The following is a 115,343-nucleotide window of genomic DNA, read 5'->3' on the forward strand; positions in this document are numbered from 1 at the left end:
ACTACGCCGCGTACTCGAAGATCTGCACGCACGCCGGCTGCCCGGCGAGCCTGTACGAACAGCAGACCAACCGGCTGCTCTGCCCGTGCCACCAGTCGCAGTTCCTGATCACCGACAACGCCAAGCCCGTCTTCGGTCCGGCCAGCCGGCGGCTGCCGCAGCTGCCGATCGAGGTGGACGCCGAAGGTTACTTCGTGGCTACGTCCGACTACACTGAACCCGTCGGGCCCGACTTCTGGGAGCGGCCGTGAAGCGGCGAAAGTTTGACGTGGCAGCAGTGCCGGGCAACACCGCCCGAGCGGTCGACGACCGCTTCCAGGTGGCGACTCCGCTGCGCCGACTGCTCAACAAGGTCTTCCCCGACCACTGGTCCTTCCTGCTCGGCGAGATCGCGCTCTTCTCGTTCATCGTCCTGCTGCTGACCGGTGTCTTCCTGACCTTCTTCTTCGAGCCGGCGATGACCGAGGTCATCTACAACGGCAGCTACGCCCCGCTGCGGGGCACGCCGATGTCGGCCGCGTACGCCTCGACGCTGGACATCTCCTTCGACGTCCGTGGCGGCCTGATCATGCGCCAGATGCACCACTGGGCGGCGCTGCTGTTCATGGCCGCGATCGTGGTGCACATGCTGCGGGTCTTCTTCACCGGCGCGTTCCGCAAGCCGCGCGAGACCAACTGGATCATCGGCTCGCTGCTGTTCTGGGTCGGCTTCCTGGCCGGCTTCACCGGCTACTCGCTGCCGGACGACGGCCTGTCCGGCACTGGCCTGCGGATCGCTTCCGCGATCATGCTCTCCATCCCGGTGATCGGCTCCTGGGTGACCGCGGCGGTCTTCAACGGCGAGTTCCCCGGCACGATCATCATCAGCCGGTTCTTCATTGCCCACGTGCTGCTCATCCCCGGCCTACTGGTCGCGTTGATCACCGTGCACCTGGGCCTGGTGTTCAAGCAGAAGCACACCCAGTGGCCGGGACCGGGCCGGACGAACGGCAACGTGGTCGGCGAGCGGATGTTCCCGCGCTACGCGATCAAGCAGGGCGGCTTCTTCATGGTCGTCTTCGGCGTGATCGCGCTGATGGGCGGTCTGTTCCAGATCAACCCGGTCTGGCTGTTCGGCCCGTACGAGGCGTGGGTGGTCTCGGCGGCCAGCCAGCCGGACTGGTACGTCATGTTCCTCGACGGCTCGACCCGCCTGATGCCGGACTGGGAGATCACCATACCCATCGGCGAGGGATACGTGATCCCGCCGCTGTTCTGGCCGACGGTGGTGCTACCCGGCATCCTGGTGGCGATATCCCTGCTCTATCCCTTCATGGAGGCTCGCCACCTGAAGGACTACCGCAGCCACAACCTGCTCCAGCGTCCCCGCGACGTCCCGTTCCGCACCGGTCTGGGCGTCATGGCCCTCACGTTCTACGTGATCCTGACGCTGTCGGGCGCGAACGACGTCATCGCCGACAAGTTCCACATCAGCCTGAACGCGATGACCTGGGCCGGCCGGGTCGGTCTGCTGCTCCTTCCACCGCTGGCGTACTACGTCACCTACCGGATCTGTCTGGGCCTGCAGCAGCACGACCGGGAGGTTCTCGCGCACGGCGTGGAGACCGGCATCATCCGGCGGCTGCCGGACGGGCGGTTCGTCGAGGTGCACCAGCCGCTCAGTGCGGGCAACGGGCACGGCGAGCTGGATTACGCCGGCTGGGTGGTGCCGAAGAAGATGAACCGGCTCGGTGCGCTCGGCCCGGCCATCCGCGGTTTCTTCTACCCGATCGAGCGCCCGGCCGAGGCTCCGGTCTCGCCGGGGCACCCGCCGGTCGAGCCGCGCCCGGAGCGGGAGGAGATCACCAGCGGGGAGACCCGCTCCTGAGATCCGTCGCAACGTGACGTGGCGCCCGCCGGACCAGTTCCGGCGGGCGCCGCGTTCGTTTCGCCTCTTCCGGACACGTCGTCGCCGCCTCCCGTCGTCGCCGGATCGCAGGAATAACCCCGGCCAGCCGGGTATCCGTGCGGTCCAACGTCTCAACGGGGAGGAAGCATGTTGGGTATCAAACGCCTCGGCCTGCTGGCCGCGCTGGTGCTGGTGGGCGTCGCGCCCGCCGCGGCGGCACAGGCGGCGGCGCAGCCGTCGGAACAGGACAGCCAGTACCTGCAGGCGGTCCACCAGGTGAACCTGTACGAGATCGCCGCCGGTGAGCTGGCCCAGGAGAAGGGCCAGAACCAGCAGGTCAAGGAGCTGGGGCAGCAGTTCGTCACGGACCACACCGAACTGGACCAGTCGGTGCAGGATCTGGCCGGACAGCTAAACGTCGAGCTGCCTAGCGAGCCGACCACCGATCAGCAGGACGGTCTCGACCAGCTCAACAACGCCAGCGGTGAGGAGTTCGACCGGCTCTGGGTGACCCAGGAACTGGCCGGCCACGTCCAGGCCATCCAGGCGACCCAGACGGAGATCTCGCAGGGTACCGAACCGCAGGTGGTCCAGCTGGCGCAGACCGCGCTGCCGGTCCTGCAGGCGCACTACGACGCCCTGGTGATGTTGGCCGAGGAACTCGGCATCCCGGTCCCGGAGACCAGCCCGAGCGGTACGCCCAGCCCGGGTGGCACCGTCCCGGCTCCGGGCGGCACCACGCCGACTCCGGGTGAGACCTTCACCGAGGAGGCCCCGGTTCCGGGTGGCACCGTCACCGAGACGCCGGTGCCACAGCAGAGCTGACCCGGCGGTACGCGACGAGCCGGTCCACCCCGTGCGGGGTGGACCGGCTCAGTCGGTGCTGCCCAGCCCGATGGCGAAGGCTTCCTCCAGGTCGTGCCGCGAGTACGCGCGGAAGGCGATGTGCGACTCGGTGTTGAGCACGCCCGGCACCTTCGAGATGCTGCCCGCGATGATCTGGGCGATCTCGTCGAACTCGCGGACCCGGACCATGGCGATCAGGTCGACGTGCCCGGCCACCGAGTAGACCTCGCTCACCCCCGGCAGGTTCGCCAGTGCCTCGGCCACCTCGGGGATCGCGTCGGTGGCGCAGTCGATCAGCACGATCGCGGTGATCACTGGAGGGTTCTCCGTTCGTCGGCGTCGTCGCTCATGCTAAGGCCCGGCCTCCGGTCAAGCCGCCCGGACGGTCAGGTCGGCACCGACGCGAATCACGTCGTGCAGGTGCTCGTCGGCGCCGACGAGGGCGTTCGGCCAGATCACGCTGCGGCTGACCGCACCCCGGACGGTGGCACCCGCCCCCACGACGGAGCGATGGCAGGGGCCGGTGACCGTGGCGGCCGGGTCGATCAGGCCGCCGTCACCAGCGGCGTGCAGGTTCGCGGCGAGGTAGTCGGCCGGGGTGCCGGTGTCGATGAAGGTGCCCCGGTAACTGACCACGGTCAGCCGGCCGGCCGCCTCGGCCGGGCGCCACACCGCGCGTACCAGGTCGCCGAAGGTGGCGGGCAGGTCGCGGACCAGCCGCCACGGCAACAGCGAGAAACCGGTGAAGACGTGCCCGTCGAAGGTGCCCGGTGCGCCCGGGTCTGCGGCCGGCTGGCCGAGCAGGCGTACCGACTCGCCGTCCCAACCGTCGAGCAGCGTGGTGATGTCGGGGCCGGGCGGTGCCGCCGGATCGGCCAGGTAGGCGTCGGCGTTGCCGACCAGCACGCCCCGGCCGTCGATCCAGTCCCGTAGCCGTCCCACCCCGCCCGCGGTGCCGAGCGGACTGCCCGGCTCCACCGAGAGGTGCGCCCGGGCACCCACCCGCTGCACCACCTGTTCGCCCAGGTAGCAGGCGTTGACCGCGACCGCCGCCGGGCCGCTCAGGCCGAGACCGGTGAGCCGGGCGAGCGCCCGGTCCAGCAGGGGCACGTTGCCCACCGGGCAGAGCGCCTTGGGTACCCGTTCGGTGAGCGGGCGCAGCCGGGTGCCCTCGCCGGCGGCGAGTACCACCGCGCAGATGCCGGCGGAGGCAACGGTGGGCCGACGGTCGCTCTCGGCACCCCCGGGCCGGGTCATGGCGTCGTGTCGGGCAGCGGCGGTGGGAACTGCCCGGCCAGCGGACCGATGTCGTAGTACGCCAGCAGGCGGGCGGTCGGCCAGGTCAGCTTCGGCAAATCGTCCAGCGGATGCCAGGCGGCCTCGAAGACCTCGGCCCCGTCCACGGTCAACTCGGTGCTGGACGCGGGCACCTCGGCGGTGAACACCACATCCACCCAGCCCTTGGCGTGCACGATGGCGTTGGGCACCGCCGGGGTGAGTCGGGTGGGGGAGAGGCGGACACCGCTCTCCTCGTACAGCTCCCGGGCGGCGCCGACGGCCGGGTGCTCGGCGCGTTGCAGCAACCCCGCCGGCAGGGTCCACCCGCGGCCCGGTGGTTGCCGCAGCAGCAGCAACCGTCCCGCACCCTCGGCCTCACTGTCCCGGAGCAGAGTGACCGCGCCGACGATGTATTTGGGTACGGCCATCCGGACCAGCCGACGTCGGACCGGCAGCGGCAGCCGGTAGAAGACCTGGTACGCGACGGCGCGCCCGGTGCGGCGGGTACGGGGGATCATGGCTCCAGGCTAGTGGCCGTGAGGCGTGCTCGCGCCACGAGGACCACGCCGGGTACCGCGTACGGCCTGGGCGGTCACTGACGGTGGTCGACCAGATCGATTAGTTGGCGTACCACGGCGTCCGGCTCGATGACCCGGTCGAAGACCGCGACCAGCAGGGTTTCCAGATCCGGGTAGCCGAGTTCCTCCGACAGCCGCAGCAGCGGCAGATCACTGGCCAGCCCGCGGTTGTGCTGACGCAGGGCCAGCCCGATGGTGGCGCGGCCCAGGCGTACCTTGTCGCTGATCGAGATGCCCGGCTCGCTGTGCTCGGCGAACCACCTGTTGATCTGCATCTGTGCGTGCGGCGACTTGACGAACCCCAGCCACTCGCGACGCGGCCCCCGGGGAGCCACCTCGGCGTCGAGGCTGCTCTCCTCGTCGGTCTCGGTGAAGATCTCCACCACGTCACCCTCCTCAAGCTCGGAGGAGAGCGGGACCAGCCGACCGTTGACCCGGGCCGCCAGGCACCGTTCCCCCCGGTCCGTGCCCAGCTCGTACGCCAGGTCGACCGGGGTGGCACCGGCGGGCAGCACGATCTGCCGCCCCTCGGCGACCACCTGGATCTGCGCCTCGGACAGGTCGCAACGAAGCGAGTGGAGGAACTGGGCCGGGTCGGCCGCATCCTGCTCCCAGTCCAACACCCGGCGCAGCCAGTCGAGCTGCCCCGGGCGGGCCGTCGTCCCGCCGGAGCGGGGGAAGCGGAAGTCGGCGGCCACCCCGTACTCGGCCGCCCGGTGCATCTCCGTGGTGCGGATCAGCACCTCGACCGTGCGGTTCTTCGGCCCGCAGACGCTGGTGTGCAGGGATCGGTAGAGGTTGTTCTTCGGCGAGGCGATGAAGTCCTTGAACCGGCCCGGCACCGGCCGCCAGACGCCGTGCACGGCGCCGAGTGCGGCGTAACAGTCGGTCGCCGGGCCGTCCACCACGATGGTGATCCGGGGCAGGTCGAACGGGGCGGCGTGGCCGCCGGCCACGGTGTCCTTCCAGATCGAGTAGAGGTGCCGGGGTCGCGGGGCCACCTCGGCGTCGACCCGGCTGCGCCGCAGCGCCACCCTGGCCTGCGCGACCACCTCGGCGAGGTAGCTGTCCCAGCCGGGCCGGTCGTGTACGTGCCGCGCGATGCGGGCGTGCTCGTCCGGTTCGAGGTGCAGCAGCACCACGTCGTCCAGTTCCCGCTTGAGGGTCTGGATACCCAGCCGGTCGCAGAGCGGTACCAGCACCTCCTGGGTCTTGCGGGCGATCCGCTCGCGGGAGGCGGCCGAGCGTACGCCGAGAGTGCGCATGTTGTGCAGTCGGTCGGCGAGTTTGATGATCAGCACCCGGACGTCCTTGCCGGCCGCGACGATCATCTTGCGGATGGTCTCCGCCTCGGCGGCCTGCCCGTAGAACGCCTTGTCGAACTTGGTCACCCCGTCGACCAGGTGGGCGACCTCGTGGCCGAAGTCCTCAGCGAGGGCCTGCAACGTGTAGCGGGTGTCCTCCACCGTGTCGTGCAGCAGGGCTGCGACCAGGGTGGTGGTGTCCATACCCAGCTCCGCGCAGATCTGGGCGACCGCCAGCGGATGGGTGATGAACGGTTCCCCGCTCTTGCGGAACTGGCCGCGGTGCATGTTGTCCGCGATGGTGTAGGCGCGGCGCAGCACCGCCGGGTCGGCGCCGGCGTGAATGGCGCGGTGGGTGCGTACCAGCTGGCCGACCGGTTCGGTCTCGGCGCTCGGCCAGGTCAGCAGCGAACGGAGTCGTCTGGTCAGGGGCAGCTCGCCGGGCTGTGTCGGGAGCGCACCGCCCAGGGCGCCGCCGTGTCCGGCGTTGACGTCCACCTGGGACACCCCCTCACGCCTGCTGCACCACCACCGGAATCCGGCAAGCGGGAGCAGACCCTCGAAACGGGCAGGACTGCACTTCCTTAACAGAGTAAGTGAGTCGACGTAGTCCGATCGGACAGTTGCTCATGAGCGTTCGGACCAGAGTTGCCGGGACGCCGCGTTCTCGGCCTTGGTCAACAGGTCCCGGAACCGTGCCGCCCCGGCCACCGGGGAGGACCAACCGGCTGACATCTCGACCAGCCGGGTCTCCGGTCGCTCCAACCAGGACAGGATCCGCTCGGACTCCTCCGGACTGGCGGCCGGTACCGGACCGTGCCCGGGTGGCACCGTCTCGGCCGTGGCTCGGATGGTGGCCAATGTCGGTCGAGGGTGGACGCCGGGCGGGGACACCCCGGCACCGGCGAGCCGCCCGTGCCGGATCAGCGCCAGCTCCCAGCCGCCGCCGGCCGCCGGGTGAGCGGCAGCCACCTCGGCGAGCCCACTCAACGCGGCGAGGCGCTGCATGCGTACGGCGGCCCGCAGCACCGCGGCGAGGCGGGAGCGCAGCACGGCCGCGTCCTCGTAGCGCTGGCCGGCCGAGAGTGCCTCGATCCGGGCGAGCAGGGCGTCCACCACCGGCTGCGGATCGCCGGTGGTGGCGGTGGCGAACGGCGTGACCGCCTGGGCGTCGTACTCCTCGGGAGAGATCCGATGCTCGCAGGGTGCCGGGCAGCGACCCAGCTCGGCCAGCGCGCAGGCCGGCGTGACGGTGCGCAGCGACAGCCGGTGGGTGCACTGCCGCAGCGGGACCGCGTCGTGGAAGCCGGCGGCGGCCAGCTCGGCGGCGCGTCGCGAGGTGAACGGGCCGAGGTAGGCGCGGTCGCCCGGGGAGATCTCCCGGACCACCGACAACCGGGGGTACGGCCCGTCGGTCAGCTTCAACCAGACCACCCGCTCCGGGTACTTCGACCGGCGGTTGTACGGCGGCGCGTGCGCCGCGATCAGCCGCAGCTCCCGCACCTCGGCCTCCAGCGAATGTGCGCACTCCACCGCCTCGACCCGTTCGGCGGCGGCCAGCATCTCCGAGATCCGGGCGCGTTTCTCCGCGGCGGTAAAGTAGCTGCGCACCCGGGTGGCGATGTCCCGGGAGGTGCCGACGTAGAGCGGTCGGTCGTCGGCGGCCCGGAAGATGTAGACCCCGGGGGAGCGGGGCAGGCCGTCGGCCAGGTGCCGCTTGCGCCGCTGGGTCGGGGTGACCGCGCGGGCGAACTCGATGGCGTCGCCGATGGTGTCGACCCGGTGCCCGCCGAGGCGTCCGATGAGCCCGTGCAGCACGTCGACGGTGGCCCGGGCGTCGTCCAGGGCTCGGTGGGTCGGCTGCGTGGCGGCGCGGAAGTACGCGGCGAGGGTGCCGAGCTTGCGGTTGGGCACCTCGTCACGCAGCAGCACCCGCCGAGCCAGCGCCGCGGTGTCCAGCACCCGCGGGTTCGGCCAGCGGTAGCCGTGCTTCGCGCAGGCCGCCTTCAGAAAGCCGACGTCGTAGGGCGCGTTGTGGGCGACCAGCACGGCATCCGAGACGAACTCCAGGAAGCTCGGCAGCACCTGCTCGATCGGTGGTGCCGGCAGCAGCATCGCCTGGGTGATGCCGGTCAGCACGGTGATGAACGGTGGAATCGGCACCCCGGGATTGACCAGGGTGGCCAGCACCCCCAACTCCTCACCGCCGCGCACCTTGACCGCGCCGATCTCGGTGATGCCGCCACCGTCGGGAGCCCCGCCGGTGGTCTCCAGGTCGACCACCACGAATGTCGTCGCGTACAGCGGCAGCGCCGGGTCGACACCGCCGACGGTCGGATCGAGCCCGGCCAGCGCCGGTTGCAGGAACTCCTGTGCTGCCATCCGCGGCACCGTAACGGTCCGGTCCGACACTCGCGCCCCATCCGTCCCACCGGCAACTCCCGGGTCTAGGATGAGAGATCGGCTCACTCACCGGGCGGTGGGCCCGGTCGCGGTGGGAGACTTGCCACATGCCCCTCACCGAGCCGCACGACGACAACCTCCCGCAGGAGGAGCAGGTCGTCGCGGTTCCTGCGACCGGTGAGGACGCCACCGACGCCCCGGCAGTGACGGATTCCGGGTCGGTGGAGCCGGGGCAGCCGGAGCCGGAGCCGAGCCTGCCCGAGCCGGTGCGACAGCGAATCATCTCGCTCACCGCCGCGGTGCTGCCCGGTCTGCCCGCCGACGAGGTGCCCGTGCCGCTGCGCCGGGTCGCCAAGTTCGCCCCGAACCGACGCGCCCGGCTCGGTGCGCCGATGATCGCCGCTCAACTCGCCGCCGATCCACTGTTCCGGCAGCGGGTCACCGCCCGGGTCCTGACCGATGCCGGTGACCTGGGTACGGCAGTGGTGGAGGGCACCGCCCCCGCCGCCGCCGACCCGGTCGAGGTGGCCGCCCTGGCCTACCTGGCCCGCCCGCGCGGCTGGCGGGAGCTGATCGACGCCAGCGGGGCGGCGGTCCGCGCCGAGGCGGACACCGCGGTGGTGGCCGAACTGGTTCGGCAGGCCGAGCAGCGGGCCACCCGGGCCGACCATGACCGGGCGGTGGCCCGGGTGGAGGCGGACAAGCTCCGCGACGAGTTGGCCCGGGTGCGCGAGGAGCTGGGCCAGCTGCGTGAGGAGGCCCGGCAGTTGGCCCGTACGCTCCGGGAGAGCCAGGCCCGCGAGCGCCGGGCGAACGAGCTGCTGGCCACCGAGCGGGGCCGGGCCACGCGGGCCGCCGCCGACGCGGACGCCGAACTGCGTCGCGCCCGAGCCCGGCTGGCCGAGGCGGAGGCGGCAGCCGGAGCGGCCCGCAGCAGCGCCAAGGAGGCCCGCTCGGTCGACGACGCACGACTGTGGCTGCTGCTGGAGACGATCGGTCAGGCCGCCCTCGGGCTGCGTCGGGAGCTGGCCCTGGACCCGGTCGACCGGCTGCCCGCCGACTTCGTGGCCGACTCCTTCGCTGATTCTCCGGGCGCCACCGCTGCCGCGGCCCGAGCCCAGGACACCGACGACCCGGCCCGGCTGGATCAACTGCTGGCCCTGCCCCGGGCGCACCTCGTGGTCGACGGCTACAACGTGACCAAGCGTGGCTTCGGCGAGATGTCGCTGGAACAGCAGCGCAAGCGGCTGGTCACCGGCCTCGGCGGGATCGCCGCGCAGACCGGTGACGAGGTCACCGTGGTCTTCGACGGCGCCGAACGAGTGCACGGCCTGCCGCCTGCCCCGCGCGGCGTACGGGTGCTGTTCTCCCGCAAGGGTGAGACCGCCGACGAGTTGATCCGCCGACTGGTCCGTGCCGAACCGCCCGGCCGCCCCGTGGTGGTGGTGTCCTCCGATCGTGAGGTCGCCGACGGGGTACGCCGGCACGGGGCGTACCCGCTGGGGGCGGACTCGCTGGTGCGTCGGCTCTCGCGGTCCTGAGCCCGACTGCGCCGGTCCTGGGCCGGCCGTGCGGGTGGGTCGACGGGCGCGGGGCGGGCACCCGCCGGGACATAGGATGGGCGCCCATGGCGACAGGAGCGGCGGTATGAGGCGCACGGGGGGCGACGGGTCGGTTCGCGTTCGCTGCGGCGGGTCGCCGGTGCCGGACGGAGCGTCGCGGTGAGCCCGCGGGGGTGGGCAGTGCTGACCCTGGCCGGGCTGGGCGTCGCGCTGGTCGTGGCGGCACTGGTGCTGGTCCCGTGGCAGCGCCCACCGGCTCCCCGGGCAGACCAGCTCGCCGCCCTGCGTGACCTGCCGACCGGGCAGGTGGAGCACGCCCGGCAGTTCCGATCCGCGTTGCGTCCCGGCGGCTGGGCGGCCCTCGGCGTCGGCCTGCTGGTGGCACTCGCGCTCGGGTTGACCCCGCTGGGCAGTCGCCTGGTCGAGTTGGCCGGGCGCCCCTTCGGCGGGCACTGGATCGCGCAGGCGATCCTCGGCGGTCTGGCCGTGGTGCTGGTCGCCGACCTGGTGACGCTGCCGTTCGCGGCCTGGCGGCACAGCGTGCTCACCCGCTACGGGCTGGCCACCAACGGTTGGGGCGGCTGGGCGGTGGACCTGCTCAAGTCGTACGCGGTAAGTGCCGTCATCGGCGCGGTGGCCCTGCTCGGCTTCTACACCGTCATCCGACTCGCCCCGCGCTGGTGGTGGGCGTTCGGCGCGGCCGGCGCCGCCACCCTGGTGGTGCTGCTCTCCTTCGTGCTGCCGGTGCTGGTCGAGCCGGTCTTCAACAGGTTCAGCCCGATGGAACCCTCGCCGTTGCGCAGCCAGCTCATGGAGTTGGCCGAACGCGACGGAGTGCCGGTGCGCGACGTGCTGGTCGCCGACGCCTCCCGGCGCACCCGGGCGGTCAACGCGTACGTCTCCGGCTTGGGGCCGACCCGCCGGGTGGTGGTGTACGACAACCTGCTGCGCGAGGCGACGCCGGCCGAGGTGACAGCGGTGGTGGCGCACGAACTCGGCCACGCCCGGGACCGGGACGTATCGGTGGGCACCCTCACCGGCGCGCTCGGCGCCGCCGCCGCGGTGGTGGCGCTCTACCTGATCGGCTCCTGGCCCCCGCTGCTGCGCCTGGCCGGTGTCGACTCGGCGGCTGAACCCCGCGCGTTTCCACTGCTGCTCGCCCTGGTGACGGTGGCCGGGCTGGTCTTCACCCCGGTGCAGTCGCTGATGTCGCGGCGGATCGAGGCCCGCGCCGACGCGCACGCGCTGGCGTTGACCGGCGACCCGGTGGCATTCGAGTCGATGCAGCGGCGGCTGTCCGCGGTCAACCTCTCCGACCCCGACCCGCCCCGCTGGGAGTACCTCTACTCGGCGTCGCACCCGTCCACCGTGGAGCGGATCGCCGCCGCCCGCGCGTACGCCCGAAAGGTTGGCCGGTGAGCGAGCGTCAGCGAGTGAATCATCACCGCACGTTGCTTGTCACGAACGATTTTCCGCCCCGGCCGGGCGGTATCCAGTCGTTCGTGCACAACCTCGCGGTGCGTCAGCCGGCCGGTTCGGTGGTGGTGTACGCGTCGCGCTGGGCCGGCGCGGACAAGTTCGACGCCGACCAACCGTTCGAGGTGGTGCGGGAGCGCACCAAGGTGCTGCTGCCCACCCCGCTGGTGGCCCGCCGGGCCGCCCGGCTGGCCCGGTCGTACGGATGCGACACGGTCTGGTTCGGCGCGGCGGCTCCGCTCGGCCTGCTCGCCGCCGGGCTGCGTCGGCGGGCCGGGATCCGGCGGGTGGTCGCCCTGACCCACGGCCACGAGGTCGGCTGGGCGGCGCTGCCGATGGCCCGGACGGCGCTGCGACGCATCGGTCGGGACACCGACGTGGTCACCTACCTGGGGGAGTACACCCGCACCCGGCTGGCTCGGGCGCTGGACGGCCTGACCGAGCTGCGCCGGCTCGCGCCCGGCGTGGACACCGACGTCTACCATCCGTCCGTCGACGGCGGCGCGGTGCGGCACCGGCTCGGCCTGGCCGACCGGCCGGTGGTGGTCTGCGTGTCCCGGCTGGTGCCCCGCAAGGGCCAGGACATGCTGATCCGGGCGATGCCGCTGATCCGCCGCCGGGTGCCCGACGCCGCGCTGCTGGTGGTCGGCGGCGGGCCGTACCGGACCACGCTGGCCCGGCTGGCCCGCCAGTCGGGGGTGGAGCGGGACGTGGTCTTCACCGGTTCGGTGCCCTCGGCCGAACTGCCCGCCCACTACGCGGCCGGCGACGTGTACGCCATGCCGTGCCGCACCCGCAACCGGGGACTGGACGTCGAAGGTCTCGGCATCGTCTACCTGGAGGCGTCGGCGACCGGCCTGCCGGTGGTGGCCGGCAACTCCGGCGGTGCCCCGGACGCGGTACGCGAGGGCGAGACGGGCTACGTGGTGGACGGTCGGGATCTCGCCGAACTCGCCGACCGGGTGGCCACCCTGCTGGCCGACCGGGACCTGGCCCGGCAGTTCGGCGCCGCCGGCCGGGCCTGGGTGGAGCGGGAGTGGCGCTGGGAGACGCAGGCGCGACGCCTGTCCACGCTGCTCGCCGGCTGAGACCGGCCACCGGAGGCGGGCTCAGCGGATGCGGGCGAGAATGTGATCGGGGGAGGCGGGGCGGCCGAAGTGCCAGCCCTGACCGGCGTCGCAGCCGATCGCCCGCAACCGTTCGGCCTGTCCGCCGGTCTCCACCCCTTCCGCGGTGACCGTCAGGTCCAGCGCGTGCGCCAGCGACACCAGCGAGGCGAGGATCCGCTCGTCGGCGAGGGCCTCCGGAGTGCGTAGGCCGCGAACGAACTCACCGGCCACCTTCAACTCGGTCACCGGCAGATCCCGCAGGTAGGCCAGGTTGCTGTAGCCGGTACCGAAGTCGTCGATGGCGATCCGGATGCCCAGGTCGGCGAGGGCACGAAGGGCGCGTACCGGCTCCTCGGAGGTGGTCATCATCGTGCTTTCGGTGATCTCCAGCTGGAGCCGGTTCGGCGGCAGGCCGGTACGCCGCAGCAGGGACCGCACCTCCTGCACCAGACCGGGGCGGCGGACCTGACGGACCGCCAGGTTGACGCTGACGTACGGCGGCTGGCCCGAGGTGGACGTCCAACCGACCGCCTCGCGGCACGCCTCGGCGAGCACCCACCCGCCGAGCTGCACGATCAACCCGGTCTCTTCGGCCAGACCGATGAACTTGTCCGGCCGCAGCACCCCGAGCCGTGGGTGACGCCACCGGACCAGCGCCTCCACCCCCAGCAGCGAGCCGTCGTGCAACGAGGTCAACGGTTGGTAGTCGAGGAAGAACTCACCCCGTTCCAGGCCCGCCGGGATGGCCGCGCTCAGCTCCTGACGGGCCTGTTCCCGCCCGTCGCGCTCCGCGTCGTACAGCGCCCACCCCGCGCCGCCAGCCGACTTGGCCCAGTGCAGGGTGCTGCCGGCGGCACGCATCAGGTCGTCCGGAGAGGTGCCCGCGACCCGCCGCTCCACGATGCCCACGCTCGCCGTGACCGTCACGTCATGCCCGTCGACCACCACCGGCTCGGAGAGCGCGGCCAGCGCCGCCTCGGCGACGGCGACCACGTCACCGGTGCCGGTGGAGCGTTCGACGAGGACGACGAAGGCGTCCCCGCCGAGCCGTGCGACCAGGTGCGGCTCGACCGCCCGCCGCAGGCGCTGCGCCGCCGCCACCAGGGCCCGGTCGCCGATCTGGTGCCCGAACGAGTCGTTGACCCGCTTGAACCGGTCCAGGTCGAGAAAGCAGAGCCCGACCCGGCGGCCGCTGCCGGCCGATCCGTCGACGGCGGCGGCGAGGCGTTCGGCGAAGAGCGTGCGATTCGGCAGGTCGGTCAACGGGTCGTGGTTGGCCTGATGCCGGAAGCGGGCCTCGCTGGCCCGCAGGGCCTGCTCCGCCTCGACGCGGGCGGTCATCGCGGCCCGCCGGATGGACTCCTGCTCGTCCAGGGTCCGGTCACGCAGCGCCCGGGCGTATCCGGTGGCGACCGCGCCCAGCAGCCGGGCCATCCGGTCCTCGATGTCGTCGGAGACCAGGTCGAGGTCGCGGACCAGCCGAAGCTGGATCACCTCCACGGTCCGGCCGAGCGCCTCGGCGGAGACGATGTGCGCGGCTACCAACTCGTCGGCGACCTTGTGCCCCACCCGCAGGTCGAGCGGCTCCGCCCGCAGCGCCTCGGCCAGCAGGTCGGTGAGCCGTTGCAGCAGCAGCTCCAGTTGGGCGTGGGTCATCGGCAGATAGCTGGTGCCCGCTACCGCCTTCGCCCAGGCGCGGGCGAACACGCCGGCGCAGGGCTGGCCGTCCGGCGGCTCACCCACCGAGGCGCCCGACCCCGCCGAGGAACACCGCCCGTTCGGCGTCCTCGGCGCTCTCCGGGGTTTCCGGACGCCACTGCGGCACCCACACCACGCCGGGCTCGACCAGCTCGAAGCCGTCGAAGAACCCGGTCAGCTCGGCCCGGCTGCGTACCCACAGCGGGCTGTCGGTGCGCCGGTAGACCTCCTCGGCCTCGGCCCGCTCGGCTTCGTCCCGGCCGTCGTCGCTGGCCTGGGACAGGACCAGGTAGCTGCCGGGAGCCAGTGCCGCCCGCAGGGTCCGCAGCACCTCGGCCGGCCGGTCGTCGTCGGAGACGAAGTGCAGCACCGCCACCACCAGCACGGCCATCGGCTGGGAGAAGTCGAGCATCGCGCGGACGTCGGGGTGGGCCAGGATCCGGTCGGGCTGGCGCAGATCCTCCTGGATGACCGCCGTGCGGTCGTTGCCGGCCAGGATCTCCCGACTGTGCGCCACGGCGACCGGGTCGACATCGACGTAGACCACCCGCGAGTCGGGGGCGTGCAACTGCGCGATCTCGTGCACGTTGCCCACCGTGGGGATGCCGGAGCCGATGTCCAGGAACTGCCGGATGCCGGCGTCGGTGAGGAACTGCACGGCCCGGCGCAGGAAAGCACGGTTGGCCTGGGCCATCAGCGGCGCCTGCGGCACCGCCGCCACCATCGCGCGGGCGGTCGCCCGGTCCACGGCGAAATTGTGTGAGCCGCCGAGGTAGTAGTCGTACATGCGGGCGACGCTGGGACGTTCGACATCGATTGTCTCGGGTGCCCAGTCCGGCCGCTGCAATGCCCTCACCCCTTCGCACGCCCACGGAGGCGACGCCGCCCCGGCGGGTATTCTGCCCCGCTTTCGCAAGGGAGGCCATAGCCGTTCGTGCCGGAGGGCGATGAATGCGAAGATCCGTGCCCCGCCGTGGCGGGACACGGATCCCCGTCGGTGCCGCGCCGGTCAGAACTTCGGCGCGTCCGGTGCCTCAAGCAGACCGAGCCGCAGCGCGGTCATCAGCGCCTGCGCCCGGTTGGCCGCGCCGAGCTTCTCGTAGAGCTTCGAGATGTGGGTCTTGGCTGTCGACTCGCTGACGAACAACTGCTTGGCGATGCCGGCGACGCTCATCCCGTCGGCGAGCAGCCGCAGCACCTGTCCCTCGCGGGGGGAGAGCTGCGGCCCGGACGGGGCGAGTCGACGCTTCATCGCCTCGGCCAGGTCGGCGGCGGTGAAGGCGCTGGGGGAGGAGGCGGCGTGCCGGGCGGCGGCGACCACCTCGTCGGCCGGCGCGGTCTTCGGCACGAACGCGCTGGCGCCGGCCTCCAGGGCACCGAAGAGCTGGTCGTCGCCGGCGTACATGGTGAGCACCACGATGCCCATCGACGCACTGGACTTGCGTAGCGCCCGGGTGGCCTCCAGGCCACTGCCGTCGGGCAGCCGCAGATCCATGATCACCACGTCCGGCTGCAGGGCACCGGCCTGCCGGACGCCCTCCGCCGCCGTGGCCGCCTCGCCGACGACCTCGAACTGCCGGTCGCGCTCGAAGGCGTGCCGCAGGCCCTTGCGGATCAAATCGTGATCGTCGACAAGGAGGACCTTGGTACGGGTTGCCGGTGTCGGGCTTGTGGTCATCCTCGGCTTACTCCCCTTCTGCAGCGGCGGCGCTACCGCGAACGTTATCGCGCCGGGGCGGTGAACCGACCACCACCGCGACGGTCGTCCCGCTCGGCTGCCGCGGCCTGATCTCCAACCGGCCTCGGATACGTTCCGCTCTCTCGGCCATGATCGCAAGACCATAGTGCCCGTCCGAGCGCTGGTCACCTATGCCGTGACCGTCATCCGACACTTCGATCTGCGCGTAAGGCGGGTCCACCTCGCAGGTGACCCAGAGATTGGCCGCACCGGCGTGCTTGCGGGCGTTGGTGACCGCCTCCTGGGCGATGCGCAGCAACTCGGCCTCGGTCGCGGCGGGCAGCCGGGCGGTGGACTCGTCCAGGGACAGGTGCACCCGCAGCCCGCCGGAGGCGCCGACGGTGCGGGCGTACTCGGCGATCGCGGCGGCCAGGCCACCGTGCCGGTCAACCTCGCTGCGCAACTCGAACAGGCTCAGCCGCAGCTCGGTGATCACCCGGGTCACCTCGTGGCGCAGCAGGCGCAGCGACTCGGCGGTCTCCTCGGCGTCGTCGTGCACGGTGGCCAGGGCGTTGTCGATGCCGTAGCCCACCATCACCAGTTCCTGGGCCACCCCGTCGTGGATCTCCCGAGCCAGCCGCTGCCGTTCCTCGTTGGTGGCCAGCGAGCGCACCTCGTCGAAGAGCAGCGCGGCCTCCAGACGCAGCGCGGCCGGGCCGGTCAGCCCGGTCACCTGGGCCACCACCGGTGGCGGGTACGCGTGCGCCGTGTCGGTCTCCAGCACCACCAGACCCACCGTGCGCAACCCGGCCACCAGCGGCACGATCAGCGCCGAGACCTCCCCGCCCCGGTGCGAGCGGGACTGCGAACGGGCCGAGGTCTGCGACTGCTGGCTGGCCCAGGCGTCGGCGATGGCCGAGTCCGCGTCGATGGTGGTCTCCCAGTCGACCCGGTCCGCACCGAGTTGGGCGAGCACCACCAGCCGGCCACCACCGCTGGCGGAGAGCACCGCGCCCCGGTCGGTACGGGCCACCGTGCGCAGTTCCTCCAACAGGTGCTCGGAGATGCCGCCCGGGTCCAGCGTGGCGCCGGGCAGTTGGCGGGCCACCGTACGCAGCTGGGTCAGCAGCCGGGTCGCCTCGGCGTACGGCTGGGGTTTGCTGTCGTGGCGGACCTGCATGACCCGGTGCAGGGTGCCGGCGGCGTAGAGACCGAGGGCGGCCAGGATCAGCCACTGCGCGCAGACGGCGAGATACCCGGGCTGGCTGAGCTGGCGAACCCCGCCGACCTCGGTGACCGCGCCGGCGACCAGCAGACTGCCGGCGGTCACGGCGATCAGCGCCGCACCCTCACGGAATCGGCGACGCAGCGCCGTGACGGTCACCGGCACCGCGAGATAGGGCAGCACCGCGGAGGCGCCCAGCCCGCCGATGTGGCCGCCGACAGTGGCCACCGCGGCGACCTGGCTGGCCGCCAGGCCGAGCACCACCACCTCCGCCACCCGGCTGAGTGGACCGACGAGCCGGTGCTGAGGGGCCAGCATCGCCGGTAGCCCGGCCAGCGCCAGCAGCACGATCCACCACAGCTGGGTGACGTCGCGGGTGGCGAACAGCGTCAGGACGGCGACCAGCGTGAGTACGACGACGCGCGCCGCCGCGGCGAGCGGGTGCGAGCGGGCCAGGGCGGATGTGGAGGCGGGCACGTGACGGATGGTAGTCAGCCGCGGTAGATATCGGCGATTTCCGCCGCGTACGTCTTGTGTACGACCTGACGCTTGACCTTCAGCGACGGGGTCAACTCCCCGGTCGCCTCGGTGAAGTCGTGCGGCAGCACCCGGAATACCTTGATCGCCTCGGCCTTGGAGACCGACTCGTTGGCCCGGTCCACCGCAGCCTGGATCTCCGCGCGCAGCCCGTCGTGCTGACGCAGCTCCTCGATCCCGGTGTCCGCCGGTAGACCGGCCGACTCCAGCCAGCCCGGCAGGGCCTCCTCGTCCAGGGTGACCAGCGCGGCGATGAACGGCTGCCGGTCGCCCACCACGACGCACTGGCTGACCAGACGGTGCGACCGGACCTGGTCCTCAAGCACGGCCGGGGCGACGTTCTTGCCGCCGGCCGTCACGATGATCTCCTTCTTGCGGCCGGTGATGGTCAGGTATCCGTCACCGTCGAGCGAACCCAGGTCGCCGGTGCGGAACCAGCCGTCGGTGGTGAGCGCCTCGGCGGTGGCCGCGTCGTTGTGCCAGTACCCCTGGAAGATGAGATCACCGGCGATGAGGACCTCGCCGTCGTCGGCGATGCGGATGGTCACGCCGGGCAGCGGCCGACCGACCGTGCCGATCCGGGTGAATCCGGGCAGGTTGGCCGAGGCGGCGGGAGAGGTCTCGGTCAGGCCGTAGCCCTCGCAGACCGTCACGCCGATGCCCCGGAAGAAGTGGCCGAGCCGGGCGCCGAGTGGCGCGCCGCCGGAGATCGCGTCGCGGCAGCGCCCGCCGAGCGCGGCCCGCAGCTTGCCGTAGACCAGCCGGTCGAAGAGCGCGTGCTGGGCACGGAGCGTCAGGCCGGGCCCGCCGGGCGTCTCCAGCGCCTCGCTGTACGCGATGGCGACCGCCTCGGCCCGGGCGAAGATCTTGCCCTTGCCGCCGGCCTCGGCCTTCTGCTTGGCGCCGTTGTAGACCTTCTCGAAGACGCGCGGCACCGAGAGCACGAAGGTCGGCTTGAAGTCCTGTAGCTCGGCGACCAAATTCTTGGTGTCCGAGCAGTGCGCCATGGTCGCCCGGGCCTGCACCACGCCGATCTGGATGAGCCGGGCGAAGGCGTGTGCGAGCGGCAGGAACAGCAGGGTCGAGGCGTTCGGCCCGAACAGGTTCGGCAGCACCGGGACGGCGTTGGCGATGTCGGCGTACATGTTGCGGTGGGTCAGCACGCAGCCCTTGGGCCGGCCGGTGGTGCCGCTGGTGTAGATGATGGTCGCCACGTCCGAGGAACGCAGGGCCGCGCGGCGGCGATCGATCTCGGTCGGTTCCACCTCCGCGCCGGCGGTCACCAGGTCGTCCACGCCACCCAGGTCGATCTGCCAGACATGGGCCAGGGCGGGCAACTGGTCACGGACGCCGGCCACCAGCGTGGCGTGCGCGGTGGTCTCCACCACGACGGCCACCGCGCCGGAGTCGCCCAGGATCCAGGCTGCCTGCTCGGCACTGGAGGTCTCGTAGATCGGCACGGTGACCGCACCGGCCGCCCAGATGGCGTAGTCGACGAGCGTCCACTCGTAACGGGTGCGGCTCATCAGCGCCACCCGGTCGCCCGGCTGCACACCGGCGGCGACCAGCCCGCGCGCGACCGCGGCCACCTCGTCGCGGAACTGCCGGCAGGTCACGTCGGCCCAGCCACCCGCAGCGTCGCGGCGGGCGAACTGCACCGCGTCGGGCGCGGTCTCGGCGTTGTCCCAGACCGGATCGGTGAGGTTGGCCGAATCGCCGACGGTGACGATCGGCGGAACGGTGAACTCGCGCACCTGCACTCCCTCGTGCTCACGGGACCGGGTCGGGACGCCACCTGCGCCGGTGGCTCTGTCGAAACCTACCCGCCCGGTCGACCGGGAGCACACCGCAGGTGGGCGGCGCGGCGCGCGGGGGGTCACCGGACGGTAGCCTCCCAGCATGGCGGACTCCTCCACCCAGTCGATCATCATCGGCGCGTCACCGGACCGGGTGGCCGCGGTCATCTGTGACTTCCCGAGCTACCCGGAGTGGACCGACGCGGTCCGTGCGGCGGAGGTGATCGAGGAGTACGAGGACGGTTACGCCAGCCAGGTCCGTTTCGTCCTCGATGCCACGGTGATGGCCGACGAGTACGTGCTGGCGTACGCCTATGCCGAAGACCTGTCCCGGATCGAGTGGCACCTGGTGGCCCCGTCGAAGATGCAGCGGGCGCAGCGGGGCTCGTACGACCTGGAGGCCAACGCCGACGGAAGTACCACCGTGACCTACACCCTGGAGGTGGAGCTCGCGGTCGGGATGCTCGGCATGTTCCGTCGCAAGGCCGAAAAAATGATCATGGACGCCGCGTTGAAGCAGCTCAAGCGCCGGGTAGAAGCATCCGGTGCGGCGCAGTGACGCAGCTGGCGACCCGGTCGCCGCGGTAGAGGAGCCCAGCATGGGTGCGACAGATCCGGGTACGGCCCGGGAAGAGGCGGAGCGGCTGGTCGCCACTCTGCTGGCCACCGTACGGTTGGCCGCCGCCAACCCGGCGGCGGTGCCGCTGGGCCCGCTCGGCGGGATCGTGACCGGTGTCCTCGGTCACAACGACGTCCCTGGTGCGGCCTCCGCTGACACCGGAGCGGGTTTCGCCACCGGTGCGGCCGAATGCTGTGTCTGCCCGGTTTGCCGGGGCATTGCCGCGTTGCGTGATCCGAGCCCCGAGTTCGCCGAGCGACTGGCCACCGGCGCCGGGGATCTGGCCGCTGGCCTGGCGAGTTTCCTGCGTGCCTTCGCCCCGGCCGAGCCGCCGGCCGGACCGGGCGCGGCGCCGCCGCCGGGGCCCACCGCCGATGCCGCCGCCACCGCCGCCACCGATCCGTACGGCGACCACGTGTGGCGCGAGACGACCCGGACCGGGCATGATTCTCAGCCGGCACCGGAGCGGGACGTCTGGTCCGCCGCGACCCGGGCGGAGGACGTCGCCGTCCCGGCCGCCGCGCCCGTCGATGCCGCCGGGCCGGTCGCACCGGCCGGACGCCGGACGCCGACCGAGCGTCGCGTGGTGCCCGCCTCCCGGGTACCCGACGGCGAACCCGCGCCGGGCGACGAGCCCGCGCCGGACGGCCGTACCGCGCCCGGCGGGCGGCAGGGCGCACCAGGCGACGGGGCCTGATCACGGACGACCCGCAGCACCACCGGCGAGGGCAGGTGTGCGCGGGGTGGCACAGCAGAGGGGAGTGGCAGCGGTGACGCTGACCATCGGAGTCGACGTCGGTGGCACCAAGGTGGCCGGCGGTGTCGTTGACGACACCGGCACGGTCCTCGTGCAGACCCGACGGGACACCCCCGCCGACGACGTCGGCAAGACCCGCGACGTCATCATCGAACTCGTCGCCGAACTGAGCGCCGGTCATGACATCCAGGCGGTCGGCATCGGCGCGGCCGGCTGGATCGACGCCAGCCGTTCCACAGTGCTCTTCGCCCCCAACCTGGCCTGGCGCGACGAGCCGCTGCGGGCGTACGTCAGCGCGGCGGTCGGACTGCCGGTCATCGTGGAGAACGACGGCAACGTGGCGGCCTGGGCGGAGTTCCGCTACGGTGCCGCCCGCCACGCCGACGACTCGATGGTCATGTTCACCATCGGCACCGGCGTCGGCGGCGGCATCGTGCTCGGCGGTGAGTTGGTCCGCGGCGCCCACGGCATCGCCGCCGAACTGGGCCACATGCTCACCGTCCCCGACGGCCACCAGTGCGGCTGCGGCCGACTCGGCTGCATCGAGCAGTACGCCAGCGGCAGCGCCCTGGTCCGGTTCGCCCGGGCCGCCGCCCGGCAGGAGCCGCACCGGGCCGCCGCCCTGCTGGAGTTGGCCGACGGTGAGGCCGAAGCGATCACCGGCCCGATGGTCACCGCCGCCGCAAAGGGGGGCGACCCGGTCTCGGCCGAGGCGTTCGCGCAGGTCGGCCGCTGGCTCGGCACCAGCCTGGCGGACATGGCGCAGATCCTCGACCCGCAGATCCTGGTCGTCGGTGGCGGCGTCATCGACGCCGGTGACCTGCTGATGGGCCCCACCCGTCGCTCGTTCACCGAGGCGCTGGCGCAGCGCAGCCGGCTGCCGGTGGCCGAGATCCGGCCAGCCGAGCTCGGCAACTCCGCCGGGGTCATCGGCGCCGCCGACCTGGCCCGGCGGATCTAGCGGTGTCGGTGTCCGCGACACCGCATCCGGTGGCGCAGCCCGGCGTGCCGCTGCGCGTGCTGTCGTACAACGTCCACGGCCAGCGCGACGACACCGCCGCGCTGGCCACGGTGGTGCGCGAGGCAGCACCGGACGTGGTCATCGTCCAGGAGGGACCGCGCCGGTTCCGGTGGCGGGAGAAGTCCGCCGCGCTGGCCGAGTCGTTCGGGCTGGTGGTCGCCGCCGGTGGGCTGCCGTCGCTGGGCAACCTGGTGTTGACCAGCCTCCGGGTGCGGGTGACCGCGACCCGCTGCCGGCGCTTCCCGCTCACCCCGGGCCGGCACCTGCGCGGCGCCGCGTACGCCGACTGTCGGGTGGGCGCCTCGGCCCGGTTCACGGTGGCCGGGTCGCACCTGTCCACCGATCCGGCGGAGCGTCCCGGCCAGGCCGAGCTGTTCAAGCGGGACCTGACCGCCGCACCCCACCCGGTGATCGCCGCCGCCGACCTCAATGAGGAACCGGGTGGGCCGGCGTGGCGCACCGTCGCCGACGGGCTGACCGACGCGGCGGTGGCGGCCGACCGGACCGATCGGCTCACCTACTCGTGCGCGGACCCCCGACGGCGCATCGACGCCCTGTTCGTCGACGCGCGGATCGTCGTGGTCGACTACGACGTGGTGGACACCCCGCTGACCCGGCGGGCCAGCGACCACTTCCCGGTCCTGGTCGACCTGCTGCTGCCCGCCGCCGCCTGACATCGGCTCTCCGCCGGGCTGGACATCCCGCTCCGTTGTGGAGAGGATTTCGCGCGACCCGGCACTCGTGCCGAGACGAAGGAGATCCCCCGGTGCCCACCTCCACCGAGCCCGGCCGGCCAGATCCGGAAACGACCACGCTCGCCCGCGGCCACGACGGCCGCCCGGTCTCCGACCGGGGCGACACCGTCTGCGTCATCGGCGCCGGTGCCAGCGGCCTGACCGCGGTCAAGAACCTCGCCGAGCACGGCTTCGGGGTCGACTGCTATGAACGCGAGACCGGAGTCGGTGGCGCCTGGAACTGGCGGCACGACCGCAGCCCGGTGTACGCCAGCACCCACCTGATCTCGTCGCGGCCGTTCACCCAGTTCCCCGACTTCCCGATGCCCGACCACTGGCCGGACTACCCGCATCACAGTCAGCTGCTGTCGTACTTCGAGCGCTACGCCGACCACTTCGACCTGCGCCGGCACATCTGGTTCGGCACCGAGGTGGTGCGGGTCGAGCCGGTCGGCGACGACCGGTGGGACGTCACCACCCGCAGCACCGGTGGCTACGGCCCGGAGCGAACCTCCCGGTACGCCGCCGTGGTGATCGCCAACGGGCACAACTGGTCACCGAAGCTGCCCCGCTACGAAGGGTTGGAGCAGTTCCGGGGCGAGGTCATGCACGCCGCGTCGTACAAGGACTCGGCGCAGCTGCGGGGCAAGCGGGTGCTGGTGGTGGGCGCCGGCAACACCGGCTGCGACATCGCCGTGGAAGCCGCCCAGCAGGCGTCGCGTTGCTGGCACTCCACCCGCCGCGGCTACTGGTACGCCCCGAAGTACGTCTTCGGTCGTCCCGCCGACCAGGTGAACGACCTGCTGCTGGCGCTGCGGGTGCCGCTGCGGGTACGGCAGTGGCTCTACCACCGGACGCTACGACTGACCGTCGGCGACCTGACCCGCTTCGGCCTGCCGAAGCCCGACCACCGGGTGTACGAGACCCACCCGATCGCCAACAGCCTGCTCGTCTACCACGTGGGTCACGGCGCGATCACCCCGGTGCCGGACATCGAGCGTTTCCACCCGCACTCGGTGGAGCTGACCGACGGCCGGCACGTCGACCCGGAGCTTGTCGTCTTCGCCACCGGCTACCTGCCCCGCTTCGAGTTCCTCGACGGCAAGCTCCTCGGGGACGACGAGGGGGTGGGCCGGCCGCGGCTGTGGCTCAACGCCCTCGTACCGGACCATCCCACGCTCGCGGTGACCGGGTTGCTCCAACCGGACTCCGGCATCTTCACCCTGGCCCACTGGCAGGCGGTGCTCTTCGCCCGGTTGCTGCGGTTGCGCGTCAGCCGTCCGGAGCGGGCCGCGGCCTTCGCCGCCCGGGTACGCGCCGGGGCCGGCGAGCGCTACTCGGGGCAGGTGAAGGATTCGACCCGGCACTGGTTCGAGGTCGGGCACGCCGACTATCTGCGCGCGCTGGAGCGCGCCCTACGCGAGCTGGAGAGCAAGTGACCGAGCGGGTGATGCGCAGCTGGGAGTGGGCGCGGCCGGTGCGCCCGGTCCGGCGTGAGGTGCTCAGCGCCGTCCCGGAGTTGGAGGAGGGGCGGCCGCCGCTGCTGTTCGTGCCCGGCTTCGGCCATGGTGCCTGGGCGTACGCGGAGAACTGGCTCGGACACGTCGCCGCCCGCGGCTTCGGCGGCTACGCGGTGAGCCTGCGCGGGCACGGCGCCAGCGAGCCGGCCCCGGAGGCGACCCTGCGGGCGTACGCCCACGACGTGGTCCAGGTGGCGGCGAGCCTGCCGCGCCGGGCGGTGCTGGTGGGGCACGGCGCCGGAGCCCTGGTGGTCGCGCATGCCATGGCCCGCTATCCGGCTCGGGCAGCGGTGCTGGTGGCGCCGGTGTTCGGCGGCTGGGCGACGTTCGGCACCGCGTTGCGCCGCAACCCGCTCGGTACCCTGCCGGCGGTGTTCGGCGCCGGGCTGCGGCTGAATCGCCGGCAGCTGTTCAGTGGTGAGCTGCCCGACGCCGATGCCCGGCGGTACACCGGGCGGCTGGGGCGGGCGGCCCGGCGGGCCCAGTGGCAGCTGTTGACCGGCGCTGATCCGGAGCCTGCGGTGGGTGATCCGCCCGTGCTGGTACTGGGTAGCCCGGACGACCGGGTGGTGCCGGCCGCCGCGCTGACCCGTGCAGCGCGGCGATACGGTTCGGCTCCGCTGCTCTTCCCCGGCATGGGGCACGACCTGATGCTCGACGCCAGGTGGCGGGAGCCGATCGACGCGATTCTCGACTGGCTGGTCAAGGACCCGGCCCGCGACGACCTCGGCTGAGGCGTCGCGGGTGTGCCCGGCGACCGGTCTCAGCCGCCACCGAGGCGGGTGAGCATCGAACCGCTCTGGTCCAGTGTGGACAGGTAGGAGCGGGCCCAGGCACGGATGTCGTGCTCGTGCAGGTACGCACGCATCGATCGCATTCGTTCCCCTACGTCGGCGGGATCGGCCCGCAACGCGGCGAGCAGACCCTGCTTGAGCCCTTCCAGGTCATGCGGATTGACCAGGTACGCCTGTGGTAGTTCGGCGGCGGCCCCGGCGAACTCGCTCAGCAGCAGCGCGCCGCTGTCGTCGACCCGGGCGGCGACGTACTCCTTGGCGACCAGGTTCATCCCGTCGCGCAACGGGGTCACCGCCATCACGTCGGCGACCCGGTAGAGCGCGGCCAACTCGGCGCGATCGAACGGCTGGGTGAGGTAGTGGATGGCGGGCTCACCCACCCGGCCGAACTCGCCGTTGATCCGCCCGACCTCGCGCTCCACCCGGTCCCGGAGGATCTGGTATTGGCTGACCCGCTCCCGGCTCGGCACCGCCACCTGCACCAGCACCGTGTCGCGGACCTTGACGTGCCCACCGGCCAGCAACTCGCTGTACGCCTTGAGCCGCTGCTCGATGCCCTTGGTGTAGTCCATCCGGTCGACGCTGAGGATCACCTGGTCGGGGCTGCCCAGGTCGTGACGCAGTCGGTGCGCCCGGTCGGCCACGTCCGGGCGGTCGGCCAACGCCGCCATCTCGACAGTGTCGATGGACACCGGGAACGCGCCTATGCGCACCACCCGGTCCTCGACGCCGACCCGTCGGTCGGTGGCCGGCAGCCCCAGCACCTTCGTCACCAACTGGGCGAAGTTGTGCGCGGCCTGGGCACGCTGGAAGCCGACCAGGTCGGCGCCGAGCATTCCGCGTAGCAGTTCGGCCCGGCGGGGTAACTGCATGAACAGCTCCGGCGGGGGGAAGGGCACATGCAGGAAGAAGCCGATGCGCAGGTCGGGCCGCAGGGTGCGGAGCAGCCCCGGTACCAGTTGCAGGTGATAGTCCTGTACCCAGACCACCGCGCCGGGCTCGGCCACCTGTGCGGTGGCCTCGGCGAACCGCTGGTTGACCCGCTGGTAGGCGTCCCACCAGCGCCGGTGGTGCTGGGGCTGCTCGACCGCGTCGTGATAGATCGGCCAGAGGGTCGCGTTGGCGAAACCCTCGTAGTGGTCACGCAGGTCTTCACCGCTGAGCGGCACGGAGCGCATCCGTACTCCGTCGATGTCGGGCAGGGCGGGCGCGGGGCCGGTGCCGCCGGCCCAGCCGACCCAGGTGGCGGGAGTGTGGCGCAGCAGCGGGTGCAGCGCGCTGACCAGCCCACCAGGGCTGCGCCGCCACTCGCAGGCGCCGTCGGGAGCCACGCTGTCGTCGATGGGTAGGCGGTTGGCCACCACCACGAGGGAACTCTGTCGCATCTCGGGCATTCCGATCAGCAGGGGAGTGACCGCCACGAGGAAGGAACAACCGGGCAGTCGGCGGGTGACGTGACGTACTGCGGTATTCCTACTGACAGTAAGTTACACCACTGTTACGCGCGTCGGCACGGGCGGTCGCCGTCCCGGTATCCGGACGGCTACCCTGCGCGGTGACTCAGACGACGGCGCCGTCGTCCGGATCGCGGTCGTCGGCGTCGCCGGGCCGCAGCCGCCACACAAGCGTGACGAAACCGGCGAGAATGCCGGTGAAGCCGAGCAACGTCACGATGCCCTGGTCGACGGGGAGCAGATCGGGGAAGAGGAACAGCACGAAGCCGAGCAGCACGGCGAGGATGCCGGCCAGCGCGAACTTCGACACCCGGGGCAGCGGGGGTGGCGGCGGCGGTACGTAGCGCTCGTCGTCGTCCGGGTCGTCGGGCAGCTCCGCGCCGAAGGTGTCCAGGCCGTCCAGCAGCGACGGCCCCTCCCCGTCGCGGGGGCCACGTCCCACCGAGACGCCGGAGATGTCGGCGGCGTACGGCAGTCGGCGTACGTCGGTGGTGGTGGGGCCGGGCTCGTCGGTGCCGGGTCGGGTGGCGGTGGCCGTGCCACCGCCCCGTCCGGCCGGGTCGTCCACATTCTCTGCGGCGGGCCACGGATGGTCGCCGGAGCCGGGCGGGGCGTGGAAGCCGGCGATGATCCGCTCCCACTCGGCGTCGATGTCCGGCTCCTCGCTGGCGCGGGCGTCGCCGGTCTCGTCGGCGAGCTGGCTGAGGTAGTCCCGGGCGGTGCTCAGGTGCGAGCGGTCCACGTAGAGCCGGTCCACCGGCCGGGGTGGCACGGTGGTGGTACGGGTGACCGGGTTCAGGTCGGCCGATGGTTGCAGGTAGGCGGCGATCCCGCCGGCGGCCAGTACGTCGAGCAGGTGCTCGCCGACGCGCGGATCGACGTCGCCGGCGATGGCGTACTCGCTCGCGTCGAGACCGTTGTCCCGCCGTCCCCGGCGGGCCCCACCCGCTGACACCGACCATCCTCCTCATCGCGCCACCGGCGCGCCCCGCAGCCCCTCGGCGCGCCCCCGCACGCCCCGTGCCCTGAATCGTGACACGTCGAGGGTGGGTTCGGGGAGTGCCTTGTGGCGCGGCGTACGGTCACCGGGCCCGGCCGATGGCCACAGCCGTCACTGTCGCACCGCCTGTCTGCCGGGCGACTCGGCCAGGCGACGACCCTCGGTGATGGCGACTCAGCGTGACGAAGCCCGCCTCGGTCCGCACCTACCCACCGCCGCCTTTGCTCTGCTTCAACCCACGCACAGCCGCCTGACCAGGTGGGATGGTGCCGGCGGAAGCCAGGTTCCGGCGGACAACCGGCACGGAAAGTGACTGTTGCGTGGGTTGAAGTAGAGCAAAGGGCGGAGATGGGAGGTACGGAAGGGGAGCGGCCAACACCGAACGTGACGGGTGATTTCGGGCCGAGCGTCCGTTGCCGCGGCTGGCCGGTGGTTCGTAGGCTCGTGCCACGATCACCCGACCCGGAGCGGTCCGCGGTGAGCAACACCTGGGGAGAGGATGCCGGTGCTCTACTGGCTGCTGAAGTACGTGCTGCTCGGCCCGCTGCTGCGGCTCATCTTCCGGCCGCAGGTGGAGGGCCTGCACCACGTACCGGCGACCGGTCCGGTCATCCTGGCCAGCAACCATCTCTCCTTCTCGGACTCGATCTTCACACCGCTGATCGTGCCGCGGAAGGTCACCTTCGTGGCCAAGGCGGAGTACTTCACCGGCAGGGGGATCAAGGGCTGGCTGACCAAGATGTTCTTCACCGGCACCGGCACCATCCCGGTGGACCGCTCCGGCGGCCGGGCGGCCCGCGCCGCGCTGGACACCCAGCTGAAGGTGCTGCGGGCCGGCGGCATCGCCGGCATCTACCCGGAGGGCACCCGCTCGCCCGACGGCCGGCTCTACCGGGGCAAGACCGGAGTGGCCCGGCTGGCGCTGGAGAGCGGTGCGCCGGTCGTGCCGGTGGTGATGCTCAACCTGGACGAGATCCAGCCGCCCGGTCAGCTCATCCCGAACCTGGCACGGGTCCGGATCCGCTTCGGCCCACCGCTGGACTTCTCCCGTTACGCCGGGCTGGCCGGCGACCGGTTCGTCGAGCGCGCGGTCACCGACGAGATCATGTACGAGTTGATGGAGCTCTCCGGCCGCGAGTACGTCGACGTCTACGCCCAGCAGCTAAAGGCCCAGCCCACCGCGACGACCCCGCCCGCCACACCTGTCGCGGCCTGAGGGGCCCACCGGAGACGGCAGGCCGGACGTGGGAGGCGAGTGGGCCGGCGACGGTCAGGAGGCGAGGATCTGTGCGGTGTCGGCGGGCGGCTGGGCCAGAGCGAGCAGGCCCGGTGCGCCGTTGCGGTGGGCGAAGGCGCGCAGCTCGGCCAGGGGCGCGTCGGCCGCCGCGAGGTCACCGGCGCAGGTCAGTTCGCGTACCGCGAAGGTCAGTGCCAACATCCGGTCGGTGACGTCGGGGATGCCGGCGTAGGTCTCGGCGGCGGCCAGGTGCAGCTCGGCGGCGTGCCGGTGGTTGTCGTCGGCCCCGGCCAGCGCGCCGGTCACCGTCCGCAGCGCCGCCTCGGACCACGGCGTACGGTGACCGACCTGGTCCAGCATGGCGCGTATCCGGGCGGCGGGCTTGCGTCCGGTGAGGCACGCCGCCCAGCTGGCCGCGGCGATCCACTCGCCGCTGGCCAGCGCCGGTACCGCGGTCCACGACTCGGCCAGCTCGTCGACAAGCGCGGCGGCCTCGTCGAGGCGACCCTGTACCGCCCGGCACAACGCTCCCATCGCGAGCATCGTCCAGTGCAGCCGGTGGAAGCCGCTGCGCCGCGCGATGTCCAACGCGGCGGCCACGTCGTCGCGTGGTGGTGTCCCGGTCGGCGCCCCGTCGGCGGGTGGGCCCGGCGGCACCGGCCGGCCACGCAGCACCAGCAGGCACGACCGCAGGCCGCGTACCTGCATGTCCCAGCTGCCGGTCGGGGTGTCCACGAACGCCTCGGCGGCGGCGAGCAGCCGGCCGAAGTCCCCCTCGAACCAGGCCCGCATCGCCTCGCTTGAGTAGCTGGTGGTCAGGGTCTGCCCGCTCGCGGTGCGGGCCGGCACCGCCGAGAGCAGGGCGTTGGAACGCACCCAGTCGCCCTCCTCGCAGACGGCGTAGGCGAGGTTCTGGGTCGCCCGAGGCAGCGCGAGCAACTGACCGGCCCGGCTGAACTCGACGATGCTGTACAACTCGTCGAGCCCGGCGCGGTCGCCGGCCTGGTAACGGGCGGTGGCTGCGGTGATCCGGGCGTTGGTGCGGGTCTCGGTCAGCCCGAGTCGTTCGCCGATCTCCGCTGCCGTGTCCGCCGCCGCCACGGCCGGGTCACGCTCGTAGTTGAGCATGTGCAGCCGCCCCAACTCGGCGAAGGCGTCGGCCTTCTGCGGGCTGTCCGGCAGCGGCTCGAACAGCCGTACCGCCCGGTCCAGGCAGGCCAGCGCCGCCGGCCGGTCGGCCCGCAGCCACGCGGCCTGGCCGAGCAGTGTCCAGGCCCGCGCCGCGCACGCCTCGTCGCCGTACGCGAGCAGCCGCTCGGCGAGCGCCTGCACCTGCTCCGGCCCGCCGCTGGAGAGGAAGGCGTTGCCGTCGCGGTGGAACGAGATCTCGGTGCTGAGCAGCTCCAGCTGCAGCCGGCCCACCGGATCGGAGTCGTCGGCCAGGCCGAGCGCCCGGGCGGCGTGGCTGGCGGCGGCGTCCAGCCCGTGCAGCGCGTACGCCCGGCGCGCCGCCCGGTGCAGCGCGGCCCGGGCCGGCGCGGCGTAGCGGAGGGTCTCCATGCCCAGCGAACGGGCGATCTCGTGCGCCGCCCAGCGGTGGTGGGCCAGCACCTCGGCCAGGTCGGTGTCCCGGCTCTGCGACAGCGTGTCCAGCCAGTCGGCGGTGCGTTCGTGCCGGGCCACCCGCTCGGTACGAGGCAGCCGCTGGTAGCACACGTCGCGGACCAGGACGTGCCGGAAGCGGTACTCCGGCTGACCGGCCATCGTGGAGGCGGCCTGCTCGTGGACGAAGTCCCGCTGCTCCAGCCGGCGCAGGGCACGCTCGACGGACTCGACCGGCTGCCCGACGGCGGCGGCCACCGCACCTGGCCAGAACTGCACCCCGACGACCGCGGCGGCCAGCAGCACCGCCCGGTCCTTCGCGTCGAGCAGGTCGACCCGGTTGGCGATGACCGCGTGCACGCTCTCCGGCATCGGCAGGTCCAGGTGCTTCTCCAACGACCAGCCACGCCCGGACTGCCGCAGCGCCCCCTGCTCGATCAGCATCCGGACGTACTCGTGGGCGTAGAGCGGGTTGCCGCCGGCCACCTCGATCAGCGGGGTCAGCAGGTCGGCGGAGAACGCGGCCTGGCCGAACATGTGCGCGTACAACGCGGCGATGCCGGTGTCCCGCAGCGGCGGCAGGGCGATGGTGACCGAGCCGGTGATCGTCCCGGCCCAGCTCGGATCCCGGTCGACAAGTTCGGGACGGGCGGTGCACAGCAGCAGCAGCGGTACGTCCCGGGCCGCCGCGCCCAGCAGTTCCACGAAGCGCAGCATCGCGTCGTCGGCCCAGTGCAGGTCCTCGAAGACCAGCACGGTGGGGCGGCGGGCGGCGAGGGCCAGCAGGAACCGTCGCCACGCCGACTCCGCCTCCTCGGCCGGCAGCGGGGTGCCGGCCAGCCCGACCAGCGGTCGCAGCGCGTCGGCCACCCGGTCCCGCTCGGCGACGCCGACCAGTTCGCCCACGGCGGTGGCCAGCCGTTGCGCGGCGCTGGCCGCGGGATCGGTGTCGAGGATGCCCGCCTCGGCCTTGACGATGTCGGCCAGCGCGGCGAACGTGACGTTCTCACCGAACGGCGGGCACCGGCCGATCCGCCAGGTCAGTGGCTCGTCCACCAGCCGGCCGGTGTGCCGGTGCAGCTCACGGACCAGTCGGCTCTTGCCGATGCCGGCCCGGCCGAAGACGGTCACCACCTGGGGCCGACGGTCGCGCAGGCTGCGGTGCAGGGCGTTGACCAGCATGCCCAGCTCGTGTTCCCGGTCGATCAGTGGGGTCGTGTCCGGCTCCCGGTCGGTGGGCTGCTGGCGTACCGCGGACCGGGCCAGCCACACCTCGGTCGGTGCGGACCGGCCGCGCAGGGTGACCGGGGGCTGCTCGTCGTACCGGATGGTGTCCCGGGTCAGCGCGTGCGTGGCACCGTCGACAAGCACCCCGCCGGGCGGCGCCGCCGACTGCAACCGGGAGGCGGTGTTGACCACGTCACCGGCCACGATCGCCTGCCCGCCGTCGCGGGCGGCGGCCACGTCGACAAGCGCCTCCCCGGTCGCCACCCCGACCCGGAAGCGCAGCCCGTCGGTGCCGGTGGGAGTGAACCGGGTCAGCACCCGCTGCAACTCCAGCCCGGCCCGGACACACCGCAACGCGTCGGTCTCGGTGGCAATCGGCGCACCGAACAGCGCCATCACCGCATCACCTATGTACTTCTCCACCACCCCGCCGTACTGGCCGACCACCCGACGGGCGGCGGAGAAGAAGCCGGTCTGCATGCCGCGGACCAGCTCCGGGTCGGCCCGCTCGACGTACGGGGTGAAGTCGATCAGGTCGACGAAGAGCACACTGACCCGGCGGCGATCCTCCTGGTTGATGGTCGCCGGCCGGTCTGTGCCGGCGCGGGGCGACCCGCAGGAGGTGCAGAAGGCCACGTCCGGCGCGAGGGGGCGCAGGCAGTGCGGGCAGACGGCACCGAGTTCCGCGCCGCAGCCACCGCAGAAGCGGTCGCCCTCGGCGGCGGTACGTCCACAGCGGTCACACTGCGCGGCGATGACACCCTCCACTGGCAGGCCCCCGACGCCCCGGGGCGCAGCATCGAGTATCGCCCTCCGATGCACTGTCGGGTACCGGGCTGTTGGTTTGTGGACACTCAGCCGGGCAGCTCAGCGCGCTCCGGAACGGCTAGATTCAGGCAGCCGATTCGTCGACCGCTGATCAGGGGGACAGCTCCATGGTGTACGTGATGCTGAAGAGCGACTGGACCGACGGTAACGGGGTCGCCCACGCCGCGGGTGACTCGGTGGACGTGGACGCCGCCACCCTCGCCCAGTTGCAGGCGCAGGGAATCGTCGGCGAGGTGCCCGGCGGTGGCAAGGACGGTACGGACTGGGTCGGACCGGGTGACACCGAATGGGTCGGGCCGGGCAGCACCAAGCCCTGACCGCACAGCTGCGGGCGGGGGCCGGGACGTTCGTCCCGGCCCCCGCCCGCATTGTCGTCCGCGCGGGGGCCGCTCAGCGCTCGTTCATGCCGGCGCGGCGGCGCAGCGCGGGCACGTCGGTGACCACGATCCGGCGACCCTCGGTACGCAGCCATCCCCGGTTGGCGAACGAGCCGATCGCCTGGTTGACGCTCTGCCGGGAGCCGCCGGCCATCTCGGCGAGCTGGCTCTGGTTCAGCTCGATGGTGATCATCGGAGCCTGGCTTTCGCCGGCGAGCCGGACCAGCGTCTTGGCCACCCGACCGGGCAGGTCGAGGAAGACGTGGTCGGCGTTCTGCTCGGTCAGCCGACGGATCAACGCACCGAGGGACCGCATCACCGCGTCGAGGATGCGCGCGTTCGAGTGCACCAGCTCCATGAACGCCGGCCGGGACAACGCCAGCGCGGCAGTGTCCTCGATCGCCTCGGCCGAGGTCGACCGGGTCGAGGCGTCCAGCAGGGAGACCTCACCGAGCACGTCCGGCGGACGCATCACGGTCAGGATCGCCCGTTCACCGGTGGGCGCGGTCCGGAACACGGCCACCGCTCCCCGCCGGAGGATGATCAGCGACTCGCCCGGGTCGTTCTCCACGAACAGCAGCTGACCCTTGCGGTACGTCCGGGGCACCGCTGCGGCGACCACCCGTTGGCGTACCTCCGGCTCCAGCCCGGCGAACATGTCGACGCCGGTGAGCGCGTCGCCCGGCTCCGGCAGGCGCATCTCCACGGCCCCACCCCTCCCCGGTCAAGGACCCCAACTCGCTCACCGGGTGAGCCTGGCGGCCCTGACGAGGTGATCCGACACCCGTGCGGCGTCCGGCAGCGGTAACACATCAGATCATGACGGTCCCGTCGCGTGCTGTACACCCCTCAAATCACTTCCGTGACCGGTTCGAGCTGGGGCGTGACCTCCCGGCGGACCGTGGAAGCGCTCCCGGTGTCGGCGACCCGATGAACGGGCCGCGGTGACCGTCCGCGAGGATGGTCACGATGGCCTACCGCTACTTCTACGACTGCGAGTTCATCGAGGACGGCCGGACCGTCGAACTGGTCTCGATCGGCGTCGTCGACGAGCACGGCCGCGAGTTCTACGCGGTCTCCACCGAGTTCGACGCGTCCCGGGCGGTGCCCTGGGTACGTCGCAACGTTTTGGACAAGCTGCCCTCCCCGGCAGACCGGGCGTGGCGGTCCCGCGAGCGCATCCGCGATGACCTGTACGAGTTCCTCGTCGAGCCGATCCGGGGCCGCCCTGGCGAGGAGGTGGAACTGTGGGCCTGGTACGCGGCGTACGACCATGTGGCCCTGGCGCAGCTGTGGGGTGCGATGCCGGCGCTGCCCCGGGAGATCCCCCGGTACACCAAGGAGCTGCGGCAGCTGTGGGACGAGCGGGGTCGGCCTCCGCTGCCGAACGCCGCGGCGGCCCGGCACGACGCGCTTGTCGACGCCCGGCACAACCTGGCCCGGTGGCGGGCGATGACCGGTTCGTGAGATTCGGTATTTCGGTGGTTTGACCCGTGCTGTCCCGGGCACCGGGTTCGCCGACGGGCCGAGGCGAGGGAGTGCCGGCGTGGGCAGGTGCAGGGGAGTGTCGACGTGAGCGGCGGGGTGATCGGCGGCCGGCAGGCCCGGAGACGGATCACCGAGCTGATCCGGGCCGCGCGGATCTGCACCCTGACCACCATCTCCCTCGATGGTCGGCTGGTGGGCCGGCCGATGACGCTGCAACGGACGGAATTCGACGGGCAGCTGTGGTTCTTCGCGTACGCGGGCTCGGCGACCGCCCGGCAGGCGCGGGTCAACCCGGAGGTCGAGCTGAGCCTGCACGACCCGCAGGCGCAGGTCTGGGCCTCGATCACCGGCAGCGCCCGGGACGACCCTGACCAGGCACGCGCCGAGCGGCTGTGGCACCCCGGACTGGCCCCGTGGTTTCCGGACGGTCCGGCCACGGCGGGGCTCACACTGATCGCCGTGCACCCCACGGCCGTGCGGTGCTGGGACGCCCGGGGTGGTCAGGTCGAGCTGATCGGCCCGGTCGGCGCAGCGTCCAGCGGTGGGTCTTCGGCCGATCACCGGGAGGACGGCTACTGACCGGTAGCGGGGCGCGGTGTGGGCCGTACCGAGCGGCGACTACAGTTCGTAGGGACGGCCCGCCCCGGGCCGGCAACGGTGCCGAGGGTCCGCGCTGACACATATCCTGGGGCTTGATCGGGCTTGACCAGATGCTCCCCAGGAGGATGAGCAGATCATGCGTATCGGCGTGCTCACCGGCGGCGGCGACTGCCCGGGTCTCAACGCGGTCATCCGGGCGGTGGTCCGTAAGGGCGTCGCCAGCTACGGCCACGAGTTCGTAGGCTTCCAGGACGGTTGGAAGGGTCCGCTCGAGGGGCTGTCCCGCCCGCTCGGCATCGCGGAGGTCCGCGGCATCCTGCCCCGTGGCGGCACGATCCTCGGCTCCTCCCGGACCAACCCCTTCAAGATCGAGAACGGCGTCGAGCGGATCAAGGACAACCTGGCGGCGCAGGGTGTCGACGCCCTGATCGCCATCGGCGGTGAGGACACCCTCGGTGTCGCCACCAAGCTCCACGAACTGGGCGTCAACGTCATCGGCGTGCCGAAGACCATCGACAACGACCTCGGCGCGACCGACTACACGTTCGGCTTCGACACCGCCGTCAACATCGCCATGGAGGCGATCGACAGGCTGCACACCACCGCCGAGAGCCACCACCGCACCCTGGTGGTCGAGGTGATGGGCCGGCACGCCGGCTGGATCGCCCTGCACGCCGGCCTGGCCGGCGGCGCCAACGTGATCCTGCTCCCCGAGCGGAACTTCGACGTCGAGCAGGTCGCCGGCTACGTCGAGAAGCGCTTCCAGCACCAGTACGCCCCGATCGTCGTGGTCGCCGAGGGCGCCCAGCCGCTGGAGGGCCAGATGGTCCTGCAGAACCAGGAGCTGGACGCGTTCGGGCACGTGCGGCTCGGCGGCATCGGCCAGTGGCTGGCCGAGCAGCTGGAGGCCAAGACCGGCAAGGAGGCCCGCACGGTCGTGCTCGGCCACATCCAGCGCGGCGGCACCCCCACCGCGTTCGACCGGGTGCTCGCCACCCGGCTGGGCCTGCAGGCCATCGACGCCGCCCACGAGGGCGACTGGGGCAAGATGGTCGCGATGCAGAGCACCAACATCGTCCGCGTCCCGCTCGCTGACGCCACCGCCGAGCTGAAGACCGTTCCGCTGGAGCGGTACGCCGAGGCCGAGGTCTTCTTCGGTAGCTGATCGTCGTTCCGGCGTCGCGGTCGGGCCGTCGGGCCCGCCGCGACGTCGGCCCACGAAGGGGGTACGCCAGGTGTCAGCCGGGGTGCACACGGTCGCGGTGATCGGCGCGGGCAAGATCGGCGAGCTGATGCTCTCCGGGCTGCTGCGGTCCGGCTGGCCGGTGGACCGGCTGCTGGCCACCGCCCGCCGCCCGGCCCGCGCCGAGGAACTGGCCGCCCGCTACGGCGTACGGGTGGTGGACAACCTCACCGCCGTGGACGAGGCCGAGGTGCTGGCCGTCTCGGTGAAACCGCAGGACGCCGCCGCGCTGCTGGACGAGATCGGGCCCAAGGTGCCGCCCGGCAAACTGCTGATCTCGCTCTGCGCCGGCCTGCCCAGCAGCTTCTTCAGCCGTCGGCTGCCCGAGGGCACCCCCGTGGTGCGGGTGATGACCAACACCCCCGCTCTGGTGGACCAGGCGATGACCGCGATCTCGGCCGGCGCGTACGCCACCGGCGAGCACCTGGCACTGGCCGAGGAGATGTTCAAGCCGCTCGGCGCGACGATCCGGGTGCCCGAGACGCAGCAGGACGCGGTGACGGCGCTGTCCGGCTCCGGCCCGGCCTACTTCTACCTGCTGGTCGAGGCGATGACCGACGCCGGCATCCTGCTCGGCCTGCCCCGTCAGGTGGCGCACGACCTGATCGTGCAGACCGCGATCGGCTCGGCGGTGATGCTGCGCGACTCCGGCGAGCATCCGGTGAAGCTGCGCGAGGCGGTCACCTCGCCCGCCGGCACCACCATCTCCGCCGTCCGCGAGTTGGAGAACCACGGCGTACGCGCCGCCCTGCTGGCGGCCCTGGAGGCCGCCCGCGACCGCGCCCGCGAACTAGCCGCCCAAGCCGAGTAGCACCCACCCCACCCGCGTCCTCCCGGCCCCCGCCCCCGCCCCGGCCCCGCCCCGGCCCCGCCCGCCCCGGCCCGGCCCCGCCCGCCCCGCCCCGGGCCGCGCTGGCGGCGCGGGTTGCGGTAAGTGGCGGTATCCCGGTCGAGTTGAGGGCGCGAAATGCGGCGTCTCGTGCGGTGACGGGTGGTTGGCCGGCTCGGGACGGTAGCGGGCGCGGACACCACGGCGGTCAGTTCAGCGGTGCCGGGTCGTTCCGGTGATCGGGGTGGCGCATACTGGCGCGGTGTTCACTCTCGCCCAGGCCCGGCATCTGGTAGCCACCCTGCATCCCCGGATCGACGAGCTGATCCGGGTCCGGGCCGACCTGGCCGAGTTGCAGGCCGACCTGGCCGGCCACGGGCTCAGCGCACTCGGCGGCAGGGCCGAGGTCAAGGGCCTGGAGGCCCGGCTGTACGCGGTCCTCGACGAGATCCAGCAGCACGGCATCGAGGTCAAGAGCGTGGCACCGGTGCTGCTCGACTTTCCCGGCGAACGCGAGGGCCGGCAGGTGCTCTGGTGCTGGCTGGAGGGCGACTCGGACGTGCGCTGGTACCACCGTGCCGACTGCGGCTTCGCCGGCCGCCGCCCGATCTGAGACCGGGCCCGACAGGTGACCGCCCCCGGAAGGCCCGCACCGGTCGGGGTCCAGGCGGAGATGTGAATACGGCTAGTCTCTGCTGGTGAGTGACGTGCGGCGGGCGACTGTGGACGACGCCCGGGAACTGGTCCGGTTGCGGTCGGTCATGTTGGGCGCGATGAGTGGCACGCCGCCCGAGCCCGGCGAATGGCAGCACATCGCGCTTCGTACGCTCCGGCGACAGTTGCCGGACCCGGAGGCCGACCTCGCTGCCTACGTGGTGGACGCGCCGGGTCGGCCCGGGACGCTTGCCGCCTGCGCGGTGGGCGTGGTCGACCTGCGGCTCGGCGGGCCGGCGGACCCGAGCGGCAGATCCGGATACGTCTTCAACGTGGCGACCGATCCGGCGTACCGCCGTCGGGGTTTCTCCCGGGCCTGCCTGGGCTCGTTGCTGGACTGGTTCGCCGAGCGGGGCGTGCGCACGGTGGACCTGAAGGCCAGTGCGGAGGGTGAGCCGCTCTACCGGGAGCTCGGCTTCCGTCCCACGTCGATGGCCGCGATGCGGCGAGGTGGGTGCTGATGTTCGCCACAGCGTTGGGTGCGGACGCCGAGCTGCGGCCGCTGAACCCGTGGCACGCCGAGGAGTTCCTGGGCAACCTGGACCGGGCGCGGGAGCACATCGCGCCGTGGGTGTCGCCGTCCTTCGTGGCCACCGACCTGGCCGGGGCGCGGCACGTGCTCCAGCGTTATGCCGACCGGTGGGCCCGCGACGACGGCGGCATCTGGGGGATCTGGTCGGGTGGCAAGCTGGTCGGTGGGGTGCTGCTGGTGTCGCTGAACGCGGCGTCCGGGGTGTGCGAGGCGGGTTGCTGGCTGGAGCCGGCAGCCGAGGGCCGGGGCCTGGTGACCCGGGCGGTCGAACGGCTCATCGACTGGGTGCTGGTCGAGCGCGGACTGCATCGGGTCGAGTGGCGGACCAACGCCGGCAACGCGCGCAGCATCGCGGTTGCCCGCCGGCTCGGCATGCGGCGTGACGGCGTGCTGCGCGAGGTGCTTGCCGGCCCGGACGGCCGGATCGACCTGGAGGTCTGGTCGGTGCTGGCCCCCGAGTGGCGGGCCCGGCGTGCCGGCGTCCCGTCGATCCGGGACTCCGGCGGCGTCGCTCCTGACAAGTAGTTGAGCCGCCGGCGGCGGGGCCAACTGCCCCGCCACCGACGGCTTATCGCTCAGGCCCGGTCAGGAGTTGGCGACGTCCACCGTGCCGGCGTAGTCCGGGTTGGCCTTCAGCCACTCCTCGACGGCCTTCTCCTCGTCGTCCTTGTGCACGTTGAACATCAGGTCCTCGAGCGAGCCGAGCTGCTGGTCGTCCATCTTGAACTTCTGCAGCATCTCGGTGACCTCGGGGAAGTCCGCGCCGAAGCCCTCACGGGCCAGCGTGTTGATCTCCTCGGCCCCGCCGAGCGTGCCCTTCGGGTCCGCCAGGTCCTTCAGCGGGTAGTTCGCGTAGGCCCAGTGCGGGTGCCAGAGGGTCACCACGATCGGCTTCTGGTCCTTGATCGCGCCGTCCAGCGCGGCCAGCATCGCTGGCGTCGACGACGTCTTCAGGGTGAGCTTGCCGGTCAGGTCGTACTCCGGGATGACCTTGTCCTGGGTGGCGGCGGTCAGGCCGGCACCGGGCTCGATCCCGATGATCTCACCGCCGAAGGCGTCGGCGTTGGCGGCCAGGTCCTCAAGCGAATTGACGTCGCTGACGTACTCCGGCACGGCGATGCTCAGGCTGGCGTTGTCGTACCAGACGCCGACCTTCTCGATCTTGTCGCCGTACTCCTTCATGTAGTCGGCGTGGGTCTGCGGCAGCCAGCTGTCGAGGAAGAGGTCGATGTCCCCCGTCGCCAGGCCCTGGTAGACGATCCCCGCCTCGACGTTCTTGAGTTCGACCTCGTAGCCCTTCTCCTCCAGCAGATTCTTCCAGAGGTAGGAGGCGGCGATGGCTTCGTCCCAGGCCATGTAGCCGATGGTGAGCTGCTTGTTGTCGCCGGTCGAGCTGCCGGAGTCGCCGTCGTCGCCGCAGGCGGCGACGCCGGTCAGCGCCAGGGCGGCGGTGGCCGCCAGCGCGACCCGGCGCACCAATTTACTGCTCCACATGTGGAGTTTCCTTCCCTTGTTGCGGTGAACCGGCGGAACTCGCGGTAGCGAGGCAGGGCGCCGGCAACCGGTGACTTCCCCGCGTGGGTCAGGACGTGGGGTCAGGCCTGTTGCATGGCGCGTTGCGCCTTCGCGGAGGCGGTACGCGCGCCTATCGAATCGGTGAGGCGGTCGAGCACCACCGCCAGGATCACCACGGCGATGCCGCCCTCGAAGCCCGCGCCGACCTGGACCCGGGCGAGCGCCGTCATGATCACCTCACCAAGCCCGCCGGCGCCGACCATTCCGGCGATGACGACCATCGACAGGGCCAGCATGATGACCTGGTTGACGCCGGTCATGATGGTCGGCAGGGCCAGTGGCAGTTTGGTCCGCAGCAGGATCTTCCACGGCGACGCGCCGAACGCCTCGCCGGCCTCGATGACCTCGCGGTCGACCTGGCGCAGGCCCAACTCGGTCAGGCGTACCCCGGGCGGCATGCTGAACACCACGGTGGCCAGCACGCCGGGCACGGCGCCGACGCCGAAGTAGAAGATGGCCGGGATCAGGTAGACGAACGCGGGCATCGTCTGCATCAGGTCCAGCACCGGCCGGACGACCGCCGAGACACGGCGGCTCTCCGCGACGAGAATGCCCAGCGGTACGGCGAGCAACAGGGCGATTCCGCTGGCCACCAGGACCAGCGCCAGCGTACTCATCGTCTGTTCCCAGATCGGCAACCCGGCCACCAGGCCGAGCCCGAGCGTGGTGCCGAGACCGAACTTCCAGCCCCGCAGCCACCAGCCGAGGCCGGCGAAGATCAGTACCATGACGATCGCCGGGGGCGCGGTCAGCAGGTCCACCAGCGGCTCGACAAGCGAATCGACGGCGGAGGCGATGCCGTCGAAGACGGCGGACAGATGATCCCTGGACCAGTCGACGCCGACCTTGAACGCGTCGCCGATCCGCACGTACGGCAGCAGGTCATCGATACTGTCGGCGCTGTTCATGCGGGCTCTCCCGTCAGCCGGGCCGATGGTTCGGCAACCACCTGGGCCGGCACCTCCGCTGTCGGGTCGCCGTTTCCGGTCGGTGCCGCCGTGCCGGCCGCTCCGACGGCCCGGGTCGGGTCAGTGGTCGGCGACGTGCCCACCTCGTCCGCAGGCCCCGGGGTGGCGGTGGCCCCGGCGGTGTCGGTGCTGAGGTTGCCCAGGGCGCTCAGCAGGGTGACCCGCGGAATCACGCCGACGAGCCGCCCGGCGCTGTCGACCACGGCGACCGGTGCCGGGCTCTGGGCAGAGGCGGCGAAGATGTCGGCCACCGGCGTCGTGTCCTCGACCGTGTGGGCGTACTCGGTCGACACGATCTCCTGGAGGTTCTTCCGGCCGTCCCGGACCGCCTGGGTGGCGGCGTCGGCGGTCACGGTGCCCAGATACCGCTTGTCCCGGCCGGTGACGTAGACGGCCGACGTCTGGGTCTCGCGCAGCACCCGGGCGGCCACGCGTGGGCCGGAGTTGACGTCCACGACGCCGAGCGGTCGCTCCATGACCGCCGACGCGGTGAGGATCCTGGTCCGGTCGACGTCGGCGACGAACTGGGCGACGTAGTCGTTTGACGGGTCGGTGAGGATCTCCTCGGCGGTGCCGATCTGGACGATCCGACCGGCACGCATGACCGCGATGCGATCGCCGAGGCGCATCGCCTCGTTGAGGTCGTGCGTGATGAACACGATCGTCTTGCCGAGTTCGGCCTGTAGCCCGAGCAACTGGTCCTGCACCTCGCGGCGGATCAGCGGATCGAGCGCGGAGAACGCCTCGTCCATGAGCATGATGTCGGTGCCGGCGGCGAGCGCGCGGGCCAGGCCGACGCGCTGGCGCATGCCGCCGGAGAGTTCCTGCGGCAGCTTGTCCGCTGAGCCGTCGAGTCCGACCATCCGGAGCGCCTGCAGCGCCTTCTCCCGGCGCTCGGCGCGCGGCAGGCCCGCGATCTCCAGCGCGTAGCCGGCGTTGTCCAACACCGACCGGTGTGGCTGGAGCGCGAAGTGCTGGAAGACCATGCTGATCTTCTCGCGGCGCAGCTTCCGTAGCGCGGCGGGCTTGAGCTTGGTGATGTCGACCCCGTCGATCTCGACCGTGCCGTGCGTGGGGGAGAGCAGCCCGTTGAGCATCCGGATCAGGGTGGACTTCCCCGAGCCGGACAGGCCCATGACCACGAAGATCTCGCCGCGTCTGACCTCGAAGTTCGCGTCGACGACCGCGGCCGTGACCGGTAGTCCTGCCAGCTTGTCGTCCCGGCCTGCGCTGTTGCGGAGAATCTCCGCCGCCTTGTCGGCGCGGCTCCCGTAGACCTTGTAGAGGGATTTCACTCTGAGTGCGGACACGGTCTCCATTCCAATGGGCATGCGGTACGCGGGCAGCTTTCTTGGGCATCGCACGAAGGTGCGCTGCTATCGACACCAGGTGTTGCCGTGGGCCTGCCGAAGTCAGGACAGCCCAGGTGAGCGAGGCTCGACCCTACCCGAGATTTTTCTGTGCACGGCAACCCCGATGCCCAGCCCGTTGTCGCCTCGTGGCAGCGATGTGCAGTGATGGATACCGATGCGATTTCGGCTGCTCATTGGCAGCCGACGCGCAATTCTGGTAACGAGGATCGGGGTGCCGACCAGACCTCCGACCTGCGACACTCCGGACGTAAGGGTGAATACCGACGCCGACCTGATCTTGTTCTGCCGCCGTTACCGTCCGAATGAGTCATCTGCCCGGGTTGGTGCCAGGCGTCCGCCGAGGCTGGTGCTGCCGGTTTCGTCGCTGACAGCGCAGCATTTTTGCGGTGTGGTCTGCGCCTCGGTCGGCCGGTTCATCTCGTGCCTGTCGTATCTGGCCGGCGTGGACATTTGCGAGATCTACATGGAATCTCCATGGGACCGAGACGGAATCTCCATGACATCTACACGGGTCCGCCGGGCTGATTCCGCCGATGGCGGAACCGGAAATCGACGAATCTCGACAAGAGTCGGAATGATGGCTCCGGCACCGCCCGGGGCGACGTCGGTGTCGGACTGCGGCCGGGTCAGCCGGCGTCGGCGAGGGCAGCGCGCAGAACGCCCGCGCCGGCCGGCGTCTCCTGTTCCCGGTTCGCCGGATCGGCGGAGTAGATGACCCCGTAGGCGGGGGTGTCCGGCTGGAAGCGCCAGCTGTCGGCGAGCGGGCCCGCGTCCACCGTGTCGTAGCCGATCCGATCCAGGAAGTCGGTCACGGTTGCCTTGGCCGCCGGGTCGTCACCGGCGATGCCTCACCCCTCCACCGCGCTTACCTGCCCCGAACCTGCCTCGCCCCGCCGTTCCACCCACCGGCTCGTCGATCATGCAGTTCTTGTCGGACCAAAAGTGTGCGAAAGCCAGAAAAAGCCGACCACAACTGCAAGATCGACGAGGTGGGGGCGGGGGTGGGGTGGGTTACGCGGGGAGGTTCTTGTCGATGGTGGCGCGGAGGGTGGGGTCGTCGGGGGTGACGGTGGGGGCGAAGCGGGCGGCGACGGAGCCGTCGGGAGCGACGAGGAACTTCTCGAAGTTCCACCGGACGTCGCCGGTGTGACCGTCGGCGTCGGCGGTGTCCACCAGGGCCGCGTACAGGGGGTGGCGGTCGGGGCCGTTCACGTCGACCTTCTCCGTGATCGGGAAGGTCACCCCGTAGTTGACCTGGCAGAACTCGCTGATCTCCGCCGCGCTGCCCGGCTCCTGGCCGGCGAACTGGTTGCACGGCACGCCGAGCACGGTGAGTCCACGGTCGGCGTACTCGTCCTGGAGGGTCTGTAGGCCCGCGTACTGCGGGGTGAGGCCGCAGCGCGAGGCGACGTTGACGATCAACAGGGCGCGTCCGCGGTACTGCGCGAGGTCGGCCGGGCCACCGGCGAGGGCACCGATCGGAATGTCGAAGACGGTCATGCCCGGAGGCTACCGCCGCGACGGTGGGCGCGGGCGATGCGGGTGGTGGTGAAGTTACCGATCGGTACCCGACCCCTGACCGGCGGTGACGCCGGGAGAAGTCCAATCTGGCCTCCTCGCCCAATCGATACATGGACATCTTGACGAAGTGGTGGCGTGTGAGTAGCGTCTCCTCATCCTTTTGGAAAGTTTCCTAACTGTTTGGAGACGCCACATGAAGAGATCGCTTCGCCGAGCCCTCTGGGTCGGCGCCGTGGTCGCGGTGACCGTCGCCACGGTCCCGATGGCCTCGGCGTTCGGCGCCGGAAGCGTGACCGCCTCGTTCACCCGGGTGTCGGACTGGGGTACGGGTCACGAAACGCGGGTCACCATCACCAACGGGTCGGACGCCAGCGTCAGCACCTGGCGCATCGAGTTCGAGCTGCCCTCAGGCACCAGCATCGGCAGCTACTGGGACGCCGACGTCACCCGCAACGGCAACCGCTATGTGGCGGTCAAGAAGAGCTGGGCCGGTGCGTTGGCCCCGGGCGCCTCCTTCAGCTGGGGATACAACGGCACCGGCGCGTACCGGGCGCCGCTGAACTGCACCATCAACGGCGCGTCGTGCGGCGGCGGCACCACGCCGCCGACCACCACCGCACCGCCCACCACGACCCCACCCACGACCACGCCACCCACGACCACCCCGCCGACCACCACGCCCCCGACCACCACGCCGCCGAACCCGGGTGCGCAGAAGGTGGTCGGCTACTTCGCCCAGTGGGGCGTCTACGCCCGCAACTATCACGTGCGGAACATCCACACCAGCGGCTCAGCCGCGAAGCTGACCCACATCCTGTACGCCTTCGGCAACACCACGGGCGGCCGGTGCACCATCGGGGACAGCTACGCCGACTACGAGAAGGCGTACACCGCGGCGGAGAGTGTCGACGGCGTCGCCGACACCTGGGACCAGCCGCTGCGTGGCAGTTTCAACCAGCTGCGCAAGCTCAAGAAGATGTACCCGCACCTCAAGGTGATCTGGTCGTTCGGTGGCTGGACCTGGTCCGGCGGCTTCACCCAGGCCGCGCAGAACCCGACCGCCTTCGCCGAGAGCTGCTACAACCTGGTCGAGGACCCGCGTTGGGCCGACGTCTTCGACGGCATCGACATCGACTGGGAGTACCCCAACGCCTGTGGCCTGACCTGTGACGCCAGCGGCCCGAACGCGTTCAAGAACGTGGCCAGCGCGCTGCGCGCCCGGTTCGGCTCGAACAACCTGGTCACCGCCGCGATCACCGCCGACGGCAGCAACGGCGGCAAGATCGACGCCACCGACTACGCCGGTGCCGCCACGCACCTCAACTGGATCATGCCGATGACGTACGACTACTTCGGCGCCTTCAACGCGCAGGGCCCCACCGCCCCGCACTCGCCGCTGTACTCGTACTCGGGCATCCCGCAGCAGGGCTTCTGGTCCGATGCGGCGATCCAGAAGCTCAAGAGCAAGGGCATCCCGGCCAACAAGCTGCTGCTCGGCGTCGGCTTCTACGGCCGTGGCTGGACCGGGGTCACCCAGTCCACGCCGGGCGGCACCGCGACCGGGCCGGCACCGGGCACCTACGAGCAGGGCATCGAGGACTACAAGGTGCTCAAGAACACCTGCCCGGCCACCGGCACCGTCGCCGGCACGGCGTACGCGAAGTGCGGCAGCAACTGGTGGAGCTACGACACCCCGTCGACCATCGGCGGCAAGATGACGTACGCCAAGAACCAGGGCCTCGGTGGCGCCTTCTTCTGGGAGCTCTCCGGTGACACCAGCAACGGTGAGCTGATCAGCGCCATCAAGGGCGGCCTCGGCTGAGCCGACGGTCGACGCACCACCCACACGACGGGGAGGGGCCCCGCACCGGCCCCTCCCCGTCCGCTGTGCCCGGGGTCGATCTCGATGCCCGGACGGTGGTGTGACAGACTCGCCGCTCGACCGTGTCTCGATGTCCGGCGTCGAGGGAGGTGCCGATGCGGGTCAGGAACCGGCGTCCGACGAGCGTCATCGCGCTGCTCGCCACCGTGCCTCTCGCGCTCGTCGGCTGCGGGCTCGTCGGCGGTGAGCCCGAGGCGGAGCAACCGGGGCGGGCACCGGCCGAGGAGGCCACCCTGAAGTCCCGCGAGCGGGTCCAGGCATATCTCGACGCGATGACCGCCAAGGACGTGGCGGCCGGGCGCAGCCAACTCTGCGCGGTGCTGCACGAGGCGTTCGACGCGGCCGCCACCGAGGCGAACGGAGACTTCGCCGACCACTTCGAGGTGTCCAAGTCCGAGATCACCGACATCCGGCCCGGTCCGTCCGGGCAGGAGGTCAGCACCGCGATCACGGTGACCGTCGGCAAGAAGAAGGCGACCCGCCCGCTGCTGTTCACCGTCACTCGCGACGGGCTCGACTGGTGTATCTCCGACGAGCGGCCGGGCGCACACAGTCCGGCACCGGCACCGACGCCCTGACCTGCGTCGCCGTCGAGGATCGTCCATCTGCCGGAACCCGGCCCCTCGCCGATGGCCCGTCCGGCTGGTCGCCGTACGCTGAATAGCATGCGCCATGAGTGGCATCAGTTGAGTCATCCGGCGGTGGGCAGCCCGGTGCTGCAGACCAGCCGCCCGACCGTCGACTCCGCCGAGGACGAGGCTCTCGGCCTGGACCGCTGGCGACAGCTGCCGCGTGCCCAGACTCCGCCCTGGCCCGACGCGGCCCAGGTCGCCGAGGTCTGCAAGGTGCTCGACACCGTGCCGTCGGTGGTCGCCCCGTACGAGGTCGATCAGTTGCGTCAGCGTCTGGCGTTGGTCTGCGAGGGCAAGGCGTTCCTGCTCCAGGGCGGTGACTGCGCGGAGACCTTCGCCGACAACACCGAGAGCCACCTGCTGGCCAACGCCCGCACGCTGCTGCAGATGGCCATCGTGCTGACCTATGGCGCGTCGTTGCCGGTGGTGAAGGTGGCCCGGGTGGCCGGGCAGTACACCAAGCCCCGGTCGCTGCCGACCGACGCGCGGGGCCTGCCGGCCTACCGCGGCGACATGATCAACTCGCTGGAGGCCACGCCGGAGGCGCGGGTCGCCGACCCGCAGCGCATGATCAGGGCGTACGCGAACTCGGCCGCCGCCATGAACATGTTGCGGGCGTACCTGGCCGGTGGGCTGGCCGATCTGCACGCGGTGCACGACTGGAACAAGGGCTTCGTACGCAACTCGCCGGCCGGCGAGCGGTACGAGGCGATCGCCCGGGAGATCGACCGGGCCCTGGCGTTCATCCGCGCCTGCGGGATGACCGAGGACGACGCGTTGCGTACGGTCACCCTGTACTGCTCGCATGAGGCCCTCGCGCTGGAGTACGACCGGGCGTTGACCCGGGTTTCCGGTGGCCGGCCGTACGGGCTCTCCGGGCACTTCCTCTGGATCGGTGAGCGCACCCGGCAGATCAACGGCGCGCACATCGACTTCATCTCCCGCATCGCCAACCCGATCGGGGTCAAGCTCGGCCCGACCACCACCCCGGACGAGGCGATCGAGCTGTGCGAGAAGCTGAACCCGGACAACATCCCCGGCCGGCTCACCCTGATCAGCCGGATGGGCAATCACAAGGTCCGCGACGCGCTGCCGCCGATCGTGGCTAAGGTGACCGCCGCCGGAGCCAAGGTGGTGTGGCAGTGCGACCCGATGCACGGCAACACCCACGAGTCGTCAAACGGCTACAAGACGCGCCACTTCGATCGGATCGTCGATGAGGTGCTGGGCTACTTCGAGGTGCACCGTGGCCTGGAGACCCACCCCGGCGGCCTGCACGTCGAGTTGACCGGCGAGGACGTCACCGAGTGCCTCGGCGGCGCTCAGGGCATCGCCGACCTCGACCTGCCCGACCGCTACGAGACCGCCTGCGACCCCCGGCTGAACACCCAGCAGTCGCTGGAGCTGGCCTTCCTCGTCGCGGAGATGCTGCGTGGCTGACGCGAGGAGTGACTGTGGCTGACCTGATCGACCTGCGGTCGGACACGGTGACCCGACCCACGGCCGCGATGCGGCAGGCCATGGCCAGCGCCGAGGTGGGTGACGACGTCTACGGCGAGGACCCCACGGTGCAGGCCCTGGAGGTCGAGATCGCCGCGATGTTCGGGCACGAGGCGGCGTTGTTCTGCCCGAGCGGGTCGATGGCCAACCAGATCGCCCTGCAACTGCTGGTGCCGCCCGGCTCCGAGCTGCTCTGCGATGCCGACGCGCACGTGGTCACGTACGAGATGGGGGCTGCCGCCGCGTACGGCGGGGTCACCTCACGGACCTGGCCTGCGGTGGGTGCCCAGCTCGACCCCGACGTGATCGCCGGCATGGTGCGTCCCGACGGCTACTGGGCGGTGCCCACCCGGGCGATCGCGGTGGAGCAGACCCACAACCGTGGCGGCGGCGGGGTGATTCCCCTCGATTCGCTGCGCGAGCTGCGCCGGGTCGCCGACACCGGGCAGTTGGCGCTGCACTGCGACGGTGCTCGGATCTGGCACGCGCACGTCGCCGACGGGGTGCCCCTGGCCACCTACGGCGCGTTGTTCGACACCCTGTCGGTCTGCCTGTCCAAGGGGCTCGGCGCGCCGGTCGGCTCACTTGTCGTCGGCGCTGCCGACCGGATCGAACGGGGTCGGGTGATCCGCAAGCGGATGGGTGGTGGGATGCGTCAGGCGGGCATCCTGGCCGCCGCTGGTCGGCACGCCCTGGCTCACCACATCGGCCGGCTGGCGGCCGATCATGCGAAGGCGGCCCGACTGGCGGAGGCGGTCGCCCCGTTCGGGGTGCTGGCCACCACGGTACGCACCAACATCGTTCCACTGGATCTGACCAAGGCCCCGCTGGATGCGCCGACCCTGGCCGCCGCCGCCCGCGCCGAGGGCGTACTGATCTCGGTGCTCGGTCCCCGCACGGCCCGCCTGGTCACCCACCTGGACGTCACCGACAGCCAGGTCGCCCGAGCCGCCGCCATCCTCACCCACATTTTCCGCCGCTGACCCCCTGCCCTCACCCGCCCCACACCCCACCCCCCACCCCTCCGCGATCTTGCACTTTTGGTCGCCGTTACGCCCCTTTTGCGGCTTATGTGGAGGCAAAAAGTGCAAGATCGCGGAGTGAAGAGGGGTGGGGAAGCGCGGGGTTAGGGGCGGGGGAGAAGGCGGCGGAGGGTGGTGATGTCGGCGGCGTGGCCCTCGTGACGCTCGGTGGGGGTTTCCACCAGGATCGGGACACCGGCGGTGGCGGGGTGACGCATCAGCTCGGCGAAGGCGGGCTCGCCGATCATGCCCTTGCCGATGTTCTCGTGCCGGTCCCGGGTGGAACCGCACAGGTCCTTCGAGTCGTTCGCGTGCACCAGCCGCAGCCGGTCCGCACCGACCGTGGTCACCAGAGCGTCAAGCGTCGCGGTCATCCCGCCCTCGGCGGCCAGGTTGTGCCCGGCCGCCCAGGCGTGGCAGGTGTCGAAGCAGACCCCGAGCTGCGGATGCCGGTCGACCGCGTCGAGGTACGGGCCGAGCTGCTCCACCCGGCAGGCCAGTGACCGGCCGCCTCCGGCGCTCGGCTCGACCAGCAGCATCGGGCCGCCCGTGTCGGCGGCCGAGTCGAGCAGCGGCAGCAGCGACTCGCGTACCTGCCGCATGGCCGCGTCGGCGTGCCCGGCGTCCACCGCACTGCCGGCGTGGAAGACCACCCCGCGCGCGCCGATCGCGGCACCTCGGCGCAGCGCGTGCGCCAGGCTCTGGGTCGACCGCTCGACCGTTGCCTCGGTCGGTGAACCGAGGTTGACCAGTAGCGACGCGTGGATGTAGACGGCGACCCCGCGTTCGGCGCAGCCGTCCCGGAACAGCGCGTCCTGCACCGGATCGCCGGCCGGCATCGCCCAGCCCCGGGAGTTGCCGACGTAGACCTGCGCCACTTCGGAGCCGGCCGCGTCGACGTACGGCAGCGCCGCCTTGGCCAGCCCTCCCGAGGCGGGCGTGTGCGATCCGATCGGCCGGTGCCCGGCGTCCGGCGTCGGCATCAGAAGCATCCGATGGTGATCTGTGTCCCCGGGGCGACCTGGGCGTTCTCGTTCGGGTTCTGGAAGCGGGTGACGGCGTTCGGGTTGAACTGCACCGCCACCGGGAAGCCCTGGCTCTCCAGCACCTGCTTAGCCTGCTGACAGGGCAGGTCGACGACGCGCGGCACGGTCACCAGCGGCGGGCCCTCGCTGACCTCCAGCCGGATCTGGGCACCCTTTTCCACGCCGCCGCCAGCGGCCGGGCTCTGCCCGATCACCTCGTCACGCGGCTTGTCGGACTCCTTGCGCGTCGGCTCCACCAGCACCAGTCCGAGCTGCGCGATCTGGTTACGGGCGTCGTTGAGGTTCTTGCCGACCAGGTTCGGCACGGTGATCGGGGCCCGGCCCTTGCTGAGGATGACGGTGATCTCGTCGCCCGGCTTGACCTCTTCGCCCGCCTTCGGGTCGGTGGCCACCACGATGCCCTCCGGCAGGCTGTCGTCGTACCGGGCGGTGCCCTTGGCCACCTCTAGCTGGGCGCTGAGCAGGTCGGCCTCGGCCAGCGCGAACTCCTTGCCGACCACGTCCGGCAGCTCGAAGCGCTCCGGCCCGAGCGACAGGGTGAGGGTGATGGTGCCGCCCTTGACGATCCGGGCGGACGAGGCGGGATCCTGGCTCAGCACGCCGTCGCGGGGGATCTGGTCGTCGTACCGAGGGCCGGCGTAGACCACCTCGAAGCCGGCCTGGGATGCCTGTGCCTCCGCCTCGGCCTTGCTCATGCTCACCAGCTGCGGCGCGGTGGTGTACCGACCGACGCCGAACCACCAGCCACCGAGCGCGGCCACCAGCCCGAGCACCACGACGACGGCCGCGACGGCGAGACGTCCGCCGCCCTGGCCGGTTAGCCGGGCGCCCAGCCCGGCCAGTCGGGCACGCAGATCGTCACCGCCGCTCGGCGTCGCGCGCCGCCGACCGCGAGCGGGCGGGCCATCTTCCGGCAGGCGGGCCCAGGTCGGTCGCTCGGCCGGACGTACGGGCGCGACCATCATCGTCGGTTGCGACACGGCCGGGCCGTCGGTCACCGGAGCGATCAGAGCGGTGTGGCTGTTCGGGCTGCCCAGCCCGTCCCGGGCCACCTGCACCTCGGCCAGCAGCGTGCCGGCATCGGCGGGACGGGCCGACGGATCGCGACGGGTGGCGCGGGCGACCAGGTCGTCGAGCACCCTCGGCAGGCCCGGCACCAGCGTCGATGGTGCGGGGACGTCCCGGTCGACGTGCTGCCAGGCGATGTCGATCGGCCGGTCACCGTCGTACGGGACCCGGCCGGTGAGCATCTCGAACAGCACGATGCCCGTCGAGTAGACGTCGGTGCGGGCATCGGCCCGGCCGTCGGTCACCAGCTCCGGGGCGACGTACGCCACGGTGGCCATCAACTGGTTTCCGCTGTCGTGGTCGGTGCTCGCCTCGACGGCACGGGCCAGCCCGAAGTCGGTCACCTTGACCACGCTGTCGACGAGGTTGGCCGGACCGCCGCTGGGTGCCTCCGCGACCAGCACGTTCTCCGGTTTCACATCGCGGTGCACCAGGCCGGCCCGGTGGGCGGCGCCGATGGCCGCGAGCATCTGCTCGGTGATGGCCAGTGCCTCGTCCGGGTTGAGCCGCCGCCGCTCGGCCAGCACCTCGCGCAGGGTGCGGCCGCGGACGTACTCCATGACCAGGTAGGGCCGCCCGGCGTGGGTGCCCTGGTCGTAGACCGCCACCACGTTGGGGTGGGTGAGGCGGGCGATGGTCTTGGCCTCGTCGGTGAACCGGTCGACGAAGCTGGGCCGGCCGGCCTGGCCGGGCGTTCCCTGTGCGGAATGGATGATCTTGACAGCGACGGTGCGTTCGAGCCGCTCGTCGGTGGCGGTGTACACGGTCGCCATGCCGCCACGGGCCACGCGACCGCGAATGCGGTAGCGCCCGTCGATCAGCGAGCCCAGCAACGTGTCGGCGACCTGTGTGTCCATCAGCAGGCAGTCTATGTGTCGGGGGGACGAAGGTTGAACAGGATGCTACCGACAGGCTTCCCAGCTTGGGTCCGGCGCGCGCGCAGGGTGACGGTCGCCCCTGCTCAGGGTGGTTGTCGGGAGGCCGTTGACCGGGCCTGGGGGTGGCGTGGCAGGGTGTTGCGCGTGACCGATTCCGTACCCGCCGAGGGCGGTGCGCCCCTGGCCGGTCCCGCCGACCCGGCGGGCTGGCTGACCCTGCCGGACGTCGCCGAGCGGCTCGACCTGCCGATCAGCAAGGTCCACCAGATGATCCGGGACCGGGAACTGGTCGCGGTCCGCCGCGACGGTGTCCGCCGGATCCCGGCCGACCTGGTGGCCAACCGGACCGTGCTCAAACACCTGCCGGGCGTGCTCACCCTGCTGGCCGACGCCGGCTACGACGACGAGGCCGCACTGCGCTGGCTCTACGAGCCCGACGACACGTTGGCCGGTGGCACCCCCGCCGCCGCCCTCGGCGGCGATCAGGCCCGTGAGGTCAAGCGTCGCGCCCAGGCCCTGGGCTTCTGAGGGGAGTCAGTCGGCGCGGCGGGTGGCGGCGATGGCCAGGTCCACCAGCGCCTGCCGGGCCTCGGTGTCGAGGTCGACGGCGGTGAGCGCGGCGAGCGCCGCGTCGGTCAGGGTGACGATGCGCTGCTCGGTACGGGCCAGCGCGCCGGTGTCGACGATCACTTCCCGTAGCCGAGCCACCCCAGCGGCGTCCAGCTCGCCATCGCCGAGGCCACCGAGCAGCAGCGCGCGACCGGTGTCGTCGGCCACCTCCAGGGCCGCCGCCACCAGGTAGGTCCGCTTGCCCTCGCGCAGGTCGTCGCCGGCCGGCTTGCCGGTCTGCGCCGGGTCGCCGAAGACACCCAGCACATCGTCACGCAGCTGGAAAGCCTCACCCAACGGCAGGCCGTACGCCGAGTAGGCGATGCGTACGTCCGCGGGGGCGTCGGCCAGCGCCGCGCCGATCAGCAGTGGCCGCTCCACGGTGTACTTGGCCGACTTGTACCGGGCGACCTTGCCGGCCCGTTCCAGCGAGGTGTCGCCCGTGGCCTGGGTCAGCACGTCCAGGTACTGCCCGATGGTGACCTCGGTGCGCATCTCGTCGAAGTCCGGTCGGGCGCGGGCCACCGTCCGGGGGTCGAGTCCGGCGGAGTGCAGCAGCTCGTCGGACCAGACCAGGCACAGGTCACCCAGCAGGATCGCCGCGGCGTCACCGAAGCCGTCCGGGTCGCCACCCCAGCCGGCGCCGCGGTGCCGGTTGGCGAACCGCCGGTGCACCGCGGGCTCACCCCGTCGGGTGTCCGAGCGGTCCATCAGGTCGTCGTGGATCAGGGCGCTGGCCTGCACGAACTCGAGCGCGGCGAGGGCGGTCACCACCGGGTCGGTGTCCACCCCGCCGGCACCCCGGTAGCCCCAGTAGGCGAAGGCCGGCCGCAGCCGCTTGCCGCCACCCAGCACGAACGCCTCGATCGCCTCGGCGACCGGCACCAGGGCGTCGTCGACGTCGGTCATCCAGGCGCGACGGCCGGCGAGGAATTCCGACAGCGCCTTGTCGACCCGCTGGCGCAGGCTGGCACGGTCGACGGGGGAGACGGGAGCAGCATGGGTCACGTCCCGACGCTAATGGGTCGGGGTGCGCCGGCACGACCCACCCGCCCTCCGGCGCGTCGGGGCCAACTGCTGGTCGCGGCCGGATCGATGCTCTGCCGGAGGGCTGGTCGACGATCGAGGCCCTCGGGGTGACGGTCGACGAGCCCGACCCCCTGGCGCGCCACCAGCCACCTTGAGCCCTTCGATCAGGACGAAGACTGTCCGCCGTGCTACGGCGTTCCGCTTGTCGTCAATCTGATACCCCGCCAACCAGATCCACCCGTCGTACGTGGTCCAGTCAAGCGTCTTGATCACTCGGAGCGTGATCGGCCGGTAGAACTGTGGGCTCGCGTCCTGGGAGATCCGCAGGAGGTCGCCCGACCGAGGTGCGCCGGGTCGAGCGGCGGTTGGCCGGGCGAGGGCTGTGACACCGGGGCCGGCGGGAACGCCCGGCGGGCCGGGCCGCCGTACCGACGGTTGTGGCGGCTGGGCGGGTCGGCCTGGCCGCCGGGCCGGTGGATCTGCCTGCCGGATCAGTGGGTGTGCCGGATTCGATCGACAGGGCGTCCGGCCCGGTGGCCAGCGGGCTCGCCGGCGCCGCGAGCACCAGGGCCAGCCAGCCACGCCAGAACCGGCCCGGCACCCGCACCTGCCGCTCCCACCGAGAAACCTCGTGCCGGCTCAGCGTGGACACTCCGGCGGCGGCGCAGAGTTCTGCCGCGAGGCGGGACTGGCTCCAGCCCTTGGCAAGTCGTAACCGGGCCACCATCGGGCCGAGCGGCGGTCGGCTGGGCGGGGGCTGTGACATCGGGGCCTCCGGGGCGGGTCGGCGTGGCGGTGGCCCGACCCACCCGTACGGGAGATGCCGGTGCGCACCGATCTGCTGCTGACCCCCGCGCGGCCCCCAGGTGCGGACTCGGCCGCATCCGCGCCAGGCGTGCACGTTAGCCGGCAGGTGCGACAGTTCCTGAACGCGGCACGCGTCCCCACCGCTGGGAAGCCGGTGGGGGTGTCCGGCCCGGCCCGCTAGAGTCGGTGCGTGGCGCTCGGTCTTCCCTCGGTCCTCCCGAATCCGCAACCGGCGATCGGAGAGCTGGTCCGCGACTGTCAGCCGACCTTCTCCTTCGAGTTCATGCCCCCGAAGACGGAGCAGGGCGAGCGGCAGTTGTGGCAGGCCATCCGCGAGCTGGAGCCCCTGCGTCCGTCCTTCGTCTCGATCACCTACGGTGCCGGCGGCTCGACCCGGGACACCACGGTCGCGGTCACCGAGCGCATCGCCACCGAGACCACCCTGCTGCCGATGGCCCACCTGACGGCGGTCAACCATTCCGTCGCCGAGTTGCGGCACGTGATCGGCCGGCTGGCCGGCGTCGGGGTGCGCAACGTGCTTGTGGTGCGCGGCGACCCGCCGGGCGATCCCACCGGCGAGTGGATTCCGCACCCCGACGGCGTGCACTACGCCGAGGATCTGGTCCGGCTGGTCCGTCACTCCGGCGACTTCAGCGTCGGTGTCGCCGCCTTCCCCTACCGGCATCCGCGCTCGCCGGATGTCGACACCGACACCGAGTACTTCATCCGCAAGTGCCGGGCCGGCGCGGATTTCGCGATCACTCAGATGTTCTTCGACGCTGACGAATATCTTCGGCTGCGGGACCGGGTGGCCGCCGCCGGCTGCGACACCCCGATCCTGGCCGGGGTGATGCCGGTGACCCGGATCGGCACCATCGAGCGCTCCGTGCAGCTGTCCGGGGCACCCTTCCCGCCCGCGCTGGCCGCGCGGTTCGAGCGGGTCGCCGACGATCCGGAGGCGGTCCGCCGGCTCGGCATCGAGCAGACCAGCGAGATGTGCCTCCGGTTGCTCGACGAGGGGGTCCCGGGGATCCACTTCATCACCTTCAACCGGTCCACCGCGACCCGGGAGATATGGCAGAACCTGCGGGTGGGCGCCGAGACGTGACACCCGGCGCGCGACACCTCGGCGCTGTCGCGACGGTTGAACCGTGGTGGGCAGACAGCTGAACTGGAACGATTACGCCACGGCGTGGGCCCGGCTGCACGGCGGGTTCGATCCCCGGGCCGCCACTCCCGTGGTGCGTGGCTGGCTGCGCTTCTCCTACCACATCGGATTCCTGCTGGGCCGGCTACGGGTCGGCCCGACCGCGGTGACGGTGGTCGGGGTGCTGCTCTGTCTCTGCGTACCGCTGCTCGCGGTCCGACCGGGCGACGGGCCGTTCCTGGGCGCGCTGTTCGTGCTGCTCGCCTCGGTGGCCGACAGCGTCGACGGTGCGGTGGCCGTGGCCACCGGCCGCACCACCCGGCTCGGCTACGTCTACGACTCGTTGGCCGACCGGATCGGCGAGGCTGCCTGGCTGGTGGCGTTCTGGCTGGTCGGCGCGCCGGGGGCGCTGGTCGCCGCGGGTGGTGCGCTCTCCTGGCTGCACGAGTACGTCCGGGCCCGGGCGGTCGCCGCCGGGATGCGGGAGATCGGCGCGGTCACCGTGGGGGAGCGGCCCACCCGGGTCTGTGTGGCCGTGGCGGGGCTGCTGTTGGCCGGCCTGAGTGGACTGATCGAGGTGGACCTGGCCGCCGGCACCATCACCATGGCGACCGCGGTCTGGGTGCTGCTCGCCGCCTTCGGGCTGGGACAGCTGCTCTCCGCGGTGCGCCGGGCCCTGATCGACGCCGGCTGAGCTACCAGGCCGGGCCGATCGCCTCGGCGACGATCTGCGCGGAGAGGGTCACCATCGGCAGACCACCGCCGGGATGGCTGGAGCCGCCGACCAGCCAGAGTCCCCGGGCCGGTCCCCGGTTGGCCGGCCGGAGCAGGCCACCGGCCGTACCGTAGATGGTGCCGCCCGGTGCGCCGGTGGCGGCGGCCAGATCGGCCGGGGAACGCACGTCGCGGAACACCAGCCGGTCGCGTACGTCCACGCCGCGTTCGGCAAGCACGTCGAGGATCCGATCGGCGTACGCCTGGGCCAGCCCCGGCCGACGCCAGTCGATCGCGCCCGGGGCGGTGCCCTGGCGGGCGGCGTTGACCAGCACGAACCATGCCTCGTGCCCGGCCGGGCGGACCGCCGGGTCGTTCGCCACGGTGACGAAGACCGTCGGGTCGGCGGCCGGGCGGGCCCGCACCCCCCGTCCCGGGTCACCGAAGACCGCGTCGAACTCGGCGTCGTAGTGGCGCGGGAAGAAGACGTTGTGGTGGGCCAGCCCGGAGTCGCCGCGGACGCCGAGCAGCAGCACGAACCCGGCCAGGCTGCGGTCGGTGAGCCCGGCCAGCCGACGCGCGTCGGGCAGCAGGTCACGGTAGACGCTCAGCGCGTCGACGTTCGCCACCACCACGTCGGCCGGGACCGGAGTGGTCGAGTCGGCGACGCGTACCCCGTGCACCCGCCCGCCCACCGCGTCGATCCGGGTGACCGCGGTGCCGGTGCGCACCACCACCCCCAGATCCAGACAGCGGGACAGCAACGCGTCGGCGAGGGTGCCCAGCCCGCCGCGCAGATACCAGCCGCCGAAGGCCAGCTCGGCGTAGGGGACCGCGACAAGCGCGGCGGGCGCCCGGCGCGGGTCGGCGCCGGTGTAGGTGGCGTACCGGTCCAGCAGCATCCGCAGCCGCGGATCGGAGATCAGGCTGCGACCCAGCCCGCGCAGGCTCTGGCCGGGTCGGATCGCGGCCAGGTCGCCCAGCCGCCAGGCGAGCCGGGCCAGGTCGCGGGGGGAGTCGACCCGGCGGCGCAGGATGTCGCGTTCCGAGGCCCGCCACACCCGGGCGGCGCGCCGCCACAACCGCTGCCAGTCGCCGGCGGCCCGGTCACCGAGGGCCACGCCGATCCGGTCGGTGAACTCGGTCGGGTCGGCGCAGGAGTCGAGCACCGGACCGCCGCCGGGGAAGACGTGCCGCACGATCGGGTCCAGCGGCACCAGGTCGAGGTACTCGTCGAGCTTCGCCCCGGTCGCCTCGAACAGCTCGTGGAAGACCTGGGGCAGGGTGAGCAGGCTGGGGCCGGTGTCGAAGTGGAACGCGCCCTCGGGAGTGTCCCGGCGGTGCCGGCCGAGTTTGCCGCCGATCTCATCGGCACGTTCGAGGACTGTCACCTGGTGTCCGGTGACGGCCAGCCGGGCGGCGGCGGCCAGCCCACCCACGCCGGCGCCGATGACCACGATCCGCGCCATGCCGCGTCCTCCCAGGCTCTAACCCACCGGACGGCCACGCCAGGACAGGCGTCGCCGCTTGCGCAGATGGTACGACCGCAGGGTCAGCCAACCGAGGACCGCGACCGACACGGGATGGCCCAGCGCGTCGGGCCAGGCCCGGCCACCGGTGGCCCGGGCACTGACCATCCGCCCGGCCACCCCCGCCAGGTAGGCGCCCACGGCGACCCCGGCCACCGTCGGCGCACCGGCGAGCAGCGCCGCGACGGCCACCAGCGGCGGTGCGGTGTAGAGCGCCAGCAGCACGGTCAGCACCACGGCCGCGGCGCTCGGGTGCCCGAACGAGGCCCACAGCGACTTGGTGTAGCCGTCACGCAGCTGCGGCCAGTCCTCGTACATCCGGCAACTGGCCAGCCGGGAGCCGTCGGCGAGGGCGATCCGGCCGCCGGCCCGCTTCACCGCCCGGCCCAGCTCGATGTCCTCCAGCACCTTGTCGGCGACCGCCGCGTGCCCGCCGGCCCGCAGGTAACCGGCCCGGTCGACGACCAGGAACTGCCCGCCGGCCGCGGCCAGCGACGGTCGCGGCGAACGCTCCATCGCCCGCAGCGGCAGGAAGGTCAGCCACAGCCACTGCAACAGCGGCTGCACCAGCCGGTCAGCCACCGTCCGCACCACGATCCGTGGGTACGGCGACAGCAGTGTCGCCCCGGCGGCGCGCAGTTCGGTGACCGCCGCCGCCACGGCGTACGGTTCGAGCACCACGTCGGCGTCGACGAAGACCAGTGCGTCGGCCGGGTCCCCGACCCAGGTGGCCAGCTGCCAGCAGGCGTGCGGTTTGCCCAGCCAGCCCGGCGGGGGGTTCACCCCGGTGATCAGGGTGACCCGGGGGTCGTCGGCGACCACCGCGCGGACCACCTCGGCGGTGCCGTCGACCGAGCCGTCGTCGAGCACCACGACGCGCAGCCGAGGCACTCCCCGCTGGGCGAGCAGGGCGCGCAGGCACGGGGTGACCCGGTCGGCCTCGTCACGCAGCGGCAGCAGCACCGCCACCGTCTCGCTGATCTCCACCGGCCGGTCGGTCGGCCGGCGCAGCCAACGGCCCGCGTTGACCACGGTGTGCGCGGTCAGCACGGTGACACCGAGCAGCAGGACCAGCGCGGCGATCATGCCACCACGTCGACCGGGGAGCGTGGCGAACCGGTGGCCCGGTCGCGGGTCCGCCGGGCCCGCAGCAGGGTGACGGCCAGCGGTACGGCGACCACCGCCATGCCGGCCGCGCCCCACACCGCCGAGGCGGGCAGGTCGAGGAAGACGGCGTGGGCGAGCACGCTGGAGCCGTACGTCCACAGGTAGAGCGCGTACATCGGCTGGTCGCCGGTGCCGGTGGTGGCCACGCTGGGCCCGGCGAGCGGGCGCAGCGCGGTCATCATCAGCACCGCGAACAGCAGCCAGCCCAGGTAGTTGCTGACCGGGATGCCGGGCAACCCGGGCAGGGCCGGCGTGGCATCCCGCCACACCCAGTGCCCCTCGGCCACCATCTGCGGGTCGAGGAAGAGATCCCAGGCGGCCAACCCGACGGTGGCCAGCGCGATGCGGCCGGGCCAGCGCCACCGACCGGACGACCCGCCGGTGAGCCGGGTGGCCGCCAACCAGGCCGGCCAGGCCATCCAGGTCCAGGCCAGCGGGATGATCAGCGGTACGCCGGCCAGTTTCGGGCCGAGCTGGCCTGAGTAGTCGTAGCTGCCGAACGGGAAGCCGGTGGCCACGCCGAGCGCCTCGATGGCGAACCCGCCGCCGGTGGCCACCGCGACAAGCGCCGTCGCTGCCCGTGGCCCCCGGGTGACCAGGGCGTGACCGACCGAGAGCAGGTAGCCGAGCACGACTGTGGCCACGGTCAGCCTGGCCCGGGTGACTCCGCCGGTCAGCGGGTAGCAGATCTGCGCCAGTACCAGCAGGGCCAGCAACGTCCAGGCGTAGCCGCGGGCGGGTGCGCGTGCGGTCATGACCGGGTGGGCGGTGGGGTCGGCATCGACGGCGGTGGTGTCGGTCCCGGCGCGGGCAGCGGCAGATCCCGGCCGAGCACCCCGAACGGGCGTTCGTCGCCGGGGAAACGGAAGTCGCGCAGCACGTCGACGAAGCCGAACCGGCGGTACAGCCGCCAGGCGCGCGAGGTCTGCTCGTCGGCCTCCGGAGTGGACAGCAGGGTGGTGGCGTTCTCGGCCATGGTGAGCAGGGCCCGCAGTTGCCCGGCGCCCAGCCCGTGCCCCTGGGCCGGTGGCCGCACGTGCAACTCGACCACCTCGAAGCAGTCGGTCAGCCAGCGCCGCCGGGTGGGCTGGTCCAGTGCCCGCCAGACCTGGTCGTGCCACCACTGTCCGGCGGCGCCGACGTAGCCGTACCCGAACCCGGCCAGGTGGCCGGCGCTGGTGAGGCTGGCCACGGCGCGGAAGCCGGGCCGACGTACGTGGGTGGCGATGTAGCCGCGGCGGGCCTCCAGCAGGTCGGCGCGGTAACCCATCGCCTCGCCGTAGACGGCCACCACGTCGTCCAGTCGCCGGAGGAGATCGTCAGGTGTCCACCGCACCAACCTCATGCCCGTTCACCCTTCGCCGGGTCACCGTCGTCGGTGACCCACCCCAGTACCGTCCGGTCGCCGACCACGTCCCGCACCTCGAATCGGGCGAAGAGTTCCTCCGCGTACCACCGCTGGGTCTCCGTCCGGGTGATCGCGGCCCGGTGCTGCGGGTGACGGTACGCGAACGCCACGAGATCCGCCGGATCACGCCACACGCTCACCGTGCCCTGCCAGCCCAGGGGCGCCTCGCCGACGCCGAAGCGGGCCAGCAGCCCCGGTGCGGCGTGCAGGGCCGCGGCCACCGGCGGGACCGCCCGCCAGAAGGTGAGCGCCCGGGTCGGACGTAGCCGCGCCCGGGTCAGCGCCAGCACCGGACCGGTGCCCCGGCCACCGGCGGGCGCACCGAACGGCCGCCGGCCGGACCACTCACCCCGGCTGGTCAACGGTCGCAGGTCGAGCCGGACGCCCGCGCGGGCGAGACCGGACCAGGCCCGCGCCACCGGCGAGTCGGCGAACCGGGCGGCCGCGGCGGGGGAGTCCCAGACCGTCAGCGCCGCCCACCGGGTCAGGTCCGCGTCGCCGGGCCCGAAGCCGGTGCCGGTCCCGGTGCCGAGCAGCTTGCCGAACCGTACGCCGGGCAGGGCCCGCAGCCGGCGCGGGTCGACCGCCATCCGGGGCAGCGCCCGGCCCACGGCGGCCGGCGCGATCCGCCACACGTGCAGGGTGACCAGCTCGGGGACGCTCTCCGGGTCACTCACGCCGCCACCTCGCTGCGCTCGCCGCCGGCGCGAGGCGCCACTGTGGTGTGCCTGATGGCTCGCTCGCTTCGCTCGTTCACGCCACGTCGGTCGGGGTCCCGCCGGTGACTCGGAGCAGTTCGGCGTACGTGGTGGGGAAGACCGCCTGCGGTACGCCGCCGGCGGCCCAGATCTCGTCGTACTTGTCCAGGGCGGTGTCGACGAGCGTGCGCAGCGGCTGCGGGTGGCCCACCGGGGCGACCCCGCCGATCACCTGCCCGGTGTGTTCCTTGACGAACTGCGGGGTGGCCCGGCGCAGCCGGGTGACGGCGAGCCGGGTGGCCAGCGCGGTGGTGTCCACCCGGTGCGCGCCGGAGGTGAGCACCAGCAGCGGGGCCCCGTCGGCGTCGAAGACGAGCGAGTTGGCGATGGCGCCGACGTCGACGCCGAGCGCCTCGGCGGCGGCCGCGGCGGTGTGCACGGCGTCGGGCAGCAGGCGGACCGTGGCGGGCGCGTCGGAGCCGTTCCGGGCGTTCGCGGCATCGAGCGCGTCCTGCACCGCCCGGACGTTCGGGTGTGACTGCATGCCGCCATTCTTCCCGGTACGCGGACCGCCCGCGCCACCGGCCACGTCACCCCGGGAGTCGGCGCGCGGCGATCATCAGATCGTCCCCGGGTTGCCGCATCTCGCGGTATCCGGTGCCGGTGAAGCCGCGAGTTGCGGCGTCCTGCGCGACGCTGCCGATCCGAGCGATGTTGTTGGCGCGTCACACGTTGCGTTTTCGTCGGTGGGAGGGTGTACTGTCAGCAGCAGTTAGAACGAGTGTTCGATTGCCTCGAACGTTCGTTCCAACCCCTCTCGGGGGCGGGTGTTTCGCGGCACCGGCTTCCGACAGGTGCGGTGCCGCGGACCGCACCTGGGCTCCGGGCAGTCGCGAGTCCGGGCCCGTCAGGCAGGCCGTCGTCCGCCGCCCAACGACCCCCGGGCGGCGGACGACGGACCCGCCGGTACGCCGGCCGGGTGTGGTGTGGGGAAGCTCCGCACCCGGCCGGCCACCCACCTGGTGCGTCTTCCTCCGCACCGACCGTCGCGGGTTGCCGCGTCGACGGCTCCAACTCCGTCGCGCGCCTGCCCGCCCCGGCTCATCTGGAGGAGACCATGCCGACCAGTCCGGCTCAGGCGCCGACGGTGCCCGCGAACGTGCTGCCGCACCGTACTCCCGTCCAGTTGCTCGCGGTGGCCCGGCAGGGGCTCGCCGAGGCCGCCCGGACCGGCCCTGATGGCCTCCGGTATGCCGCCGCCCATCTCGCGGCCCTGCGTGCCGCCGCGGCGGTGCTCGCCGCCCGCGCCCGTCCCGCGCCCACCCGACGCCACCGGATCACCAGCGTCTGGGTCCTGCTCGCCAGTGTCGCCCCCGAGCTCGACGAGTGGGCCGGCTACTTCGCCCTCGGCGCCGGCAAACGAGCCGCCGCCGAGGCCGGTATTCCCCGGGTGGTGACCGCCCGGGAGGCCGATGACCTGCTCCGCGCCGCCGAGGAGTTCGTGACGGTGGTGGAGGCGGCACTCGGCCTGGCGCACCAGCCGGCGATCGACGGTCTCGCCGCCTGAGCCGCGGCGTCCGGCCACCGTTGGCGGGACCCTAGGGTGGCCGGACGCCGCCCCGCCACACACACGTTCTTCTGATCCACGACAGCACCATCCACGAGCCGGATGTCCGTGGCGATGACGGGGGAGGTCCGATGGCGGGCCGCATGGTGGTCGGTTCCGCCGCGCTGGCCGGGCTGGTCCGCCCGGCCAGCGCACCCGACCCGGCGGGTGGGCACCGGGTGCTGCCCGTACGGCCCGAGTTGACCGGGTTGCTGCCCAACCGGGGGCTGCGGCGCGGCAGCACCATCGCGATCGGTGGCGGGCAGACCCGACCCAGCGGCACCACCTCGTTGTTGCTCGCGCTGCTCGCCGAGGCGTCCCGCGCCGGATCCTGGTGCGCCGTGGTCGGGATGCCGACCTTCGGGGCCGGGGCGGCAGCCGAGGCCGGCATCGTCCTGGACCGGCTCGCCCTGGTGCCGCAGCCCGGTCCGGAGTGGCCCACCGTCGTCGCCGCGCTCATCGACGGGGTCGACGTGGTGGTCACCGCGGTCCCGTCCACCGTCTCCGCCTCCGTCGCCGACCGGTTGGCCGCGCGGGCCCGGCAACGCGGCAGCGTGCTGGTGCCGTACGGCCGGTGGGACGGCGCGGACGTGACGCTCCAGGTGGTCCGTGGGATCTGGCAGGGGCTCGGGCCGGGGCGGGGGCGGTTGCGCCGCCGGGAGGTGACCATCTCGGCTCGCGGGCGGGGCGCCGCCGCCCGACCCCGGGAGGTCAAGGTCTGGTTGCCCGGTGACGAGCTGACCCGGGTCGTGCCCGGCCCGGCCGCCACAGCTCGGTCGGGTGCCACGCGCCTGCGGGTGGTGGCGGGCCGTGGATGAACCGGTCCGGACACTGCTGCTGTGGTGCCCGGACTGGCCGGTACTCGCCGCCGAGATCGTCGACGGAGTGCCCGCCACCGGGCCGGTCGCGGTGCTGCACGCCAACCGGGTGATCGCCTGTTCCGAGCGGGCTCGCGCCGAGGGGGTACGCCGAGGGCTGCGTCGGCGGGAGGCACAGGGACGCTGCCCCGGGCTCACCGTCGTCGACCACGATCCGGGGCGGGACGCCCGGGCGTTCGAGCCGGTGGTGGCCGCTGTCGAGGAGGTGGCGGTCGGGGTCGAGGTGATCCGCCCGGGGGCCTGTGCGCTGGCCGCCCGGGGGCCGAGCCGCTATCTGGGTGGTGAGGAGGCGGCCGCCGAGCGGATCGTCGAGCACGTCGCCCTCAGCTGCGCGGTGGAGAGCCAGGTCGGTGTCGCCGCCGGGGTCTTCGCCGCCGGCCTGGCCGCCCGCGAGGGGCGGATCGTGCCGCCCGGCGGGACACCGGAATTCCTGGCCGGTCAGCCCGTCGAGGCGCTCGGCCGCCCCGCCCTGGCCGACCTGCTGCGCCGGCTGGGGGTGCGTACGCTCGGCGACTTCGCCGCGCTGCCCGCCGGTGACGTGCTGGCCCGGTTCGGCTTCGACGGGGCGCTGGCCCATCGGCTGGCCGCCGGACGGGACGACCGGCCGCTCGCGGCGCGGCGCCCACCGGTCGACCTGACGGTCACCGCCGACCTGGACGAGCCGATCGACCGGATCGACGTGGCGGCCTTCGCGGCCCGGACACTGGCCGAGCAGCTGCACGAACGGCTCGCCGGACACGGACTGGCCTGCACCCGCCTGGGCATCGAGGCGGTAACCGCGCACGGCCAGGAGCTGCACCGGGTCTGGCGGCACGACGGGCTGCTCACCGCGGCGGCGATCGCCGACCGGGTCCGCTGGCAACTGGACGGCTGGCTCTCCGGTGCCCGTCGCGGCGGTGACCGGCCGGCCCGTCCCACTGCCGGGATCGTCCGGCTGCGGCTGCTGCCGGACGGGGTGCTGGCCCAGGCCGGCCTGCAACCCGGGCTGTGGGGGGAGACCGGCGCGGAACGCGAGCGGGCACACCGTGCGCTGAGCCGGGTGCAGGGCCTGCTCGGTCCCGAGGCGGTGGTCACCGCGGTGCTCGGTGGCGGGCGGTCCCCGGCCGACCAGACCCGGCTGGTGCCCTGGGGCGACGAACGACTCCCGACCCGTCCCGGTGGACGGCGGGTGGGTTCCGGGCCGGCGGTACCGCCCTGGCCGGGGCGACTACCGCCGCCCTCGCCGGCCGTGGTGCTGCCCACCCCGCTCGCCGCCAGCGTGCTCGACGCCACCGGCGCGCCGGTCGTGGTGAGCGCCCGGCTGGCGGTGAGCGCCCCACCGGCCCGACTGAGCATCGGCACGATGCCGCCGCAGCTCGCCGGCCCCACTCCCGCCCCGGGTTCCGCCCCTTCGGCCACCCCCTCTTCGGCCACCCCCTCTTCGGCCGCTGCCCTCCGTGGTGGCACGGTCGGGTGGGTCGAGATCGTCGGTTGGGCCGGTCCGTGGCCGGTCGACGAGCGGTGGTGGGCCCCGGCCGAGGCCCGCCGTCGAGCCCGGTTCCAGGTCCGCCTCGCCGACGGCACCGCCCTGCTGCTCGCCGTCGAGTCCGGCCGGTGGCTCGTGGAGGCGATCTATGACTGACGGGGCACCCGGACCGGCGGGCTTCACCAGTTGCGGTATGCCGGGGCATCCGGGCCGGTCGAGGGCACGAGATGCGGCGTCCTGCGCGACGGCGAGGTGGCGGCGGTGAGTTTCCACAACCCCCGGTTGCCGTGGTCGGAGTTGGAGCGGGTGCTCTCCGGGCGGCCGGGTGGCGGAAAGGGCGGCGGCGGGGGCGGGAAGGGCGACGGTGCGGGGCGGCACCTGCACGTGGTGGATCCGCTGGCGGTCGACGCCGACGGGGGCGACTCGCCGGCCTGGAGCCGACGGCGGGAGCACTACCGGCCGCCGGAGCTGACCCGACCCGACGACGTGCCGCCGTACGCCGAACTGCACGCGCACACCAACTTCAGCTTCCTCGACGGTGCCAGCCACCCCGAGGAACTGGCCGAGGAGGCCGTCCGGTTAGGGCTCACCGCGCTCGCCGTCACCGACCACGACGGTTTCTACGGTGTGGTGCGGTTCGCCGAGGCGGCCCGCGCGCTGGGTCTGCCGACGATCTTCGGAGCGGAGCTGTCCCTCGGCCTGCCCGGCCCCCAGAATGGCGTACCCGATCCGCACGGCCACCACCTGCTGCTGCTGGCCCACGGCCACGAGGGGTACGCCCGGCTGGCCGCGACCATCGCCCGCGCCCAGCTACGCGGCGGTGAGAAGGGCCGCCCGGTCTACGGCGAGCTGGAGGAGATCGCCGCCGACCTGCGCGACCACGTGCTGGTGCTCACCGGCTGCCGCAAGGGGCACGTGCCGGCCGCCCTGCTCACCGAGGGAGTCGACGCGGCGGCCCGCGAGCTGGACCGGCTCACCGCGCTGTTCGGCGCGGAGACGGTGGCGGTGGAGTTGACCGACCACGGGCATCCGATCGACGGCGACCGCAACGACGCCCTGGCCGAGCTGGCGGCCGCCGCCGGCCTGCCCACGGTGGCCACGAACAACGTGCACTACGCGACTCCGGGGCGGCGTCGACTGGCCACCACCCTCGCGGCCGTCCGGGCCCGGCGCAGCCTGGACGAGATCGACGGCTGGCTGCCCGCGGCAGGCACCGCCCATCTGCGCGACGGCGCCGAGATGGCGGCCCGGTTCGCCGCGTACCCGGGTGCGGTGGCCCGGGCCGCCGAGTTCGGCGCCGAGCTGGCCTTCGATCTCCAGCTCGTCGCACCGCAGCTGCCGGCGTACCCGGTGCCGCCGGGGCACAACGAGATGAGTTGGCTGCGCCATCTCACCGAGCAGGGCGCGCGGGAGCGCTACGGCCCGCGCGCGGCGCACCCGCAGGCGTACGCGCAACTCGACCACGAGCTGAACATGATCGAAGAGTTGGGCTTCCCCGGCTACTTCCTGGTGGTGTACGACATCGTCGACTTCTGCCGGCGGGCGGACATCTACTGTCAGGGTCGGGGTTCGGCGGCGAACTCGGCGGTCTGCTACGCGCTGCGGATCACAAACGTGGACGCGGTCCGGCACCGGCTGCTGTTCGAACGCTTCCTGGCGCCCGAGCGCGACGGGCCGCCCGACATCGACGTGGACATCGAGTCCGACCGCCGGGAGGAGGTCATCCAGCACGTCTACGCCCGCTACGGCCGGGAGCACACCGCCCAGGTGGCCAACGTGATCTCCTACCGGCCCCGCTCGGCGGTGCGGGACGTGGCCAAGGCGTTCGGCTTCCCACCCGGCCAGCAGGACGCGTGGAGCAAGCAGATCGACCGCTGGGGCGACGTGGCCACGGTGGACGTGCCGGAGATCCCCGAGCAGGTGGTCGCGTACGCCAACGAGCTCCAGACGTTCCCCCGGCACCTGGGCATCCACTCCGGCGGCATGGTGATCTGCGACCGGCCGGTGATCGAGGTCTGCCCGGTGGAGTGGGGGCGGATGCCCGGCCGCAGCGTGCTCCAGTGGGACAAGGACGACTGCGCCGCCGTCGGCCTGGTCAAGTTCGACCTGCTCGGCCTCGGCATGCTGTCGGCGTTGCACTACGGCTACGACATGATCGGGATGAGCCTGGATCTCGGCGACATGACGCTTGACGACCCCGAGGTCTACGACATGCTCTGCCGCGCCGACTCGGTAGGGGTGTTCCAGGTGGAGAGCCGGGCCCAGATGGCCACCCTGCCCCGGCTGCGGCCCCGCGAGTTCTACGACCTGGTGGTCGAGGTGGCGCTGATCCGGCCCGGGCCGATCCAGGGCGGCTCGGTGCACCCGTACATCCGGCGCAAGAACGGCCAGGAGCCGGTGACCTTCGCGCATCCGCTGATGCGCAACGCGCTGGAGAAGACTCTCGGCGTGCCGTTGTTCCAGGAGCAGCTGATGCAGCTCGCCATCGACCTGGCCGGCTTCGACGCGGCCGAGGCCGACCAGTTGCGCCGGGCGATGGGCGCCAAACGGTCGGTGCAGCGGATGGAGCAGATCGCCGACCGGCTCTACCGGGGCATGGCGGAGCGCGGCATCACCGGCGAACTGGCCGACGACGTCTACCGCAAGCTCACCGCGTTCGCCAGCTACGGCTTCCCGGAGAGCCACGCGATGAGCTTCGCCTACCTGGTCTACGCCAGCTCCTGGCTGAAGCGCTATCACCCCGGTCCGTTCCTGGCCGCGCTGCTGAGCGCCCAGCCGATGGGCTTCTACTCGCCGCAGACCCTGGTCGACGACGCCCGCCGGCACGGCGTGGAGGTACGCCGACCGGACGTCAACGCCAGCGACGCGAAGCCGGTGCTGGAATCCACCCCGGACACCCGCTGGGGCAGCCGGGCGGGGGAACCGCCGCACGCCTGGGGGCTGGGCGGCCCGGCGGTCCGGCTCGGGCTGTCCAGCGTGCGTACCCTCGGCGACGGGGTGGCCGAGCGGATCGAGGCCGAGCGGGCGGCGAACGGCCCGTACCGCGACATGCCGGAGCTGGCCCGGCGGGTGGGTCTGACCGCCGCGCAGTTGGAGGCGCTGGCCACCGCGGACGCCTTCGCCTGTTTCGGCCTGACCCGGCGGCAGGCGCTCTGGGCGGCCGGCGCGGCGGCCCAGGAGCGGCCCGGTCGGCTGCCCGGCACGGTGACCGGTACGGCGGCGCCCGTGCTGCCCGGGATGGAGGAGGTGGACCGGCTGGTCGCCGACGTCTGGGCCACCGGGTTGTCGCCGGAGAACCATCCGGCCCGGTTCATCCGGCCGCAGCTGGACGCCGTGGGCGCGGTGCCGATCGACAGGTTGGGCCGGGTGGAGCCGGGTCGGCGGATCCGGGTCGGCGGGATCGTCACCCACCGGCAGCGGCCGGCGACCGCCGGCGGGGTCACCTTCCTCAACCTGGAGGACGAGACCGGCATGCTCAACGTCACCTGCTCGCCCGGCCTGTGGCAGCGGCATCGACGGGTGGCCCGCACCAGCACGGCGTTGGTGGTGCGGGGCCGGCTTCAGCGGCACGAGGGGGTGGTCAACCTGGTCGCCGACCGGCTGGACCCGATCGAAGCACCGGTCCGCCCCACCTCCCGTGACTTCCGTTGACAGCCGCAGGTGCCCCCTGGCGATCTGTTCCGGGCTGACTAGGCTCGACCGGGTGGAACAGACCCCAGGCCCGGCTGGGCCGCCGCTCACCCCCCGTACCGCCGTGGTCTGGTCGGTGCTGCGCGCCGAGCTGGACCGCCGGCCGGCCGCCGAGCTGACCGTGCTGGACGTGGGCGGTGGCACCGGCGGCTTCGCGGTGCCGCTGGCCCGGGCCGGCCACCGGGTGACCGTGGTCGACGCCAGTCCCGACGCGCTCGCCGCGCTCAGCCGCCGCGCCGCGGAGGCCGGGGTCGCCGGGCGGGTACGCGCGGTGCAGGGTGACGCTGACGCGTTGGCCGGCCTGATCGAGCCGGCAAGCGTGGACCTGGTGCTCTGCCACGCCGTGTTGGAGGTCGTCGACGACCCGGCGCCCGTGGTGTCCGCGCTGGTCGGCGTGCTGCGACCGGGCGGCGCGGCGAGCGTGCTGGTCGCCGGGCGGGCCGCCGCGGTGCTCGGCCGGGCGATGAACGGGCACCTCGACGTGGCCGCGACCCTGGCTGCCGATCCGACCGGCGCGGCCGGCGCCCGGGACACCCTGCGCCGCCGCTTCGACGTCGAGAGCGCCGCCGCGCTGCTGGCCGCCGCCGGGCTCACCGTCGAGGAGATCCACGGCGTACGCGTCCTGGCCGACCTGCTGCCCGCGGCGGTGGCGGACGGTCAGGCCGCTGCCCTGGTCGAGTTGGAGCGGACGCTGGCCGCGCAACCACCCTGGCGGGACGTCGCGGCCCAGCTGCACCTGTTCGCCCGCCGCCCGGCATGACCGGCCTGATCGGTCGGGCCCGACCGCTGGAGGTCGTCGCGCCGGGATACGGCGGTGGGAGCCTCGCTGACGTGCTGCCCAGCGCGCTGGCCGTGCTCGGTGTCCCCGGCGCCACGGACCCGCTCGGCCTCGCCGCCGAACTGCCGGGGGTACGCCGGATCGCGGTGCTGCTGGTCGACGGCCTCGGCTGGTACCAGATCCCGACCGCCGCGCCGTACGCGCCGACGCTCACCGGGCTGACCGCCGCGGCCGGCCGACCGCTCACCTCCGGTTTTCCCTCCACCACACCGACCAGCCTGGTCACCCTGGGCACCGGTGTGGCGCCCGGTGCGCACGGGGTGCTCGGCTTCACCGTGTGCGTTCCGGGCACCGAGCGCGTGCTCAACCACATCGAGTGGCGCGACGGCGATCCCGACCCGCTGCGCTGGCAACCGGTCCCCACCCAGTTGGAACGGGCGCGGGCGGCGGGTGTGGCGGTGACCGTGGTGAGCCGGCCGGAGTTCGGCGGTACCGGCCTGACCCTGGCCGCGAACCGGGGCGGTGACTACCGGGGCGCGGCCGGGGTCGACGCGGTGGCCGCCACCACGCTGGCGGCGCTGACCGCCGGACCCGGTCCGACTCTCGTCTCCGCCTACCACCCGGACGTCGACCGCCACGGTCACCTCAGCGGCGTCGACTCGTTGCCGTGGCGGGTGGCGGTGACCGAGTTGGACGGGTTGCTGGCCCGGTTGCTGGACGGGTTGCCGCCCGACGCGGCGCTGCTGGTCACAGCCGATCACGGGCAGCTCGACATTCCCGCCGGGGACCGGTTCGACCTGGACACCGATCCCCGGTTGACCGACGGGGTGCGGGTGGTGGCGGGCGAGCCCCGGGTGCGCTACCTGCATGTCGCCCCAGGGGCCACCGCCGACGTGGTGGCGGCCTGGTCGGCCGTGCTCGGCACCGCCGCCCGGGTGCTGACCCGCGAGGAGGCGGTGGCCAGTGGCCGGTTCGGGCCGGTGGCCACCGACCACCTGGACCGGATCGGCGATGTGGTGGTGGTCTGCAACGACACGTTCGCCGTGCTGGCCAGTCGGTCGGAGCCGCCGATGGTGTCCCGGTTGGTGGCCTTCCACGGCGCGGACACCGCAGCCGAGATGACCATTCCGCTGCTGGTGGTGCGGGGCTGACCGGCCGGAATGTCACTCCCGCGGGCTAACCTGCGCGGGTGGGCCGCAGCCAGTCGCTACCCCGGGGCGGTGATCCCCGGTTCGGGCCCGGCGCCGACGACGCCGGGTGCCCGATCCTGCACGTCGACATGGACGCCTTCTACGCCTCGGTGGAGGTCCGTCACCGCCCCGAGCTGCGCGGCCGGGCCGTCGTGGTCGGCGGGGTCGGTCCCCGCGGCGTGGTCAGTTCGGCCAGTTACGAGGCCCGACGGTACGGCGTCCGCAGCGCCATGCCCACGATGCGGGCCCGTGCCCTCTGCCCGCACGCGGTCTTTCTCGCCCCCGACTTCGCCAGCTACTCGGCGGCCTCGCGGGCGGTCATGCAGATCTTCCGTGACGTCACGCCGCTGGTCGAGCCGCTCTCGCTGGACGAGGCCTTCCTGGACGTCGCAGGTGCCCGGCGACTGTTCGGTCGGCCGGCGACGATCGCCCGTCGCATCCGCGAGCGGGTCGCCGAGGAGCAGGGGCTGACCTGCTCGGTCGGGGTCGCGCCGAGCAAATTCGTGGCCAAGCTCGGCTCGACCCGGGCGAAGCCCGACGGTCTGCTCGTGGTGCCGGCCGACCGGGTGCTCGAGTTCCTCCACCCGCTACCGGTCGCCGCGCTGTGGGGGGTGGGGGAGCGTTCCGAGCAGGCACTGCTACGACTCGGTCTGCGTACCGTCGGCGACCTCGCGCAGGCGCCGCTGGGCATGCTGCGGACCGCGCTCGGCGAGGCGGCCGCCGCGCACCTGCACGAGCTGTCCTGGGGCCGTGACCCGCGCCGGGTCAGCCCGGAGCAGGCCGAGAAGTCGATCGGCGCGGAGGTCACCTTCGACGTGGATGTCGACGATCCGGCCGAGATCCGTCGTACGCTGCTCGCCCTGGCCGAGAAGGTCGGCGCCCGGTTACGAGCCAGCGGGCAGGTGGGGCGGACGGTCTCACTCAAGGTGCGGACCGCCGACTTCCGCACGGTGAGCCGGGCACGCACCCTGGACGTGCCCACCGACGTGGCTCGGGAGATGTTCGACACGTCCTGGGCGCTCTACACCGCGCTGGATCCAGGTGAGCGGATTCGCCTGCTCGGGGTCCGGGCGGAAGGATTGACCGCGGCGGACCAGACGCCGCAGCAACTCGCCCTCGGCCAGCCGGAGCGGGGCTGGCGGGAGGCGGAGGTGGCGGCCGACGCGGCGGCTGCCCGTTTCGGGCGGTCCGTCATAGGACCGGCCAGTCTTCTCACCGGGCGCGATCCCCGACGAAATGAAAATCCGACCCGGCCGTAGGTCGTCCCGCTTTCCGACGCGCGAGGGCCCTCGTAGACTTGCGGGTAAGCAGCCGGTTGGCTGCCACGGTCTGTCGGTCCGACCGGACCGACCAACGTGACCGGGGAGGAGTGCCGTGCCGCTCTCGGAGCACGAGCAGCGGCTGTTCGAGCAGATCGAGCGGTCGCTTGCCGAGGACCCCAAGTTCGCCTCGGCGGTGCGCGCCAGCGATCCGCGCTTCCACGCGCGGCGTCGCCTGCTCGTCGCTGCCGGCCTGATCATCGCTGGCCTGGCGTTGCTGGTCTATGGCGCGGTGATCAAGACTCCGCCGCTGGCAGTGGCGGGATTCGTTGTCATGTTGGCCTCGGCCGCGTTCGCGGTGCAGTCGCACCGTCGGGCGCAGTCACCCGACCTGCACGTCGTCGGGGGCACGGCGAGTCGTCGCCGGCCCAGAGGTCGTGCCGGCCGGAGGTCGGGTTTCCTCGACCGGATGGAGGACCGGTGGCGGCAGCGCCCGGAGGGGCACCGCTGACCCCGTTCCGCCGTTGACGAGGAAGCACGTCACCCCGGGCCGACCGCCCGGGGTGAGTGGCGCGCAAACGGCCAGGGCACCGGGTGAGGCTTCGCGTTGCCCTCCTGCCGCTGTCGGCTGTCACCCGGCCGGTTGCCGGTAGGCGCGTCTGCCGGCGACCCACGAGGGTGTCGCCGGCAGACGGTGAGGATGGTGGGGTGGGTCGCGTTCAGCGCCCCGCGCGGCTGGCGATCAGCCGACGTGGACTGAACCGCAGCAGCCTCCGGCGCACCTGCCCGGCCGAGTTGACCAGTCGTGACGAGTTGTCCGCGATCGCGGTGCGCCACCGGGACAACACCGACGGCGGCAGCATGGTCGCCACCAGCCGGGTCCGCCGGTCGGCCTGCCCGGCCAGCGCGTCGCGCACCGTCCGTAGGGCCGCCGGCAACGGTTCGCCGGTCAACGGGTCCCGGGCGTAACGGGCCCGCTCCTCCGCACGTCCGAGCAGACGTACCGCCGAGCCGGCGTCGGTCTGCGCGGCCAGGCGCTCCCGGGCCACCCGCTCCGCCGTGGCGCGGGGGGTTTCCGTCCGATCCACCCCGACCCGGTAGTCGACAAGCGTGTCGATCAGCTCGTCCCAGGCGGCGTGCGCGTCGGCTCGTGCCCGGTCCGGATCGGTGGCGACCACCACGACCGGTTGACCGGTCGCCGACGGGTCCGCGTCCGGCGCGTCGACCGCCCGCACCGCCGGTGCCGGCCGGCCCCGACGGCGGCGCAGCGCGAGTCGGCGCAGTGCGGGTACGGCGAGCAGGACCAGCAGCGTCAGGACGCTGGCGGCGACCAGCCACGGCCAGACTGGCGTCTGCGCGGCGGGAGTGTCGGAGCCGACCGCCGCACCCGGGTCCTCGCCCTCCTCGAACTGGTTCGGTCCCTGCTCCGCCTCGGCCGAAGGATCCGTCTCCTCGGGCGTGTCCGCGCTGCCGCCCTGCGGCGTGCTCTCCTCCGGGGCGTCCACGTCCGGTGCCCACGCCGAGCGGGTCGAGCCCGGCACGCCGTAGGCCGGGGTGGCGTCGAACGGCACCCAGCCGATCTGGTCGAAGTAGACCTCGGTCCAGGCGTGCAGATTGCGGTTGGTCAGGGTGAGGGTGTCGTCGCTGCGGCGGCTGCCGTTGGTGAACCCGAAGGCGACCCGGGCCGGGATGCCCGCGTCGCGGACCATCCAGGCCAGCGCTGCGGCGTACTGCTGGCAGTAGCCGACCTTGTTCTCCAGGAAGTCGAGAATCGCCTCGCCGCTGCTGCCCTGCTCGGTGCTGAGCCGGTAGCTGAAGCCGTTGTCCTCGGAGAAGTAGTTGTAGATGGCTCGCACCTTGTCGTACTCGGTGCGCGCGCCCCGGATCAGGTCCTCCACCAGGGCCCGGACCTCCGGCACGTCCGGCGTCACGGTCTGCTGCCGGCGCAGCGGCAGGTCCGCCGGCAGCGGCTGAGCCCGCCGCAGCGCCTGCGGACTATACGACGAGCGTACGTAGTCGAAGGAGTACTCCTTGCCCCGGGAGTTCTCCCGGTTGGAGAAGACGACCTGCAGGTTCGGGTCGTAGAACCAGTTGTTGCCCAGCTCGGCGAAGCTGACCGGTTCGGCGTAGACCGGCAACAGCGGCATGTTCAGCTCGCGGCTCACCTGCACGGTGGCCCGTTGCCGGGTGCGCTGGATGCCCGGCGCCGACCGCCCCGAGGGATCGGGCAGGTCGCCGGTGACCCGCCTACCGTTGGGCCCGCGCACCCGGAAGCCGTCGGTACGCAGGTCGTCGGCGACCCCGAAGCGCAGATAGAACGGCTCCTCCTCGGTGGTGGTGACCGTCACCAGGTCGGTCACCTGGGACTGGTTGAGCTGGCCACTGAGCGCGGCGAAGAGGTCGACCCGGCCCGGGGAGCCACCGAACCCGGGACCGATGCCGGAGCCGGGGCCGGAGTTGAGCGTGGTCATCAAGCCGGCGGTCATTCCCGGCACGGCCAACGGAACCAGTACGGCGAGTGCGAGGCCCACCACCGCGAGTCGCCGGCCGGCGGCGGCCAGCGGGGACGACTCCCAGACATCGACGTCGCGGCCGTCTCCGGTGAACCGCCGGCCGAACCGACGGACCCGGTCCACGTTGTCGGTGACCAGCAGCCACAGGAAACCGGCGGCGCCGATCGCGAACGGCACCGGCGGGACGCTGTCCACGTAGACCGCGACCGGCACCGAGTAGATGGCCAGCATGGGCAGCCCGGCCAGAGCGGGGCGGCGCAGCCCGACGCAGAGCACGTCCACCAGCACCGCCACTCCGCCGATGCCGAGCACGGTGATGAACAGCAGCGGGTCGGTGTCCGGGACCTTCACGCCGTGGGAGCGCATGTCCTCGACCGAGTTGCCGAGCAACTCGGCGAAGTGCCCGAAGGTGGCCGGGGTGGGCAGCACCGCGAGCAGTTCGGAGCCGCTGGGGAACAGCCAGGTCAGGGCCAGGGTGAGACCGCCGACCATGGCCAGGATCTGCACCCACAGCGGGGTCCGGCCGAGCCGGGCCAGCGACGCGGCGGCTGCCACCGCGGCCACCGCGATGACCGCCTGGACCAGCCACGTCCAGCGTTCGAAGATGGCCGACAGTGGCGCTGCCGCGAGCAAGGTCGCGCCGGCGGCCACCAGGCCCAGATTCCGATGGGCGATCATGAGGGGGACCTTCCGTTCATCGCACGCCACCGGCCACGGTCTCGGCCATCGCCGCGCGCAGCGCGAACCCCTGCGAGCCCCGCCCCGCCTGTGGCCAGAGCGCCGCCAGCCGGCCGCCGTGATCGACGCCGATCACCCGCCAGCCGGAATGCAGCAGCGCCAGCGCCGCGTTGTCGTGTGCCTGATCGGCCTCGGCCCGCGCGGGCGTCGGCAGGTTCAACCAGGCGGAGCTGTCCAACAGGAAGCAGACACAGGTGGCGCCATTGGCGCGCAACCCGGCCAACAGCTCCGCCTCGGCGGTGCTCAGCGACCCGAACAGCCCGATGATCAGCCCGCCGTCGGCGCGTTGCCGTACGTGCTGCACCAGAGTGGTGATCTCGACCCGCTGATCGAGCCGGACCTCCGCGAGCTGGTCGAGCAGCAGGCCGTCGCCGGCGCCCTCGGTGGCGTCGACGTCCGCGCCCGAGCCGGTGACCAGGCGCAGCTTGTACCCGGCCTGCCGCAGGTGCACCGCGATGCTGGCGGCGGCCGAGACCGCCCACTCGAAGCTCGCGGTCGGACCGTCGCCCTGATGCCCGTACGCGCGGGTGTCCAGCAGCACCGTCGCCCGGCTCTCCCAGGGCTGCTCCTCCCGGCGCACCATCAGCTCGCCGGTGCGCGCGGTCGACTTCCAGTGCACCCGGCGCAGGTCGTCGCCGCGCCGGTACTCCCGGGTGGCCGCATCGTCCTCGCCGTGCACCGCCACCGAGCGGGCCCGACTCTCACCGCTGCCGGCGTACTCGCCGGGCAGCCGCACCGACGGCAGTGGGACCACCTGCGGAACGACGGTGAGCCGGTCGGTACCGGGGAAGGCGCGGCTGAGTTCGCAGAGGCCGAAGGGGTCGGTCATCCGGACCACCAGCGGCCCCACCTCGTACCGGCCGCGCACGTCGGCGCGCACCGTGTACGCCACGGAGCTGGCCTGGTGCGCGCCGAGACGTTCCAGCACCACCCGGGGGCGGCTGCCGAGGGCGTACGGAAGCCGGTCCTCCAGCAGCAGGGTGCCGGTGGGCAGCCGGGACATGTTCTGCAGGCGCAGCACCACCCGGGCGGTCGCGCCGACCGGCACCCGGTGCGGTTCCAGCGACCGGTGGCAGGCGAGCTTGTAGCGGCTGCGGCCGACGTACAGCGCGGCGAGCAGCGGCAGGACGGCCAGCAGCACGGCCACCCGCAGCAGGTCCTTCTCGCCGAGGATGCCGGCGGAGATGGCCGCCGCCACCGCCGCGGCCAGGAAGGAGCGGCCGCGGGTGGTCAGCCCGCGCAGCCCGTCACGCACGTCACGGCCTCCGCGGCTCGAAGGGGGCCCGGCCGTTACCGCTCGGTGGCCGGGTGTCGTAGGGCGAGCGCTTGCGGTCGTGCGGCAGCGGCAGCCGGTGCACCAGGTCGGCGACGATCGCGTCGGTGGTACGCCGGGCGAGCTGGGCGTCGGCCGTGGGGATGATCCGGTGCGCCAGCACCGGCACGGCGAGCACCTGAAGGTCGTCGGGCAGGACGTAGTCCCGCCCGTCGAGGGCGGCCACCGCGCGGGCGGTGCGCAGCAGTTGCAGGGTGCACCGGGGGGAGGCGCCCAGCCGCAGGTCGGGTGACTCGCGGGTGGCGGTGACCAGGTCGACCGCGTACTGCTTGACGGCGTCGGCGACATGCACCTGCCGGACGTGACCGATCAGCCGGCGTACGGTGTCGGCGTCGGAGACCGGCCGCAGCCCGGACAGCGGGTCGACCGCACCGTGCCCGTCGAGCATGGCCAGCTCGGCGGTCGGGTCCGGGTACCCCATCGCGATGCGGGCGGTGAACCGGTCGCGCTGCGCCTCCGGCAGCGGGTAGGTGCCCTCCATCTCGATCGGGTTCTGGGTGGCGATCACCATGAACGGCGTCTGCAACTGGTAGGTCACCCCGTCGACGGTGACCTGCCGTTCCTCCATGCACTCCAGCAGCGCGGACTGGGTCTTCGGCGAGGCCCGGTTGATCTCGTCGCCGACGACCAGGTTCGCGAAGACGGCGCCCGGCCGGAACTCGAAGTCGTGGGTCTCCTGGTTGTAGACGCTGACCCCGGTGACGTCGCTGGGCAGCAGGTCGGGCGTGAACTGGATGCGGCGTACCGAACAGTCGATCGACCGGGCCAGGGCCTTGGCCAGTTTGGTCTTGCCGACGCCGGGCACGTCCTCGATGAGCAGGTGACCCTCGGCGAGCAGGACGGCCAGCGCGAGCCGCACGGTCGCGGTCTTGCCCTCGATGACCTGTTCGATGTTGGTAACGATCGCGTCACTGGCGGCGCGGAACTCGTCGTACGGCAGCAGACCGCCAACGTCGTCCCAGGTCTGTTGTGTCACGGGCCTCCTCCTCGTCGCCGTCACGGCAGCTCTCTACAAGAGCACCTGGCCCCGCCGTTTCGTTCGCGACGTGTGAGCCTCATGTGCCGCGGCAATCTCACTGGCCTCTCAGGCTAACCATGTTTGTCGTCAACGCCGACCGCCGCAGGTGTTTGAGCGCTTACGCAGTGATTTGTCATTCACACAGCGCATGTCATCGGTTCTGCCGGGTAAGCGGGCCCGAATCCGCCTGCCGGACAGGAGGACATGACGAGGTGATCCTCGCCGCCACGCTCGCCTGGCAGGTCGGCCTGGCGGTCTGCGTACCGCTGCTGGTGCGGCGCTTCGGCCGTGACGCCGGCTATCCGCTGGCCGCCGGCTATCTCGTCGCGGCTGCGCTGCTGCTCACCCGGTTGCCGGTGATCCTCGACGACCGGGAAGTCACCGTGGCCTGGCGGTGGCTGCCCGGCCTGGCGGTCCACGCCGCGTTGCGGATGGACGCGCTGGGGTTGGTCTTCGCGCTGCTGGCGCTCGGGGTGGGCGCGCTCATCATGGCCTACTGCCCCCGCTACCTCGACGGCAGCGAGGCCGAGCAGGAGCGGGTGTACGTGACGATGACCCTCTTCGCCGCCGCGATGCTGGGCCTGGTCCTCGCCGACGACCTGCTGGTGCTCTTCGTCTTCTGGGAACTCACCTCGATCCTCTCCTTCGTCCTGATCGGGCAGGGCGGTCGGCCGGCGGCCACCGGACCGGCCGTGCAGGCGCTGCTGGTCACCGTCGCCGGCGGTCTCGCGCTGCTGACCGCGATCGTGCTGTTGGCAGTGCACCTCGGCACCACCAGCCTGGACACCATCGTGGCCGAGCCGGAGCGACTGAGCGGCGTACCGGCCTGGGTGGTGGGGACGCTGATCATCGTCGCGGCGTTCACCAAGTCCGCGCAGCTGCCGTTCCATTTCTGGCTGCCCGGTGCGATGGTGGCGATCACGCCGGTGAGCGCGTACCTGCACGCGGCGACGATGGTGAAGGCCGGCATCTACCTGCTGATGCGCTTCTCGGCGGTGTTCGGCGGCTCCTGGGCGTGGAACGGCACCCTGATCGCCGTCGGCCTGCTCACCGCGATCCTCGGCGCGCTGCTCGCGCTGCGCCAGTACGACCTGAAGGCGCTGCTGGCGTACTCCACGGTCAGTCAGCTCGGCCTGCTGGTCGGGGTGATCGGCGTTGGCACCCCGGACGCCGACGCGGCGGCGATCCTCTACACCGTCGCCCACGCGCTGTTCAAGGCGACCCTGTTCATGCTGGTCGGCATCATCGACCACCAGGCGGGCAGCCGCGACGTGCGGGAACTGGCGGGGCTGCACCGGGTGATGCCGGCGACGGTCTGGCTCACCGCGCTGGCCGCGATGTCGATGGCCGGCCTGCCGCCGACCATCGGCTTCGTCGGCAAGGAGGCGATCTTCGAGGCCCTCGGCGGGGCCTACGGGGGAGGGTGGCTCGGCTGGTGCGCGGCCGGGCTCGGGGTGCTCGCCTCGGTGCTCACCTTCGCGTACGCGGCCCGCCTGGTGCACGGCATGGTGGAGGGACCGACCCGGCAGCGCCAGCTGCGCGAGCCGTCCTGGGCGTTTCTCGCCCCGGCCGCGGTGGCCGCGGTGGCCGCGACCGTGCTCGGCCCGACGGTGGCCGTGCTGAGCCCGCTGGTGGAGCGGGCCGCGGACGATGCCCGCCCGGAGGGTACGCCGCCCTATCTGGCCTTCTGGCACGGCTTCACCCCGGCGTTGGGGCTGAGCGTGCTCACCGTGCTGCTGGGCGTCCTGATGTTCCTCGGCCGGGTCCGGGTGGACCGGTGGCTTCGGTCCGTACCCACCATCCCGCCGTTCGCCGAGTTGTTCGAGCGCGCCCGGCAGGCGCTGCTGCATGCGGGCTCGTTCGTCGCCCGGACCGCGCACGCGCCGGGGCCGGCACCGTACCTGGCCCGGCCGTTGCTGGCGACGGTGGCCCTGGCCACGGTCGCGGCGGTGACGCTGACCGACGTCCCGGCCGGCCTGGGTGATGGCGACCCGGCCCGGCCCGGCGACTGGCTGCTGCTGGGGATGCTCGTGACGGCGCTCGCCGGGCTGCTGGTGGCGCGCTCCGCGCTGGCGGCGATCGGCCTCACCGGAGTGGTGGGGCTGCTGCTCTCGGCGTGGTTCCTGACCGTCGGAGCACCGGATGTGGCGTTGACCCTGATGCTGGTGGAGGTGCTCACCGCGGTGGTCGTCATGCTGGCTCTGCGCCAGCAGCCACCCCGGCTCGCGCCCGTCGGACGACGCCGGCCGGTCGTGGGCGCGGCCCTGCTCGCGGCCGCCACCGGTGTCGCGGCCGCCGCCGGTACGGCCGTGCTGACCGGCCGCGACCAGGTGTCCGGCCCTGGCCGGTGGTACCTCGACCGGGCGGAGGCGTTGACCGGCGGTGCCAACGTCGTCAACACCATCCTGGTGGACTTCCGGGCCCTGGACACCCTCGGCGAGGCGGTGGTGCTCGCGGTGGTGGCACTCGGGCTGGTCCGGCTTGCCGCCGGTCGCCCGGTCGAGCCGGCCAGCACCGGAACGGCCGGCGACGACCTCGTGCTCGGCCTCGCCTACCGGGTGCTCGCACCGGTGATGCTGCTCGCCTCGGCGGTGCTGTTCCTACGCGGACACGAGGAGACCGGCGGCGGCTTCATCGGGGCGCTGCTGGCGGGCACCGCCGTCGGGCTCGGCCAGTTGGCGCACCCCGGCGGCGCACCACTGCTGAGTCGGCTCAGGTCGGCGCCACTGGTGGCGGCCGGGCTGCTGACCGCGACGGTCGCCGCGCTGGTGCCGCTCGCCGCAGGTCGGTCGCTGCTCGCGCCGCTCGCCCTGAACACGCCGGATCCGTTGCCGTCGCTGTCCACGTCGCTGCTGTTCGACCTCGGGATCTACCTGATGGTCCTGGCGCTGGTGGTGGCCGCGGTGCGCCGCCTCGGCGTACCGCCGAACCAGCCGACCGACCTGCCGACCGACCTGCCGACCGACCTGCCGACCGGCCAGCCGACCGGCCAGCCGGAGACCGGAGGTGCCCGGTGAGCGCCGCGTTCGTGGTCGGCGTCCTGGTGGCCGCGGGAGTGTTCCTGCTGTTGCGGCCGGGCCTGCTGCGCGTGGTGCTGGGCTTCGTGCTGCTCGGTCACGCCGTCAACGTGGTGCTGCTCGCCGCCGGTGGGCTGGCCCGGCGGACCGCGGCGCTGGAGGAGGTCGGTCCCGACACCGCCGATCCGTTGCCGCAGGCGTTCGTGCTGACCGCGATCGTGATCAGCTTCGGAATCACCATCCATCTGCTCGGCCTGCTGCGACGCGGTGCCGGTGGGCCCGCCGCAGATCCGACCGGTGGCGACGCCGACGCCGATTCCGAAGGTGACGGCGGAGAGGGCGGGCACGGCACGGGGCGGCGCCGGTGAGCGGTCTGCTGCTGATCCCGGTGGTCGGGCCGCTGCTCGTCGCCGGGGTGCTGCTCGCCCTGCCGGGCCGCACCAGGCTGCATCGGGTCGGCGCGTTCACGACCATGACGGTGGTGCTGGCGACCGGCCTGGCGCTGCTGGCGTGGACCGGTGGGGGCGCGTTGGCCGTGCTGCGCGTCGGTGGCTGGCCCGGTTCGATCGCCATCAGCCTGGCGGCAGACGTGCTCAGCGCCCTGCTGGTCACGGTGACGGCGCTGGTGGTGCTCTGCTGTCTCGTCGCCGCTGTCGGCTCCGGAGACGACAGTCGCCCGTACTTCCTGCCGCTGGTGCTGGTGCTCGCGGCCGGGTCCGGCGGCGCGTTCCTCACCACCGATCTGTTCAACCTCTTCGTGCTCATCGAGGTGATGCTGGTGCCCTCGTACGTGCTGCTGAGCCTGGCCGGCGGGGCCGGGCGCGGCGGCGCGGGACGGGTGTACGTGGCCACCAACCTGCTCGGGTCCACCCTGCTGCTGGCCGGGGTGGCCCTGGTCTACGGCACCACCGGCGTGGTCGGGCTGGGCGACCTGGCCGGCGCGGCACGCGACCAACCGACCGTCGCGGTCGCCGGCGGCGTGGTGCTGCTCGCCCTCGGCGTCAAGAGTGCGCTGGTGCCGCTGCACGACTGGCTGCCCCGCACCTATCCGGTGGCCTCGCCAGTGGTGGTGGCGCTCTTCTCCGGGCTGCTGACCAAGGTCGGTCTCTACGCGGTGATCCGGATCTACGCGGTGGTGTACGGCGGCGATCCCGGATACCGCTGGCTGCTCGGCGCGGTGGCGCTCGTGTCGATGGTGGTCGGCGTGCTCGGGGCCGTGGGTGAGAACTCGATGCGGCGGATCCTGACCTTCCACATGGTCAGCCAGCTCGGCTACGTACTGCTCGGCCTGGCCCTGTTCACCGCCGCCGCGCTTGCCGCGGCGGTCTACTACCTGGCCCAGTACATCGTGGTCAAGGCGGCGTTGTTCCTGTGCGCCGCAGCGGTACGCGCCGGGCGCGGCACCGACCGGCTCGACGGTTCCGGCGGTCTTGCCGGGCAACGTCCGGCGCTCGCCCTGGCCTTCGCCGGGGCGGCGCTGTCGCTGGCCGGCCTGCCGCCGTTCTCCGGGTTCCTGGCGAAGTTCCTGCTGCTGCGGGCCACCGCGGAGGCCGGCGCCTGGCTGGCCATGACGGTCGCGGTGCTGGTCAGTCTGGTCACCCTGCTGTCCATGCTGAAGGTCTGGAGCGCGCTGTTCACCGGGGACCCGCCGGCCTCGTCGAGCGTGGCGAAGCGGATCGGCCCGACCCTTGTCGGCCCACCGCTGGCGCTGGCCGGCCTCTCCCTGGCAGCCGGGCTGGCGGCGGCACCGCTGCTGATGCTCGCCGACACGGCGGCGGCCGGGCTGCGTGACCCGGTGGACTACGTACGGGCGGTGACCGGCCGATGAGCACCGGCGCTATGCCGATCCCGCGCCGCACGGTGGTGCGGGCTCGACGACTCCTGCGGTTCGCCGGCTATTTCGCGGTCCGGCTGGTCCAGGCGAACCTCGCCGTGGCCTGGGAGATTCTGACGCCGGGTTCCCGGCTGGCGCCGGCGGTGGTGCGGGTGCCGCTGCGGGCGACCACCGACACCGAGGTGGCCGCGGTGGCGCTGGCGGTGAGCCTGACTCCGGGCACGCTGACCCTGGGCGTGCACCGCGAACCCACCGCCGCGCTCTGGGTGCACGGCATGTACGCCGCCGACCCGGTGGCGTTCCGGCGGGCGGTGACCGAACTGGAGTGGCGGTTGCTGGCCGCCCTGCGCCCGGCCGCCCACCCGGACGGCCCGGACGGCGGCCAGTCGGAGGTGACCCGGAGGTGACGATGATCCTGCTCGACTCGGTACTCGTGGTCCTCGCCGGCTCGATGGCGGTGGTGATCGTCCGGCTGGTGGTCGGTCCGACCGACGCCGACCGGGCAGCCGCCCTGGATCTCGGCTTCTTCGTCTTCCTGGCGGCCCTGGCGGTGCTCGCCGCCCGGCTGCATGCCCCCGATCTGCTCGACCTGGTGCTGACCGGAACGCTCGTGAGTTTCCTGGCGACGGTGGCGATGGCCCGGCTGGTGCACCGGCGGCAGCGATGATCCGCACCCTGCTGGCGTCGACGTTGTTGCTGCTCGGCACCGCGCTGATCGCGACCAGCGCGGTCGGCCTGATCCGCCTGCCGGACGTCTATCACCGGATGAACTCCGTGGCCAAGGCGGCCAGCCTGGGGGTGAGTTGCGTGCTGCTCGGCGTGCTGCTGCTGATTCCTGGCTGGCGTACCGCCGTGGTGGTCCTGGCCGCCGTCGGGCTGCAACTGTTCACCGCACCGATCGGCGGCTACACCCTGGCGCGGGCCGCCTACCAGTCCGGGGCACCGCTGGCACCGATCACCCGCTACGACGAACTCGGTGGCCGGGCCGGCGAGGGCGGCGACGAGCCGGCCCGGGGCCAGATCTGAGGGGTGGTGGGCGGCGGCGACACACCACGCGCGGTACACTGCCGGTCATGGCCGGAGTCTTCCTGCTTCTTACCGGGCCGTGCTGATGCGCTGAACGCGCGACAGCACGGCGGCCCCTCCTGCGTGAGGGGCTTTTTCGTGCCCGCTGCCGGCCCCGACGGGCCGGTGTGGCAGACCCGAGACCAGCCAGCACTCCGACAGACTCCGCCGAGCGACGCGAGGAGAAGGCCATGACCGAGGCAGACGTCCCACCGTTCCGGTACACCGCAGCGCTGGCCGACGAGATCGAAAGCCGCTGGCAGGACCGGTGGGAGCGGGAGGGTGCCTTCCACGCGCCGAACCCGTCCGGTCCGTTGGCCGATCCGGCCCACCCGCGATCAGGTGCGGAGAAGCTGTACGTGCTGGACATGTTCCCGTACCCGTCCGGGGCCGGGCTGCACGTCGGGCATCCGCTGGGCTACATCGGCACCGACTGTTTCGCCAGGTACCAGCGGATGGCCGGCCGCAACGTGCTGCACGCGATGGGTTTCGACGCGTTCGGGCTGCCCGCCGAGCAGTACGCGGTGCAGACGGGTACCCACCCCCGGACCACCACCGAGGCCAACATCGAGCGCTACCGGGCGCAGCTGCGCCGGCTGGGCCTGGCCCACGACCAGCGACGTTCGGTGGCCACCATCGACACCGACTTCTACCGCTGGACCCAGTGGATCTTCCTGCAGATCTTCAACTCCTGGTACGACCGTGAGGCCGGCCGGGCCCGGCCGATCAGCGAGCTGATCGCCGAGTTCGCCGGGGGCGTGCGGCGCACCCCGGACGGCCGGCCGTGGGCCGAGCTGTCGGCCGCCGAGCGGAGCGCCATCGTCGACGACCACCGCCTGGCGTACGTGTCGCAGGCACCGGTGAACTGGTGCCCCGGGCTGGGCACGGTGCTGGCCAACGAGGAGGTCACCGCCGACGGCCGCTCCGAGCGGGGCAACTTCCCGGTCTTCAAGCGCAACCTGAAGCAGTGGATGATGCGGATCACCGCGTACGGCGACCGGCTGCTGGACGACCTGGACAAGCTGGACTGGCCCGAGCCGATCAAGCTGATGCAGCGCAACTGGATCGGCCGGTCGCAGGGCGCGCACATCGACTTCCCGACCCCGGTCGCCCCGATCCGGGTGTTCACGACCCGGCCCGACACCGTCTTCGGCGCCACCTACATGGTGCTGGCTCCGGAGCACGAGCTGGTCGACACGCTGGCGCCGGCGGCGTGGCCGGAGGGCACCCGGGACGCGTGGACCGGCGGGCACGCCGGCCCGCGGGAGGCCGTCGAGGCGTACCGCAAGGCGGCAGCGGCCAAGACCGACGTGGAGCGGCAGGCCGAGACGAAGGAGAAGACAGGCGTCTTCACCGGCGCGTACGCCACCAACCCGGTCACCGGGGGACAGATCCCGATCTTCATCGCCGACTACGTGCTGGCCGGCTACGGCACCGGCGCGATCATGGCGGTGCCCGCCCAGGACGAGCGGGACTGGGAGTTCGCCGAGGTTTTCGAGCTGCCGATCGTGCGTACCGTGCAGCCGCCGGAGGGCTTCGACGGCAAGGCGTACACCGGGGACGGCCCGGCGATCAACAGCGCCGCGCCCGAGCGCGGCCTGGACCTGGACGGCCTGGGCGTGGCCGACGCCAAGGCCCGGATCATCGGCTGGCTGGAGGAGACCGGCAACGGTCAGGGCGCGGTGACCTACCGGCTGCGGGACTGGCTGTTCAGCCGGCAGCGCTACTGGGGCGAGCCGTTCCCGATCGTTTACGACGCCGACGGCGCCGCCATCGCCCTGCCGGAGGAGATGCTGCCGGTCGAGCTGCCCGAGGTGGACGACTTCTCCCCGCGCACCTTCGACCCGGAGGACGCGGCCAGCGACCCGGAGACGCCGCTGTCGCGCCGCCGCGACTGGGTCGAGGTCGAGCTGGACCTGGGTGACGGTCCGAAGCGCTACACCCGGGAGACGAACGTGATGCCGCAGTGGGCCGGCTCCTGCTGGTACGAACTGCGCTACCTGGACCCGACCAACGAGGGCCGGTTCGTCGACGCGGAAAACGAGCGGTACTGGATGGGCCCGCGCGCCGAGGGCGACTGCGGCGGCGTGGACCTGTACGTGGGCGGCGCCGAGCACGCCGTGCTGCACCTGCTGTACGCCCGGTTCTGGCACAAGGTGCTGTACGACCTGGGGCACGTCTCCAGCTTCGAGCCGTTCCGCAAGCTGTTCAACCAGGGCTACATCCAGGCGTACGCGTACACCGACGCCCGGGGCGCGTACGTGCCGGCGGAGGAGGTCGCCGAGCGCGACGGCGGCTTCTTCCTGGGCGACGTCCAGGTCAACCGCGAGTACGGCAAGATGGGTAAGTCCCTGAAGAACGTGGTCACCCCGGATGAGATGTGTGCCGCCTACGGCGCGGACACGTTCCGGGTGTACGAGATGTCGATGGGGCCGCTGGAGGTGTCCCGCCCGTGGGAGACCCGGGCGGTGGTCGGCTCGTACCGCTTCCTGCAACGGGTCTGGCGGGCCGTCGTCGACGAGCAGACCGGGCAGTCGCGGGTGGTGGACGCCCCCGCCGACGAGCAGACCCGGCGGCTGCTGCACAAGGTCATCGACGGTGTCCGGGGCGACATGGAGCAGATCCGGTTCAACACCGCGATCGCCAAGCTGATCGAGCTGACCAACGGGGTGACCCGCCTGTCGCGTACCCCGCGCGAGGTGGCCGAGCCGCTGGTGCTGATGGTCGCGCCGTTCGCCCCGCACATCGCCGAGGAGCTGTGGCAACGGCTGGGCCACTCCACCTCGCTGACGTACGCGGACTTCCCGGTCGCCGACCCGGCCCTGCTGGTCGCCGAGACGGTCACCTACCCGGTGCAGGTCAACGGCAAGGTCCGGGCCCGCGTCGAGGTGCCCGCCGACGCCGGCGAGGACGACGTACGGCAGGCGGCCCTGGAAGCCGTCGCCACCACCCTGGCCGGCTCCCAACCCCGCAAGGTCATCGTCATCCCCACCCGCATGGTCTCCATCGTCCTGTAACCCCCACCCTGGCCGATTCCACCCGCGTTGATCATGAGGTGGCGGCAGTTTGAAGGTCGACTACCGCCGTCAACCTCATGATCAACGCTGGGTGGGGTGGGTGTATTAGGGGGTGCGGTGGGTCAGGGCCAGCGCGGTGATCAGGACGGTCAGGGCGGCCCAGGCGGTGTAGGTGGTCCAAGCGCCGGAGACGGTGGCGGGGTGAATGTCGGTCAGCCACGGCGGGGAGCCGTTCGGGTCCCTGAGCCGCTGCCACGCGGGCACCAGCATGGCGTGCCGGAGCAGTGCGCTCCAGCGTTCGTCCTCGTCGACGGCGGTGGGCAGCAGGAGCAGCAGGGTCGCGGCGGTGACGATCGCGGGTGCGGTGTGCCGGATCAGCGCGGCGAGGGCCATACCGACGAGCGCGCAGAGCGGCACCAGCAGGGCGGAGGCGGCGATGCCGCGCAGCGCGCCGGGATCGCCGATGGACATGTTCGCGTCGACGTCGGCGAGGATCGCCTGCGACACCACGAACGCCGCCGCCGCGCCCAGCGCCCCCAGCAGGGTCAGCACGCCGGTCAGCACGGTCAACTTGGCGGCGGCCACCGCGTAGCGCCGGGGGACGGCCGCGAACGTGGTGCGCATCAGCCCGGAGGCGTACTCACCGCCGATCGCGACCGCGCCGACACCACTGGCGGCGAGGACGACGAACATCTGCGCCTCGGTGGGAAAGGCGTCCCAGAGCGGGGAACGCAGCGCCCGCCGCTCGGCCGACCAGTCCGGCCAGCCCGCGTGGGTGGCCAGCGCGGCGTGGCCGGCGAGGCCGACCATGGCGAGCAGGATCAGGGCGAACGCCGCCCAGGTGGAGCGGAGCGACCAGAGTTTGATCCATTCGGCGGCGAGCAGGTCGCGGTAGCGGGCCAGGTGGGTCGGGCTGGTGCGGGTGGCGGGTCGGGTCGCGGTGGTCATCGGGTCCTCCGGGCGGCGTACTCGACGTCGGCGGCGGTGAGTGCCATGAAGGCCTCCTCCAGTGAGGCGGTGCGGGTGGTCAACTGGTGCAGCGGGATCCGCAGGCCGAGGGCCAGGTCGCCGATCCGTTCCGCGTCCACCCCGCTGACGGCGAGCGCGCCATCCGCATCCGGCCGCACGTCCGCGCCAACGTCCACCAGCGCCGAAGTCAGGGCGGCCGATTCGGGGGTACGCAGGACGACCTCGGCCCGGCCGGCGCGGGCGGCGAAGTCGTTCAGGGACTCGTCGGCGATCAACCGGCCCCGGCCGATGACGACGAGGTGGTCGGCGCAGTGCTCGACCTCGCCCATCAGGTGACTGGAGACGAAGACGGTGCGGCCCTCGGCGGCGAGCCGTCGGAACAGTTCGCGCACCCAGCGCACCCCTTCCGGGTCGAGGCCGTTGAACGGCTCGTCGAACATCAGCACGGGCGGGTCGCCCAGCAACGCGGCGGCGATACCGAGGCGTTGCCGCATGCCGAGCGAGAATCGGCCGACCCGGCGGTTGGCGGCATCGTCGAGGCCGACCAGTCCCAGGACCTCGTCGGCCCGCCGGGAGCCGATGCCGTTGCCGCGGGCGAGGGCCGTCAGGTGCGCCCGTGCGCTGCGCCCGGCGTGCACGTCCCCGGCGTCGAGCAGCGCGCCGGCGTGCCGTAGCCCCCGGGCAAGGTCCCGGAACCGGACGCCAGCGACCGTGACGGTGCCGCTGGTCGGCGTGGTCAGCCCGAGCACCATGCGCAGGGTGGTGGACTTGCCGGCGCCGTTCGGGCCGAGGAAGCCGGTCACCCGGCCGGGTCGGACGGTCAGGGTCAGACCGTCGACGGCGGTGGTGCGGCCGTACCGCCGGGTCAGGCCATCAAGTTCGATCATGCCGTGCACGCTGCCGGGCGCCGGGCGCTGCCGCGTCGACCCGCCGGCCGTACCGGGCGCCTGGACAGTGGCCTGCGGGCGTACGCCCCCGGGCCGATGCCGGCGCGGCGCGGCGCTGGATACCGTGTGCCGGTGGACGTCACCGCCCTGATCCGGCCGCGTGCCACCGTGCCGGTGGTGCGGGCGGTCCTGGTGTGGGCCGGGGTCGCCCTGCTGCCGGTGCTCTGGGCGCTGGCGCCGGCCGTGGCGAACAGCGGCGACGGGTTCGGCGTGGTGGGCTGGTGGCTGCCGGTGCGCTACCTGGTGCCGGTGCTCATCGTGGCGCTGCCGGCGGGCCTGCTGCGGCGCCGCCCGCTGACCGCGCTCGGCTTGATGCTCGCCGGAGCGACGCTGTGCGCCGCGACCGTGCACGGCCGGGATCCCGGGTACCTCGGCGACATCTTCAATCTCCAGTTCCTCGCCGTCGACGCGGCGCTCGCCGTCGTTGCCGCGAACCGCTCCCGTCGGGTGTCGGTGCCGGCCGCCGGGGCGGTGCTGGTGACGCAGGTGCTCGCTGCCTTCGTGAACCTCGGAGTCGAGCCGGTGGACCAGGCCGCGCTGACCGTGCTGGCGGTCGCGACAGCCTGGATCGCCGGCAACTCGGTGCGGGCACGGCGGAGCTACGCGGCAGCGATGCGCGGGCACGCCGCCGCCGAGGCGGTCACCGCCGAGCGGCTGCGCATCGCCCGGGAACTGCACGACATGGTCGCGCACAGCATCGGCGTCATCGCCATCCAGGCCGGGGTCGGGGCACGGGTGATCGACACCCAACCGGCCCAGGCCCGCGCCGCGCTCGCCACCATCGAGGCGGCCAGCCGGGACACCCTGGCCGGCCTGCGGCGTACCCTCGGCGCGCTGCGCCGCGGCGACGGGGATCCGCCGCCGCTGGAGCCGGTGCCCGGATTGGTGGACCTGGAGCGGCTGATCGCCGCGACGGGTGATGCCGGAGTCCGGGTCGAGTTGTGCTCGGCCGGCGACGGGCCGGTCCCGGCTGAGATCGACCTCGCCGCGTTCCGCATCGTCCAGGAGGCGCTCACAAACGTGGTCCGCCACGCCGGGGTGGACGCGTGCCGGGTCGTCGTCGAGCGCGGCGACCACGCGGTCATGGTGGAAATCGTCGACGACGGCCGGGGCGGTCCGATCGGCGTCGAGGGGCACGGCTTGATCGGCATGCGCGAGCGGGTCATGGCCGTCGGCGGCCGGTTCCGGGCCGGACCACGGTCCGAGGGAGGCTTCCGGGTGACAGCCTGGCTGCCGGTGTCGCCGCAGAGCGCAGTCCCGGCCGGTGGTCGTCCGGGTGGTGCTGGTGTCGTCGGTGGCCGTCCGGCTGGTGGCGGCCGGGTCGGCGGTCGTCCTGAGGAGGTGGCGGAGCGGTGACCATCCGGGTGCTGCTCGTCGACGACCAGCCGCTGGTGCGGGCCGGGCTGCGCGTGCTGATCGCCGACGTGCCGGACATGGCAGTGGTCGGCGAGGCTGGCACCGGCGCCGAAGCCATACGCCTGACTCGTGAGGTGTTGCCCGACGTGGTGCTGATGGACCTGCGGATGCCGGGGACCGACGGCATCCAGGCGACGCGGACGATCACCGACTCCGGCGGTCCTACCCGGGTGCTGGTGCTCACCACGTTCGACGACGACGAACACGTGCACGCCGCGCTGCGGGCCGGCGCGAGCGGCTTTCTCGTCAAGGACATGGCGTTGGAGGACATCCTCGGCGCGATCCGGGTGGTAGCGGCGGGGGACGCGCTCATCGCACCAGGTGTGACCCGGCGACTTATCGCCGAGTTCAGTCGCCGGCCGGCGGCTGCGACGCCACGGTCGCTGGCCGGGGTGACCGATCGGGAGCGCGAGGTGCTCACCCTCGTGGGACGGGGCCTGTCCAACGCCGAGATCGCCGCCGAGCTGGTGATCAGTACTGCCACCGCAAAGGCTCATGTGGCCCGACTCTTCAGCAAGCTCGGCGCCCGCGACCGGGTGCACCTGGTCATCGCCGCCTACGAAGCCGGCCTGGTCGCCCCGCCCCGCTGACCCCCACCGTCATCTCCCCTCCGCCACCCCGCCGCGCGCCCGCATGCCTGCATGCGCAACTTCGGGGGAAGTGCTGCCTCGACCGCCTCGGAACCAGCACTTTCCCCGAAGTTGCGCGGTCCCGCTGGGTTCGGGGGGTGGGGAAGTCGGTCAGCGGCGGAGGCGGCGTTCGGCGCGCCACCAGCGGGCGAGCAGTACGGCGCTGGCGATGAAGCCCAGCGAGGCCGGGGCGGCGGCGAACCAGTTGATCTCGCCGGGGCTGGTCACGGCTGCGCCGACCGCCGCGTAGCCGAACGCGGTCGGCGCGGAGGCGATCACGCTGCCGACGAGGAACGGCAGCACCCGCGCGCCGGTGGTGCCGTAGCCGTAGCTGACCAGACCGAAACCGGAGATCGGCAGCAGCCGTACGGTGACCACGCCGAGGACGCTCTGCCGGGCGAACCAGCGGTCGAGGCGGGCCAGCCGGCCCCGGACGCGTTCGGCGACGAACTCCCGGCCCAGCACCCGCCCCACGGTGAAGCCGATCGCCGCCGCCAGCAGCGCGGCGCCGAGCGCGTACGCGGCACCTTCCAGGGCACCGAAGATGGCACCCGCGGCGAGCGTGATGAAGGTGCGGGGGACCAGCGCCACCAGCAGCAGTGCCCCGCCGAGCACACCGGCCACCGGGGCGAGCCGTCCCATCCGGTCGGCCAGGTCCGGCAGCGCCGTCGGCTCGGGGTGCGGCACCAGCAACAGCGTCGCCCCGAAGACAGCGAGCAGGAGCAGCAGCAGCGCGAACCGGGTGACCGACGGCGTCGCGGCGACCAGCAGACGGCACCACCCGGCGGGCGGGGAACCGACCGGTGGGCTGTCGGGCTGCGGGGGGCCGGCCGCGGGGGCACCCGACCGGCTCACCCGCAGTAGTCGTCTCCGCAGCTTGCGGATCATGCCCGGGCGGTGGCCACCGCGGTCCGGCGTTCGGCCCGCAGCCGGTCGGCCCAGGTGTCGTCGAGCGGGGGCAGGTGCTGCGCGCCGGTCGCCCAGCGCAGCAGCAGGTCGGCCAGGGCCGGATTGCGGGCCAGCGCGGGGCCGTGCGAGTACGTGCCGAGCAGCTTGCCCCGCCAGGCCCCCTCGGTGGCGCCGTCGTTGCCGACCCCGGCGGTGACCCGGGCCAGCGGGGAGACCCCGGGGCCGAGGTGGGTGCGACCGCCGTGGTTCTCGAACCCGGTCAACGGCGGCAGGCCGAGGCGGGCGTCGATGTCGCCGGCCAACTCGCCGACGGCCCGGCTGGGACCCCGGTCCGAGGAGAGGTCGAGCAGTTCCAGGCCCTGGTACTGGGTGCCCTTGGCAAAGAACGAGGTGCCCAGCAACTGGTAGCCGGCGCAGACACCGAAGACCACCGAGCCCTGGGCCACCGCCCGGTGCAGGCCACCGTCGGCGAGCAGTCGTTGCGCGCCGAGCGCCTGCGGGCCGTCCTCACCGCCGCCGATGAGGTAGATGTCGGCCGTGGTGGGCAGCCGCTGGTCGGAGCGGACCTCCAGCACCTCGACCGGAAACCCGCGCTGCTGGGCCCGGCGGGCCAGGATCAGAGCGTTGCCCCGGTCGCCGTAGGTGGACAGCAGGTCCGGATAGATCCAGACGATGCGCAGGGTCTCAGTTGACACGGTCCAACTCCGCTCGGATGTCCTGGAACGCGGTGTAGTTCGCGATGACCTCCAGCCGACCCGGAGGTACCGCCCGGACGGCTTCGTCGAAGGTGCGTACGTACTGGAAGGGCACGTCGTTGATCTCCAGCCGCACGGCCAGGTCGTACGCCCGGTCGCCGGTGATGAGCACCAGGCGTCCGCGCAGCGGAGCGAAGTCGACGTCGAAGAGCCACGAGGTGTCCAACCCGTCGGGGTCGCGGGCGTTGATGGACAGCAGCGTCGGCGCCTCGTCCGCCATGTCGAACGCCTCCAGCCAGCTGGCCGGGTTCTTGGCCAGCAGCAGTCGCACGGTGCGACCCTCCCGGACCACCTGGGCGTAGCGTCCGGCCACCGAGGTCACGTCACCGAGGCGGGGCACCGCGTCGAAGGGGCGTACGCCGAATTCGGCGGCGACCGCGAGGGCGGTGGCCGCGTTGCCGACGTTGACCTTGCCGGGTAGCTGGAGCTTGACCTTGTACCAGGCGCCGGTCGGGTCGACGACGCCCTCGTCGTCCACGGTCCACTGCGGCTCCGGCCGGCGTAGCGGGCAGCCGGTGCACCACCACTGCTCGCCGGAGCGCTGGATGGTGGAGCCGCACTCGGGGCAGACCCAGGAGTCGTCGTGCCAGCGCTGCCCGGCGGAGAACCAGGTGACGTGCGGCGGGGTGATCCGCTGGTCGTGGGAGGCCGGCGGGGTGGCGGCCCAGACCACCATCGGGTCGTCGGCGTTGGCGACCACGCGGATGTCCGGATGCCGGGCCAGCGCCGCGCGCCAGAGCTGCGCCATCATGGCGACCTCCTTGGCCCGGTCCAGCTGGTCACGGGAGAGGTTGAGCAGCGCCACCACGTGCGGGTCGGTCGCCTCGATCACCTGGGCGAGGTAGTGCTCGTCGACCTCCAGCACCGCGTACGGCGTGCTGCCGGCCTTGGCCAGCGCGGAGGTGTGTCCGGTGGGCATGTTGGCGCCGAACGAGTTGGTGGCGACCCGACCGAGTACCCCGACGGCCGCGGCGGCGAGCCGCGTGGTGGTGGTCTTCCCGTTGGTCCCGGAGATCAGCGCGATGGCCCGGCCGGCGGAGAGGTGGGCGAGCAGTTCGGGGTCGATCTTCAGGCCGAGCCAACCACCGATCACCGAGCCGTCGCCCCGGCCCGCCGCCCGGGACAACGCCGCGGCGGTCCGTGACACGGAGCTGGCCACCTTCGCCCGCAGGGGCATCTTCGCGTCCGTCACCCGAGCGAGGTTACCGGACCAGCGGACCCGCGAGATCGGCACCGACGGCGATCCGTTCGGCTCGGCTCTGCCGGCGGCCGGTCGGATGACCCTCGGCCGGACGGAGTCGATCTATGTCGGAAAGCGGACCCGCCCTGCGGGGCCGCCGGGCCCTCCACTCCGCTCCACCCCGCCTGACGTGCGCTTTTGTGGCGACGCGCGGCGCGCCACGCGGTCGAATCTGGTTGCGAGTGGAGGGAAGTGGAGTAGAGTGGGGCGCATTGGTGGGGCCGGGAGGGGCCCACCGGCCCGGGGGGTCAGCGGCGCGCGAACGCCGCTCAAAGGGCGAGGGGGTTGGGCCGATGTTTCTCGGCACCCACACTCCGCGCCTGGACGACAAAGGCCGGTTGATCCTTCCGGCGAAGTTCCGGGATGAGCTGGCGGGGGGTGTCGTGATCACCAAAGGGCAGGAGCGCTGCCTCTACGTCTTCCCGACGCCGGAGTTCCAGCAGATCGCGGAGCAGTTGCGTGCGCAGCCGATGACACACAAGGCGGCCCGGGCCTACAGCCGTGTGTTCTTCGCCAGCGCGCACGACGAGGTGCCGGACAAGCAGGGTCGGGTGACCATCCCGCCGCACCTACGTACATATGCGGGGCTCGACCGGGACCTGGTGGTCATCGGTGCGAGCACCCGGGTGGAGATCTGGGACAAGGTCGCCTGGGAGACCTACCTCGCCGAGAGCGAAGACGACTTCGCCGACATCGAGGAAGGGGTGCTGCCCGGCGGTCTGTAGGGCGTGGCGACGCCCGACGTACTGCGAGATCTCCAGCCGCTTTCGAGTTCCTGGCATCCCTTCCCCGGTGCCAGGCGCACGATCCGACCCTCCGGGCCTGCGGCCCGACGGGCGGGCGGAGAGCGGATGGGGATCTGGCGGTACGACGGCACGGCGTCGTCCGACGAACAGGGCGCGGATACACAACCGGTTCAACCAGTGGGGGTCGACATGGGGGAGCTACGCGGCACGCACGTGCCGGTGCTGCTCGAGCGGTGTCTCGAGCTGCTGGCCCCCGCGCTGGGCCGGGGTGGCCGCACCGTGCACGTCGACGCGACGTTGGGTCTGGCCGGCCACGCCGAGGCGGTGCTGCAGGCCCATCCGGAGACGGTGCTGGTGGGCCTGGACCGGGACACCGAGGCGCTGGCCCACGCCAGGGTCCGGCTGGCCCGGTTCGCCGACCGCGTCCATCTGGAGCACGCCGTCTACGACGAACTGCCCGAGGTGCTTGACCGGCTGGGATATCCGTCCGTGGACGGGGTCCTGTTCGATCTCGGTGTCTCCTCGTTGCAGCTCGACGCGCCCGACCGCGGGTTCGCGTACGCGCAGGACGCGCCGTTGGACATGCGGATGGACCAGACCCGGGGGGTGACCGCCGAGGAGGTGGTCAACACCTACCCGCACCCGGACCTGGCCCGGGTGCTGCGGGTCTACGGCGAGGAGAAGTTCGCCGGCCGGATCGCCTCGGCGATCATCCGGGAGCGGGAACGCGGCCGGATCACCTCGTCGGCGCGGCTGGCCGAGCTGGTCCGGGAGTCGATTCCGGCACCAGCCCGACGAACCGGGGGACACCCGGCAAAGAGAACGTTTCAGGCTTTACGGATCGAGGTAAACAGAGAACTGGCAGCGCTGGAGACAGCGCTGCCGGCCGCTCTGGATCGACTCGCCGTCGGCGGTCGCCTGGTGGTGCTGTCCTACCACTCGCTGGAGGACAGGCTCACCAAGCAGGCGCTCGCCGATCGGGTCCGCAGCACGGGCCCGATCGACCTCCCGGTCGAACTGCCCGGGTCAGAGCCGACGTTCCGGCTGCTCAGTCGGGGCGCGGAACTGCCTGGGGAGGTGGAGGTCACCGCGAATCCGCGGGCCGCTTCGGTGCGCCTGCGGGCCGCGGAGCGGATCGATCCGCAGGCACGGCAACGGGGGCGTACCGACCGCGAACGGTACCGCCGCCGGGTCAAGGCGATGCACCAACCGGGGACGGGGTCCACCACGGAATCCGGTCCGGATCCGCGGCGGGCGCCGGGGGACACGACGGACGAAGAGGGGGAGGGGACATGAACGTAGACAAGCGTCGGGACATCGCCGGCGCCGGGCAGCGCGCACCGCGGTCGGGGGGCCGGATCGCGGCGGAGCGGACCCGGGGAGCGGGCGACGGTGCTCGGCGGACGGACCGGGTGAACCGGTCGGCGGAGACTCGCGCCCGGGGGGCGCGCGAGTTCCCGACCCAGGGCAGCGCGGCGCTGCGTCCGGTGGAGCGGGTCGCCGTCGCGGCCGAGCGGTCGGAGTCGCCGCGGCTGCGGGTCGCCCCGCCGCCGCCGGTGCGGGTGCCGCGGGCACCGTTCGCCGCGCTGGTGGTGGTGCTGGTCGTCGGCGGGGTGCTGGGCATCCTGGCGGTCAACACGAAGATCAACGAGAACGCCTTCCGGCTGGACGAGTTGCAGCAGCAGCAGGCCAAGCTCGACGTGGAGCAGCAGCAGCTGAAGAAGCAGATCGCCGAGTCCGAGTCGCCGGGCAACCTCGCCGCCCAGGCCCGCAAGCTGGGGCTGGTCGAGTCGGGTGAGCCGGCGTACATCCGGCTGCCGGACGGCAAGGTGATCGGGGTGCCGCAGCCGGCCGGTGGGAAGCTCTCCATCGCCAGCCAGCAGGGCGGGCAGGGGTAGGCCGTGCCACCGAGGTCGGAGGAACCGCGCCGGGACGCCGAAGGCTCCCGGCGCGGTTCGTCGCGTGGCGGCGGGCAGCGGGGTACGCCGCCCCGCGCGACGGCGGAGCGGGACGCGGATCCGGGCCTCGGCGGCATCTCCGACGCCCGCGCCTACACCCCCCGGGGCCGCACCGTGCGCGAGGGCGGCGCGGCTGCCGGCACCGGACGCGCGGAGCAGCGGCGTACTCCGCGCAGCAACCGGTCGCAGGACCCGTTCCGCCCGGCGCTACAGGTGCTCGACGGTGGCCGGGGCGCCGCCGGCCGGGCGGCCGGCCGCCCGGGCCGGCGGGACGGTGGCGCCGCACGTGCCACGGTGACCCGTACGGTCACCGACCGCACCCCGCGCGACGAGCCCCCGGTCACCGCCCCTCGGCGGCGGGTGGCCACCCGGGAGCCGCGTCGCGGGGACCACACGCCGCCGCGCCGGCCGGCACGCAAGCGGCCCCGACCGCCCCGGCTGGCCGACCCGGGACGCCGGCTGCGACTGGGTACCGCGCTGACCCTGGCCCTCTTCGTCGCCGTCGGGGTGCGGCTGGTCGTGCTCCAGACCGTCGACACACCGGCGTACGCCGACGGCGGGCTCGCCGACCGCACCCGGACCGTGCAACTGCCCGCGCCGCGGGGCGCCATCTTCGACCGCTCCGGCGAGGCCGCCCTGGCGCACAGCGTCGAGGCCCGGTACGTCTACGCCGACCCGACCCGGATCGTCGACATCGCGGCGACCGCCCGGGCGCTCTCCCCGCTGCTGGGCATCCCGGCCTCCGAACTGGCCGAGAAGATGAAGCCCCGCAAACGGATCAACGGCGTCGACTCGCAGTTCGAGTACCTCGCTCGGGGGGTGGACATCGACCGCGCGAAGGAGATCATGGCGCTCAAGCTGCCCGGCATCGCCACGCACCGCGACGAGCGGCGCGAGGTGCCCGGCGGGGATCTCGCGGCCAACCTGATCGGCTTCACCAGCCCGGACATGGTCGGGCTGGAGGGTCTGGAGGCGCGCTTCGACGACCTGCTGCACGGCGAGGACGGCCAGCGGGTCTTCGAGGTCGGTCTCGGCGACCTGGCCGCTCCCATCCCCGGCGGCTACAGCAGCACCACGAAGGCCAAGCCGGGCAGTTCGGTGGTGCTCACCATCGACCGCGACCTGCAGTACATGGTGCAGCGCATCCTCAGCGACCGGATGCAACAGGTGCAGGGCAGCACCGGCGCCGCCGTGGTGCTGGACGCGCGTACCGGTGAGGTGCTGGCCCAGGCCAGCCACCCCACCTACAACGCGGCGAAGCCCTTCCCGAGTGAGCCGACCGACCGGGAGGACGCGGCCACCAGCTTCATCGTCGACCCCGGCTCGGTGCACAAGCCGATCACGTTCGGCGCCGCCCTTCAGGAAGGCGTCATCACCCCGGACACCTCGTTCCCGGTGGCCAACGCCATCCGCAAGGGCGACACCTGGTTCCGCGACACCCACCAGGCGAACGGGCGGCGGATGAGCGTCGCCGGCATGATGGCGTACTCCTCGAACGTCGGCACCATCCAGATCGCCGACAAGCTCGGCGCGGAACGCCTGCTCGACTATCAGCGGCGGTTCGGCCTGGGCAAGCCGACCGAGGTCGGGATGCCCGGTGAGGCGAGCGGGCGGCTGCTGCCCGTGGAGGAGTGGAGCGACTCGTCGTACGGGTCGGTGCCGATCGGGCACAGCGTGGACGCCACCCCGTTGCAGATGGCCGCCGCCTACGCCGCCATCGCCAACGACGGCACGTACATCCAGCCGCACCTGCTGAAGGAGACCATTGCCCCGAACGGGAAACGGACCCCCGCGCCGGCGCCGGAGACCCGGCAGGTGCTCAGTCCGGACAACGCCGCCGCCCTGCGTACGATCATGGAAGCGGTCACCACTGTCGACGACGCCACCGGGCTGGCCGCCGCCGTCCCCGGTTACCGGGTCGCCGGCAAGACCGGCACCGGCTGGCGACTGGTCGACGGCAAGAAGCAGCCCGGCGAGGTCGCCTCGTTCATCGGGATGGCCCCGGCGGAGAACCCGCGCTACGTGATCGCGGTCTTCGTGCACAGCCCGAGCGGTGGTGGTGGCCAGATCTCGGCACCGGCCTTCCAGGACATGATGACCTTCACCCTGCGTCATCACCGGGTACCGCCGTCGACCGAGCCGGCGCCGACGTTCACCGTCTTCCCGTAGCCACCACCTGCGGTTCGACTTCATCAGACGGAGATTCAGGCGCGCCGTGCGGCCCGGACCGAGCGACCGGGTAGGGTCTGACGCCGTGCGCGGCAATCCTCGTCCCCGTTCCGTGACCGGGATCCGGCTCGGTGACCTGGCCGCCCGGCTCGCCGTGGCGTCCCCGACAAGTGCCGACCCGATGGTGACCGGGGTGACCCACGCCAGCGGCGAGGTCCGCCCCGGCGATCTGTACGCGGCCCTGCCCGGCGCCCGACGGCACGGCGCGGAGTTCGCCGCCGCAGCGGCGAGCGCCGGTGCGGTCGCGATGCTCACCGATCCGGCCGGTGCCGAGCGGGCCGCCGACAGCGGGTTGCCGACCCTGGTGGTGGCCGACCCCCGCGCGGTGCTCGGCACGCTCGCCTCGGCCGTCTACGGCGATCCGACGGCAGAACTGACCGTGATCGGGGTGACCGGTACCGCCGGCAAGACCTCCACCGCGTATCTGGTCGAGTCGGGGCTGCGCGCCGCCGGCCACACCACCGGCCTGATCGGCACCGTGGAGACCCGCCTCGGTGATCTGGTGATCGACAGCGTGCGGACCACGCCCGAGGCCACCGACCTGCACGCCATGCTGGCCGCCGCTCGCGAGCGTGGCGTGACCGCGGTGGTCATGGAGGTCTCCAGCCACGCCCTGGCGATGGGCCGGGTCGGCGGGGTGCGGTTCGCCGTCGGTGGCTGGACCAACTTCGGCTCCGACCACCTGGACTTCCACGCCGACGCCGAGGACTACTTCGCGGCAAAGGCCCGGCTGTTCGACGGCCGGTGCGCGATCGAGGTGCTCAACCACGACGACCCGGCGCTGAAGGCGCTGTTCAAGCCGGGCACGGTCAGCTTCTCCGCGCTCGGGGACCGGGCCGCCACCTGGTGGGCCGACGAGCAGACCGGCGAGGGGTACGCGCAGCGGTTCACCGCGCACGGCCCGGACGGACTGACGCTGCCCGCCCGCGTGGCGCTGCCCGGCCGGCACAACGTGTCCAACGCCCTGCTGGCCATCGCCAGCCTGGTGGCTGCCGGGATCGACCCGGTTACCGCCGCCGAGGGCGTGGCCGCCTGCGGCGGCGTACCCGGGCGGCTGGAGTCGGTGGGCGTGGCCGGCGGGGTGCGCGGGGTGGTCGACTACGCGCACAAGACCGACGCCGTGGTGGCCGCGCTGGCCGCGCTGCGGGAACTCAGCACCGGCCGGCTGATCTGCGTCATCGGGGCCGGTGGTGACCGGGACCGGGCCAAGCGGCCGGCGATGGGTGCCGCCGCCGCGGCCGGCGCCGACGTGGTGGTGGTGACCGACGACAACCCCCGCACCGAGGATCCGGCGGTGATCCGCGCCGAGGTGCTCGCCGGTGCGCGCCGGGCCGGCGCGTCGGCCCAGGTGATCGAGGTCGGTGGTCGCCGGGCGGCGATCGACGAGGCGGTGCGGCTGGCGACGCCGGGTGACGTGGTGGCCCTGCTCGGCAAGGGGCACGAGCGGGGCCAGGAGATCGCCGGCGAGGTGTACCCGTTCGACGACCGGACCGAGCTTGCCGACGCGCTGCGGGGCCGCTTCGGGGATCTGGAGGGCCAGTGATCACGCTCAGCCTGGCGGAGGTGGCCTCGGCGGTCGACGGTCGGCTGGTCGCCGCCGATCCCGCCGCGCAGGTCACCGGCAGCGTGGAGTTCGACTCCCGCAAGGTCACCCCCGGTGGGCTGTTTGTCGCCTTCGACGGGGAGAAGGTGGACGGCCACGACTTCGCCGCCGCGGCGGTGGCGTCCGGCGCGGTGGCGGTCATGGGTACCCGCGAGGTGCCCGGGGTGCCGATGATCGTTGTCGCCGATCCGTTGGCAGCGATGGGCCGGCTCGCCCGTGCGGTGGTGGACCGGCTGCCCGGGCTCACCGTGATCGGGCTGACCGGCTCGTCGGGCAAGACCACCACCAAGGACCTGATCGCCCAGTTGACCACCCGGCTCGGTGAGACGGTGGCGCCGCCCGGATCGTTCAACAACGAGCTGGGGCACCCGTACACGGCGTTGCAGGCCGGCCCGACCACCCGCTACCTGGTGATGGAGAAGGGCGCCCGGGGCATCGGCCATGTGCGGTACCTCTGTGAGGTCGCGCCGCCGCGCATCTCCGTGGTGCTCAACGTCGGGGTGTCGCACATCGGCGAGTTCGGGTCGCAGGAGAACATCGCTCTGGCCAAGGGCGAGCTGGTCGAGGCGCTGCCGGCCGACGGCCTGGCGGTGTTGAACGCCGACGATCCGCTTGTCGACGCCATGGCGGCCCGTACGGTGGCCCGGGTGATCCGCTACGGCGAGTCGGCGCACGCCGACGTGCGGGCCGTGGACGTGACGCTTGACGAGCGGGGACGGCCCGCGTACACCCTCGTCACGCCGGAGGGCAGTGCACCGGTGCGGCTCGGACTCACCGGCCGCCACCAGGTCTGGAACAGCCTGGCCGCGGCGGCCGTGGCGCGGGAGCTGGGCATGCCGCTGGCCGAGCTGGCCACCGCGCTTGGCGCGCTCGGGCTGGTTTCCACCCGTCGGATGGACGTCTTCGAGCGCACCGACGGGATCACCGTGATCGACGACTCGTACAACGCCAACCCGGCGTCGACGGCGGTGGCGCTGCGGGCGCTGGGCGGCATCGGCGCGGGACGGCGTACCGTCGCGGTGCTCGGCTACATGGCCGAGCTGGGCGAGTTCGAGGCGCAGGGACATGCCGAGGTGGGCCGGCTCGCGGCCGAGCTGGGTGTGGACCGGTTGCTCGTGGTCGGCGAGGCGGCGGCGCCGATCCATCACGGGGCGACATCGGTAGGTGACTGGGGAGGAGAGTCGGTGCTGCTCACCGATCAGGCGGCGGCCGTCGAGGTGCTGCGCAGCGAGCTACGGCCGGGCGACGTCGTCCTGGTGAAGGGCTCCCGGTACCGGACCTGGGAGGTGGCCGACGCGCTGCGCGTCGAGGCCGCCGGGGGCGGTACGGGTACGTCGGCGTCGGCCGGGGGTGGCGCCGCGTGAGGGCGGTAATCGTGGCCATCGGGGTGGCCTTCCTCGTCTCGCTGTTCTGCACCCCGATCGCGATCCGGGTCTTCACCCGGCTCAAGGCCGGCCAGCCCATCCGGGCCGAGGGCCCGCAGATGCACCAGGGCAAGAAGGGCACGCCGACGATGGGCGGCGTGGTGTTCATCCTGGCCACTGTCATCGCGTACGTGGCCGGCCACCTCGCCCTGACCACGTTGCCCGACGCGCAGATCGCCCAGGTCGAGCCGACCATCACGGCGCTGGTGCTGCTCGGGCTGATGGTCTTCTGCGGCGCGGTCGGCTTCATCGACGACTTCCTGAAGGTGCGCAAGCGGCACAGCGGTGGCCTGAGCGCGAGGGGCAAGCTGCTCGGGCAGATCCTGGTCGGCGCGGTGTTCGGAGTCGTCGCGCTCTGGTTCCCCTCCACCATGACCGACGCCACCGGCGCGGTGACCAACACCGAGACGGTCGGCAGCACCACGCTCAGCTTCATCCGGGACATCCCGGCGCTGGACGTGACCAAGATCGGTGCCGTGATCATCTTCATCTTCGTGGTGATGGCGGCGACCAACGGCGTCAACCTCACCGATGGTCTCGACGGGCTGGCCACGGGGGCCTCGGTGATGGTGCTCGGCGCGTACGCGGTGATCGCGTTCTGGCAGTACCGGCACTGGTGTGCCGACCCGGCGTACACCGCGAATCCGGACAACTACTGCTACACCGTCCGCGACCCCTTGGAGATCGCGCTGATCGCCGGAGCGGCGGCCGGTGCCTGCGTCGGCTTCCTGTGGTGGAACACCTCGCCGGCCCGGATCTTCATGGGCGACACCGGAGCGCTCGGCCTCGGTGGCCTGATCGCCGGGATGGCGATGTCCACCCGGACGATCCTGCTCCTGCTGATCATCGGTGGCCTGTTCGTGATCATCACGATGTCGGTGGTGATCCAGATCATCTCCTTCAAGACCACCGGCAAGCGCGTCTTCCGGATGTCCCCGCTGCAACACCACTTCGAGCTCGCCGGCTGGAGCGAGGTCAACATCGTGGTCCGGTTCTGGATCATCGCCGGCATCGGCGTGGCCATCGCCCTCGGCCTCTTCTACAGCGACTTCCTGGCCAACATGGGCTGACCCCACCCCGCTGGGCAGCGTTGATCAAGAGGTTTGGGTCGGGATCCGTTACGGATCCCGACCCAAACCTCTTGATCAACGCTTTGGGATGGAGTGTTGGGGGGACAGCGGAGGGTGGTTGGCGCAAGTGCGACACGCCGACCGGGCCGTACCGCCCCGGTCGGGTGCCGGTAGCGGCGATGATGACGCTGTGGGGGAGGCGCGAGCAGACGACGTGGCAGTGGACCGCAGCCCGGCGCGTCCGGAGGTGTCGGTGACCGCGGTGACCGGACGCGGCGACGCCGAGGGGGCGTGGCGTGGGTTGGACGCGGTGGGGTCGTTGGCCGCGCTGCGGGGCCTGCTGTCCCGGCCGCTGGCCTCGTACCACCTGCTGCTGGCCAGCGCCGGGTTGCTGCTGCTGATCGGGCTGACCATGGTCTTCTCGGCCACCAGCGTGCGGGACTACGCCCTGGGTGGCAACGCCTCGGCGTCGCTGACCAAGCAGGCGATCTTCGCGGTGATCGGCATCGTGGCGTTCTGGGCCTGCCAGCGCCTGCCGGCGCGCACCTACCGGGCCCTGGGCCGGCCGACCCTGGCCGTCGCGGTGGGGCTGCTGGTGGTGCTGAACCTGCTGGTGGCGTACGGGCGGCTGACCGACGGCGACGCGAAGATCGGCCCGCTGGAGGCTCAGCTGCTCTGGCTGTACGTCGGCGAGGTCAGCCTGCAACCGTCGGAGCTGGCGAAGTTCGCGCTGGTGCTGTGGGGTGCGCACGTGCTCGCCCGCAAGGGCGCGGCGTTGGGTTGGTGGCGGGAGTTGGCCACGCCGTTGTTCCCGGTGGTGGGGCTGCTCTTCGTGCTGGTCGGCTACAACGACCTGGGCAGCATGCTCTGCCTGCTGGCCCTGGTGGTGGGGCTGCTCTGGGCGGCCGGGGTGCGGCTGCGGGTCTTCGCCGCGCTCAGCGCGATCGGGCTGCTCGGCATCGGCCTGCTGGTGGCGGTGGCCTCCCTCGGCGCCGGTTCGGGCGTACGGGGTGAGGAGAACTACCGGCTGGCCCGGCTCACCGTCTTCTTCAACCCGCCGCCGCTGGACGGATGCAAGGAGCAACTCTGCTACCAGATGGTCCAGGCCCGCTACGCCATCGCCAACGGCGGCTGGTTCGGCACCGGGCTGGGCCAGGGGCGGACCAAGTGGGCCTGGCTGCCGGCCGCGGAGAACGACTTCATCTTCGCGGTGATCGCCGAGGAACTGGGGGTGGTCGGCTGCGCCGTGATCGTCACCCTGTTCGCCGTGCTCGGCTACACCGGCCTGCGCATCGCCCGTCGGGTCGACGACCCGTTCCGGCGACTGGCCGCCGCGGGCGCCACCGCCTGGCTCGTCGGGCAGGCGTTCATCAACATCGGCGGCGTCATCGGGCTGTTGCCGCTGACCGGTGTACCGCTGCCTTTCATCTCCGACGGCGGCAGCGCCCTGGTGGTCACCCTCGCGGCGGTCGGCATGCTGGCCTCGTTCGCCCGCGCGGAACCCGATGCGGCCCGGGCCCTGCATGCCCGTCCACCGGCCCGGTGGGTCCGACTAGTGTGGGCACCGTTGCCGCCGCTTCCCGGCCGGCGGCGCCGCTCGGCGCCGCCGTCGACGGCCCGGGGCTCCGTGCCCCAGGCACGCAAGCGGCGTAGGGACGACCAGGCCGCGTCGCGTGGCGCCCGGGACAGCCGGGGTCGCAGCGGGTCGGCGAGCGAGAGGAGACGTTGATGGGTCCGCTGCGTTCGGTGGTGCTCGCAGGAGGTGGCACCGGGGGGCACATCTACCCGTTGCTCGCCTTCGCCGACTGCCTGCGCCGGCACGACCCCGGCGTCCGGATAACCTGCCTCGGCACACCGAAGGGCCTGGAGAACGAGCTGATCCCGCCGGCCGGCTACGACCTGCGGAACATCCCTGCCTACCAGCTGCCCCGGTCGATCAACATGAACCTGGTCCGTACCCCGGGCCGGATGTGGACCGCGGCCCGCGCGGCCGGCAAGGTCATCGACGAGGTACGCGCCGACGTGGTGGTCGGCTTCGGCGGGTACGTCTCGGTGCCGGCCTATCTGGCCGCCTGGCGGCGGGAACTGCCCATCGTGATCCACGAGGTGAACGTGCCGCCGGGGGTGGCGAACCGGTTGGGCATGAAGTTCACCAAGCACGTCGCGGTCGGCTTCCCGCACCAGCCGGCGCAGGCGGAGTCGCTGCGCGACGCCCGGGTGGTCGGCGTGCCGCTGCGCCGCAGCATCGCCGGGCTGGACCGGGCGGCGATGCGTAACGCCGCGCGGGCCCACTTCGGGCTCCGCCCCGACCTGCCGGTGCTCTTCGTCGCCGGCGGCTCGCAGGGCGCCCGGTCGATCAACCTCGCGGTCTCCGGGGCGGCGAAGGAACTGGCCCGCAACGGCGTCCAGGTGCTGCACGTGATCGGCGCCCGCAACGAGCCGGTGTCGGTCCCGACGGACCTGCCGGTGCCGTACGTGACGCTGCCGTACCTGTCCGACATGGACGCCGGGTACGCGGCGGCGGACCTGATGCTCGGCCGGGGCGGGGCGATGACCTGCGCCGAGGTCGCCGCGATCGGGCTGCCGACGATCTACGTGCCCTATCCGCACAGCAACCAGGAGCAGAAGCGTAACGCACTGCCGGTGGTCGAGGCCGGTGGCGGCCTGCTCGTCGACGACGCCGAGGTGACTCCGGACTGGCTCGAACGTACGGTCATTCCGCTGATCCGCGATCCGCAGCGGCTGCACGCGATGGGTACCGCCGCCGCGGCCTACGGGCGGCGCGACGGCGACGAGGCGCTGCTCAACTTCGTCTACGAGGCGGTTACCCGGTGAGCGCGAGGAGCGAGATGACCACGTTCAGCCCGGCGGGCACGCTCACCGCCGAGGATCTCGGCCACATCCACCTGATCGGCGTGGGCGGGGTCGGCATGAGCGGACTGGCCCGGCTCTTCCTCACCCGGGGCCTGCCGGTCTCCGGCAGCGAGTTGCGTGAGTGGCCGTCGCTGGCCGGCCTGCGGGCGCTCGGGGGGACGATCCACATGACCCACGAGACGGCCAACCTCGACGGGGTCGACACTGTCGTGTACTCCTCGGCGATTCCCGCCGACCATCTGGAGATGGTCGAGGCGCGCCGCCGCGGGCTGCGGGTGCTGCACCGCTCGGAGGCCCTGGCAGCCGCGATGACCGGTCGCCGTACCGTGGCCGTCGCCGGCACCCACGGCAAGACCACGACCACCTCGATGGTCACCATGGTGCTGCAACAGGCCGGGGCCGATCCGTCCTTCGTGATCGGTGGGGAGATCTCCGAGGTCGGCTCGGGGGCGCACCACGGTACCGGCGAGTACTTCGTGGTCGAGGCCGATGAGAGCGACCGTTCCTTCCTCATCTACCGTCCGTACGTCTCGATAGTCACGAATGTCGAGGCGGATCACCTGAACACCTACGGCGATCTGGCCAATCTGGAGGCCACCTTCGCCGAGTTCGCCCGGCTCACCGACCCGGAGGGTTTCGTCATCACCTGCGCCGACGACGCGGGTGGCCGGCGGCTGGCGGCGACGCTGCGCGCCGAGGGGCGTCGGGTGTACACCTACGGGGAGGCCGAGGACGCCGACCTGCGGCTTACCGACATGGCCTCCTCGGCGCGGGGGGTGCGCTACCTCGCCCAGATCGACGGTCGCTCGCTGGGTGAGTTCCGACTGCCGGTGCCGGGCCGGCACATGGGGCTCAACAGTGCCTCGGCGGTGCTGGCCGCGTACCTGCTGGAGCTGCCACTGCCGGCGGCGGAGGCCGCGCTCGCGGCGTTCCCGGGGGTGCGCCGACGTTTCGAGCGCAAGGGCGACGTCGACGGGGTGCTCGTCTACGACGAGTACGCCTACCACCCGACGTCGATGACGTTGGCCCTGCGGACGTTGCGCGAGGTGGCCGGGGAGGGCCGGCTGATCGTGGTCTTCCAGCCCTACCGGCTCTACCGCACCCGGGAGTTGCAGGCGGAGATCGCCGAGGCGCTGGCGATCGCCGACGAGCTGGTGCTGCTGGAGGTCTTCGGGCCGGGCGAGGAACGTGCCCCCGGCGAGGGCTCGACGGCGCTGGTCGAGGCGGTGTCGCTGCCGGCGGAGCGGAAGGTCTTCGTCGACACGTGGGAGGCGGTGCCGGCCGAGGTGGCCCGCCGGGCCCGGCCGGGCGACGTGGTGGTGACGATGGGGGCTCCGCCGATTTCGCTGATGGGTGACGAGTTGTTGGCCGCGTTGACGGCGCGTACCGCCGGTGCGTCGGCGTTGACCGGCACCGTCGCGGGCGGGGTGGCCGGCGGGTCGACGAGCATCGGGGGCAGCGTTCCCGGAGCCGTCGGCGTGGACGGCGCGGCGCCCGTCGCGGAATGAGTCCCGGTCCGGCCCGGGGGCGCGGCACCGGTGTGGACGGTGGCGCGGGGCGTCGCCCCGTGCGCCGGTGGCAGTTGGTACGTGCCGGCAGCGACGCGGTACCCGCCTCGACCCGGCGGTTCATGGCCCGGGCCCGGCGTCGGCGGATGCGCGCGGCGTTGCCCTGGGCGGTGGCTGGTGGTGTGGTCGCGGTGGCCGGGCTGGTGGCGTGGATGCTGCTGGGCACCGGCCTGTTCGGGGTACGCGAGGTTCGGGTGGAGGGTGCCGAACTGGTGACGGCGGTGCAGGTGCGGGACGCAGCGGGCGTGCCGGACGGTGCTCCGTTGGCCCGGGTGGACCTGGCCGCGCTGGCCGGCCGGATCGGTGCCCTGCCGCCGGTGGAGCGGGTCACCGTCACTCGGGACTGGCCGGACGCGTTGGTGGTACGACTGACCGAGCGTACGGCTGTGGCGGTGGTGCCGCGCGGAGAGCAGTTCGCGGTGGTCGACGCCGCAGGGGTGGTGTTCCGGACGGTGCCGCAGCGTCCGGACGGCCTGCCGCTGGTACGGCTGGCCACGCCCGGTCCGGACGACCCGGACACCCGGGCCGGTCTGGAGGTGCTCGGTGTGCTCACCCCGGAGCTGCTCGACCAGCTGGTCGAGATCAGTGTCGAGGGGCTGGCCCGGATCAGCCTGAGGTTGCATGACGACCGTACGGTGTTCTGGGGCGACGCGACCCGTGGTGCGGACAAGGCGCGGGTGGCCACCGCGCTGCTCGACCAGGATGCGGCCCGGATCGACGTGAGCGCGCCGGATGTGGTCACCTTCCGGTGAGCGACCGGTCAGTGGTGAGCCGTCTCGCTACACCGGCGACACGCCGGAGAGGTCCTTGGCTCATCGCTCGGCTGCGCTTACGTTGCCCCGAAGAGGATCAGTGGTTGACATAACTCTAACCCTCTAGTAGAGGGTGAGGGTTTACCTCTCGACCTCGGTGGTGGTAACTGCGTCGACCGTCGGTCCGGCCAGGCCGTAGCTCGGTCGGGGAGTAGCCGATCTCGAAGGAAAGGACCGGAGATGACACCTCCGCACAACTACCTGGCGGTCATCAAGGTCGTCGGCATCGGGGGTGGCGGCGTCAACGCCGTCAACCGGATGATCGAGGTTGGGCTCAAGGGCGTCGAGTTCATCGCGATCAACACGGACGCGCAGGCGCTGCTGATGAGCGACGCCGACGTCAAGCTCGACGTCGGCCGCGAGTTGACCCGGGGGCTGGGCGCCGGTGCCAACCCGGACGTCGGCAAGAACGCCGCCGAGGATCACCGCGACGAGATCGAGGAGGTCCTCAAGGGGGCCGACATGGTCTTCGTGACCTGCGGTGAGGGTGGTGGCACCGGCACCGGCGGCGCGCCTGTGGTGGCGAACATCGCCCGGAAGCTCGGCGCGCTGACCATCGGTGTGGTCACCCGCCCGTTCTCCTTCGAGGGCAAGCGCCGCCAGGTGCAGGCGGAGGCCGGCATCGACGAGCTGCGTAACCAGTGCGACACCCTGATCGTCATTCCCAACGACCGGCTGCTGGCGCTCGGTGACCGCAACATCAGCATGATGGACGCGTTCCGGACGGCCGACCAGGTGCTGCTCTCCGGTGTGCAGGGCATCACCGACCTGATCACCACGCCAGGTCTGATCAACCTCGACTTCGCCGACGTCAAGAGCGTGATGAGCGGCGCGGGCAGCGCGCTGATGGGCATCGGTAGCGCCCGAGGCGAGAATCGCGCGGTCGAGGCCGCCGAGGCCGCCATCTCCAGCCCGCTGCTTGAGCAGAGCATGGACGGTGCCCGTGGCGTGCTGCTCTCCATCGCCGGTGGCTCCGATCTCGGCCTGTTCGAGATCAACGACGCGGCCCAGCTGGTCACCGACGCGGCTCACCCGGACGCGAACATCATCTTCGGTGCGGTCATCGACGACGCGCTCGGCGACGAGGTGCGGGTCACCGTGATCGCGGCGGGCTTCGACGGTGGCACACCGGCGTACAAGGCGGCCGAGCCGGCCCGCAAGACCAACCAGAACCAGCCGGCACAGCCGAGCACACCGATCCTGCCGTCGCCGGCCGCGCCGGCCGCGCCGCAGTCGCCGCGTCGGGTGCTCTTCGACGACGTGGATGTGCCCGACTTCCTGAAGAACGGGTCCTGAACACTGCCGATGACCGACAGCCAAGCCCCGGCGAGAGCCGACCGGCGCGCGGAGATCGCCGCCGGGCTCGCCCGCGTACGCTCCCGGATCGCTGACGCCTGCGCGGCTGCGGGCCGGGACCGGGCGGAAGTGACCATGATCGCGGTTACCAAGACCTATCCGGCCTCCGATGTGGTGACTCTGGTGGGCCTCGGCGTGACCGACGTGGGGGAGAACCGTGACCAGGAGGCGGCGACCAAGGCGGCGCAGGTCGCCGCCGCCGGGGTCGCCCCGCGCTGGCATTTCGTCGGCCGGTTGCAGCGCAACAAGGTCAAGTCGGTGCTGCGGTACGCGGACGTGGTCCAGTCCGTCGACAGTGTCCGCCTGGCGTCCGCGTTGGACGCCGGTGTCACCGCCATTGGCCGGGACCGGCCGTTGGACGTCCTGGTGCAGGTCAGCATCGACGGAGACGCGGCCCGGGGCGGTGCCGTGCCGGACTCGGCCGATCCGGACGCCGGCCTCGGCGCGGTCACCGAGGCGGTCGCCGCCGCCGGTGGGCTGCGGCTGGCCGGCCTGATGGCGGTGGCGCCGCTGGGCTGGGAGCCGGAGCGCGCCTTCGCCCGGCTGGCGGCCATCGCGGCGCTGGTGCGGGCGGACCATCCGCAGGCCACGGAGCTGTCCGCCGGCATGAGCGGCGACCTGGAGGCGGCGATCGGTCACGGCGCGACACATGTCCGCGTCGGCAGCGCGTTGCTCGGAATGCGTCCCACGCTGCGGTAGCCTGGCCGCGAGGGAAGCAAATTACATCAGTGTTGTTTGTGGGAACGGCCTTCCCGGCGACGGGGGGCGTGACGTGCAACGCGAATTGCGCGTCGGGGGATTGCCGTTCCAGTCCGGTGGGCAGGGATGGTCCACTCGCGACAGGCGACACGGCGGGGGCGTGTGCCGCACGGCGGACGGGAAGGGCGCGGGGATGGGTGCACTGCGCAAGGCGGGGGTCTGGCTCGGACTGGTCGAAGAGGACGACGAGCGGGCCTACGACGACGGTGGCTACGACAAGGGTGGCTACCGGGAGTCGCGCTACCGGCAGAGCCGGTACGCCGAGGAGTTCGCCGACGAGGAGGAGGAGCCGGAGGAGCCGCCGGCGCCGCGTCCACGGTTGGGTGACCGTGGGCGGCTGAGCGAGCGGTCGGGCCGGCTGGGTGAGGCCGAACGGCTGGAGTCCGAGCGCCCGGAGCGGTCGGAGCGGTCGGAGCGGTCCAGTGTCCGGTCGATCACCCGGTCGACCGGCGAGCCGTCCGGCGCGCTGACTTACCACACCCGGGACAATCTCGCCCTGGCGCCGCAGGTGCAGCCGCGTGAGCGCCCGCTGGTGCCGGAGGAGGAGCAGCGGTACCAGATCACCACGTTGCACCCGACGACCTATCGCGAGGCGCGGACGATCGGCGAGCACTTCCGCGACGGGGTGCCGGTGATCATCAACCTCACCGAGATGGATGAGGCGGATGCCCGCCGTCTGGTGGACTTCGCCGCCGGGCTGGCCTTCGGGCTGCGCGGTACGATCGAGCGCGTGACCAACCGGGTGTTCCTGCTCTCACCGGCCAATGTCCAGGTCACCGCGGAGGACAAGGCCAAGATTGCTGAGGGCGGGTTCTTCAGCCTGAGTTGACCCGCCCGACCCGAGGGACGTCGCCTGCCGTGTTGTCGATCTTGTTACAGGTTCTCTACCTGACCACGTATGTCTTTCTGATCGTTCTTCTGGCCCGTTTCGTACTCAGCGCGGTGTTGCAGTACGGCCGACGCTGGCAGCCCGGTCGGGGAGCGTCAGCCGGACTGGAATCCGTGTGGAGCGTCACTGATCCCCCGCTCCGGGCGTTGAGGCGTGTGATCCCTCCGCTGCGAATTGGTACCGTGAGCATCGACCTGGCCTCCCTTGTGCTCCTGGTTATCCTGTTCGTGCTGATGAGGTTTGTGTTAGAGCCGGCGATCATCAGGACCGCCTGATGACCGACGCGCTATCGCGGCCGCAACTGACCCGAGGAGTTTCGATGCCGCTGACCCCGGCCGACGTCCACAACGTCGCCTTCAAGAAGCCGCCGATCGGCAAGCGGGGCTACGACGAGGAGGAGGTCGACGCCTTCCTGGACGAGGTCGAGCGCGAACTCGCCCGTCTGATCGAGGAGAACAACGAACTGCGCGCCCAGGTGGAGCGCGGTGGACGGGGCGGTGCCCCGGCCGGCCCCGGCGGCGACGCCCGCCTGGCCGCCGAGCTGAACGACGTCAAGGCCCAGCTCGACCGGGTGCAGCGCGACAAGGCCGCCGCCGAGCAGGCCGCCCGCGCCATGCAGGCCGAGCTGGAGCAGGTCCGCTCCGTCGGTGTCGGTGGCGCCGTGGCCGGCCCGGACGGCGAGCAGCAGGCGCTGCGCGTGCTCATGATGGCCCAGCGCACCGCGGACGACCACGTCTCCGACGCTCGCCGCGAGGCCGACCAGCTGCTCTCCGAGGCCCGTTCCAAGGCCGAGGAGGTCACCCGCGAGGCCCGTGCCAAGGCGGACGCGCTGGAGCGCGACGCCCGGCAGCGGCACCAGGAGGCCATGGGTGGCCTGGACGCCAAGCGCACCGCGTTGCAGAAGCACATCGAGGAGCTCAAGCAGTTCGAGCGCGAGTACCGCACCCGGCTCAAGGCGTACCTGGAGAGCCAGCTGCGGGACCTCGACGGCCGCGGTCAGGGCCTGGAGGCCGAGATGACCCGCGGCGAGGGCGCCCGGGCTGCCGGCAACGGGCTCGCTGCGGCGGGTCTCGCCGGTTCCTACGGCGGGGGCCGCTCCGGCGCGCTTGAGGCCGGTCGCTGAACCGGGTCGGTGACTGCCGCCAGCGCGGCGATCACCCGCCCAGCCTCATCGGTACGACACGGCGAGGGTGAGCCATGATAGTCATCAGTCTCGGGCTCATCCTCGTCGCTGTGGTGCTGCTGGTCTTCGGCCTGGCTGGTGGCTCCAGCCCGCTGCTGGTCGTCTCGATCGGGGCCAGCCTGCTGGCCGCCGTGGCACTTGTCGCAGGCGCCCGCCAGGCGGCTGGCCGGGCTTCGGCTCCCAGCGGCGCTACGGCTGGCCAGACCCGTCGCGACGGCGACGGGCGTGGGTGGGGCATTCCGAACCAGCAGACCTCGGCAACCGTGGACACCGGCGATGTCGGGTGGCGGCAACCACCCGGCTCGCCGGTTACCGAGCCGCGCGAGCGGTCGGGGGTTGCCGACGAGTACGACGACGAGCCGGCCGCCGAGGAGACCACGGCGGAGCAGGCCGCCCGGGTGGCCCGCCTCGCGGACGAGGTGCGGGTCGTCGACGGCCGGCCGCGGTACCACCTCGACGGGTGCCCGCACCTGGTCGGCCGGGAGCACGAGCCGCTGCCCGTCGCCGAGGCGGTCGAACTCGGTTTCACCCCCTGCGCGCACTGCACGCCGGACACCGTGTTGCTGGCGGAGACCGAGCGCCGCTGACGTGGCCCCGATGGACGATGCGCTGGTCGTCGCCGTACGGGTGAAGCCGGGCGCCTCCCGGGCCCGCGTGGGTGGCCGGTTCGACGGCCCGCACGGGCCTGCTCTCGTCATCGCGGTGCATCCACCGGCGGCGGACGGTCGGGCCACCGAGGCCGCCCGTCGCGCGTTGGCTGCCGCGCTCGGCGTCCGGCCGGCCGCCGTGTCGCTCCGCACCGGTGCGGCGAGCAGAGACAAACTCTTCCTGGTCACGCCCTCCGGGCCGGATCTGATCGGTCGGCTGAGCCAGCTGCGGGACGGCGCGGAACCGACCGGCTGAGTGTCGGACATCTGCTAGCGTTCCCTTTGCCCCGAAATGGCAGTAACCGGGGTGGAACGGGCGTCGCGGTGCGGCACGTTGTCGGACGCCTTTACGTTCCGTATCCTTGCCAACCTCCGGAGTGCGCGGCCCCGTGGCCGCGCGCCCGTTTTGTACCTGGGGCGGCCGATGCGGCGGCCCCTGTCGAGGCGTCGCGGGCAACCGCGGCTCCGTGGCCGAGGGAGCGACGATGGCCAAGCCAGCCGACACCAGGACCGCAGGCCGCAAAACTGCGGCGAAGTCCACCCGCAGCGCCGCGGAGACCGAGAAGATCCGAGCCGCGTTGGCGGCCCGGCACGAGGAACTGCGAGCCGAGTACGATCAGACGCTGAGCGAGATCACCGAGCTGCAGCGCGACCGCCTCACCGACTCGGCCGGGGACGACCAGGCCGACACCGGCACCAAGACGTTCGAGCGGGAGCAGGAGATCTCCCTCGCCAACAGCATCCTGGAACGGATCACGCAGGTCGAGCGCGCCCTTGAGCGTCTCGATGAGGGTGGCTACGGCTGGTGCGAGCGATGCGGCAACCCCATCCCGGTGGAGCGGCTGGCCGCGTTCCCGTCGGCCACTCTCTGCGTGACCTGCAAGCAGCTGGAGGAGCGGCGCTGACGGCACGTTCCCCGGCGTGGGTGCGCAGCGGTGCGACCGTACCGCCGCGATAGTCGATGGGGAGCAGATGAGCGCAGCACCGCCCGCTGGATCCGGCACCACCGGGTCGGGCACCGCCACGAGACCGCGGCGCCGAGCCGTCACGATCCTCCTCTCGCTTGCGGTGTTCGCGTTGGCCGTCGACCTGTTGACCAAGCACCTGTCCCTCCAGGAACTCAGCGACCGCGAGCCGGTGCGACTGCTGGGTGGGGCGCTCTACCTGTCGCTGACCCGCAACAGCGGGGCCGCGTGGAGTCTGGGCAAGGACTACACCTTCATCTTCCCGATCATCGCGATCGGGGTGCTGGGCTGGATCGCCTGGATGGCGCGGACGTTGCGCTCGGCGCCGTGGGCGGTCGCGCTGGGCCTGGTGGTCGGTGGCGTCACCGGCAATCTGCTCGACCGGATCTTCCGGGCGCCGGGCTGGTTCGTCGGGCACGTGGTCGACATGTTCAGCGTCTTCGACCCGTACGGTCGGGTCTTCCCGATCTTCAACGTCGCAGACAGTGCCCTGGTCTGCGGTGTGCTGCTCGCCGTCGCGCTGGAGTTCACCGGACGCCAGCGCGACGGCACCCGGGCGCTGCCCGACGGCCGGCGCAGTGCCACCGACCGGGAAGACCCACCGGCCGGTGGCGGCACCGCGGACCGGCAGCCCGCCGGGGCCGGCGATCAGAGCGACACCGACGGCGGACGGCGGGAGCGGGCGTGACGGCCACCTTCGCCGCTGGCGGCGACCAGCGGAGCCTGCCGGTGCCCGACGGACTCGACGGGATGCGACTGGACCAGGCCGTTGCCCGGCTGTTCGGCCTGTCCCGTACCGCCGCCGCCGCGCTCGTCGATGCCGGGGAAGCGCTGGTGGACGGTGCGGTACGACCCAACTCGCACAAGGTGCGGGCGGGCTCCTGGCTGGAGGTGACGCTGCCCGCGCCGGCCACGGCGCCGGTGGTGGTGCCCCAGGCGGTGCCCGGCCTGCGGGTGGTGTACGCCGACGACGACATCGTGGTGGTGGACAAGCCGGTCGGCGTGGCCGCGCATCCCAGTCCCGGCTGGACCGGCCCGACCGTGATCGGCGGGCTCGCCGCGATCGGGCACACCATCGCCACCAGCGGCGCCGCCGAGCGTCAGGGCGTCGTGCACCGCCTCGACGTCGGCACCACAGGGGTCATGGTGGTGGCCAAGAGCGAGCAGGCGTACAGCGTGCTGAAGCGGGCCTTCAAGTATCGGGAGGTGGAGAAGCGCTACCACGCGGTGGTGCAGGGCCACCTGGACCCGTTGCGGGGCACCATCGACGCCCCGATCGACAGGCATCCGCACCACGACTACCGCTGGGCGGTGGTCTCCGGCGGTAAGCCGAGCATCACCCACTACGACACCATCGAGGCGTTTCCGTCCGCGAGCCTGGTCGACGTGCGGCTGGAAACCGGCCGTACGCACCAGATCCGGGTGCACTTCTCGACGCTGCGGCATCCGTGCGTGGGTGACCTCACGTACGGCGCCGATCCGACACTCGCCGCCCGGCTCGGACTGGACCGGCAGTGGTTGCACGCCAGAGAGTTGAGCTTCGAGCACCCCCGTACGGGGGACGAGGTCCGCTTCGTCAGCGACTACCCTGACGATCTGGGACGCACGTTGGAGATCCTCCGCGACTGACGCGTCCCACCCGTTCCGACCGACCGACGAGGGGACCGCCCGTGCGCGCCGGCGATCTGCTGCGGAAGTTGGACCAGCGACTGCTGCCCCGCCTCGCGGCCACGGTGACCCGGCTCGGCCATGGCCCGAGCCGCACTCCGCTGCTCGGCTGGGTGGCGATGCTGTCGTGCACCACGGTGCTGGCCACGGCCGTGCTCGCCACCGGTGGCCCGCCCGTGCCGGACCGCACGGTCGGCGAGGTGACCCGGGTGGGCGTGGTCGAGGGCGACTCCATCCCCCGTTACGAGGCGACCGCGGCGGCCGACCTGGCCGCGCTGGCCGGCTCGCTCGGCGACGGCACGTACGCCCTCGTCTCGCTCACCGAGTACCTCACCCCGGCCCGACTCGCCGCGGTGGTCGGTGACGTGGGGGTCGCGGTGGTGTTCGGACGGGTGCCGCTGCCGGAGCGGCAGACCGAGATCGTCCGTATTCCGACCCAGCGGGTGCCGGAGGACGTGACGGCCGGAATGATCAAACTCGCCGAGCGCAAGGAGCGGGAGGCCGCCGACTACCGGGCCCGGGCCACCGCGTTGGGCGGTGGTGGCCCGGAGGAGCGCGAACTGCGCGGCCTGTACCTCAGCGGCGCCCAGGTCGCGGCGGCGGAGGCGGCCGCGTTCCGGGCCGAGTGCGCCTGCCTCTACGCCCTGGTGGTACGCGCCGAGCCGGCGAAGCTACGCGGCGTCGCGGCCCGCTCCGGGGTGCGGGTGGTGGATCCGGCTCCGGAGGTTCGGCGGTTGGAGCGGACCGTCTTCACCCCGCCGCTGCCGGAGCAGCGAGATGTGGTCCGGCCGCCGGTTGA

Annotated in this window: 103 protein-coding genes (2 of these 103 running past the window's edge); 67 read left to right on the forward strand and 36 right to left on the reverse strand. The window is 72.5% G+C overall.

What is annotated here, in order from left to right:
• The 3 genes from qcrA to Vse01_RS04225 form a co-directional block, all read left to right on the forward strand.
• Positions 1 to 251, forward strand: the final stretch of a protein-coding gene (gene qcrA / locus Vse01_RS04215; protein WP_093401215.1) for a cytochrome bc1 complex Rieske iron-sulfur subunit. 835 nt of this gene lie to the left of the window's left edge; the window shows 251 of its 1,086 coding nt (coding positions 836-1,086); the start codon falls outside the window, past its left edge; its stop codon occupies positions 249 to 251.
• Positions 248 to 1,867, forward strand: coding sequence for a cytochrome bc1 complex cytochrome b subunit (gene qcrB, locus Vse01_RS04220; protein ID WP_093401214.1), 1,620 nt, complete (start codon positions 248 to 250; stop codon positions 1,865 to 1,867). Before qcrA ends, qcrB begins: the two co-directional genes overlap by 4 nt.
• Before the next feature lie 168 nt (positions 1,868 to 2,035).
• Complete coding sequence (locus tag Vse01_RS04225; protein ID WP_093401213.1) at positions 2,036 to 2,713, forward strand: DUF4142 domain-containing protein; 678 nt, start codon at positions 2,036 to 2,038, stop codon at positions 2,711 to 2,713.
• Positions 2,714 to 2,761: 48 nt separating this feature from the next.
• Here the strand turns inward: Vse01_RS04225 and Vse01_RS04230 are convergent, their stop codons facing one another.
• From Vse01_RS04230 to Vse01_RS04250, 5 genes are all read right to left on the reverse strand, one after another.
• Positions 2,762 to 3,049, reverse strand: a complete 288-nt coding sequence (locus tag Vse01_RS04230) for an Lrp/AsnC family transcriptional regulator (protein WP_093401212.1) — start codon at positions 3,047 to 3,049, stop codon at positions 2,762 to 2,764.
• A 54-nt stretch (positions 3,050 to 3,103) separates the two neighbouring features.
• Entirely contained in the window at positions 3,104 to 3,991 is an 888-nt protein-coding gene (locus tag Vse01_RS04235; RefSeq protein ID WP_093401211.1) for a nucleotidyltransferase family protein, read from the reverse strand.
• Positions 3,988 to 4,530, reverse strand: coding sequence for an NUDIX hydrolase (locus Vse01_RS04240; protein WP_093401210.1), 543 nt, complete (start codon positions 4,528 to 4,530; stop codon positions 3,988 to 3,990). Before Vse01_RS04240 ends, Vse01_RS04235 begins: the two co-directional genes overlap by 4 nt.
• Before the next feature lie 74 nt (positions 4,531 to 4,604).
• Entirely contained in the window at positions 4,605 to 6,392 is a 1,788-nt protein-coding gene (locus tag Vse01_RS04245) for a RelA/SpoT family protein (protein ID WP_093401568.1), read from the reverse strand.
• A 129-nt stretch (positions 6,393 to 6,521) separates the two neighbouring features.
• Positions 6,522 to 8,276, reverse strand: coding sequence for a DEDD exonuclease domain-containing protein (locus Vse01_RS04250; RefSeq protein ID WP_093401209.1), 1,755 nt, complete (start codon positions 8,274 to 8,276; stop codon positions 6,522 to 6,524).
• 128 nt (positions 8,277 to 8,404) lie between these two features.
• Here Vse01_RS04250 and Vse01_RS04255 point away from each other — a divergent pair, with 128 nt between their 5' ends.
• From Vse01_RS04255 to Vse01_RS04265, 3 genes are all read left to right on the forward strand, one after another.
• Positions 8,405 to 9,838 (forward strand): NYN domain-containing protein, encoded by a 1,434-nt coding sequence (locus Vse01_RS04255; protein ID WP_093401208.1) that lies wholly within the window; start codon positions 8,405 to 8,407, stop codon positions 9,836 to 9,838.
• A gap of 180 nt (positions 9,839 to 10,018) precedes the next feature.
• Positions 10,019 to 11,278, forward strand: coding sequence for a M48 family metallopeptidase (locus Vse01_RS04260; RefSeq protein WP_093401207.1), 1,260 nt, complete (start codon positions 10,019 to 10,021; stop codon positions 11,276 to 11,278).
• 14 nt (positions 11,279 to 11,292) lie between these two features.
• Entirely contained in the window at positions 11,293 to 12,423 is a 1,131-nt protein-coding gene (locus tag Vse01_RS04265; RefSeq protein WP_093401206.1) for a glycosyltransferase family 4 protein, read from the forward strand.
• Positions 12,424 to 12,444: 21 nt separating this feature from the next.
• Here the strand turns inward: Vse01_RS04265 and Vse01_RS04270 are convergent, their stop codons facing one another.
• The 5 genes from Vse01_RS04270 to Vse01_RS04290 all read right to left on the reverse strand — a co-directional run bounded on the left by Vse01_RS04270 (position 12,445) and on the right by Vse01_RS04290 (position 19,336).
• Positions 12,445 to 14,100 carry a putative bifunctional diguanylate cyclase/phosphodiesterase gene (locus Vse01_RS04270; protein ID WP_093401567.1) on the reverse strand — a complete coding sequence of 552 codons (1,656 nt, stop codon included), beginning with the start codon at positions 14,098 to 14,100 and terminating at the stop codon, positions 12,445 to 12,447.
• A gap of 79 nt (positions 14,101 to 14,179) precedes the next feature.
• On the reverse strand, positions 14,180 to 14,989 hold the full coding sequence (locus tag Vse01_RS04275) for an SAM-dependent methyltransferase (RefSeq protein ID WP_093401205.1): 810 nt from the start codon (positions 14,987 to 14,989) through the stop codon (positions 14,180 to 14,182).
• 162 nt (positions 14,990 to 15,151) lie between these two features.
• Positions 15,152 to 15,820 (reverse strand): response regulator transcription factor, encoded by a 669-nt coding sequence (locus Vse01_RS04280; protein WP_007072219.1) that lies wholly within the window; start codon positions 15,818 to 15,820, stop codon positions 15,152 to 15,154.
• Between the two features lie 7 nt (positions 15,821 to 15,827).
• Positions 15,828 to 17,522: a GAF domain-containing sensor histidine kinase gene (locus Vse01_RS04285; RefSeq protein ID WP_093401204.1), complete on the reverse strand. Its 1,695-nt coding sequence runs from the start codon at positions 17,520 to 17,522 to the stop codon at positions 15,828 to 15,830.
• A 14-nt stretch (positions 17,523 to 17,536) separates the two neighbouring features.
• The gene (locus Vse01_RS04290) at positions 17,537 to 19,336 is read right to left on the reverse strand and encodes an AMP-dependent synthetase/ligase (RefSeq protein ID WP_093401566.1); all 1,800 of its coding nucleotides are present in this window, start codon (positions 19,334 to 19,336) and stop codon (positions 17,537 to 17,539) included.
• Between the two features lie 145 nt (positions 19,337 to 19,481).
• Between Vse01_RS04290 and Vse01_RS04295 the strand changes: the two genes are divergently transcribed.
• The 6 genes from Vse01_RS04295 to Vse01_RS04320 all read left to right on the forward strand — a co-directional run bounded on the left by Vse01_RS04295 (position 19,482) and on the right by Vse01_RS04320 (position 24,763).
• Complete coding sequence (locus tag Vse01_RS04295; RefSeq protein WP_093401203.1) at positions 19,482 to 19,937, forward strand: SRPBCC family protein; 456 nt, start codon at positions 19,482 to 19,484, stop codon at positions 19,935 to 19,937.
• Positions 19,938 to 19,977: 40 nt separating this feature from the next.
• The gene (locus tag Vse01_RS04300) at positions 19,978 to 20,694 is read left to right on the forward strand and encodes a hypothetical protein (protein WP_232510991.1); all 717 of its coding nucleotides are present in this window, start codon (positions 19,978 to 19,980) and stop codon (positions 20,692 to 20,694) included.
• A 73-nt stretch (positions 20,695 to 20,767) separates the two neighbouring features.
• A complete protein-coding gene (locus tag Vse01_RS04305) occupies positions 20,768 to 21,715 on the forward strand; it encodes an ROK family glucokinase (RefSeq protein WP_093401202.1) in 948 nt (315 codons plus the stop codon).
• Between the two features lie 8 nt (positions 21,716 to 21,723).
• Positions 21,724 to 22,449, forward strand: coding sequence for an endonuclease/exonuclease/phosphatase family protein (locus Vse01_RS04310; RefSeq protein ID WP_373870633.1), 726 nt, complete (start codon positions 21,724 to 21,726; stop codon positions 22,447 to 22,449).
• A 92-nt stretch (positions 22,450 to 22,541) separates the two neighbouring features.
• Positions 22,542 to 23,948, forward strand: a complete 1,407-nt coding sequence (locus Vse01_RS04315) for a flavin-containing monooxygenase (protein ID WP_093401201.1) — start codon at positions 22,542 to 22,544, stop codon at positions 23,946 to 23,948.
• A gap of 11 nt (positions 23,949 to 23,959) precedes the next feature.
• Complete coding sequence (locus Vse01_RS04320) at positions 23,960 to 24,763, forward strand: alpha/beta hydrolase (RefSeq protein WP_093401564.1); 804 nt, start codon at positions 23,960 to 23,962, stop codon at positions 24,761 to 24,763.
• 29 nt (positions 24,764 to 24,792) lie between these two features.
• On the opposite strand, the gene Vse01_RS04325 is transcribed toward Vse01_RS04320, so the two are convergent.
• Both Vse01_RS04325 and Vse01_RS04330 read right to left on the reverse strand, forming a co-directional pair.
• Positions 24,793 to 26,208: an alpha,alpha-trehalose-phosphate synthase (UDP-forming) gene (locus Vse01_RS04325; protein WP_093401563.1), complete on the reverse strand. Its 1,416-nt coding sequence runs from the start codon at positions 26,206 to 26,208 to the stop codon at positions 24,793 to 24,795.
• A 175-nt stretch (positions 26,209 to 26,383) separates the two neighbouring features.
• The gene (locus tag Vse01_RS04330; RefSeq protein WP_093401200.1) at positions 26,384 to 27,232 is read right to left on the reverse strand and encodes a hypothetical protein; all 849 of its coding nucleotides are present in this window, start codon (positions 27,230 to 27,232) and stop codon (positions 26,384 to 26,386) included.
• Between the two features lie 550 nt (positions 27,233 to 27,782).
• Between Vse01_RS04330 and Vse01_RS04335 the strand changes: the two genes are divergently transcribed.
• Positions 27,783 to 28,493, forward strand: a complete 711-nt coding sequence (locus tag Vse01_RS04335) for a lysophospholipid acyltransferase family protein (protein WP_093401562.1) — start codon at positions 27,783 to 27,785, stop codon at positions 28,491 to 28,493.
• A gap of 54 nt (positions 28,494 to 28,547) precedes the next feature.
• On the opposite strand, the gene Vse01_RS04340 is transcribed toward Vse01_RS04335, so the two are convergent.
• Positions 28,548 to 32,111, reverse strand: coding sequence for an ATP-binding protein (locus Vse01_RS04340; protein ID WP_093401199.1), 3,564 nt, complete (start codon positions 32,109 to 32,111; stop codon positions 28,548 to 28,550).
• A 167-nt stretch (positions 32,112 to 32,278) separates the two neighbouring features.
• Between Vse01_RS04340 and Vse01_RS04345 the strand changes: the two genes are divergently transcribed.
• Positions 32,279 to 32,488: a hypothetical protein gene (locus tag Vse01_RS04345; RefSeq protein ID WP_093401198.1), complete on the forward strand. Its 210-nt coding sequence runs from the start codon at positions 32,279 to 32,281 to the stop codon at positions 32,486 to 32,488.
• 73 nt (positions 32,489 to 32,561) lie between these two features.
• On the opposite strand, the gene Vse01_RS04350 is transcribed toward Vse01_RS04345, so the two are convergent.
• The gene (locus Vse01_RS04350) at positions 32,562 to 33,254 is read right to left on the reverse strand and encodes a Crp/Fnr family transcriptional regulator (RefSeq protein WP_093401197.1); all 693 of its coding nucleotides are present in this window, start codon (positions 33,252 to 33,254) and stop codon (positions 32,562 to 32,564) included.
• 263 nt (positions 33,255 to 33,517) lie between these two features.
• Between Vse01_RS04350 and Vse01_RS04355 the strand changes: the two genes are divergently transcribed.
• The 7 genes from Vse01_RS04355 (at position 33,518) to Vse01_RS04385 (ending at position 38,479) form a co-directional block, all read left to right on the forward strand.
• Positions 33,518 to 34,015 carry a polyadenylate-specific 3'-exoribonuclease AS gene (locus tag Vse01_RS04355; protein ID WP_093401561.1) on the forward strand — a complete coding sequence of 166 codons (498 nt, stop codon included), beginning with the start codon at positions 33,518 to 33,520 and terminating at the stop codon, positions 34,013 to 34,015.
• 105 nt (positions 34,016 to 34,120) lie between these two features.
• A complete protein-coding gene (locus Vse01_RS04360; RefSeq protein ID WP_093401196.1) occupies positions 34,121 to 34,615 on the forward strand; it encodes a pyridoxamine 5'-phosphate oxidase family protein in 495 nt (164 codons plus the stop codon).
• A gap of 157 nt (positions 34,616 to 34,772) precedes the next feature.
• On the forward strand, positions 34,773 to 35,801 hold the full coding sequence (locus Vse01_RS04365; RefSeq protein ID WP_093401195.1) for a 6-phosphofructokinase: 1,029 nt from the start codon (positions 34,773 to 34,775) through the stop codon (positions 35,799 to 35,801).
• 70 nt (positions 35,802 to 35,871) lie between these two features.
• Positions 35,872 to 36,690, forward strand: a complete 819-nt coding sequence (gene proC, locus Vse01_RS04370) for a pyrroline-5-carboxylate reductase (protein WP_093401194.1) — start codon at positions 35,872 to 35,874, stop codon at positions 36,688 to 36,690.
• A 280-nt stretch (positions 36,691 to 36,970) separates the two neighbouring features.
• Positions 36,971 to 37,321, forward strand: coding sequence for a DUF2203 domain-containing protein (locus tag Vse01_RS04375; protein WP_093401193.1), 351 nt, complete (start codon positions 36,971 to 36,973; stop codon positions 37,319 to 37,321).
• Positions 37,322 to 37,406: 85 nt separating this feature from the next.
• Positions 37,407 to 37,883 (forward strand): GNAT family N-acetyltransferase, encoded by a 477-nt coding sequence (locus Vse01_RS04380; protein ID WP_093401192.1) that lies wholly within the window; start codon positions 37,407 to 37,409, stop codon positions 37,881 to 37,883.
• A complete protein-coding gene (locus Vse01_RS04385; protein ID WP_093401560.1) occupies positions 37,883 to 38,479 on the forward strand; it encodes a GNAT family N-acetyltransferase in 597 nt (198 codons plus the stop codon). The genes Vse01_RS04380 and Vse01_RS04385 overlap by 1 nt, the downstream gene beginning before the upstream one ends.
• A gap of 60 nt (positions 38,480 to 38,539) precedes the next feature.
• Here the strand turns inward: Vse01_RS04385 and Vse01_RS04390 are convergent, their stop codons facing one another.
• The 5 genes from Vse01_RS04390 to Vse01_RS04410 form a co-directional block, all read right to left on the reverse strand.
• Entirely contained in the window at positions 38,540 to 39,448 is a 909-nt protein-coding gene (locus Vse01_RS04390) for a glycine betaine ABC transporter substrate-binding protein (protein WP_093401191.1), read from the reverse strand.
• Positions 39,449 to 39,549: 101 nt separating this feature from the next.
• Positions 39,550 to 40,437: an ABC transporter permease gene (locus Vse01_RS04395; protein ID WP_093401190.1), complete on the reverse strand. Its 888-nt coding sequence runs from the start codon at positions 40,435 to 40,437 to the stop codon at positions 39,550 to 39,552.
• On the reverse strand, positions 40,434 to 41,816 hold the full coding sequence (locus Vse01_RS04400; protein ID WP_307818528.1) for a quaternary amine ABC transporter ATP-binding protein: 1,383 nt from the start codon (positions 41,814 to 41,816) through the stop codon (positions 40,434 to 40,436). Before Vse01_RS04400 ends, Vse01_RS04395 begins: the two co-directional genes overlap by 4 nt.
• Before the next feature lie 680 nt (positions 41,817 to 42,496).
• Positions 42,497 to 42,682: a hypothetical protein gene (locus tag Vse01_RS04405; protein WP_232510990.1), complete on the reverse strand. Its 186-nt coding sequence runs from the start codon at positions 42,680 to 42,682 to the stop codon at positions 42,497 to 42,499.
• A 199-nt stretch (positions 42,683 to 42,881) separates the two neighbouring features.
• Positions 42,882 to 43,370, reverse strand: a complete 489-nt coding sequence (locus Vse01_RS04410) for a glutathione peroxidase (protein WP_093401189.1) — start codon at positions 43,368 to 43,370, stop codon at positions 42,882 to 42,884.
• A gap of 214 nt (positions 43,371 to 43,584) precedes the next feature.
• On the opposite strand from Vse01_RS04410, the gene Vse01_RS04415 reads away from it, so the two are divergent.
• The 4 genes from Vse01_RS04415 (at position 43,585) to Vse01_RS04430 (ending at position 48,388) form a co-directional block, all read left to right on the forward strand.
• Entirely contained in the window at positions 43,585 to 45,213 is a 1,629-nt protein-coding gene (locus tag Vse01_RS04415) for a glycosyl hydrolase family 18 protein (RefSeq protein WP_093401188.1), read from the forward strand.
• Positions 45,214 to 45,368: 155 nt separating this feature from the next.
• Positions 45,369 to 45,851, forward strand: coding sequence for a hypothetical protein (locus tag Vse01_RS04420; protein ID WP_093401187.1), 483 nt, complete (start codon positions 45,369 to 45,371; stop codon positions 45,849 to 45,851).
• 87 nt (positions 45,852 to 45,938) lie between these two features.
• On the forward strand, positions 45,939 to 47,345 hold the full coding sequence (locus tag Vse01_RS04425; protein WP_093401186.1) for a class II 3-deoxy-7-phosphoheptulonate synthase: 1,407 nt from the start codon (positions 45,939 to 45,941) through the stop codon (positions 47,343 to 47,345).
• Between the two features lie 14 nt (positions 47,346 to 47,359).
• Positions 47,360 to 48,388, forward strand: a complete 1,029-nt coding sequence (locus Vse01_RS04430) for a threonine aldolase family protein (RefSeq protein ID WP_093401185.1) — start codon at positions 47,360 to 47,362, stop codon at positions 48,386 to 48,388.
• A gap of 143 nt (positions 48,389 to 48,531) precedes the next feature.
• On the opposite strand, the gene Vse01_RS04435 is transcribed toward Vse01_RS04430, so the two are convergent.
• Positions 48,532 to 49,410, reverse strand: coding sequence for a deoxyribonuclease IV (locus Vse01_RS04435; protein WP_093401184.1), 879 nt, complete (start codon positions 49,408 to 49,410; stop codon positions 48,532 to 48,534).
• Positions 49,410 to 51,398, reverse strand: coding sequence for a Stk1 family PASTA domain-containing Ser/Thr kinase (gene pknB / locus Vse01_RS04440; protein ID WP_093401183.1), 1,989 nt, complete (start codon positions 51,396 to 51,398; stop codon positions 49,410 to 49,412). The genes Vse01_RS04435 and pknB overlap by 1 nt, the downstream gene beginning before the upstream one ends.
• A 165-nt stretch (positions 51,399 to 51,563) precedes the next feature.
• Between pknB and Vse01_RS04445 the strand changes: the two genes are divergently transcribed.
• Complete coding sequence (locus tag Vse01_RS04445) at positions 51,564 to 51,947, forward strand: Rv2175c family DNA-binding protein (RefSeq protein ID WP_093401182.1); 384 nt, start codon at positions 51,564 to 51,566, stop codon at positions 51,945 to 51,947.
• 6 nt (positions 51,948 to 51,953) lie between these two features.
• On the opposite strand, the gene Vse01_RS04450 is transcribed toward Vse01_RS04445, so the two are convergent.
• The gene (locus tag Vse01_RS04450) at positions 51,954 to 53,036 is read right to left on the reverse strand and encodes a polyprenyl synthetase family protein (RefSeq protein WP_093401181.1); all 1,083 of its coding nucleotides are present in this window, start codon (positions 53,034 to 53,036) and stop codon (positions 51,954 to 51,956) included.
• Positions 53,037 to 54,054: 1,018 nt separating this feature from the next.
• Between Vse01_RS04450 and metF the strand changes: the two genes are divergently transcribed.
• Positions 54,055 to 54,972 (forward strand): methylenetetrahydrofolate reductase [NAD(P)H], encoded by a 918-nt coding sequence (gene metF / locus Vse01_RS04455; protein ID WP_093401180.1) that lies wholly within the window; start codon positions 54,055 to 54,057, stop codon positions 54,970 to 54,972.
• A 43-nt stretch (positions 54,973 to 55,015) separates the two neighbouring features.
• A complete protein-coding gene (locus Vse01_RS04460; RefSeq protein WP_093401179.1) occupies positions 55,016 to 55,705 on the forward strand; it encodes a CDP-alcohol phosphatidyltransferase family protein in 690 nt (229 codons plus the stop codon).
• Between the two features lies 1 nt (position 55,706).
• Here the strand turns inward: Vse01_RS04460 and Vse01_RS04465 are convergent, their stop codons facing one another.
• From Vse01_RS04465 to Vse01_RS04490, 6 genes are all read right to left on the reverse strand, one after another.
• Positions 55,707 to 57,194 carry a phytoene desaturase family protein gene (locus Vse01_RS04465; RefSeq protein ID WP_093401178.1) on the reverse strand — a complete coding sequence of 496 codons (1,488 nt, stop codon included), beginning with the start codon at positions 57,192 to 57,194 and terminating at the stop codon, positions 55,707 to 55,709.
• An 18-nt stretch (positions 57,195 to 57,212) separates the two neighbouring features.
• Complete coding sequence (locus Vse01_RS04470; RefSeq protein ID WP_093401177.1) at positions 57,213 to 58,340, reverse strand: glycosyltransferase family 2 protein; 1,128 nt, start codon at positions 58,338 to 58,340, stop codon at positions 57,213 to 57,215.
• A complete protein-coding gene (locus Vse01_RS04475; RefSeq protein ID WP_093401176.1) occupies positions 58,337 to 59,176 on the reverse strand; it encodes a carotenoid biosynthesis protein in 840 nt (279 codons plus the stop codon). Before Vse01_RS04475 ends, Vse01_RS04470 begins: the two co-directional genes overlap by 4 nt.
• On the reverse strand, positions 59,173 to 59,766 hold the full coding sequence (locus Vse01_RS04480) for a GNAT family N-acetyltransferase (protein WP_093401175.1): 594 nt from the start codon (positions 59,764 to 59,766) through the stop codon (positions 59,173 to 59,175). The genes Vse01_RS04475 and Vse01_RS04480 overlap by 4 nt, the downstream gene beginning before the upstream one ends.
• Positions 59,763 to 60,506 carry a monooxygenase gene (locus Vse01_RS04485; protein ID WP_093401174.1) on the reverse strand — a complete coding sequence of 248 codons (744 nt, stop codon included), beginning with the start codon at positions 60,504 to 60,506 and terminating at the stop codon, positions 59,763 to 59,765. The genes Vse01_RS04480 and Vse01_RS04485 overlap by 4 nt, the downstream gene beginning before the upstream one ends.
• Positions 60,507 to 60,582: 76 nt before the next feature.
• A complete protein-coding gene (locus tag Vse01_RS04490) occupies positions 60,583 to 61,071 on the reverse strand; it encodes a YbaK/EbsC family protein (protein ID WP_093401558.1) in 489 nt (162 codons plus the stop codon).
• A gap of 573 nt (positions 61,072 to 61,644) precedes the next feature.
• On the opposite strand from Vse01_RS04490, the gene Vse01_RS04495 reads away from it, so the two are divergent.
• From Vse01_RS04495 to Vse01_RS04530, 8 genes are all read left to right on the forward strand, one after another.
• On the forward strand, positions 61,645 to 62,094 hold the full coding sequence (locus Vse01_RS04495) for an SAV_6107 family HEPN domain-containing protein (RefSeq protein WP_093401173.1): 450 nt from the start codon (positions 61,645 to 61,647) through the stop codon (positions 62,092 to 62,094).
• Between the two features lie 131 nt (positions 62,095 to 62,225).
• A complete protein-coding gene (gene imuA' / locus Vse01_RS04500; RefSeq protein ID WP_093401172.1) occupies positions 62,226 to 62,951 on the forward strand; it encodes a DnaE2-dependent mutagenesis accessory factor ImuA' in 726 nt (241 codons plus the stop codon).
• Entirely contained in the window at positions 62,914 to 64,632 is a 1,719-nt protein-coding gene (locus Vse01_RS04505) for a DNA polymerase Y family protein (protein WP_373870634.1), read from the forward strand. The genes imuA' and Vse01_RS04505 overlap by 38 nt, the downstream gene beginning before the upstream one ends.
• Before the next feature lie 105 nt (positions 64,633 to 64,737).
• Positions 64,738 to 68,127: an error-prone DNA polymerase gene (locus Vse01_RS04510; RefSeq protein WP_093401556.1), complete on the forward strand. Its 3,390-nt coding sequence runs from the start codon at positions 64,738 to 64,740 to the stop codon at positions 68,125 to 68,127.
• A 34-nt stretch (positions 68,128 to 68,161) separates the two neighbouring features.
• The gene (locus Vse01_RS04515; RefSeq protein ID WP_093401555.1) at positions 68,162 to 68,926 is read left to right on the forward strand and encodes a methyltransferase domain-containing protein; all 765 of its coding nucleotides are present in this window, start codon (positions 68,162 to 68,164) and stop codon (positions 68,924 to 68,926) included.
• Entirely contained in the window at positions 68,923 to 70,095 is a 1,173-nt protein-coding gene (locus tag Vse01_RS04520; RefSeq protein ID WP_093401171.1) for an alkaline phosphatase family protein, read from the forward strand. Before Vse01_RS04515 ends, Vse01_RS04520 begins: the two co-directional genes overlap by 4 nt.
• A 38-nt stretch (positions 70,096 to 70,133) precedes the next feature.
• Entirely contained in the window at positions 70,134 to 71,393 is a 1,260-nt protein-coding gene (locus Vse01_RS04525; RefSeq protein ID WP_093401170.1) for a DNA polymerase IV, read from the forward strand.
• A 115-nt stretch (positions 71,394 to 71,508) separates the two neighbouring features.
• On the forward strand, positions 71,509 to 71,904 hold the full coding sequence (locus Vse01_RS04530) for an SCO2097 family morphological protein (protein ID WP_093401169.1): 396 nt from the start codon (positions 71,509 to 71,511) through the stop codon (positions 71,902 to 71,904).
• 208 nt (positions 71,905 to 72,112) lie between these two features.
• On the opposite strand, the gene Vse01_RS04535 is transcribed toward Vse01_RS04530, so the two are convergent.
• From Vse01_RS04535 to Vse01_RS04545, 3 genes are read right to left on the reverse strand one after another with little or no spacing between them, the layout of a single operon-like run.
• Entirely contained in the window at positions 72,113 to 74,584 is a 2,472-nt protein-coding gene (locus Vse01_RS04535; protein WP_093401168.1) for a transglutaminase TgpA family protein, read from the reverse strand.
• Between the two features lie 16 nt (positions 74,585 to 74,600).
• Positions 74,601 to 75,899: a DUF58 domain-containing protein gene (locus Vse01_RS04540; protein WP_093401167.1), complete on the reverse strand. Its 1,299-nt coding sequence runs from the start codon at positions 75,897 to 75,899 to the stop codon at positions 74,601 to 74,603.
• Position 75,900: 1 nt separating this feature from the next.
• On the reverse strand, positions 75,901 to 76,953 hold the full coding sequence (locus Vse01_RS04545; RefSeq protein ID WP_093401166.1) for an AAA family ATPase: 1,053 nt from the start codon (positions 76,951 to 76,953) through the stop codon (positions 75,901 to 75,903).
• Between the two features lie 254 nt (positions 76,954 to 77,207).
• On the opposite strand from Vse01_RS04545, the gene mbhE reads away from it, so the two are divergent.
• The 7 genes from mbhE (at position 77,208) to leuS (ending at position 85,928) form a co-directional block, all read left to right on the forward strand.
• On the forward strand, positions 77,208 to 80,012 hold the full coding sequence (gene mbhE, locus Vse01_RS04550) for a hydrogen gas-evolving membrane-bound hydrogenase subunit E (RefSeq protein WP_093401165.1): 2,805 nt from the start codon (positions 77,208 to 77,210) through the stop codon (positions 80,010 to 80,012).
• Entirely contained in the window at positions 80,009 to 80,380 is a 372-nt protein-coding gene (locus tag Vse01_RS04555; RefSeq protein WP_093401164.1) for a sodium:proton antiporter, read from the forward strand. The genes mbhE and Vse01_RS04555 overlap by 4 nt, the downstream gene beginning before the upstream one ends.
• A complete protein-coding gene (locus Vse01_RS04560) occupies positions 80,377 to 81,840 on the forward strand; it encodes a proton-conducting transporter transmembrane domain-containing protein (RefSeq protein ID WP_093401163.1) in 1,464 nt (487 codons plus the stop codon). The genes Vse01_RS04555 and Vse01_RS04560 overlap by 4 nt, the downstream gene beginning before the upstream one ends.
• Positions 81,837 to 82,253 carry a Na+/H+ antiporter subunit E gene (locus Vse01_RS04565; protein ID WP_093401162.1) on the forward strand — a complete coding sequence of 139 codons (417 nt, stop codon included), beginning with the start codon at positions 81,837 to 81,839 and terminating at the stop codon, positions 82,251 to 82,253. The genes Vse01_RS04560 and Vse01_RS04565 overlap by 4 nt, the downstream gene beginning before the upstream one ends.
• A gap of 2 nt (positions 82,254 to 82,255) precedes the next feature.
• Positions 82,256 to 82,513: an MrpF/PhaF family protein gene (locus tag Vse01_RS04570; RefSeq protein ID WP_093401161.1), complete on the forward strand. Its 258-nt coding sequence runs from the start codon at positions 82,256 to 82,258 to the stop codon at positions 82,511 to 82,513.
• The gene (gene mnhG / locus Vse01_RS04575) at positions 82,510 to 82,872 is read left to right on the forward strand and encodes a monovalent cation/H(+) antiporter subunit G (RefSeq protein ID WP_093401160.1); all 363 of its coding nucleotides are present in this window, start codon (positions 82,510 to 82,512) and stop codon (positions 82,870 to 82,872) included. The genes Vse01_RS04570 and mnhG overlap by 4 nt, the downstream gene beginning before the upstream one ends.
• Positions 82,873 to 83,102: 230 nt before the next feature.
• Entirely contained in the window at positions 83,103 to 85,928 is a 2,826-nt protein-coding gene (leuS, locus tag Vse01_RS04580) for a leucine--tRNA ligase (protein ID WP_093401159.1), read from the forward strand.
• A gap of 105 nt (positions 85,929 to 86,033) precedes the next feature.
• Here the strand turns inward: leuS and Vse01_RS04585 are convergent, their stop codons facing one another.
• Together Vse01_RS04585 and Vse01_RS04590 are read right to left on the reverse strand one after the other, a co-directional pair.
• Positions 86,034 to 86,876, reverse strand: coding sequence for an ABC transporter permease (locus Vse01_RS04585; RefSeq protein ID WP_093401158.1), 843 nt, complete (start codon positions 86,874 to 86,876; stop codon positions 86,034 to 86,036).
• Positions 86,873 to 87,784 (reverse strand): ABC transporter ATP-binding protein, encoded by a 912-nt coding sequence (locus tag Vse01_RS04590; protein WP_170863256.1) that lies wholly within the window; start codon positions 87,782 to 87,784, stop codon positions 86,873 to 86,875. The genes Vse01_RS04585 and Vse01_RS04590 overlap by 4 nt, the downstream gene beginning before the upstream one ends.
• Positions 87,785 to 87,916: 132 nt before the next feature.
• Between Vse01_RS04590 and Vse01_RS04595 the strand changes: the two genes are divergently transcribed.
• Together Vse01_RS04595 and Vse01_RS04600 are read left to right on the forward strand one after the other, a co-directional pair.
• Positions 87,917 to 89,200 (forward strand): sensor histidine kinase, encoded by a 1,284-nt coding sequence (locus Vse01_RS04595; protein WP_139233053.1) that lies wholly within the window; start codon positions 87,917 to 87,919, stop codon positions 89,198 to 89,200.
• Positions 89,197 to 89,850: a response regulator gene (locus tag Vse01_RS04600; protein ID WP_093401155.1), complete on the forward strand. Its 654-nt coding sequence runs from the start codon at positions 89,197 to 89,199 to the stop codon at positions 89,848 to 89,850. Before Vse01_RS04595 ends, Vse01_RS04600 begins: the two co-directional genes overlap by 4 nt.
• Before the next feature lie 150 nt (positions 89,851 to 90,000).
• Here the strand turns inward: Vse01_RS04600 and Vse01_RS04605 are convergent, their stop codons facing one another.
• Genes Vse01_RS04605 through Vse01_RS04615 form a run of 3 tightly spaced genes read right to left on the reverse strand, consistent with a single transcriptional unit; the run spans position 90,001 to position 92,730 of the window.
• Positions 90,001 to 90,777, reverse strand: a complete 777-nt coding sequence (locus Vse01_RS04605; RefSeq protein WP_093401154.1) for a TVP38/TMEM64 family protein — start codon at positions 90,775 to 90,777, stop codon at positions 90,001 to 90,003.
• Positions 90,774 to 91,493, reverse strand: a complete 720-nt coding sequence (locus Vse01_RS04610) for a type 1 glutamine amidotransferase (protein ID WP_093401153.1) — start codon at positions 91,491 to 91,493, stop codon at positions 90,774 to 90,776. Before Vse01_RS04610 ends, Vse01_RS04605 begins: the two co-directional genes overlap by 4 nt.
• Complete coding sequence (locus Vse01_RS04615) at positions 91,483 to 92,730, reverse strand: Mur ligase family protein (RefSeq protein WP_093401554.1); 1,248 nt, start codon at positions 92,728 to 92,730, stop codon at positions 91,483 to 91,485. The genes Vse01_RS04610 and Vse01_RS04615 overlap by 11 nt, the downstream gene beginning before the upstream one ends.
• A gap of 356 nt (positions 92,731 to 93,086) precedes the next feature.
• Between Vse01_RS04615 and mraZ the strand changes: the two genes are divergently transcribed.
• The 22 genes from mraZ to Vse01_RS04725 all read left to right on the forward strand — a co-directional run.
• Positions 93,087 to 93,518, forward strand: a complete 432-nt coding sequence (gene mraZ, locus Vse01_RS04620) for a division/cell wall cluster transcriptional repressor MraZ (RefSeq protein WP_093401152.1) — start codon at positions 93,087 to 93,089, stop codon at positions 93,516 to 93,518.
• 210 nt (positions 93,519 to 93,728) lie between these two features.
• A complete protein-coding gene (gene rsmH / locus Vse01_RS04625; RefSeq protein ID WP_093401553.1) occupies positions 93,729 to 94,835 on the forward strand; it encodes a 16S rRNA (cytosine(1402)-N(4))-methyltransferase RsmH in 1,107 nt (368 codons plus the stop codon).
• Positions 94,832 to 95,437 (forward strand): cell division protein FtsL, encoded by a 606-nt coding sequence (gene ftsL, locus Vse01_RS04630; protein ID WP_093401151.1) that lies wholly within the window; start codon positions 94,832 to 94,834, stop codon positions 95,435 to 95,437. The genes rsmH and ftsL overlap by 4 nt, the downstream gene beginning before the upstream one ends.
• A 3-nt stretch (positions 95,438 to 95,440) precedes the next feature.
• Complete coding sequence (locus Vse01_RS04635; RefSeq protein WP_093401150.1) at positions 95,441 to 97,666, forward strand: peptidoglycan D,D-transpeptidase FtsI family protein; 2,226 nt, start codon at positions 95,441 to 95,443, stop codon at positions 97,664 to 97,666.
• Between the two features lie 46 nt (positions 97,667 to 97,712).
• The gene (locus Vse01_RS04640) at positions 97,713 to 99,269 is read left to right on the forward strand and encodes a UDP-N-acetylmuramoyl-L-alanyl-D-glutamate--2,6-diaminopimelate ligase (protein WP_093401149.1); all 1,557 of its coding nucleotides are present in this window, start codon (positions 97,713 to 97,715) and stop codon (positions 99,267 to 99,269) included.
• A complete protein-coding gene (locus tag Vse01_RS04645) occupies positions 99,266 to 100,693 on the forward strand; it encodes a UDP-N-acetylmuramoyl-tripeptide--D-alanyl-D-alanine ligase (RefSeq protein WP_093401148.1) in 1,428 nt (475 codons plus the stop codon). Before Vse01_RS04640 ends, Vse01_RS04645 begins: the two co-directional genes overlap by 4 nt.
• A complete protein-coding gene (gene mraY, locus Vse01_RS04650; protein ID WP_093401147.1) occupies positions 100,690 to 101,823 on the forward strand; it encodes a phospho-N-acetylmuramoyl-pentapeptide-transferase in 1,134 nt (377 codons plus the stop codon). Before Vse01_RS04645 ends, mraY begins: the two co-directional genes overlap by 4 nt.
• Before the next feature lie 319 nt (positions 101,824 to 102,142).
• Complete coding sequence (locus tag Vse01_RS04655; RefSeq protein ID WP_093401552.1) at positions 102,143 to 103,552, forward strand: peptidoglycan glycosyltransferase FtsW; 1,410 nt, start codon at positions 102,143 to 102,145, stop codon at positions 103,550 to 103,552.
• A complete protein-coding gene (gene murG, locus Vse01_RS04660; RefSeq protein WP_093401146.1) occupies positions 103,552 to 104,658 on the forward strand; it encodes an undecaprenyldiphospho-muramoylpentapeptide beta-N-acetylglucosaminyltransferase in 1,107 nt (368 codons plus the stop codon). Before Vse01_RS04655 ends, murG begins: the two co-directional genes overlap by 1 nt.
• Before the next feature lie 14 nt (positions 104,659 to 104,672).
• A complete protein-coding gene (gene murC, locus Vse01_RS04665; RefSeq protein WP_093401145.1) occupies positions 104,673 to 106,205 on the forward strand; it encodes a UDP-N-acetylmuramate--L-alanine ligase in 1,533 nt (510 codons plus the stop codon).
• Between the two features lie 32 nt (positions 106,206 to 106,237).
• A complete protein-coding gene (locus Vse01_RS04670; protein WP_170863275.1) occupies positions 106,238 to 107,017 on the forward strand; it encodes a cell division protein FtsQ/DivIB in 780 nt (259 codons plus the stop codon).
• A 240-nt stretch (positions 107,018 to 107,257) separates the two neighbouring features.
• Positions 107,258 to 108,373 carry a cell division protein FtsZ gene (gene ftsZ, locus Vse01_RS04675; protein WP_093401143.1) on the forward strand — a complete coding sequence of 372 codons (1,116 nt, stop codon included), beginning with the start codon at positions 107,258 to 107,260 and terminating at the stop codon, positions 108,371 to 108,373.
• 9 nt (positions 108,374 to 108,382) lie between these two features.
• Positions 108,383 to 109,132: a YggS family pyridoxal phosphate-dependent enzyme gene (locus Vse01_RS04680; protein ID WP_093401142.1), complete on the forward strand. Its 750-nt coding sequence runs from the start codon at positions 108,383 to 108,385 to the stop codon at positions 109,130 to 109,132.
• A 193-nt stretch (positions 109,133 to 109,325) separates the two neighbouring features.
• On the forward strand, positions 109,326 to 110,021 hold the full coding sequence (locus Vse01_RS04685; protein ID WP_093401141.1) for a cell division protein SepF: 696 nt from the start codon (positions 109,326 to 109,328) through the stop codon (positions 110,019 to 110,021).
• Between the two features lie 29 nt (positions 110,022 to 110,050).
• Positions 110,051 to 110,356, forward strand: a complete 306-nt coding sequence (locus Vse01_RS04690; protein WP_093401140.1) for a YggT family protein — start codon at positions 110,051 to 110,053, stop codon at positions 110,354 to 110,356.
• 44 nt (positions 110,357 to 110,400) lie between these two features.
• Positions 110,401 to 111,204, forward strand: coding sequence for a DivIVA domain-containing protein (locus Vse01_RS04695; protein WP_093401139.1), 804 nt, complete (start codon positions 110,401 to 110,403; stop codon positions 111,202 to 111,204).
• A 74-nt stretch (positions 111,205 to 111,278) separates the two neighbouring features.
• Entirely contained in the window at positions 111,279 to 111,851 is a 573-nt protein-coding gene (locus Vse01_RS04700; RefSeq protein ID WP_093401138.1) for a hypothetical protein, read from the forward strand.
• A 10-nt stretch (positions 111,852 to 111,861) separates the two neighbouring features.
• Positions 111,862 to 112,167 (forward strand): DUF167 domain-containing protein, encoded by a 306-nt coding sequence (locus tag Vse01_RS04705; RefSeq protein ID WP_093401551.1) that lies wholly within the window; start codon positions 111,862 to 111,864, stop codon positions 112,165 to 112,167.
• A gap of 229 nt (positions 112,168 to 112,396) precedes the next feature.
• Positions 112,397 to 112,816, forward strand: coding sequence for a TraR/DksA family transcriptional regulator (locus Vse01_RS04710; protein ID WP_093401137.1), 420 nt, complete (start codon positions 112,397 to 112,399; stop codon positions 112,814 to 112,816).
• A gap of 67 nt (positions 112,817 to 112,883) precedes the next feature.
• Positions 112,884 to 113,564: a signal peptidase II gene (lspA, locus tag Vse01_RS04715; RefSeq protein ID WP_093401136.1), complete on the forward strand. Its 681-nt coding sequence runs from the start codon at positions 112,884 to 112,886 to the stop codon at positions 113,562 to 113,564.
• On the forward strand, positions 113,561 to 114,505 hold the full coding sequence (locus Vse01_RS04720; protein ID WP_093401135.1) for an RluA family pseudouridine synthase: 945 nt from the start codon (positions 113,561 to 113,563) through the stop codon (positions 114,503 to 114,505). The genes lspA and Vse01_RS04720 overlap by 4 nt, the downstream gene beginning before the upstream one ends.
• 41 nt (positions 114,506 to 114,546) lie before the next feature.
• Positions 114,547 to 115,343: the 5' portion of a hypothetical protein gene (locus Vse01_RS04725; protein ID WP_093401134.1), read on the forward strand. The gene runs 247 nt beyond the window's last position; the window shows 797 of its 1,044 coding nt (coding positions 1-797); it begins with the start codon at positions 114,547 to 114,549; the stop codon falls past the right edge of the window.

Source organism: Micromonospora sediminimaris (assembly GCF_016863575.1).
Taxonomy (GTDB): domain Bacteria; phylum Actinomycetota; class Actinomycetes; order Mycobacteriales; family Micromonosporaceae; genus Micromonospora; species Micromonospora sediminimaris.

Coding starts and splice junctions, on each gene's coding strand:
- Vse01_RS04225 (WP_093401213.1), top strand. CDS start 2,036: ATGTTGGGTATCAAACGCCTCGGCCTGCTGGCCGCGCTGGTGCTGGTG.
- Vse01_RS04235 (WP_093401211.1), bottom strand. CDS start 3,991: ATGACCCGGCCCGGGGGTGCCGAGAGCGACCGTCGGCCCACCGTTGCC.
- Vse01_RS04240 (WP_093401210.1), bottom strand. CDS start 4,530: ATGATCCCCCGTACCCGCCGCACCGGGCGCGCCGTCGCGTACCAGGTC.
- Vse01_RS04250 (WP_093401209.1), bottom strand. CDS start 8,276: ATGGCAGCACAGGAGTTCCTGCAACCGGCGCTGGCCGGGCTCGATCCG.
- Vse01_RS04255 (WP_093401208.1), top strand. CDS start 8,405: ATGCCCCTCACCGAGCCGCACGACGACAACCTCCCGCAGGAGGAGCAG.
- Vse01_RS04270 (WP_093401567.1), bottom strand. CDS start 14,100: ATGACCCACGCCCAACTGGAGCTGCTGCTGCAACGGCTCACCGACCTG.
- Vse01_RS04280 (WP_007072219.1), bottom strand. CDS start 15,820: ATGACCACAAGCCCGACACCGGCAACCCGTACCAAGGTCCTCCTTGTC.
- Vse01_RS04295 (WP_093401203.1), top strand. CDS start 19,482: ATGGCGGACTCCTCCACCCAGTCGATCATCATCGGCGCGTCACCGGAC.
- Vse01_RS04300 (WP_232510991.1), top strand. CDS start 19,978: ATGGGTGCGACAGATCCGGGTACGGCCCGGGAAGAGGCGGAGCGGCTG.
- Vse01_RS04320 (WP_093401564.1), top strand. CDS start 23,960: ATGCGCAGCTGGGAGTGGGCGCGGCCGGTGCGCCCGGTCCGGCGTGAG.
- Vse01_RS04325 (WP_093401563.1), bottom strand. CDS start 26,208: ATGCGACAGAGTTCCCTCGTGGTGGTGGCCAACCGCCTACCCATCGAC.
- Vse01_RS04345 (WP_093401198.1), top strand. CDS start 32,279: ATGGTGTACGTGATGCTGAAGAGCGACTGGACCGACGGTAACGGGGTC.
- Vse01_RS04355 (WP_093401561.1), top strand. CDS start 33,518: ATGGCCTACCGCTACTTCTACGACTGCGAGTTCATCGAGGACGGCCGG.
- Vse01_RS04365 (WP_093401195.1), top strand. CDS start 34,773: ATGCGTATCGGCGTGCTCACCGGCGGCGGCGACTGCCCGGGTCTCAAC.
- Vse01_RS04385 (WP_093401560.1), top strand. CDS start 37,883: ATGTTCGCCACAGCGTTGGGTGCGGACGCCGAGCTGCGGCCGCTGAAC.
- Vse01_RS04390 (WP_093401191.1), bottom strand. CDS start 39,448: ATGTGGAGCAGTAAATTGGTGCGCCGGGTCGCGCTGGCGGCCACCGCC.
- Vse01_RS04395 (WP_093401190.1), bottom strand. CDS start 40,437: ATGAACAGCGCCGACAGTATCGATGACCTGCTGCCGTACGTGCGGATC.
- Vse01_RS04400 (WP_307818528.1), bottom strand. CDS start 41,816: ATGGAGACCGTGTCCGCACTCAGAGTGAAATCCCTCTACAAGGTCTAC.
- Vse01_RS04410 (WP_093401189.1), bottom strand. CDS start 43,370: ATGACCGTCTTCGACATTCCGATCGGTGCCCTCGCCGGTGGCCCGGCC.
- Vse01_RS04415 (WP_093401188.1), top strand. CDS start 43,585: ATGAAGAGATCGCTTCGCCGAGCCCTCTGGGTCGGCGCCGTGGTCGCG.
- Vse01_RS04420 (WP_093401187.1), top strand. CDS start 45,369: ATGCGGGTCAGGAACCGGCGTCCGACGAGCGTCATCGCGCTGCTCGCC.
- Vse01_RS04425 (WP_093401186.1), top strand. CDS start 45,939: ATGCGCCATGAGTGGCATCAGTTGAGTCATCCGGCGGTGGGCAGCCCG.
- Vse01_RS04435 (WP_093401184.1), bottom strand. CDS start 49,410: ATGCCGACGCCGGACGCCGGGCACCGGCCGATCGGATCGCACACGCCC.
- pknB (WP_093401183.1), bottom strand. CDS start 51,398: ATGGACACACAGGTCGCCGACACGTTGCTGGGCTCGCTGATCGACGGG.
- Vse01_RS04465 (WP_093401178.1), bottom strand. CDS start 57,194: ATGGCGCGGATCGTGGTCATCGGCGCCGGCGTGGGTGGGCTGGCCGCC.
- Vse01_RS04470 (WP_093401177.1), bottom strand. CDS start 58,340: ATGATCGCCGCGCTGGTCCTGCTGCTCGGTGTCACCGTGCTGACCGCG.
- Vse01_RS04475 (WP_093401176.1), bottom strand. CDS start 59,176: ATGACCGCACGCGCACCCGCCCGCGGCTACGCCTGGACGTTGCTGGCC.
- Vse01_RS04480 (WP_093401175.1), bottom strand. CDS start 59,766: ATGAGGTTGGTGCGGTGGACACCTGACGATCTCCTCCGGCGACTGGAC.
- Vse01_RS04490 (WP_093401558.1), bottom strand. CDS start 61,071: ATGCAGTCACACCCGAACGTCCGGGCGGTGCAGGACGCGCTCGATGCC.
- Vse01_RS04495 (WP_093401173.1), top strand. CDS start 61,645: ATGCCGACCAGTCCGGCTCAGGCGCCGACGGTGCCCGCGAACGTGCTG.
- imuA' (WP_093401172.1), top strand. CDS start 62,226: ATGGCGGGCCGCATGGTGGTCGGTTCCGCCGCGCTGGCCGGGCTGGTC.
- Vse01_RS04520 (WP_093401171.1), top strand. CDS start 68,923: ATGACCGGCCTGATCGGTCGGGCCCGACCGCTGGAGGTCGTCGCGCCG.
- Vse01_RS04535 (WP_093401168.1), bottom strand. CDS start 74,584: ATGATCGCCCATCGGAATCTGGGCCTGGTGGCCGCCGGCGCGACCTTG.
- Vse01_RS04565 (WP_093401162.1), top strand. CDS start 81,837: ATGAGCACCGGCGCTATGCCGATCCCGCGCCGCACGGTGGTGCGGGCT.
- Vse01_RS04570 (WP_093401161.1), top strand. CDS start 82,256: ATGATCCTGCTCGACTCGGTACTCGTGGTCCTCGCCGGCTCGATGGCG.
- mnhG (WP_093401160.1), top strand. CDS start 82,510: ATGATCCGCACCCTGCTGGCGTCGACGTTGTTGCTGCTCGGCACCGCG.
- leuS (WP_093401159.1), top strand. CDS start 83,103: ATGACCGAGGCAGACGTCCCACCGTTCCGGTACACCGCAGCGCTGGCC.
- Vse01_RS04585 (WP_093401158.1), bottom strand. CDS start 86,876: ATGACCACCGCGACCCGACCCGCCACCCGCACCAGCCCGACCCACCTG.
- Vse01_RS04590 (WP_170863256.1), bottom strand. CDS start 87,784: ATGATCGAACTTGATGGCCTGACCCGGCGGTACGGCCGCACCACCGCC.
- Vse01_RS04605 (WP_093401154.1), bottom strand. CDS start 90,777: ATGATCCGCAAGCTGCGGAGACGACTACTGCGGGTGAGCCGGTCGGGT.
- Vse01_RS04615 (WP_093401554.1), bottom strand. CDS start 92,730: ATGCCCCTGCGGGCGAAGGTGGCCAGCTCCGTGTCACGGACCGCCGCG.
- mraZ (WP_093401152.1), top strand. CDS start 93,087: ATGTTTCTCGGCACCCACACTCCGCGCCTGGACGACAAAGGCCGGTTG.
- rsmH (WP_093401553.1), top strand. CDS start 93,729: ATGGGGGAGCTACGCGGCACGCACGTGCCGGTGCTGCTCGAGCGGTGT.
- ftsL (WP_093401151.1), top strand. CDS start 94,832: ATGAACGTAGACAAGCGTCGGGACATCGCCGGCGCCGGGCAGCGCGCA.
- murG (WP_093401146.1), top strand. CDS start 103,552: ATGGGTCCGCTGCGTTCGGTGGTGCTCGCAGGAGGTGGCACCGGGGGG.
- murC (WP_093401145.1), top strand. CDS start 104,673: ATGACCACGTTCAGCCCGGCGGGCACGCTCACCGCCGAGGATCTCGGC.
- ftsZ (WP_093401143.1), top strand. CDS start 107,258: ATGACACCTCCGCACAACTACCTGGCGGTCATCAAGGTCGTCGGCATC.
- Vse01_RS04680 (WP_093401142.1), top strand. CDS start 108,383: ATGACCGACAGCCAAGCCCCGGCGAGAGCCGACCGGCGCGCGGAGATC.
- Vse01_RS04685 (WP_093401141.1), top strand. CDS start 109,326: ATGGGTGCACTGCGCAAGGCGGGGGTCTGGCTCGGACTGGTCGAAGAG.
- Vse01_RS04695 (WP_093401139.1), top strand. CDS start 110,401: ATGCCGCTGACCCCGGCCGACGTCCACAACGTCGCCTTCAAGAAGCCG.
- Vse01_RS04700 (WP_093401138.1), top strand. CDS start 111,279: ATGATAGTCATCAGTCTCGGGCTCATCCTCGTCGCTGTGGTGCTGCTG.
- Vse01_RS04705 (WP_093401551.1), top strand. CDS start 111,862: ATGGACGATGCGCTGGTCGTCGCCGTACGGGTGAAGCCGGGCGCCTCC.
- Vse01_RS04710 (WP_093401137.1), top strand. CDS start 112,397: ATGGCCAAGCCAGCCGACACCAGGACCGCAGGCCGCAAAACTGCGGCG.
- lspA (WP_093401136.1), top strand. CDS start 112,884: ATGAGCGCAGCACCGCCCGCTGGATCCGGCACCACCGGGTCGGGCACC.